The sequence below is a fragment of the Pseudoxanthomonas dokdonensis genome, assembly GCF_001431405.1.
Taxonomy (GTDB): domain Bacteria; phylum Pseudomonadota; class Gammaproteobacteria; order Xanthomonadales; family Xanthomonadaceae; genus Pseudoxanthomonas_A; species Pseudoxanthomonas_A dokdonensis.
This window is the reverse complement of the sequence record NZ_LDJL01000001.1, coordinates 230,687-325,708: the sequence shown is the minus strand read 5'-3', so window position 1 is coordinate 325,708 and position 95,022 is coordinate 230,687. Positions and strand designations below refer to the sequence as shown.

The 95,022-nt window shown below is 63.2% G+C and carries 77 protein-coding genes and 2 pseudogenes (1 of these 79 running past the window's edge); 36 read left to right on the top strand and 43 right to left on the bottom strand.

All coding sequences use genetic code 11. The annotated features are described in order from the left end of the window. Positions 1–308: 308 nt before the first annotated feature. Positions 309–1,517 (bottom strand): class I SAM-dependent rRNA methyltransferase, encoded by a 1,209-nt coding sequence (locus tag ABB29_RS01285; protein WP_425414707.1) that lies wholly within the window; start codon positions 1,515–1,517, stop codon positions 309–311. Positions 1,518–1,775: 258 nt separating this feature from the next. Here ABB29_RS01285 and ABB29_RS01280 point away from each other — a divergent pair, with 258 nt between their 5' ends. The 6 genes from ABB29_RS01280 to ABB29_RS01255 all read left to right on the top strand — a co-directional run bounded on the left by ABB29_RS01280 (position 1,776) and on the right by ABB29_RS01255 (position 7,479). Further along, on the top strand, positions 1,776–2,735 hold the full coding sequence (locus ABB29_RS01280; RefSeq protein WP_057656783.1) for a TerC family protein: 960 nt from the start codon (positions 1,776–1,778) through the stop codon (positions 2,733–2,735). Positions 2,736–2,886: 151 nt separating this feature from the next. Next, entirely contained in the window at positions 2,887–3,693 is an 807-nt protein-coding gene (locus ABB29_RS01275; protein WP_057656782.1) for a rhomboid family intramembrane serine protease, read from the top strand. Between the two features lie 107 nt (positions 3,694–3,800). Beyond that, positions 3,801–4,973: a glycoside hydrolase family 18 protein gene (locus ABB29_RS01270; RefSeq protein WP_057656781.1), complete on the top strand. Its 1,173-nt coding sequence runs from the start codon at positions 3,801–3,803 to the stop codon at positions 4,971–4,973. After that, positions 4,970–5,824, top strand: coding sequence for an acid phosphatase (locus ABB29_RS01265; protein ID WP_245622507.1), 855 nt, complete (start codon positions 4,970–4,972; stop codon positions 5,822–5,824). The genes ABB29_RS01270 and ABB29_RS01265 overlap by 4 nt, the downstream gene beginning before the upstream one ends. 310 nt (positions 5,825–6,134) lie before the next feature. Beyond that, on the top strand, positions 6,135–6,947 hold the full coding sequence (locus tag ABB29_RS01260) for an SDR family NAD(P)-dependent oxidoreductase (RefSeq protein WP_083487326.1): 813 nt from the start codon (positions 6,135–6,137) through the stop codon (positions 6,945–6,947). A 64-nt stretch (positions 6,948–7,011) separates the two neighbouring features. Beyond that, positions 7,012–7,479, top strand: coding sequence for a DUF417 family protein (locus ABB29_RS01255; protein WP_057656778.1), 468 nt, complete (start codon positions 7,012–7,014; stop codon positions 7,477–7,479). A gap of 168 nt (positions 7,480–7,647) precedes the next feature. Here the strand turns inward: ABB29_RS01255 and phaZ7 are convergent, their stop codons facing one another. Further along, positions 7,648–8,802 (bottom strand): extracellular native short-chain-length polyhydroxyalkanoate depolymerase PhaZ7, encoded by a 1,155-nt coding sequence (gene phaZ7 / locus ABB29_RS01250; protein ID WP_057656777.1) that lies wholly within the window; start codon positions 8,800–8,802, stop codon positions 7,648–7,650. Positions 8,803–9,038: 236 nt separating this feature from the next. Further along, entirely contained in the window at positions 9,039–11,357 is a 2,319-nt protein-coding gene (locus ABB29_RS01245; protein WP_057656776.1) for a TonB-dependent receptor, read from the bottom strand. Positions 11,358–11,632: 275 nt separating this feature from the next. Between ABB29_RS01245 and ABB29_RS01240 the strand changes: the two genes are divergently transcribed. After that, positions 11,633–12,655 carry a TIGR00266 family protein gene (locus tag ABB29_RS01240; protein ID WP_057656775.1) on the top strand — a complete coding sequence of 341 codons (1,023 nt, stop codon included), beginning with the start codon at positions 11,633–11,635 and terminating at the stop codon, positions 12,653–12,655. Between the two features lie 89 nt (positions 12,656–12,744). Next, complete coding sequence (locus tag ABB29_RS01235; RefSeq protein WP_057656774.1) at positions 12,745–13,785, top strand: patatin-like phospholipase family protein; 1,041 nt, start codon at positions 12,745–12,747, stop codon at positions 13,783–13,785. 32 nt (positions 13,786–13,817) lie between these two features. On the opposite strand, the gene ABB29_RS01230 is transcribed toward ABB29_RS01235, so the two are convergent. Then, complete coding sequence (locus ABB29_RS01230) at positions 13,818–17,513, bottom strand: indolepyruvate ferredoxin oxidoreductase family protein (protein WP_057656773.1); 3,696 nt, start codon at positions 17,511–17,513, stop codon at positions 13,818–13,820. A 192-nt stretch (positions 17,514–17,705) separates the two neighbouring features. On the opposite strand from ABB29_RS01230, the gene ABB29_RS01225 reads away from it, so the two are divergent. Together ABB29_RS01225 and ggt are read left to right on the top strand one after the other, a co-directional pair. After that, positions 17,706–18,320, top strand: coding sequence for a tetratricopeptide repeat protein (locus ABB29_RS01225; protein ID WP_245622506.1), 615 nt, complete (start codon positions 17,706–17,708; stop codon positions 18,318–18,320). 51 nt (positions 18,321–18,371) lie between these two features. Continuing rightward, positions 18,372–20,108, top strand: a complete 1,737-nt coding sequence (ggt, locus tag ABB29_RS01220; RefSeq protein WP_057656811.1) for a gamma-glutamyltransferase — start codon at positions 18,372–18,374, stop codon at positions 20,106–20,108. A 97-nt stretch (positions 20,109–20,205) separates the two neighbouring features. On the opposite strand, the gene ABB29_RS01215 is transcribed toward ggt, so the two are convergent. From ABB29_RS01215 to zwf, 4 genes are all read right to left on the bottom strand, one after another. Beyond that, positions 20,206–21,960: an ExeM/NucH family extracellular endonuclease gene (locus ABB29_RS01215; protein ID WP_057656810.1), complete on the bottom strand. Its 1,755-nt coding sequence runs from the start codon at positions 21,958–21,960 to the stop codon at positions 20,206–20,208. Positions 21,961–22,096: 136 nt separating this feature from the next. After that, a complete protein-coding gene (locus ABB29_RS01210) occupies positions 22,097–22,609 on the bottom strand; it encodes a c-type cytochrome (RefSeq protein ID WP_057656771.1) in 513 nt (170 codons plus the stop codon). 162 nt (positions 22,610–22,771) lie between these two features. After that, the gene (gene pgl, locus ABB29_RS01205) at positions 22,772–23,491 is read right to left on the bottom strand and encodes a 6-phosphogluconolactonase (protein WP_245622505.1); all 720 of its coding nucleotides are present in this window, start codon (positions 23,489–23,491) and stop codon (positions 22,772–22,774) included. Positions 23,492–23,496: 5 nt separating this feature from the next. Then, positions 23,497–24,975: a glucose-6-phosphate dehydrogenase gene (zwf, locus tag ABB29_RS01200; protein WP_057656770.1), complete on the bottom strand. Its 1,479-nt coding sequence runs from the start codon at positions 24,973–24,975 to the stop codon at positions 23,497–23,499. A gap of 142 nt (positions 24,976–25,117) precedes the next feature. On the opposite strand from zwf, the gene ABB29_RS01195 reads away from it, so the two are divergent. Next, positions 25,118–25,867 (top strand): GntR family transcriptional regulator, encoded by a 750-nt coding sequence (locus tag ABB29_RS01195; RefSeq protein ID WP_057656769.1) that lies wholly within the window; start codon positions 25,118–25,120, stop codon positions 25,865–25,867. A gap of 89 nt (positions 25,868–25,956) precedes the next feature. Beyond that, a complete protein-coding gene (gene purU, locus ABB29_RS01190; protein ID WP_057656768.1) occupies positions 25,957–26,808 on the top strand; it encodes a formyltetrahydrofolate deformylase in 852 nt (283 codons plus the stop codon). 59 nt (positions 26,809–26,867) lie between these two features. Here purU and ABB29_RS01185 read toward each other — a convergent pair whose 3' ends face one another. Continuing rightward, positions 26,868–27,653: a TSUP family transporter gene (locus ABB29_RS01185; RefSeq protein ID WP_057656767.1), complete on the bottom strand. Its 786-nt coding sequence runs from the start codon at positions 27,651–27,653 to the stop codon at positions 26,868–26,870. A 34-nt stretch (positions 27,654–27,687) separates the two neighbouring features. Continuing rightward, on the bottom strand, positions 27,688–27,831 hold the full coding sequence (locus tag ABB29_RS16235) for a hypothetical protein (protein ID WP_157062434.1): 144 nt from the start codon (positions 27,829–27,831) through the stop codon (positions 27,688–27,690). Here ABB29_RS16235 and ABB29_RS01180 point away from each other — a divergent pair. The 6 genes from ABB29_RS01180 (at position 27,830) to aceK (ending at position 34,490) form a co-directional block, all read left to right on the top strand. Beyond that, positions 27,830–29,167 (top strand): M20 family metallopeptidase, encoded by a 1,338-nt coding sequence (locus ABB29_RS01180; RefSeq protein ID WP_057656766.1) that lies wholly within the window; start codon positions 27,830–27,832, stop codon positions 29,165–29,167. The two genes, ABB29_RS16235 and ABB29_RS01180, sit on opposite strands and share 2 nt — an antisense overlap. An 81-nt stretch (positions 29,168–29,248) precedes the next feature. Beyond that, complete coding sequence (queF, locus tag ABB29_RS01175; protein ID WP_057656808.1) at positions 29,249–30,064, top strand: NADPH-dependent 7-cyano-7-deazaguanine reductase QueF; 816 nt, start codon at positions 29,249–29,251, stop codon at positions 30,062–30,064. 103 nt (positions 30,065–30,167) lie between these two features. Beyond that, a complete protein-coding gene (locus tag ABB29_RS01170; RefSeq protein ID WP_057656807.1) occupies positions 30,168–30,479 on the top strand; it encodes a LysM peptidoglycan-binding domain-containing protein in 312 nt (103 codons plus the stop codon). 58 nt (positions 30,480–30,537) lie between these two features. Continuing rightward, positions 30,538–31,032 carry a hypothetical protein gene (locus tag ABB29_RS01165; RefSeq protein ID WP_083487333.1) on the top strand — a complete coding sequence of 165 codons (495 nt, stop codon included), beginning with the start codon at positions 30,538–30,540 and terminating at the stop codon, positions 31,030–31,032. A 256-nt stretch (positions 31,033–31,288) separates the two neighbouring features. Further along, positions 31,289–32,617, top strand: coding sequence for an isocitrate dehydrogenase (NADP(+)) (icd, locus tag ABB29_RS01160; protein ID WP_057656764.1), 1,329 nt, complete (start codon positions 31,289–31,291; stop codon positions 32,615–32,617). 163 nt (positions 32,618–32,780) lie between these two features. Continuing rightward, positions 32,781–34,490 carry a bifunctional isocitrate dehydrogenase kinase/phosphatase gene (aceK, locus tag ABB29_RS01155; RefSeq protein ID WP_057656806.1) on the top strand — a complete coding sequence of 570 codons (1,710 nt, stop codon included), beginning with the start codon at positions 32,781–32,783 and terminating at the stop codon, positions 34,488–34,490. Here aceK and ABB29_RS01150 read toward each other — a convergent pair. Then, positions 34,463–35,179: a hypothetical protein gene (locus tag ABB29_RS01150; RefSeq protein WP_057656763.1), complete on the bottom strand. Its 717-nt coding sequence runs from the start codon at positions 35,177–35,179 to the stop codon at positions 34,463–34,465. The genes aceK and ABB29_RS01150 overlap by 28 nt on opposite strands. A gap of 109 nt (positions 35,180–35,288) precedes the next feature. Between ABB29_RS01150 and ABB29_RS01145 the strand changes: the two genes are divergently transcribed. Then, a complete protein-coding gene (locus ABB29_RS01145; protein WP_057656762.1) occupies positions 35,289–36,146 on the top strand; it encodes a class I SAM-dependent methyltransferase in 858 nt (285 codons plus the stop codon). Positions 36,147–36,268: 122 nt separating this feature from the next. Then, entirely contained in the window at positions 36,269–36,820 is a 552-nt protein-coding gene (locus tag ABB29_RS01140; RefSeq protein ID WP_057656761.1) for a pseudouridine synthase, read from the top strand. 83 nt (positions 36,821–36,903) lie between these two features. On the opposite strand, the gene ABB29_RS01135 is transcribed toward ABB29_RS01140, so the two are convergent. Further along, a complete protein-coding gene (locus ABB29_RS01135; protein WP_245622504.1) occupies positions 36,904–39,711 on the bottom strand; it encodes a TonB-dependent receptor in 2,808 nt (935 codons plus the stop codon). Between the two features lie 237 nt (positions 39,712–39,948). Between ABB29_RS01135 and ABB29_RS01130 the strand changes: the two genes are divergently transcribed. Further along, positions 39,949–40,728, top strand: a complete 780-nt coding sequence (locus tag ABB29_RS01130) for a DeoR/GlpR family DNA-binding transcription regulator (RefSeq protein WP_057656759.1) — start codon at positions 39,949–39,951, stop codon at positions 40,726–40,728. Between the two features lie 98 nt (positions 40,729–40,826). Here ABB29_RS01130 and ABB29_RS01125 read toward each other — a convergent pair whose 3' ends face one another. Next, the gene (locus ABB29_RS01125; protein ID WP_211260658.1) at positions 40,827–41,957 is read right to left on the bottom strand and encodes an amidohydrolase family protein; all 1,131 of its coding nucleotides are present in this window, start codon (positions 41,955–41,957) and stop codon (positions 40,827–40,829) included. Positions 41,958–42,114: 157 nt separating this feature from the next. Between ABB29_RS01125 and ABB29_RS01120 the strand changes: the two genes are divergently transcribed. Genes ABB29_RS01120 through ABB29_RS01095 form a run of 6 tightly spaced genes read left to right on the top strand, consistent with a single transcriptional unit; the run spans position 42,115 to position 50,448 of the window. Further along, a complete protein-coding gene (locus ABB29_RS01120) occupies positions 42,115–44,211 on the top strand; it encodes a glycoside hydrolase family 36 protein (RefSeq protein WP_057656757.1) in 2,097 nt (698 codons plus the stop codon). Next, entirely contained in the window at positions 44,208–45,131 is a 924-nt protein-coding gene (locus ABB29_RS01115; protein ID WP_057656756.1) for a DMT family transporter, read from the top strand. The genes ABB29_RS01120 and ABB29_RS01115 overlap by 4 nt, the downstream gene beginning before the upstream one ends. Positions 45,132–45,148: 17 nt before the next feature. Further along, the gene (locus tag ABB29_RS01110) at positions 45,149–46,438 is read left to right on the top strand and encodes a D-tagatose-bisphosphate aldolase, class II, non-catalytic subunit (protein ID WP_057656755.1); all 1,290 of its coding nucleotides are present in this window, start codon (positions 45,149–45,151) and stop codon (positions 46,436–46,438) included. Next, positions 46,419–47,600 carry an SIS domain-containing protein gene (locus ABB29_RS01105; RefSeq protein ID WP_245622503.1) on the top strand — a complete coding sequence of 394 codons (1,182 nt, stop codon included), beginning with the start codon at positions 46,419–46,421 and terminating at the stop codon, positions 47,598–47,600. The genes ABB29_RS01110 and ABB29_RS01105 overlap by 20 nt, the downstream gene beginning before the upstream one ends. Continuing rightward, positions 47,597–48,541, top strand: coding sequence for a BadF/BadG/BcrA/BcrD ATPase family protein (locus ABB29_RS01100; RefSeq protein ID WP_057656754.1), 945 nt, complete (start codon positions 47,597–47,599; stop codon positions 48,539–48,541). Before ABB29_RS01105 ends, ABB29_RS01100 begins: the two co-directional genes overlap by 4 nt. A gap of 59 nt (positions 48,542–48,600) precedes the next feature. After that, on the top strand, positions 48,601–50,448 hold the full coding sequence (locus ABB29_RS01095) for an NPCBM/NEW2 domain-containing protein (RefSeq protein WP_057656753.1): 1,848 nt from the start codon (positions 48,601–48,603) through the stop codon (positions 50,446–50,448). 144 nt (positions 50,449–50,592) lie between these two features. On the opposite strand, the gene ABB29_RS01090 is transcribed toward ABB29_RS01095, so the two are convergent. Then, entirely contained in the window at positions 50,593–50,958 is a 366-nt protein-coding gene (locus ABB29_RS01090; RefSeq protein ID WP_057656752.1) for a hypothetical protein, read from the bottom strand. Between the two features lie 147 nt (positions 50,959–51,105). Continuing rightward, positions 51,106–53,592, bottom strand: a complete 2,487-nt coding sequence (gene hrpB, locus ABB29_RS01085; protein ID WP_057656751.1) for an ATP-dependent helicase HrpB — start codon at positions 53,590–53,592, stop codon at positions 51,106–51,108. Positions 53,593–53,669: 77 nt separating this feature from the next. Between hrpB and ABB29_RS01080 the strand changes: the two genes are divergently transcribed. Next, a complete protein-coding gene (locus tag ABB29_RS01080; protein WP_057656750.1) occupies positions 53,670–54,461 on the top strand; it encodes a TatD family hydrolase in 792 nt (263 codons plus the stop codon). 168 nt (positions 54,462–54,629) lie between these two features. On the opposite strand, the gene ABB29_RS01075 is transcribed toward ABB29_RS01080, so the two are convergent. The 23 genes and pseudogenes from ABB29_RS01075 to ABB29_RS00970 all read right to left on the bottom strand — a co-directional run bounded on the left by ABB29_RS01075 (position 54,630) and on the right by ABB29_RS00970 (position 78,910). Further along, entirely contained in the window at positions 54,630–55,862 is a 1,233-nt protein-coding gene (locus ABB29_RS01075) for a bifunctional alpha/beta hydrolase/OsmC family protein (RefSeq protein ID WP_057656749.1), read from the bottom strand. 360 nt (positions 55,863–56,222) lie between these two features. After that, positions 56,223–56,678, bottom strand: coding sequence for a hypothetical protein (locus ABB29_RS01070; protein ID WP_157062433.1), 456 nt, complete (start codon positions 56,676–56,678; stop codon positions 56,223–56,225). A 29-nt stretch (positions 56,679–56,707) separates the two neighbouring features. Beyond that, a complete protein-coding gene (locus tag ABB29_RS01065) occupies positions 56,708–57,220 on the bottom strand; it encodes a hypothetical protein (RefSeq protein ID WP_057656747.1) in 513 nt (170 codons plus the stop codon). Positions 57,221–57,499: 279 nt separating this feature from the next. Beyond that, the gene (locus ABB29_RS01060) at positions 57,500–59,074 is read right to left on the bottom strand and encodes a peptidoglycan-binding protein (protein WP_157062432.1); all 1,575 of its coding nucleotides are present in this window, start codon (positions 59,072–59,074) and stop codon (positions 57,500–57,502) included. After that, positions 59,010–59,663, bottom strand: coding sequence for a hypothetical protein (locus tag ABB29_RS01055; RefSeq protein WP_157062431.1), 654 nt, complete (start codon positions 59,661–59,663; stop codon positions 59,010–59,012). The genes ABB29_RS01060 and ABB29_RS01055 overlap by 65 nt, the downstream gene beginning before the upstream one ends. Before the next feature lie 190 nt (positions 59,664–59,853). Further along, a complete protein-coding gene (locus ABB29_RS16230) occupies positions 59,854–60,255 on the bottom strand; it encodes a hypothetical protein (RefSeq protein ID WP_157062430.1) in 402 nt (133 codons plus the stop codon). Positions 60,256–60,283: 28 nt separating this feature from the next. Continuing rightward, the gene (locus ABB29_RS16785; protein WP_083487323.1) at positions 60,284–60,802 is read right to left on the bottom strand and encodes a DUF4189 domain-containing protein; all 519 of its coding nucleotides are present in this window, start codon (positions 60,800–60,802) and stop codon (positions 60,284–60,286) included. Positions 60,803–60,804: 2 nt separating this feature from the next. Then, positions 60,805–61,932 (bottom strand): TrbL/VirB6 family protein, encoded by a 1,128-nt coding sequence (locus ABB29_RS01050; protein WP_057656744.1) that lies wholly within the window; start codon positions 61,930–61,932, stop codon positions 60,805–60,807. 45 nt (positions 61,933–61,977) lie between these two features. Beyond that, a complete protein-coding gene (locus tag ABB29_RS01045; protein ID WP_245622502.1) occupies positions 61,978–62,721 on the bottom strand; it encodes a hypothetical protein in 744 nt (247 codons plus the stop codon). Beyond that, the gene (locus ABB29_RS01040; RefSeq protein ID WP_057656742.1) at positions 62,718–65,162 is read right to left on the bottom strand and encodes a VirB4 family type IV secretion/conjugal transfer ATPase; all 2,445 of its coding nucleotides are present in this window, start codon (positions 65,160–65,162) and stop codon (positions 62,718–62,720) included. The genes ABB29_RS01045 and ABB29_RS01040 overlap by 4 nt, the downstream gene beginning before the upstream one ends. Before the next feature lie 100 nt (positions 65,163–65,262). After that, complete coding sequence (locus ABB29_RS01035) at positions 65,263–65,571, bottom strand: VirB3 family type IV secretion system protein (protein ID WP_057656741.1); 309 nt, start codon at positions 65,569–65,571, stop codon at positions 65,263–65,265. Beyond that, entirely contained in the window at positions 65,564–65,863 is a 300-nt protein-coding gene (locus ABB29_RS01030; RefSeq protein ID WP_245622510.1) for a TrbC/VirB2 family protein, read from the bottom strand. The genes ABB29_RS01035 and ABB29_RS01030 overlap by 8 nt, the downstream gene beginning before the upstream one ends. A gap of 134 nt (positions 65,864–65,997) precedes the next feature. Then, on the bottom strand, positions 65,998–66,816 hold the full coding sequence (locus ABB29_RS16775; RefSeq protein ID WP_057656739.1) for a lytic transglycosylase domain-containing protein: 819 nt from the start codon (positions 66,814–66,816) through the stop codon (positions 65,998–66,000). A gap of 24 nt (positions 66,817–66,840) precedes the next feature. Continuing rightward, positions 66,841–67,878 (bottom strand): P-type DNA transfer ATPase VirB11, encoded by a 1,038-nt coding sequence (virB11, locus tag ABB29_RS01020; protein ID WP_057656804.1) that lies wholly within the window; start codon positions 67,876–67,878, stop codon positions 66,841–66,843. An 8-nt stretch (positions 67,879–67,886) separates the two neighbouring features. Continuing rightward, the gene (locus ABB29_RS01015) at positions 67,887–69,032 is read right to left on the bottom strand and encodes a TrbI/VirB10 family protein (protein WP_057656738.1); all 1,146 of its coding nucleotides are present in this window, start codon (positions 69,030–69,032) and stop codon (positions 67,887–67,889) included. Next, entirely contained in the window at positions 69,029–69,790 is a 762-nt protein-coding gene (locus ABB29_RS01010; protein ID WP_083487321.1) for a TrbG/VirB9 family P-type conjugative transfer protein, read from the bottom strand. Before ABB29_RS01010 ends, ABB29_RS01015 begins: the two co-directional genes overlap by 4 nt. Beyond that, entirely contained in the window at positions 69,787–70,659 is an 873-nt protein-coding gene (locus tag ABB29_RS01005; protein WP_057656737.1) for a VirB8 family type IV secretion system protein, read from the bottom strand. Before ABB29_RS01005 ends, ABB29_RS01010 begins: the two co-directional genes overlap by 4 nt. Positions 70,660–70,678: 19 nt before the next feature. Continuing rightward, positions 70,679–71,101: a TcpQ domain-containing protein gene (locus ABB29_RS01000; RefSeq protein ID WP_245622500.1), complete on the bottom strand. Its 423-nt coding sequence runs from the start codon at positions 71,099–71,101 to the stop codon at positions 70,679–70,681. 49 nt (positions 71,102–71,150) lie between these two features. Beyond that, positions 71,151–71,810: a hypothetical protein gene (locus ABB29_RS00995; protein WP_057656735.1), complete on the bottom strand. Its 660-nt coding sequence runs from the start codon at positions 71,808–71,810 to the stop codon at positions 71,151–71,153. After that, on the bottom strand, positions 71,807–73,402 hold the full coding sequence (locus ABB29_RS00990) for a Tle-like phospholipase domain-containing protein (RefSeq protein ID WP_157062429.1): 1,596 nt from the start codon (positions 73,400–73,402) through the stop codon (positions 71,807–71,809). Before ABB29_RS00990 ends, ABB29_RS00995 begins: the two co-directional genes overlap by 4 nt. A gap of 1,073 nt (positions 73,403–74,475) precedes the next feature. After that, positions 74,476–76,146, bottom strand: a pseudogene (locus tag ABB29_RS16620) (type IV secretory system conjugative DNA transfer family protein); the annotation flags it as partial. 1,010 nt (positions 76,147–77,156) lie between these two features. Further along, positions 77,157–77,927: an ABC transporter permease gene (locus tag ABB29_RS00975; protein ID WP_057656732.1), complete on the bottom strand. Its 771-nt coding sequence runs from the start codon at positions 77,925–77,927 to the stop codon at positions 77,157–77,159. After that, the gene (locus ABB29_RS00970; protein WP_057656731.1) at positions 77,924–78,910 is read right to left on the bottom strand and encodes an ABC transporter ATP-binding protein; all 987 of its coding nucleotides are present in this window, start codon (positions 78,908–78,910) and stop codon (positions 77,924–77,926) included. The genes ABB29_RS00975 and ABB29_RS00970 overlap by 4 nt, the downstream gene beginning before the upstream one ends. Positions 78,911–78,960: 50 nt before the next feature. On the opposite strand from ABB29_RS00970, the pseudogene ABB29_RS00965 reads away from it, so the two are divergent. The 4 genes and pseudogenes from ABB29_RS00965 to ABB29_RS00950 all read left to right on the top strand — a co-directional run bounded on the left by ABB29_RS00965 (position 78,961) and on the right by ABB29_RS00950 (position 83,357). Beyond that, positions 78,961–79,763: pseudogene (locus ABB29_RS00965) on the top strand (ferredoxin--NADP reductase). A gap of 99 nt (positions 79,764–79,862) precedes the next feature. Further along, positions 79,863–81,374: an alpha/beta hydrolase gene (locus tag ABB29_RS00960; RefSeq protein WP_057656730.1), complete on the top strand. Its 1,512-nt coding sequence runs from the start codon at positions 79,863–79,865 to the stop codon at positions 81,372–81,374. Between the two features lie 58 nt (positions 81,375–81,432). After that, positions 81,433–82,179 carry an ABC transporter ATP-binding protein gene (locus tag ABB29_RS00955; protein ID WP_057656729.1) on the top strand — a complete coding sequence of 249 codons (747 nt, stop codon included), beginning with the start codon at positions 81,433–81,435 and terminating at the stop codon, positions 82,177–82,179. Beyond that, entirely contained in the window at positions 82,176–83,357 is a 1,182-nt protein-coding gene (locus tag ABB29_RS00950; RefSeq protein ID WP_057656728.1) for an ABC transporter permease, read from the top strand. Before ABB29_RS00955 ends, ABB29_RS00950 begins: the two co-directional genes overlap by 4 nt. A gap of 99 nt (positions 83,358–83,456) precedes the next feature. Here the strand turns inward: ABB29_RS00950 and ABB29_RS00945 are convergent, their stop codons facing one another. The 5 genes from ABB29_RS00945 to rpmH all read right to left on the bottom strand — a co-directional run bounded on the left by ABB29_RS00945 (position 83,457) and on the right by rpmH (position 88,341). Continuing rightward, the gene (locus ABB29_RS00945) at positions 83,457–84,452 is read right to left on the bottom strand and encodes an energy transducer TonB (RefSeq protein WP_057656727.1); all 996 of its coding nucleotides are present in this window, start codon (positions 84,450–84,452) and stop codon (positions 83,457–83,459) included. Between the two features lie 91 nt (positions 84,453–84,543). Then, complete coding sequence (gene mnmE / locus ABB29_RS00940; RefSeq protein ID WP_057656726.1) at positions 84,544–85,908, bottom strand: tRNA uridine-5-carboxymethylaminomethyl(34) synthesis GTPase MnmE; 1,365 nt, start codon at positions 85,906–85,908, stop codon at positions 84,544–84,546. 76 nt (positions 85,909–85,984) lie between these two features. Next, positions 85,985–87,721, bottom strand: a complete 1,737-nt coding sequence (gene yidC, locus ABB29_RS00935) for a membrane protein insertase YidC (protein ID WP_057656725.1) — start codon at positions 87,719–87,721, stop codon at positions 85,985–85,987. Between the two features lie 13 nt (positions 87,722–87,734). Further along, positions 87,735–88,157: a ribonuclease P protein component gene (rnpA, locus tag ABB29_RS00930; RefSeq protein WP_057656724.1), complete on the bottom strand. Its 423-nt coding sequence runs from the start codon at positions 88,155–88,157 to the stop codon at positions 87,735–87,737. 43 nt (positions 88,158–88,200) lie between these two features. Further along, a complete protein-coding gene (rpmH, locus tag ABB29_RS00925; protein WP_031374044.1) occupies positions 88,201–88,341 on the bottom strand; it encodes a 50S ribosomal protein L34 in 141 nt (46 codons plus the stop codon). A 298-nt stretch (positions 88,342–88,639) separates the two neighbouring features. Between rpmH and dnaA the strand changes: the two genes are divergently transcribed. The 4 genes from dnaA to gyrB form a co-directional block, all read left to right on the top strand. Next, positions 88,640–89,965 (top strand): chromosomal replication initiator protein DnaA, encoded by a 1,326-nt coding sequence (gene dnaA, locus ABB29_RS00920; protein ID WP_057656723.1) that lies wholly within the window; start codon positions 88,640–88,642, stop codon positions 89,963–89,965. 229 nt (positions 89,966–90,194) lie between these two features. Beyond that, complete coding sequence (gene dnaN / locus ABB29_RS00915) at positions 90,195–91,295, top strand: DNA polymerase III subunit beta (RefSeq protein WP_057656722.1); 1,101 nt, start codon at positions 90,195–90,197, stop codon at positions 91,293–91,295. A 212-nt stretch (positions 91,296–91,507) separates the two neighbouring features. Then, positions 91,508–92,596: a DNA replication/repair protein RecF gene (recF, locus tag ABB29_RS00910; RefSeq protein ID WP_057656721.1), complete on the top strand. Its 1,089-nt coding sequence runs from the start codon at positions 91,508–91,510 to the stop codon at positions 92,594–92,596. A 239-nt stretch (positions 92,597–92,835) separates the two neighbouring features. Next, on the top strand, positions 92,836–95,022 hold the 5' portion of the coding sequence (gyrB, locus tag ABB29_RS00905; RefSeq protein WP_057656720.1) for a DNA topoisomerase (ATP-hydrolyzing) subunit B. Its footprint extends 252 nt past the window's final position; the window shows 2,187 of its 2,439 coding nt (coding positions 1–2,187); it begins with the start codon at positions 92,836–92,838; its stop codon lies beyond the right edge, outside the window.

Below are 95,022 nucleotides of genomic sequence, written 5' to 3'. Positions count from 1 at the left end.
CCCCGTAAACGGGGGAGGGGGTAGAACTTCGCATGCAAGAACCTCATGCGCTTGGGAATCTCTGAACAATGTCGTCATCCCGGCGAACGCCGGGATCCAGCACTGGCACTTTATTGATTGGCAAAGGCTGGATGATCCGACATGACCGGCCATTGAAAGCCGCCGATATGACGAGAAATACTGATTTGTCCAGAGCTTCCCTTGAGTAGTCCGTACTTCGATGCATGCCTGCAAGGTGAAACGGACGGAAACCCTCTGACTTGCTCCCTCCCCCGTTCAAGGGGGGAGATCCTGCCCCGTATCCCCAGTCAATCCAGTACGCGACAGAACACCGCCTTGAGATAGCGCGATTCCTGCACGTGGGCCATGAACGGGTGATCGGCACCGGCGCCGGCGACTTTCAGGATCTGGATGGTGCGGCCGGAAAAATAGGCGGCGCGGCGCAGCATGTCGAGGAATTGATCCTCGGCGACCAGGCCAGTGCATGAGAAGGTGGCGAACAGGCCGCCTGGCTTGACCACGCCCAGCGCCAGTTTGTTCATGTCCAGGTATTTCTTCAGTGCGCTGATCACCTGATCGCGATCACGGGTCATCTTCGCCGGGTCCAGGATCACCACGTCAAACTGTTCCCTGGCGTTGGCGGCATCGCGCAGCCACGGGAAGATGTCGGCCTGGACGAATTTCAATCGCACGTCATTGAGCTTGGCATTGCCCTTGGCGATGCTTATCACGTCCTCGTCGATGTCGACGCCGACCACTTCCTCGGCGCCGCGGACCTTGGCGTAGACGCCAAAGCCACCGGTGTTGCAGCACAGGTCCAGCACCCGCTTGCCGGCCACCTGGCGCGACAGCCATTCGCGGTTTTCGCGCTGGTCGGCGAAGAAACCAGTCTTGTGCGCGCCGGCCGGATCGGCGCGGAAGCGCACGCCGTATTCGCTGATGATGGCCGGTTCCGGCGTGTCGCTGCTGCCGCTGTAGACGGGCCGATAGTCGAAGCTCTCCTGCTTCTGCACATGCTCTTCGGCAAAGCTGTAGAAACGCGCACCGGGGAACTGTTCGCGCAGCGCGTCATAGATCCATTCGCGATGGCGGTACATGCCGGCGCTGAAGAACTCGACCACCAGCAGATCGTCGTACCGGTCGACCACCAGCCCGGACAGGCCATCGCCTTCGGCATGCACCACCCGCCAGGCATTGGACACCTGGTCCAGCTTGAGCACGTCGCGGCGCAGTTCGACCGCCTGCGCGATCTTGCGCGAGAACCAGCCGGCATCGACCGGCACCTCGGGATGGGTTTCCAGGATGCGTAGCGCAATCCGCGAATGGCCATTGTAGAAACCGCGCCCGATCCACTCGCCGTCGACGTTGACCACATCGACGATGCTGCCGGGCTTGGGCTTCTGCGCCGGCTTTTCGACCAGTTTCTGGAATATCCACGGATGGCTGGAACGCCAGGCGTTCTTGAGGCGGACGGTGGGGACGGCGGCGGGGGAAGTGGGCGTGTTCATGAACGCCATTCTACCGGTCCGCTTGACGTTGGCCCGCTGTAATGTGAACAATGCCGCCTCAGAAGGGGAGTAGCTCCCAGTGCTGTGGCCGTCATTACGAGTACCCGCGTCCGCGCGTCAGTCTCCGGTCCGGCAGCAGGCCCGCCGGGCCTGTGAGCAAGACCTTCGCCGCCCAGGCGAAAGGTCCGACCCCGATGCTGCCCACGCGCCATCCGGTTAAGCCTCGACCCCAGCGGTTCGGGGCTTTTTCATTTTTCGGGACGACACATGGAAACGATTGGCAATATCTGGCTGTGGGGCGGTTTTGCGGTGCTGGTGGTGGCCGCGTTGCTGGTGGATCTGGTGCTGATGCGCCACGGCGGCGCGCACCGGGTGACCTTCAAGGAGGCACTGCTGTGGAGCCTGGGCTGGGTGGCACTGGCGCTGGCCTTCAACGCCGGGCTGTGGTGGTACCTGCACGAGACCGCCGGGCCGGTGCTGGCCAACCGGGTCGGGCTGGAATTCCTGACCGGCTATCTGGTCGAGAAATCGCTCGCGGTCGACAACATCTTCGTGTTCCTGATGCTGTTCAGCTATTTCGCGGTGCCGGAAGTGCAGCGCCAGCGGGTGCTGGTGATCGGCGTGCTCGGCGCTATCGTGCTGCGCGCGATCATGATTTTCGCCGGCGCGGTGCTGCTGGCCAAGTTCCACTGGATTCTGTATGTATTTGGTGCGTTCCTGCTGCTGACCGGGATCAAGATGTGGATGTCCGCCGGCAAGGAGCCGGATCTGGAAGCCAATCCGGCGTTGAAGTGGATGCGCGGGCACCTGCCCTTGACTCCCGGCTACCACGGCGACCGCCTGACCGTGATCGAGCAGGGCAAGCGCTGGTACACGCCTTTGTTCGTGGTCATCGTGCTGATCGGGGTGACCGATCTGATTTTCGCGGTCGACAGCATCCCGGCGATTTTCGCGATCACCGCTGACCCGTTCATCGTGCTGACTTCCAATGTGTTCGCGGTGCTCGGCCTGCGGGCGATGTTCTTCCTGCTGGCCGGCATGGCCGACCGCTTCCACCTGTTACCGTACGGACTGGCGCTGGTGCTGGGCTTCATCGGCAGCAAGATGCTGCTGATCGACATCTTCAAGATTCCGGTGCTGGTATCGCTGGCAGCGGTGGTGCTGATCATTGGCGCCACGGTGGTGCTGAGCCTGCTGAAGCCGGCGCCGGCCAAGCCGGCGGAATGAGCCATGCGCCACGGACCCCGCCACGGCCGCCTGCAAGCGCTGCCGTGGCGACATCGGGTGGCCATTGGCGGGCAGGATTTGCGGTGCTGCGGGATGATGAATCCCGCCCGCCCACACTTGCAATCAGCACCAGCGCCGCCATTGCTTGAACATGAAACTGCCTGAACACCACACTTCGCTGGACCCGGAACGCCAGCGCCTGCTGGACCGCAGCCGCCTGCGCCGCGCACTGAACGTGAGCCTGGTATTCGTGCTGGTGCTGGTGCTGATGTTCTCGGCCCAGGCCAGTTTCGACTGGCGCGCGTTGACCATCACCCCGCAGGTACCGGAAGGACTGCTCGGTATCCTGACCGCGCCGCTGCTGCACGGCTCGCTGGAGCACATCACCGCCAACGCCGGGGCGCTGCTGATTCTTGGCACCCTCGCCGGCAGCGTGTATCCGCGCGCGACCCTGTTCGCGGTACCGCTGGTGTGGCTGGGCGCGGGTCTTGGACCGTGGCTGCTGGGTGATGCCGGATCGCACCACCTTGGCGCCAGTGGACTGACCCACGGCCTGATGTTCATGGTCTTCGCCCTCGGCCTGCTGCGTCGCGACCGGGCGGCGATTGCCGCCGGCATGATTGCGTTCCTGTTCTACGGCGGCATGGTGTTGAGCATCCTGCCGCGCGAGCCCGGGGTGTCGTGGCAGGCGCATATGGGCGGGGCCATCGGTGGACTGATCGCGGCCATCGCTTTCCGCAAGCTGGATCCGCAACTGCCACGCAAACGCTACAGCTGGGAAGACGAGGAAGAGCTGGACATGGTGCCGGCCAACGATGAGCTGGAGCCACCGGCGCCACACGATGTGCCGGTGTTGTGGCAGCGGCCAGCCGATGACACGCGGGCAGGTGGCGTGGTGCTGCGTTTTCCTGCACAACGCACCCGCGATGCACCTGGCGAGCAGGACCACGACCGCTAACGGTGCGTCTGCGTGCACCTTTGCCCACGGGTCAGGGCGCAAACGTGATTGAGCAGGCCTTATAGTGTGGCCCCGCACTTTGCGGGGCCGTGACCTTGTGGGGATGCATGCGAAATCCGTTTTCAATCGACCGGGGCCGTCTGCGCGGCGCGTGGCTGGCATGGTTGCTGATGCTGACGCCGCTGCTGGCCAGTGCCGATGACACGGCGGCGTCTGGCCGCTACCAAGTGATCGGTTATGTCGTCGATGATGCGCAGCTGCCGGACATCGATGCACGCAAGCTGGACGTCATCAATTTCGCCTTCGCCAAGGTCGATGCCGGTCATGCCGTGTTCCTGCCCGGCGATACCGCCAGCGCCTCGCTGGCCACGCTGGTGGCGCTGAAGCAGGCCAATCCGCAGCTGCGCATCGTGTTGTCGGTAGGCGGTTGGGGCGCGGGCAACTTCTCCGAGGCCGCCGCCACCGCCGAGGCCCGGCAACGCTTCGCCGACAGCGCCGCGGATCTGATTGCCGCGCATGCGCTTGACGGGTTGGACATCGACTGGGAATACCCGACCCTGCCCGGTCCAGGCATCAGCCACAGCCCTGCTGATCGCGACAATTTCAGCCGCCTGCTGCAGCAGATTCGCCAGCGACTGGATGCCCTGGGCCGGCAATACGGCCGCCATTATCTGCTGACCATCGCCGCCGCCGATGGCGAAGCCGCGCAAGGCCTGGACATCGCCACGATCACGCCGTTGCTGGACTGGATCAACCTGATGACCTACGACTTCTACGGCAGCCTGACCGCGACCACCGGCCATCATGCGTCGTTGTGGCCGTCGGCGACCGCGCCAGCCGATGGTCGTTCGACCGCCGCCGCAGTGGAGCAGTACCTGGCCGCCGGCGTACCACCGGACAAGCTCAACGTCGGCGCGGCGTTCTACGGTCGTCTGTTCACTGGCGTCAACGATGCCAACAACGGCCTCGATCAGCCTTACAGGACACATGCGGCGTTTGTTTCCTGGCGTGACATCCAGTCGCAGTATCTGGACAGGAATGGCTTCACCCGGCATTGGGATGCGCGCGCGCAGGCGGTCTATCTGTGGAATCCGCAGCAGCGCAGCTTCCTCACTTACGAAGACCCGGCGGCGCTGGCGGCCAAGACCAACTTCGTCAAGGCGCGTGGTTTGGGCGGGGTGATGTTCTGGCAGTACCAGCAGGATGACGGCGCTTTACTCGATGCACTGCGTGCGGCATTGTCCGACCCGTCCAGCCCACCGTCGCGAGGCCAGCCATGAAGCATTCGATATCCATGATCGCCAAGCACAGGGCATCGGCCGCCGCCGGTCTGCTGCTGGTTGCCCTGGCCGCGTGCACGACCACGCCCAGCGCAGGCGTGCAGGCGGTGCCGGAAATCCGGCCAGGCGTCCCCGCCGGCTATCTGCAAGCGGGCGAATTGCCTGACAGTCTGGCCCTGGTGCCGGTGGTGCCCGCCGGGGATTCAGCGGTCTATGCCAACGATGTCGCGGTCAGCCACGCGGCCCTGGCGCTGCGCGATACACCTCGCTGGCAGCAGGCGATCAGCGATGCCGACCTGAGCTTCCCGCATGCCGCCAGCAGCTTCAGTTGCGCGCTCGGGTTACCGGTCGACGAGGCACGCTCACCGGCACTGTATCGGCTGTTGCGGCGCAGCTTCATGGATGCGGCACTGTCCACCAACGCGGCCAAGAACAAGTACCAGCGGGTGCGTCCGTTCATGCGCAATGAGCAGCCGTTGTGCACGCCCGCCGACGAAACCGCGCTGCGTGGCAACGGCTCGTATCCTTCCGGCCACACCGCGATCGGTTGGATGTGGGGGCTGGTGCTGACCCAGGTGGATCCGCAGCACACCGATGCCTTGCTGGCGCGTGCGCGTGCGTTTGGTGAAAGCCGGCTGGTCTGCAACGTCCATTGGCAGAGCGATGTCTGGCAGGGTCGCAACATGGCGACCGCGACCTTCGCCCGCCTGCAGAGCAATCCGAGCTACCAGGCCGATGTGGCTGCGGCACGAATCGAAGTCAGCCGTCTGCATCAGCAGCACGCCGTTCCGGAGCACGACTGCGCCGCCGAAGCCAGCGCGCTGTCGATGGCGATTCAAGGCGTGCAGTAACCGTTGCTGCCGACAGATACCAAACCGGGTGGCAACCGCTCGGCAATGTCTGTGCGGTGATGGATGCTGCCGACTGCGCAGCGTTCACGGCACCATCCGGTCCTGCAATGTGAGACGGAGTAGGCCGCACATCCTGTGATTGAACCTTGCCTCACAAATATCCGCGACCAGCAAGCGCTGCGGACCCTCACTATGACGCGGTTTTTCCCCGTCATCGCGATCCCATGATGAAATTCGCCGCTGCACTGCTGGTTGATGGCCACGCGCATCACTAAGCTGGAAGCATCTCAAGCAAGCAAGGGAAGCATCCATGCCGGTGACAACATCTGGTGTTGAACGACCGTTGACTGATCTGTGCAGTCTCCGCGACCGCGTTGCCGTCGTCACCGGCGCAGCCAAAGGCATCGGCCTGGCCAGCGCCCGACGGCTGGCCGAGGCTGGAGCGGACGTGGCCCTGCTCGATATCGATCAGCAAACCTGCGAGCGGGAAGCCAGCCGGATCCAGGCTGACTTCGGCGTCAGGACCATCGGCATCGGTGTCGACAGTGCGGACGCCGACGCCGTCCGCGCGGCCATTGCACAGTGTGTCTCCCATTTCGGTGGATTGCACATCTGGGTCAACAACGCAGGTATTTTTCCCGAAATCCCGACCCTGGACATCACCGATGCCGAATACGACCGGTTGATGTCCTTGAACCAGCGCGGCATGTTCCTCGCCGCCCGCGACGCGGCCAAGGCGATGCTTGGCAATGCCAACGGCGGCGTCATCATCAACATGATTTCGGTATCGGGGCTGGTGGCCGCGACCAACTCGGCGCACTACGTCGCCGGCAAGCACGCGATTGCAGGTGCGACCAAGGCCTTCGCGCGGGATCTGGCGCCGCATGGCATCAGAGTGATGGCCATCGCACCGACCTTGATCAACACCCCGGGGGTGCAAGCCGGGCTCGCCGGCAGCGAAGAAAGCCGCGAGGCACTTGAGGCATTCATCGGACGCATTCCACTGGGCCGTGCCGGCGAAGCCGATGAAGTCGCCCGCACGGTGTTCTTCGCCGCCAGTGATCTTGCCGCTTTCATGACCGGCTCGGTACTGGTGGTCGATGGTGGCGAGTTGGTGCTGTAAGCGTAGCCAGCCGCGCGTGCTTGCAAGGCGTGCCTGGAAACCCCACTGACCAAAGGAGAGACTCATGCGCCGGATTGCTGCATTCCTTGCAACGCAAAAAGCCACCGATAATCTGGCCAGGCTGCTGTTTGCCGGTGTGTTCCTGTTGTTTGGCATCGGCAAGTTCCATGTCGACGACGCCCTGGAACTGGCCGGCGTGGTGGCTCCGCATCCGATGCTGAACATCGCCCTCGAAGCACTCGGCCCGGTCGGTTTCGCCAACAGCCTGGGGGTCGTGGAAATCATCATCGGCCTGTTGTTGCTGGCAGGCATCGGCTCGGCCAGGGCCGGCTTCATCGCCGCGTTGCTGGCAGCCGGCACCTTCGTGGTCACCTGCAGCCTGATCCTGTTCGTGGAGGTGTTTCGCGACAATGGCGGCTTTCCTTTCGGCAACTTCACTGGCCTGTTCCTGTTCAAGGATCTGGGCCTGCTTGCCTGCGCCCTGTTGCTGCTGCGCATCGATGCCCGGCGCCTGGTCGGCAATCACGGCTGAGCAACCAGCGTGTTGAGTAGGTGACTCAGCGCAGCCGCCATGGATGCGCTGAGCGCTGTCATCATCAATGGATAACGGAGACGACCGTCGGGCCTGCCGTCCGCAGCAGCCAGCGGTCGACGCGCCAGCTACCCACATCGCGACGTTATCGCCGCTGATGCCGGCAGATCAACGATTGATCGCTGGCCCGTTTACACCGATATAGCCATTGGCGCAGCCACTGCTGCAGGTCGTCGCCAGCATGTTGTAGATGATGCGCCCGGCGTTGCTCTTGGAGCGGAAATGGCCAACGCCGTTGCTGGTGTCGCCGCCACCGAGATTGTACGGGCTGCCATCGCGCCAATCCCAGTCATAGGCATAGGCGCTGCTGCCAGTGCCGATATCGACCTGTGCCTTGACGTTGCTGCGTGCGTTGAACAGGGCGCCGCTGCTGCATCCGCCCGAATAGCTGGTGGTGAAGCAGTGCACCTGATCGTGGGCGCCGGCAGTGATGGTGTAGTACTGGATGTCCGGGTACATCGCCGGCATCGCCCGCAAGCTGTCACTGCCGCTGCCGGTCCATCTGTTGTAACCGTAATAGGCAGCCCCGCTGCTCGGATAGAAGCCGAAGGTATAGGCGTTGTAAGGCCACACGTAAGCCTCGGCATTACAGGTGGGTGCGTATGCCGACTGATAGCCGGTGGCATGACAGGTATTGAGACCGCGCAGGCCACCGCCGATGTTGATGAAGCGCCGGACATTGGCCTGGTAGCCGTAGTAGCGCAGCATCGCCAGCGCCATCGACGAGCCCATCGAGTGCGCAACGATGTCGACACGCTGGCTGCCGGTATAGGCCTTCACCTTGTCGATGAAGGCCTTGATGATCGCGTACTTGGCCGGCTCGTGATAGTTGTACTGCGGCGTTGCCCGCTCATCGGCATCCAGATAGCTGATGCCGAAAAGCTCGCAGTCGTTGTAGCCACGTGCCTTCAATTCTTCATACACCGAGTTTGCCGGCGTCAGATACCCGGCCACACTCGCCGCAGGCACGTCGAAACTGATCGCACTGTCGCCGTTGCCATGGATGAACACCACCGGCGTGCGGCTGGCAGTACAGCTGCCGCCACCGAATCCACCACTACCGACCCCGGGATTGAAGCCACCTGCATACTGCGCTTCGACACCTGTGCAGGTATAGCCGTTGTCACTGCCACAATCGAGCGCATCGGCGCTGGCAGACGCCAGCAGTGAACACGTTGCCAGCAGCAACCAGGCCCAGCCTGGCAAAACGGTCCTGCGCGAACCGCGGCACAGCGAAAAGAAGCACAGCGTCGAACCAGCCATGGCCAATCTCCTGCGGTTGTTCGGTCAAATATTGACCAGCAGGTATCAGGCTGAGCCCATCCGCGGCACATCGCCATTGCACCAAAGGGCATGATGCAATGCGTCATTGTTGTCTGACCACGATCCCGTCGCGATCTTCAATCGGCCATCACCAATGACGTTGATTGCAGGGATGGGGTCGATGTCTGCGACCCCATATGCAATCACTCGGCATATTGAATGCCCAGCGTCCGGCTTCAGAAACGAGCGGTGAACTCGACGCCAACCGTGCGCGGCTCGTTGATGAAGCCGGTCAGGTTGTTGAAGTCGATGGCACCGACGATGCGGGTCTGGTCGGTGATGTTGCGACCGAACACGGCGACGTCGTAGTTGCCGTAGTCCCAGCCATAGCCGATGCGCAGGCCGCCTTCGAGCGAGGACTTGCCGGTGAATTCAACCGATTCGTAGAGGAAGAAATTGACTTCGCTGCGATAGGCCCAGTCGGTGTAGAAATACAGTTCCGAACCATCGCCCATCGGGATGCCGTAGCGGGCGGTCAGGTTATGTACCCATTCCGGCGCCTGTGGCAGGGAGTTGCCGTTGATGTAGTAGCGACCGGTCGCGGCACCGGTTACCGGATCCAGCAACGGCGGATCGGTGACGGTGCAGCCGCCGCCGCAGCCGGGCACGGTCAGGTTGCGGTCCTTGATCTCGGTGTCGTTGTAGCTGCTGCCCAGGGTCACCAGCAGGTTGTCGACGATATAGGCTTCCAGATCCAGTTCGAAACCCTGGCCGGTGGTCTTGTCGGCGTTGAGCAGGGTCGCGGTGTTGGAACCACCGCCGACGGCGATGATCTGCTGGCCGTCCACGTCATAACGGAACACGCTGAAACCCAGCCGCGCGCGCTTGTCCCACAGGTCGGCCTTGATTCCCATTTCGTAGGAGATCACGTCTTCCGAATCGGCGGTCGAGACGCCACCGTTGGGCGCATCGGCGGCGGCGAACAGCAGGCGGCCCTGCACCGAAGGCGCACGGAAACCATTGGCGACACGACCATAGACGTTGACGTCATCATTGATCGCGTACACCGCGCTGGCATCCCAGCTGACGTCATCGACATCGGTATTGACGGTGTACGGACCACCGACCGGCGCACCGAACGGTGCCGCTTCCAGGATGCTGGCGCTGAAGTCTTTTTCATCCTGGGTGTAGCGCACGCCACCGCGCAGCTTGAGCTTGTCGGTGGCCTGGTATTCGCCGCTAGCGAACACCGCCCAGGCGGTGTTTTCCTGTTGCTGGATGGCGTGCCCGGCCTGCGGGTTGCCGGCAGTCAACGAGTCGTAGTTGAAGCTGTCGATGGTGATGTCTTCGTTGAAGTAGAACAGCCCGGCCTGCCAGTTGAACGGGCCGCTGTAGTCGGACTCCAAGCGGAATTCCTGGGTAATCTGCCTGTGGTCCGGCAGGCCATCGGCCGACTCGGAGGCAAACGGGATCACGCCGGGGCCGGAGTCGGGCAGGAACACCGCGCCGTAGCCACCGTCGATATCGCCACGGTTGAGCGACTCGGCGGTTTCGTAGCCGGTGATCGAATACAGGTTGTAGTCGCCCAGGTCCCAACGCAGGCGCGCACTGCCGCCCCAGGTATCGAGGTCGGAGAAGTTGACACCGTCGGTGCTGACTTCGTCCTTGTCGAAGCCATCGACGAAGTCGTTGCTGCCGGGCTTGATGATATTGGCGCGGAACAGGCGCGCGGTGCCGTTGAGGTGGCGCTTGTGCAGGTTGAACAGCGCTTCCAGGGCGTCGCCTTCGTACAGGAACTGCACCCGCGCGGCGCTTTCGTCATAGCCTTCGACGCCACGGTCCGGGCCTGGCTCGTAGGTGTTGGTGACCCAGTCTTCCTTGCGCTGGTACAACGCCGCCACGCGCGCCGACCAGCGCTCGGTCAGCGGGCCGCCGACCGCGCCTTCGAAGTTCCACATATTGTCGGTGCCATACGACAGCTGCGCATAACCACCAAATTCCTGCGACGGCTTGGCCGATTCGAACTTGACCACGCCGGCCGGGGTATTGCGGCCGAACAGCGTGCCCTGCGGGCCGCGCAGTACTTCGATGCGTTCCAGGTCGAATACCGGGAAGCCTTTCAGCAGCGGGCTTTCCTGCACCACTTCGTCATAGATCAACGACACCGGCTGCGAGGCATTGAGATCGAAGTCGGTGTTGCCGAGACCGCGGATGTAGAAGCGCGGGAAGGCGCGGCCATACGAGGATTCGATATTCAGGCTGGGCACGCGACCAGACAGGAAGCGGACATCGTTGCCGCCGGAGCCGAGCACGTCGAGCTTCTCGCTGCTGACCGTGGAAATCGATACCGGCACGTCCTGCACGTTCTCGACTTTGCGCTGGGCGGTCACCTGCACGGTGTCCAGGGTCGATGCACTGGCCTGGGTCGTGGTGCTATCGGCAACAGCGGTTTCGGTGGGACTCTGCTGGGCCAGTACGCTGGCGGCCGGCAATAGCGCGGCAACGGCAATGGCAAGGCGATGCGGGCGCACGCGGGCGCGACGACTCTGGGACATGGGTGGGTTTCCGGAGATGGGCGGATTGGCGAAGGAGGGCCGATGGCCCTAGCACACGGATGTTGCAATACAGCAGGACGGGATTCAACGAATTTTTAGCATTCCCCGCCACCTGGTGCGGAAATCGGCCAGATTCCATACCCGCGGGACGCCTGCGGTATGTTTTTGCTGCTGAATCACGCCAACCAGGGCCGCCATCGGCCATGACTGGCGACAGGTGCGGGCGGTATCGCCGCCGCTATGCTGTTGCTTTCATCCCCTGCAAGGAACCCGCCGTGAGCCATTGGTATTTCCACAGTCCCGAGTCCCAGCAGCGCACCGGTCCGCTCGACGACGAGGCCGCATGCCGGCATGCACAGGCCAATCCTGCAGCGCTGGCCTGGCGCGAAGGCATGAGCGAATGGAAGCCCGCGCGCAGCCTGCCGGAGCTGGCCGGCAACAACGGTGCTCCACCGCATCTGCCACCCCTGCCGGGAAGCAGCGGCTCACGCCAGCGCGCCGACGATATCGACTTCCGCATCGTCGGCCACGACATGCAGTTCGTCGAAGTGGAGCTGGACCCGGGCGAAAGCGCGATTGCCGAAGCCGGTGCGTTGATGTTCAAGGATTCGGCGGTGCAGATGGACACCCTGTTCGGCGATGGTTCGCACAGCGGCCAGGGTGGCGGGCTGATGGACAAGCTGCTGTCGGCCGGCAAGCGCGTGGTCACCGGCGAAAGCCTGTTCACCACCGTCTACACCCATGGCGGCCAGGGCAAGGCCAAGGTTGCCTTTGCCGCGCCCTATCCAGGCACGGTGCTGGCGCTGAAGCTGGACGAGCACGGCGGTCGCCTGATCTGCCAGAAGGACAGCTTCCTGGCCGGCGCGCGCGGGGTGTCGATCGGCATCGCCTTCCAGCGCAAGATCCTGACCGGTCTGTTCGGCGGTGAGGGTTTCATCATGCAGAAGCTCGAAGGCGACGGCTGGGTGTTCGTACATGCTGGCGGCACCGTGGTCGAACGCGAGCTGGCCGCCGGCGAACGCATCGACGTCGATACCGGTTGCGTGGTCGCCTATCACGGCAGCGTCGACATGGACGTGCGCCGGGTCGCCGGCATCAAGAGCATGTTCTTCGGCGGCGAGGGCGTATTCCTGGCCACGCTGACCGGTCCGGGCAAGGTCTGGATCCAGTCGCTGCCGTTCTCGCGGATGGCCGGCCGCATGCTGCAGGCGGCGCCGCAGGCCGGCGGCCAGAATCGCGGCGAAGGCTCGGTGCTGGGCGGGCTGGGCCGGCTGCTGGATGGTGACAACAGCTTCTGAGCCACGGCGCCGACAGATTCGGTTGGGGCGGCGCTGTGTATGCTGCGCCGCAGTCTCCGTCTCCCTCCTGTCGCTCAAGCGAAACCGCCATGTATCCCCTGCTCCGCCAGCGCGCCACTGTCATTCGTCTGCTGCTGTTGTCCGCCGCGCTGGCGCTGACGGCATGCGGCGGCAACACCCGGCCGGCGCCGCCGCCGGCGCCGCTGGCCAAGCCGGCCACGCCGGTCGCCAAAATCCGGGTCGGCATCGCCCTCGGTGGTGGCGCGGCCAAGGGCTTTGCCCACATCGGCGTGATCAAGATGCTGGAAGCCAATGGCATCGAACCGGTGGTGGTATCCGGCACCAGCGCCGGCAGTGTGGTCGGCGCGTTGTACGCCAGCGGCATGGATGCGTTCGAGATGCAACAGAAGGCATTCGCGCTGGATGAAAGCAGCATCCGCGATGTGCGCCTGTTCTCCGGCGGGCTTGTGCAGGGCCAGAAACTGCAGGATTACGTCAATCAACTGGTGGGCGGACGCCCACTTCAGAAGTTGAAAAAGCCGCTGGCGGTGGTGGCGACCCAGCTGGAAACCGGTGAGCGCACGGTATTCGTGTACGGCAACACCGGCCAGGCAGTACGTGCGTCCAGCAGCATCCCCGGTATTTTTGAACCGGTGACGATTGGCAAGTACCACTATGTCGACGGCGGCATCGTCAGCCCGGTGCCGGTCGATGCGGCGCGCCAGCTCGGCGCCGATTTCGTCATCGCGGTGGACATTTCCAGCAAGGCCGATGGCAAGACCCCGGCCAGCATGCTCGGCGTGGTCAACCAATCGATCATGATCATGGGCCAGAAACTCGGCGCGCAGGAACTGGCGCGCGCCGATATCGTGATCAGGCCACAGGTCAACGACATCGGCCCGGCCGATTTCGAACAACGCAACAACGCCATTCTGCAGGGCGAAAAAGCGGCGATGGCGATGATGCCGGGCATCCGCCAGAAAATAGCCGCGCTGCAGAAGCAGCGTGCGGCCGCGCAGATGGCCAAACAGGCACCGGCGACGACGCCGGTCAGCGACTGCGAGGACTCTTCATTGCGACTCAGTCGCCTGTGGGGCGGCAAAAGCAAGTGCGAGCCGACCACGCACTGATCCGCGTGGTGGCTCGCTGGGCAAGTCCGCGATCAGGCCGCCTGCACGATCCGTAGCGGATTGTCCCACTGCTTGAGCAGTTCGGCCTCACGCGCCTTGGCCTGGTGCAGATGCGCTTCCTTGACGTGGCCATAGCCGCGGATGTGTTCGGGAATGCTAGCGATTTCCACCGCCAGCCCCAGCTTGTCGGCATCCAGTGACGATAGCAGCCGCTCCAACGTGGCCACATAATCTTCGATCAGCTGGCGTTCCTGGCGACGCTCCTCGGTATAGCCAAATAGATCCAGGCGACCGCCACGCAGGAATTTCAATTTCGCCAGCCACTTGAATGCGGTGAACATCCACGGGCCGTATTCCTGCTTGATCAAACGGCCGTTGCCGTCCTTCTTGGCCAGCAGCGGCGGTGCCAGATGGAAGCGGACCTGGTAGTCGCCGTCAAACTGCTGCTGCAGGCGCCGCTGGAAGTCGCCGCTGGTGTACAGCCGCGCCACTTCGTATTCGTCCTTGTAGGCCATCAACTTGAACAGATAACGGGCGACCGCTTCGGTCAGCGCGGTCGAACCTGCGGCCACCGCGTGTTCGGCCTTGCGCACGCGCTCGACCAGCGTGGTGTAACGCCTGGCATAGGCGGCGTCCTGGTAATCGGTGAGGAACTGCTGGCGACGCTGGATCAGTTCATCCAGTGAACGCGACAAGCGCTGATCATCCAGCGGCAGGAAGCTGACCTCGCCGCCTGCACTACTGGCGTGTTGCTGCAGGCCACGCAGTTCGGGTTCGCTGCGCAGCGCGCGCGGTGCGGCGTTGGCGCCCCATTCGCTGCTTTCCCACTCGCCCGGCGGCAATGGCTGCAGCTGCTGCGGGGTGCGCTCGGCTTCGGTCTGGGTGTTGTGGATGAGTCCGGCCGCTTCCGATACTGCCTGCGGATTGACCACCGCCAGCCGGCCCCAGGCAAATGCCTTCTGGTTCATTTCAATCGCCGCGCCGTTCAACTCGACCGCACGCATGATCGCCTCGAACGACAGCGGCACCAGCCCCTGTTGCCAGGCGTAGCCGAGGATGAACAGATTGCTGGCGATGGCATCGCCGAGCAGTGCAGTGGCCAGCTGGGTCGCATCGACCAGCAGCGGATCGCGCCCGCCCAGCGCGACCTTGACCCCGGCAACGATGTCGGTGGCCGGGAACTGCATGTCGGGATGGGTGGTGAAGGTACCCGGCATTGCCTCGTAGGTGTTCAACACCACCTGCGAGCGTTCGCCGCGGACTTTCGACAGCACCCAGTAATCGTTGACCACGACCATGTCGCAGCCCAGTACAAGGTCGGCTTCGCCCGCGGCGATGCGTACGGCGTGGATATCTTCGGGAGTGCCGGCGATGCGGATATGGGTGGTGACCGCGCCGCCCTTCTGCGCCAGCCCGGTTTGATCCAGCACGCTGGCGCCCTTGCCTTCCAAGTGCCCGGCCATGCCCAGCAGCGCACCGATGGTGACCACGCCGGTACCACCGACACCGGTGATGAGGATGTTCCACGGCCGCTTGAAGTCGGCCTTGAATACCGGCGCCGGCAGGTTGTCCAGCAGCGATGCCGCGTCGATGCGCTTGCCCTTGCGCACGCTGCCGCCGTGCACGGTGACGAAACTGGGGCAGAAGCCGCTGACGCAGGAATAATCCTTGTTGCAGTTCGACTGGTCGATGCTGCGCTTGCGGCCGAATTCGGTTTCCTTTGGCAGCACCGACACGCAGAAGCTCTTGACCCCGCAATCGCCGCAACCTTCGCAGACCAGCGAGTTGACCATCACCCGCTTCTGCGGATCGACCATCTTGCCGCGCTTGCGGCGACGGCGTTTTTCGGTGGCGCAGGTCTGGTCGTAGATCAGGATGCTGGTGCCCTTGACTTGGCGCAGCTGCTGCTGGACCTCGTCGAGCTGTTTGCGATCGAAGAACTCGACCCCTTCCGGGAACAGTTCGCGCTTGGACCATTTGCCGATGTCGTCGCTGACCACCACGATTGTCTGCACGCCCTCGGCGCGCATCTGCTGCGCGATCTGCGGCACGCTGATGGTGCCGTCGACCGGCTGGCCGCCAGTCATCGCCACCGCGTCGTTGTAGAGAATCTTGTAGGTGATGTTGACCTTGGCCGCAATCGACTGCCGTATCGCCAGCGAACCGCTGTGGAAGTAGGTGCCGTCGCCAAGGTTCTGGAACACATGCGGGGTATCGGTGAACGCCGCCTGCCCGGCCCAGGTCACGCCTTCGCCGCCCATGTGGGTGAAGGTGTCGGTGCTGCGGTCCATCCAGGTCACCATGTAATGGCAACCGATACCGCCGAGCGCGCGCGATCCTTCCGGCACCACCGTCGAGGTGTTGTGCGGACAACCGCTGCAGTAATGCGGCACACGCGGGAAATTGGCCCGCGGCAACGACATCTCCGCTTCCTTTTCCTCCATCCAGCGCAGTCGCTGTTCAATCGACTCGTTGCTGTAGAAGCGCTGGATGCGGCGGGCGATCACGCCGGCAATCGTGGCCGGGGTCAGCTCGCCGGTGCTGGGCAGGATCCAGTCGCCGGCCTCGTCGTACTTGCCGACGATCGACGGCCGCGCCCCGTGCTGCCAGTTGTACATGTACTCCTTCATCTGGCGCTCGATGAAGGCCCGCTTCTCCTCCACCACCACGATGTCTTCCAGGCCCTTGGCGAAGTTGGCGATGCCGACCGGTTCCAGCGGCCAGGTCATGCCGACCTTGTACACGCGGATGCCGATGTCGGCGCAGGCGGCTTCGTCCAGGCCCAGGTATTCCAGCGCCTGCAGCACGTCCAGGTAGCTCTTGCCGGTGGTGACGATGCCGAGCCGGGCGCGTGGCGAATCCAGCACGATGCGATCCAGGCCATTGGCCCGCGCGAATGCCTGCGCCGCCCGCACCGCGTAACGATGCAGGCGCATTTCCTGATCCATCGGCGGGTCAGGCCAGCGGATGCTGAGGCCAGCGGCCGGCATCTCGAAATCCTCCGGCAGCAGGATCTGGCGGGCGAATGGATCCACCTGCACCGAGGCCGATGACTCGACGGTCTCGGCGATGGTCTTGAAGCCGACCCAGCGGCCGGTGTAGCGGCTCATCGCCCAGCCGACCAGGCCCATGTCGAGGATGTCCTGGACCCCGGCCGGATTCAGCACCGGCATCATCGCGCTGACGAATTCGTCTTCCGAGCCGTGCGGCAAAGTCGAGCTGCGGCAGGCATGGTCATCCGCGGCCAGCGCCAGCACGCCGCCGTGGCGCGAGGTGCCGGCGGCGTTGCCATGCTTGAACACGTCACCGCAGCGGTCCACGCCCGGCCCCTTGCCGTACCACATCGCGTAGACGCCATCGACCTTGGCGCCGGGGAACAGATTGGTCTGCTGGGTCCCCCAGACCATGGTCGCGCCCAGATCCTCGTTCAAGCCCGGCACGAACTTCACCGCCGCCGCATCCAGGTGTTTGCGTGCGCGCCACAGTTCCAGGTCGAAGCCGCCCAGCGGGCTGCCGCGATAGCCGCTGATGAAGCCGGCGGTATTCAATCCCTGGGCCTGATCCCGCAGCCGCTGCATCAACGGCAACCGCACCAGCGCCTGCACCCCACTCAGGTAGATGCGGCCATCGCGGCGGGTGTATTTATGGTCGAGGGTGTAATCGGTATCAAGAGCGCCTCCCAAGGCCGTGGCGGACGCGGGAGAGGTGAGTTCAGCAGTACTGGTCATGGCTTGCCTTGCGAGCGGCTGGCGAAATCCGGAGGTCCGGACGCGATGGCGTGAATTGTAGCAGCGGCCAGTTTTGAGACTTGGGTCTCTCCCAATCCGTGCGCCAGTGCGGTTAGGATGGGGTCGGGAGGACGTTGTTGTTGGGGGGAACACATGTCGTTACTGAAAGTTTTCGGGCCTCCGGCCCTGTTGTTGCTTGTCTTGTCTCAGGTCAGCTTCGCCGTCTCTGCCGAACCGCTGCAGACACCCAAAGAGTTCTATTTCGACGAAGACACCGATACCGCGCGGCCGGTGGTGGTGGTCGCCGACCTGCAGGGCGAAGCGCTGGCGCAGGCACTGGTCCGCGAACGTGAGCGCGGCCGCGGTCGCAAGGCGGTCGAAGCCAGCGGCCAACTGGCCCATCTGGCCATGCAGGAAGGCCGCAACGAACTGGGCCAGCAGTTGTACGAGCAGGCTATTGCCAGTACCGAAGACAGTGGCCCGCTGGCGCGCTCGCTGCGCTGGAACTATGGCTGGGATCTGTATCGCAGCGGCCAGCTGGAACCGGCGCTGGCGCAGTGGAGCAACCTGACCAACCGCTTCGGCGATCCGGCCTGGGCGCCACCGACGCTGGCGCTGGTGCTGTGGCAGCTGGATCGCAAGCCGGAAGCATTGCAGTGGTATGCCGCCGCGGTGCGCACCGAACCGCTCAAGTGGAACAGCGCGGCCAATTATCCGGCGCTGCTGCCGGGCTGGAGCGAAAAGGACCGCGATGTCCTTGCTCAGGTCCTGGCGGCCTGGCAGGCCGATCCGCCGGCTTGGCCATGAGGTGCCGCGCAACTGGGGCATGATGGGCACCCGCCGATCTGGAAACCGATGATGTTCAATTCTGCTGCCGGCCTGTGTGCACTGGGCTTGTCGTCGCTGTTGCTGCTGGCCGTGCCAGTGGCGGCAGCGGATCGGATTACCGGTGAAACCTTCGCCACCCGTTCGGAGGTGATTGCGCCGCATGCAATGGCGGCGACATCGCACCCGCTGGCCACCCAGATCGCGCTGGACGTGATGAAGCAGGGCGGCAGCGCGGTCGATGCGGCGATTGCCGCCAACGCCGCGCTCGGCCTGATGGAACCGACCGGCAACGGCATGGGCGGGGATCTGTTTGCGATCGTCTGGGATCCGAAAACCGACAAGCTCTACGGCTACAACGGCTCCGGCCGTTCGCCGAAGTCGCTGACGCTGGATTATTTCCGCCAGCATGGGATCAGCGACATTCCGCCGACCGGGCCGTTGCCAGTCAGCGTGCCGGGCGCGGTCGATGGCTGGTTCGCGCTGCATGATCGCTTTGGCCGGCTGCCGATGACTGCCGTGTTGGCACCGGCCATCGGCTATGCCCGCGACGGGCATCCGGTGGCCGAGACGATTGCCTACTACTGGGATCGTTCGGTGCCGCGTCTGTCGAAGTATCCGGGTTTCAGCGAGCAGTTCACCATCGACGGCCGTGCGCCCCGCACCGGCGAGCTGTGGAAGAACCCGAACCTGGCCAATACCCTGCAGAAGATCGCCGACGGTGGTCGCGACGCGTTCTACAAGGGCGACATCGCCCGCCGCATCGATGCTTACTTCAAGGCCAACGGTGGCTTCCTGAGTTATGAGGATCTGGCCAGCCACCACGGCGAATGGGTCGAACCGGTCAGCAGCAATTATCGTGGCTACGACGTCTGGGAGTTGCCACCCAATGGCCAGGGCATCGCCGCGCTGCAGATCCTCAACCTGCTGGAAGGCTACGATTTTTCCCGGATCAGGTTTGGCAGCGCCGAGCATGTGCACCTGTTCGTCGAAGCCAAGAAGCTGGCATTTGCTGATCGCGCGCGCTGGTACGCCGATCCCGCCTTCCAGCCGGCACCGGTGGCCAGGCTGGTGTCGAAGTCTTACGCCGATCAACGGCGCAAGCTGATCTCGGCCGACAAGGTCTTGCGCGAAGCCCAGCCCGGCACCCCGGCGGAGCTGGAACAGGGCGACACCATCTACCTGACCACCGCCGATGCCGACGGCATGATGGTGTCATTGATCCAGTCCAACTACCGGGGCATGGGCAGCGGCATGGCGCCGCCAGGCCTGGGTTTCATATTGCAGGACCGCGGCGAGATGTTCGTGCTGAAGGACTGCGACAAGACGCCCGCACATCCAAACTGCTACGCACCCGGCAAGCGTCCGTTCCAGACCATCATCCCGGCCTTCATCACCAAGGATGGCAAACCGTACGTCAGCTTCGGTGTGATGGGCGGGGCGATGCAGCCACAAGGGCATGCGCAGATCGTGATGAATCTGATCGATTTCGGCATGAACCTGCAGGAAGCCGGCGACGCGCCGCGTATCCAGCACGACGGCTCGACCGAGCCAACCGGCCAGGCCACGGCCATGAGCGATGGCGGCGTGGTCCAGCTGGAAGACGGATTTCCCTATGCCACCATCCGCGAACTGATGAACAAGGGTCATCACGTGGAATGGGCGCTGGGACCATATGGTGGTTACCAGGCGATCCGTCGCGATCCGGATAGCGGTGTCTATTACGGCGCCAGCGAAAGCCGCAAGGACGGCCAGGCCGCCGGTTACTGAGCAACACCCCACCCGTAGAGCGGAGCTTGCTCCGCTGATCGACCGAGTCCAGGATTCCGCCAGCGGCGGACATAAAAGCAGCGCAGCAAGCTGCGCTCTACAGATCAAATCCCAGCAGCAGCGGATCATGATCCGAACTGCGGATCGGTGACGTTGGATCGCCGCCATGGGCGTAGCCGGCGCTGTCCGGTGCATCGGCGTTGATGTGCCATTCGGCGGCGCCGCGCAGCTGCCCGGCCAGTGCCGGGCTGAGCAGGGCATGGTCGAGGCGACCGCTCATGCCGGCGTAGATGAAACTGTAGGGGTGCTCGATGCCGGCCTCGGCAATGGCATCGCGCCAGCCCTGCGCGCGCAGCCAGCGCAGCGGATCTTCCATCGCGTAGGCGTTGAAATCACCGACCAGCACGGTGCGCTCGCCGTGGCCGGTGGGGTCGGTCTTCAACCACGCATCCAGTTGCTGTGCGGAACGCAGACGCAAGGCGTTCCAGCAGCCCTGGCCATCACCTTGATCGGCATCGGCGCCCTCGGCTTCGGAACAGCCCTTGGACTTGAAATGATTGGCCACCACCACGAACGACGGACCGTCGCCGCGACGGAAGGCCTGCGCCAGCGGCACCCGGCTGCGCTGGCCGAACGGCTCGACCTCCAGCACCGCTGGCGGGCCCAGTGGCTGCACCCGTGAGGCGCGGTAGATCAGACCGACCCGGATGGTGTCGATGCCGGGGCCGTGGCCGGCATCGACGAACCGCCAGTCGCTACCATCGGCATTCAACGCATCGACAAACTGGGCCAGGCTGGATTCGGGGCCATAGCCGTCGTTCTCCAGCTCCATCAGCGCTGCGATGTCGGCGTCCAGCGCGCGCAGGGTGGCGACCAGCTTGCTGGTCTGCACCTGCAACTGCTGCAGGCTGCGGGCACCGCGTACGGTCGGGAAACCGCCGCCGCGGCCATCGCCATTGAACATGTTTTCGAGGTTGAACGAGGCAATCCGCAGGCTGCCGGCCACCGCCGGCGGTATCAATGCGGTCGACGCCGGCGGGGTCCACTGCAATGGCGTGGTCAGCTGCAGCCGATAGCCCTTGTGGCGCTGGTCAACGATGCCTTCCAACGCCTGCAGGGTAGCGCCGCTGGCCGGGGCCATGCGGTTGCCGAGGTAAGCGATGATGGCCGGATCACGCTGATCGCTGCCGTCATCCACCACCAGCGCGCGACGGCGATTGTCGTCCAGCACCTGCTGGTACTGCGCACTGCCAGGCTGTGCCACTTCGGTTGCCTGCCACAGGCGGTCACCGAACCGCACCGCCAGTTCACCGTATTTGTCCAGTTGATCGGTGCTGGTTACGGTCAGCGCGGCGTTGATCCGCACCCGCATGTTCTCCAGTGCTTCCCATGCCGGCGGTGGCGCGGTCAGCTCGGTCAATGGCAGGCTGTCCACGCCCTCGCCTCGCCTGACCAGCTGCAGGTGCGCCGGCTCCAGTGCGGTGACGCTGCTGCCGCCGACCTGGCGTTCGATGACACGGCCCTGCACCTGGTAGCGGTCGCCGACCCGTGGCGATTCGCCGTCATCGGCGTCCGGATGGAAGCCCAGCAGCACGAACAAGGCATCGGAAGTCCGCGCATCGTCATCGCCGATGTCCTGCAGCACGAAACCGCCCAGCCCCTGGCGGAAGTCGGCGGTGACGATGCCTTCGACCCGCACCTCCTGGCCGAGCAATGGGCTACGCTCGCCAGTGCCCTGGACCTGGCCGATGCGCAGCAGCGATGGTTCGCTGGCAGTCGAGGCCACCGCGGGCAGCAGCGGCGCGGTCATGCCGGCAACAGCCAGCAGGCGGGCGGCGAAATACAGGCGCATGGAAGAGTCCTGGAACGTGGCGGGGGCCGCCGCTGCGGCGGCGTGCATGGCGGTGGGCAACGGCCGCAGCATGCAAAACGCCGCCCGGAGGCGGCGTTGGCAGGATGCGTCATCGGCATGCGGCGATGGTGCAGCTTTACTGCGCCAGCATCCAGTCGATGGTGGCGTGGATCTGTTCTTCGGTCAGCGCCGGGTTGCCGCCCTTGGGCGGCATGATGCCGCCATCCGGACCGGTGAAACCTTCGATGGCGTGCTTGTACAGGGTCTCCTTGCCCTTGGACAGGCGCGCCGCGAACTGGCCGCCGGCCAGGGTCGGGGCTTTGCCGACGCCGTTGGTATGGCAGGCACCACACAGGCTTTCGTAAATCACCTTGCCGTCGGTGGTGCCACCGTAGGCAACCTGCGAGGCGGCGGCGGCCAGCGCCGCTTCCTGCGCGGCGGCCTGGGCGGCGGCACCGGTGGCGCCGGCATAGACCGCGCCACTGGGGGCGATGCGGGCTTCGGTGCGCTTGACCGCGGCCGGGTCGACTTCCTGTGGCAGCACGCCGTGCAGGTAATGGGCACCGATGATCAGACCCAGGGTGACCAGGGCCAGAAAGCCGATCACCATCGAGAAATGCTTCAGAAATTCGAGGTCGTAGTTACGCACTTTCCACCTTTGGCAGCACGACCCGTGGCCGCGCATGGCTACAAAACAGGGGCCGTGCGTGCCCTTTGCGGGGGCGTTGCACGACGGCGGCCGGGCACGCAGGCCGCGGACAAGGCCACCATTATAAGCAGGGCGACGCCTGTTGCCTCAAGACTTTGCCGCTCAGGCACACCAGAACGTGGCCAGCGGCGCCGGCAGACAAGCCAAGACCTGGCGGATGGGATAGTCGGCACCGGCACCTTCGCCAGTGGCCGCGGCGGCCAGCACCGCCTGCTTCTGCGCGCCTTCTATATGCAGGTACAGATGACCGGCCGTCAGCAATACCGGCAAGGTCAGGGTGATGCGTGGCTCACCGGCGCCTTCGGCACGCATCGGCAGCAAGGTCGCCGTGCTGGCCGGGTCCAGCGCCTCGGCCAGATGATCGCCGCCCGGGAAGAACGAGGCGGTATGTCCGTCGGTACCCATGCCCAGCACTGCCACGTCCAATCGTGGCGGCAGGCTGGCGGCGACGGCGGTGAGCGCGTCCTCCGGTTGCCCGACCGGCCGGTACAGCGGCAGCAGGGTGGCCGCCGCCGCCGGCCCCTGCAGCAGGTGCTGGCGGATCAGTCCGGCATTGGAGCGTGGATGCTCAGCCGGAACCCAGCGCTCATCGACCAGGGTCACCTGCAGCCGCGACCAGTCCAGTGGCTGTTGCGACAACGCCTGCAGGAAGCGCAGCGGGGTCGTGCCGCCGGACAACGCCACGCAGGCCTGGCCGCGCGCGTCCAGCGCGGCACGCAGATCCGCGGCCACCTGCCGCGCCAACGCCTGCGCCAGCTGGTCGGCATTTTCGAAATCGTGCCGTTGCAGGCGCGGGCGGTAATCGGGGGCGGGGGAATTCACCAGCGTCACACCGTGTCTTCATGCCAGGTGCGGCCGTCGCGCTCGACCAGCGCCACCGCCGCGCTCGGACCCCAGGAACCGGCGGTGTAGGTCTTGGGCATCTCGCGCAGCTTTTCCCAGGCGTTGAGGATCGGGTCGATCCATTTCCATGCCGCCTCGACTTCATCGCGGCGCATGAACAGGGTCGGGTTGCCGCGCACCACGTCCATCAGCAGGCGTTCGTAGGCTTCCGGCTGGTGCACGCCGAAGGCTTCGGCAAAACTCATGTCCAGCGGCACGTGCTGCAGGCGCAGGCCGCCCGGGCCCGGTTCCTTGATCATGATCCACAGCTTGACGCCCTCGTCCGGCTGCAAGCGCAGTACCAGCTTGTTGCCCATCACCGGGCCGGCGTCGTGCTCGAAGATCGAGTGCGGAATCTGGCGGAAGGCGATGACGATCTCCGAGACCCGCTCGGGCAGGCGCTTGCCGGTTCGCAGGTAGAACGGCACCCCGGCCCAGCGCCAGTTGTCGACTTCGGCCTTCAGCGCGACAAAGGTCTCGGTGCGCGAATCGTTGCGGCCCAGCTCGTCCAGATAACCAGGCACGGCATTGCCGCTGCTGGCGCCGGCGCGGTACTGGCCACGCACGGTCAGTTGCGACACTTCGTCCTCGGTGATCGGCCGCAGCGAGCGCAGCACTTTCAGCTTTTCATCGCGCACCGCATCGGCCTGCAGCGCCGCCGGCGGCTCCATCGCCACCATGCACAGCAGCTGCAACAGATGGTTCTGGACCATGTCGCGCAGCGCGCCGGAGGTGTCGTAATAGGCCGCGCGCTTTTCCAGGCCAACGGTCTCGGCGACGGTGATCTGCACATGATCGATATGGTCGGAGTTCCACAGCGGCTCGAACAGGATGTTGCCGAAGCGCAGCGCCAGCAGGTTCTGTACGGTTTCCTTGCCCAGGTAATGGTCGATGCGGAAGGTCTGGCTTTCGGCGAACGCGCTGCCGACCGCGTCGTTGATCACCGCGGCACTGGCCGAGTCGTGGCCGATCGGTTTTTCGATCACCACCCGCGACTTGCCGCCATTGAGGTCGTGCGCCTTCAGCCGGCTGCACAGGTTGACGAACAGGCTCGGACTGGTCGAAAGGTAGAACACCCGGATGCGGTCGCCGTGGGATTTGATCTCCTCGGCAAAGGCTTCCCAGCCATCGTCCTTGTTGGCATCCAGCGCGTGGTAGCCCAGCCGTTGCAGGAACGCCGGCAGCTTGTCCTTCAGTTCGTGGTTGTCGCCAATCGCGCGCAGCAGGGCTTCGCCGACCTTTTCCCGATAGGCCTCGCTGGATTGCTGTTCGCGGGCAACGCCGATGATCCGGCTGTCGTCGCCGAACTGGCCCATCGCATAGCGGCGCAACAGGCCGGGCAGCAGCTTGCGCAGCGCCAGATCGCCGGTGCCGCCAAAAATAACCAGATCAAAGGGGTCGACAGGCAAAGTCTGTGCAGTCACGTCGGTTCTCGCTAGCGTGGAAGTGAGTCGTGGGGCGCCGCAACGATACCACCTCCGTACCATGATCCGCCAATTTTCCAGTCCACTTGCGGTAGCATTTCCCAATATTGCGTTATTGGTACGGCACTGGTATTTTCAACTCATGCAAAAAGCCCTCTTCGACGAATACCAACGCCTGCAGACCGGTGAGTCCACTCGCGCCGTTGCCTATCTGCGCCTGCGCCGCGCGCTGCAGAACCTGATGGATGCCGGCATTCTAAAACCGGGCCAGGCGCTGCCGAGCGAACGCGATCTGGCCAGTCTGCTTTCGTTGTCGCGGGTCACCATCCGCAAGGCGCTGGCCGGGCTGATCGAAAGCGATCTGCTGGTCCAGCGGCAAGGCGCCGGCACCTTCGTCGCCGAACGCATTCTGCGCCAGTTCTCGCGCCTGACCAGCTTTACCGATGACCTGCGCGAGCGCGGCCTCAATCCGCAGGTGCGCTTTCTCGAGCGCAGCATCGGCGAAGTGACCCCGGAAGAGTCGATGGCACTCAACCTGTCGCCCGGTAGCGGCGTGGTCCGCATGTACCGGCTGCGCCACGTCGACGGTTCGCCGATTGCGATCGAGCGCACGCTGGTGCCGCACGCACTGCTGCCCAATCCGGAGAGCGTCACCACCTCGCTGTACGAGGCGCTGGAAGCGCACGGCAACCGGCCCAAGCGTGCCTTGCAGCGGCTGCGCGCGGTGGCCCTGGACGAGGAAGCCGCCCGCCATCTGCAGCTGGCGGTGGGCGCGCCTGGCCTGCTGGTCGAGCGACGTGCGTTTCTGGAAGATGGACGGGTGGTCGAATCGACCCGCTCCTACTATCGCGGCGACGCCTACGATTTTGTCGCCGAATTGAAAAGCGACTGAGCACGTACGTGCGCGCCAGGACAGCCGGCCGGCATCCCCGCATACACGTCGCGCGCTGACGTCAGCGCCTTGCCACTGCAGGTCCACGGATGCGCCAGCAATACATACTCACCCTCTCCTGCCCAGATCGCACCGGCATCGTCTACCGCGTCACCGGGCTGCTGTACGAGGCCGGCTGCAACATCATCGACGCGCAGCAGTTCGGTGACGAGGAATCCGGTCGCTTCTTCCTGCGCGTGCATTTCGATGTGCCGGGGCAGGCCGAAGTCGAGACGCTGGAAGAAGGTTTCGCCTCGCTGGCCGATGTCTATGCAATGGACTGGCAGATGCACGATGCCCGGCGCCGTGCACGGCTGCTGGTGCTGGTCAGCAAGCAGGGCCACTGCCTCAACGACCTGTTGTTCCGCGCCCACAGCGGCCAGCTGCCGGTAGATATCGCCGCGGTGGCGTCCAATCACGAGGACTTCCGGCCGCTGGCCGCGTCCTACGGCATTGCCTTCCACCATCTGCCGGTAAACCAGGGCAACCGCGCCGAACAGGAATCGCAGCTGCTGCAGCTGATCGATCTCGAGCGCATCGACCTGACCGTGCTGGCGCGTTACATGCAGATCCTGTCACCGCGCTTGTGCGATGCGCTGGCCGGCCGCGCGATCAACATCCACCACAGCTTCCTGCCCAGCTTCAAGGGCGCGCGGCCATATCACCAGGCACACCAGCGCGGGGTCAAGATCATCGGCGCGACCGCCCACTACGTGACCGGCGACCTGGACGAAGGCCCGATCATCGAGCAGGACATCGCCCGCGTCGACCATGCCATGACGCCACGCGATCTGGTCCGGCTGGGCAGCGATACCGAATCGCTGGTGCTGGCGCGCGCGGTCCGCCGCCATGTCGAGCACCGGATCCTGTTGAATGGGCACCGCACGGTGGTGTTCCGCTGACGGGCCACGCCGGGTGTGGCGATTGATGGCAGCCGGCGATCCGGCGGATCAGGCTGGATCTACAGTCCCAGCCACACGCGTAGCGGCTGCTGCGGATCGGCCAGCAACCGGATCGCCAGCGCAATCGACACCGTCACCAGCAACGGCTTGATGACTTTGGCGCCCTGCTTCATCGCAAACCGCGAACCGAGCTGGGCGCCGATGAACTGGCCCGCGCCCATCGCCAGGCCGACCTTCCAGATCACCGCGCCGACGCCGACGAACACCACGAAGGCACCGACGTTGGAGCCGAAATTGAGGAACTTGGTGTGCGCGGTGGCCTTGAGGATGCCGTAACCGGCCAGCGCCACGAAACCGAGCATCAGGAACGAACCGGTACCCGGCCCGAACACGCCATCGTAGAAGCCCAGCGCCGGCACGAAGGTCATCGCGAACGTACGCTCACTGATCACCCGGTGCTGATCGACATCACCGATGTTGGGCTTGAAGCCGAAGTACAGCGCAATGGCCAGCAACAGCAGCGGCAGGAAAGCCTTCAGCACATCGCCGGGGATGACCGTGGCCAGCGCCGCGCCCAGACCTGCACCGAGGGCCGCGGTCAGCACCATCGGCAGCTGGCCGCGCAGATCTACGTGGCCGTGGCGGGCATAGGTCCAACTGGCCGCACCGGAACCGAACAGCGACTGCAGCTTGTTGGTCCCCAGCGCCTGCAAGGGCGGGATTCCGGCCAGCAACATCGCCGGGATGGTGATCATGCCGCCACCGCCGGCGATGGCATCGATGAAACCGGCGATCAGGCCGGCCAGGAACAACAGCAACAGGATCTGCAACGCAAGATCGGGCATGGACGGGCGCCGGCGAGGAAGGGGGCGCGGCATTCTAGGCCACTGCAATCAGTTCGTCCTGCGGCCGCATCACCGCTGCCCAGCTCGAGCCGCCCGCGCCGGCTTGCACCAACGGCCGCAACCGGTACAGTCGTCGCTGCGGTTGCCAGACCGCTTCTTCTTCCATCGGGGTTTTCATGCATATCCATCATCGACCATTGGCCGCCGCCGTCCTGTTGTTGCTTGCCAGCGGCAGTGCGCTCGCCCAGACCGCCGCCAGCGAGCGCCCGGCGGTCAGCCAGGCAGCGCAGCAGCTGGACGCCCGGATCGTCGACTGGCGCCGTGATCTGCATGCCCATCCGGAGCTGTCCAACCGCGAACAGCGGACCGCGGCCAAGGTCGCCGAGCATCTGCGCACGCTGGGCCTGCGACCGCGGACCGACATCGCCCACCATGGCGTGGTCGCGATCATCAAGGGCGGCAAACCGGGGCCGCGCATCGCCCTGCGCGCGGACATGGACGCGCTGCCGGTCACCGAGGCCACCGGCCTGGCTTTCGCCTCACGGGTCACCACCGACTACAACGGCAGGCAGGTCGGAGTGATGCATGCCTGCGGTCATGACGCCCACACCAGCATCCTGATGGGGGTGGCTGAAGCGCTGGTCGGCATGCGCGAACAACTGCCGGGTGAAGTGATGCTGATTTTCCAGCCCGCCGAGGAGGGCGCACCGGCCGGCGAGGAAGGTGGCGCATCACTGATGCTGGCCGAGGGCCTGTTCAAGGACTTCAAGCCGGAGGCCGTGTTCGGCCTGCATGTGTTCTCGTCGATTCCGGTCGGCCAGATCGGCGTTCGCCAGGGACCGCTGATGGCAGCGTCGGACAAGTTCAACATCAAGGTCATCGGTCGCCAGACCCATGGCTCAAGGCCGTGGGGCGGCATCGACCCGATTGTCGCCGCCGCGGATCTGGTCGGCAGCGCGCAGACCATCGTCTCGCGCCGCAGTGACCTGGCCAAACAGCCGGCGGTGCTGACCTTCGGCATGTTCAATGGTGGCGTGCGCTACAACATCATTCCCGACGATGTCGAACTGGAAGGCACCATCCGCACCTTCGATGCCGACATGCGCAAGAAGATCTTCGCCGATCTGGAAAACGTCTCCGAGCACATCGCCGCTGCCCACGGCGCCAGGGTCGAGACCCATATCCCTTCCACCGACGGCAACCCGGCCACCATCAACGACCCGGCGCTGACCGCGCGCATGCTGCCCAGCCTGCAGGCAGTGGTCGGTGCTGACAACGTGATCGAGCCACCGCTGCAGATGGGCGCGGAAGACTTTTCACTGTACGCGCAGCAGGTGCCGGGGATGTTCTTCTTCGTCGGCGCGACCTCGGCCGGCATTGATCCGGCGACCGCCCCCAGCAACCATTCACCGCAATTCCTGCTCGACGAACAGGCGCTGGACGTCGGTTTCCGCGCCCTGCTGCAGGTGGCACTGGATTATCTGGACCAGCCCTCCGCTGATCGGGCCTCATAACCGCGACCGACGCTGAATCAATCCGCCGCCGCGGACACTGGTCAAGTCGCGGCGACAGCTGGCGGCCGTAAAATGGCCGCCATGAATACCCCCGAAGACTCCTCGCTGGGCCGCGAAGTCGCCTATCCCGACCGCTACGATCCCGGCCTGCTGTTCCCGATCCCGCGCGCCGGCGCCCGCGCCGCGATGGGCATTGACGACAATGCCCTGCCCTTCATCGGCCATGATCGCTGGCATGCCTATGAACTGAGCTGGCTGGATGCCGGTGGCAAGCCCTGCGTCGGCACCGCCACCCTGTACGTGCCATTCGACTCGCCGGCATTGATCGAGTCCAAGTCACTCAAGCTGTACCTCAACTCGCTCAACGGCGTGCGTTTCAACAGTCCGGCGGCGGTATGCGAGCGGATCGGCAACGATCTGTCGGCACGCGCCGGCGCCGTGGTCCGGGTCAGCCTGGGGCTGCCGGACATGCAGCAGCACCGCAAGGGCGAGTCGCTGGATGGGCTGTCGCTGGAAATCAACGACTACGGTCCGCCCAATGCGGATTATCTGGGCACGCTTGCCGGTGGCCCGGTCACCGAAATCCTGTTCTCGGATCTGTTGAAGTCCAATTGCCCGGTCACCGGGCAACCGGACTGGGCGACGCTGGAGATCCGCTATCACGGCGCGCCCATCAATCGCGAAGGACTGCTGCGTTACCTGGTCAGCTTCCGCGACCATGCCGGCTTCCACGAGCAGTGCGTCGAGCGCATCTTCCATGACCTGATTAACCATTGCCAGCCGCAGCAACTGTCGGTCGAGGCGCGCTATACCCGCCGCGGTGGACTGGACATAAACCCCTGGCGGGCCACGCCGGGGTTCCTGCCACCGGTGCCGGTCCGCGACCTGCGCCAATAGCGCGCATTAACGGTGGCGCCTGGTTTTCACACTGGTCACATGCTTTCTTAACAGAGCGCGTGCAAGTCTTGTGTCGGTTCCAGCATCCAAAGGGATGACCGATATGAGCAATGACAAGAAAGCGGATTTCTCCGGCGTGACCGCCAAGGTCGACTCCACCGAGAACATCAAGGAAAAGGCCGATTTTTCCGGCGTGACGGCACGCGTGGACAGCACCGAGGACATCGTCGGCGTAGGCGGCCCGCAGGCCGCTTCCTACACCATCGCCAAGGGCGACACCTTGTCCAGCATTGCCCAGAAGCACTACGGCAAGGCTGGCGCATGGAAGATGATTTTCGAAGCCAACCGGGATGTCATCGACGATCCGGACCGTATTTTCCCGGGCCAGACAATCAAGCTGCCCCCGACCGAATAATCCGGCGACGACATCCGTGCCGCCTCTTTTTCAAATCCAGAGGAATGATTCCATGAACATGAAACTCAACCGTACTTCCTATGCATTGCTGATCGCCCTGGCCGGCACCGTCGCATTCGCCGGCTGCAAGAAGGAAAACCATGACGACATGGCGACCCCGCCGGCAGCGTCCGAGCCGATGACCGAACCGACCCCGGCGCCTGCACCGATGGAACCGGCCGCCCCGGTGGCGGCGACCTCGGTCACCGTCGGCAACACCGCCGCGGCTGACAAGAGCGTTACCGGCATCAGCACCTTCGCGCCCAGCGACAAGATCATCGTCTCGGTCAACACCCAGGCCGCCGATGCCGCCAACGCCACCATCGACGCCAAGCTGACTTACCAGGATGGCCAGGTGGCCGGTCAGAAATCCGCTACCGGCACCGCTGACGGCATGGGCACCACCAACATTGAATTCAGCAACGACAAGCCGTGGCCGGCTGGCACCTACAAGGTCGACGTGATGGTCAATGGCCAGCCCGCCGGCATGACCCAGCAAATCGAAGTGAAGTAACCGCAGCAGCTCCTCCTCTCTCTCCCACCCCGGTGGGGCAAGTTTGGGCGTGGTCACCACCACGCCCATTTTTTTGGTACCGGCAACGCCATCACGCGGCTTGTCCCGGCGACATCGGCTGGCTTTGCCCTTGACCTTGTAAACCGCGACAATGGGGGTCCTGCTGCGCCGGGCACCAGCGTGCGGAGCAGCCCTGTTGCGTTCACCCCACCCGATTGCCGTTGCCGGCGATCGCTTTCAATACCGGGAGTTTTCCATGGCAGAACCAGTCCTCACCCCGCCAGCTGGCGGTGAGAAGATCACCATCGCGGGCGGCAAGCTCACTGTCCCCAACAATCCGATCATCCCCTTCATCGAAGGCGACGGCACCGGCCCGGACATCTGGCGCGCCAGCGTGCGGGTGCTGGATGCGGCGGTGGCCAAGGCCTACGGCGGCCAGCGCAGGATCCACTGGCTGGAAGTGTTTGCCGGCGAAAAATCCAACAACCAGTTCGGCACCTGGCTGCCGGACGCCACCGTGCAGGCCTGCCGCGACTATCTGGTCAGCATCAAGGGCCCGTTGACCACCCCGGTTGGCGGCGGCATCCGCTCGCTGAACGTGGCGCTGCGGCAGATGCTGGACCTGTACGTGTGCCTGCGCCCGGTGCGCTGGTTCGAAGGCGTGCCGTCGCCGGTCAAGAAGCCCGGTGACGTCGACATGGTGATCTTCCGCGAGAACACCGAGGACATCTACGCCGGCATCGAATGGGCCGGTGGCAGCGACGACGCGCGCAAGGTGCTGGATTTCCTGGCCGCGGAATTCCCGCAGGCGGCCAACAAGATCCGTTTCGGCAACCAGGAAAAGGTCGACCAGTGGCAGCAGGCGCTGGAAAGCGTCGGCGGTGCCAAGCGCGAGCTCGGCGTCGAAGTCGGCCTTGGCATCAAGCCGGTCAGCCGCCTGGGCACCGAGCGCCTGGTCCACAGCGCCATCGCCTATGCGATCGAGCACAAGCGCAAGTCGGTGACCCTGGTCCACAAGGGCAACATCATGAAGTTCACCGAAGGTGGCTTCCGTGACTGGGGCTACCAGGTCGCGCGTGACTTCTTCGGCGCGGTCGAGCTGGACGGCGGTCCGTGGCATGTCATCCCCGAGGGCAAGCCCGGTGCCGGCCTGATCATCAAGGACGCGATTGCCGATGCCTTCCTGCAGCAGATCCTGCTGCGGCCGAAGGAATATGACGTCTCGGCCACGCTCAACCTCAACGGCGACTACCTGTCCGACGCATTGGCCGCGCAGGTTGGCGGCATCGGCATCGCGCCGGGTGCCAACATCAACTACGTCACCGGCCATGCAGTGTTTGAAGCCACCCACGGCACCGCGCCGAAGTACGCCGATCTGGACAAGGTCAACCCGGGCTCGGTGATTCTGTCCGGCGAGATGATGCTGCGCTACATGGGCTGGACCGAAGCGGCCGACGCCATCATCGAAGGCGTCAACAAGGCGATTGCCAGCAAGCGCGTCACCTACGACTTCGCCCGCCTGATGGATGGTGCCACTGAAGTGAAGTGCAGCGAGTTTGCCGACGAGATCATCAAGCATCTCTGAAACAGCCCCTGCTGATGTACCCGCGAACGCCCGGTTTTGGCCGGGCGTTCTGCTTTTCAGCCGATCACCGCGCCGGGTCACATTGAACCTCGGTCGCCTGGCGCCTGCCGGCGTTACCTTGCTGACCGCACCCGCCGCCGCGGATCGCGGCTACCATGCGGGCATGTCTGATCCCCATATGCTGGCCCGGCTCATCCATGACGCGTTCGCGGATTACCACGCGCGCTTCTCGGAGATCTCGGCCCGCGCCAAGCGCCGCTTCGAACAGATGGACTGGGCCGCTGCCCGCAGCGACGCGGTCGAGCGCATCGAGTTGTACGACCAGTGCATCGCCGAATGCGCGTTGCGCCTGCAGGCGGCGTTGCTGGACCACGCGCATGATCGCGAGCTGTGGACGGCGGTGCGCGATGACTACGCCAGCCAGATCGCGCCGCTGATCGATCGCGAGTTGTACAAGACCTTCTTCAATACCCTGACCCGGCGCTTCTTCAGGACCCGCGGGGTCGACCCCGATATCGAGTTCGTGGCCTGGGACATCGAACCGACCGATGCCATCACCCATCCGGTCGCCCGGCACAGCTATGCGGTGTCCGAACTGCGACCGGTCGATACCTTCATGCGGGTGTTGCAGGACTATCCGTTCGCGATCCCGTTCGCCCACCAGGCCCGCTGTGCGGCGGCGGTCGCGGTGCGTCTGCAGGATGACCTGGCCCACTGGGGCGAGAATCCGGTCCGCTCGATTGAGCTGCTGGACACGGTGTTCTATCGCGAACGCCGTGCCTATCTGGTCGGGCGCGTGCTGGGCGAGCATCGCTTCTCGCCATGCATCATCGCGCTGGTCAACCAGGACGGACGCATCCGGGTCGAGGCGGTGCTGACCAGTCGCGCCGACGTCACCCATCTGTTCAGCTACTCACGCAGCTATTTCCATGCCGACCTGCCCACGGTCGGCGATGCGGTGGTGTTCCTGCGCTCGCTGATGCCGAACAAACCGATTGACGAGATCTACACCGTGCTCGGTCGCGCCAAGCAGGGAAAGACCGAACGCTTCCGCACCTTCTCGCGCCATTTCGTCAGCCACGCCAGCGAGCAGCTGGTGCATGCCGAAGGTACCCCCGGCATGGTCATGGCGGTGTTCACCCTGCCCAGCTATCCGCTGGTGTTCAAGGTCATCCGCGACCGCTTCGCCTATCCCAAGCAGATGAGCCAGCAGGACGTGCAGGACAAGTACGCGCTGGTCTTCCATCTGGACCGCGTCGGCCGGCTGCTGGATGCGCAACCGTACCGGTTCCTGCGTTTTCCGAAGTCGCGCTTTTCGCCGGCCTTGCTGCAGGAATTGACCAGCGGCTGCGCCAGCAGCGTCAGCGAAGATGGCGATTACCTGGTCATCCACCTGTGTTACGTGCAACGCCGGCTGCGGCCGCTGAATCTGTACCTGCGCGAACAGACCCCGCAGGCGACCCGCCAGGCGGCGCTGGACTATGGCCAGGCGATCAAGGACATGGCACGCAACAACATCTTCCCCGGCGACATGCTGCTGAAGAACTTCGGCATGACCCGGCACGGCCGCGCGGTGTTCTATGACTATGACGAACTCTGCCTGGTCACCGAATGCGATTTCCGCGACTACCCGGTGCCCCGCAACTACGAAGAAGAAATGTCCGACGGCCCGTGGTTCTACGTCGGCCCGCGGGATGTCTTCCCGGAACGGTTTCCACAGTTCCTCGGCCTGCCCGCGCCCTTGGCCAAGGCCTTGAAGGCGGTCCATGGCGAGTTGTTCCAGCCGCAGTGGTGGCGCGATCTGCAGGCGCGGCTGGCCGCCGGCGACTACCCGGACACGCCGCCTTATCCGGACTCGCTCAAGCTGGCCTGAGCGTGATGATTGCCGGCATGCCGGGTCGGCAGCAATGAGCCGAAGAACAGGTTGATTGCCAGGCCGACGGCGATCACCAGCAACGCGGAGAACACGGCGTCGGCAAGGCCGCGCTGCAGGCGTACCCGCATCCACCAGATCTGCACGCCCAGGTACCAGCCACTGGCCAGCACGATCAGGCCGATGGCGACCAGCTGCAGGCGGGCCTCGAACATCAGCAGCAACGACACCCCCAGCGACAGCGCCACCGCGAACGGCGCGACAAGATAGCACTGCTCGGAAAACGGTGCGCGCAGATTGTCTGGCTGCACCTGTTTGTGCTGCCGCAGCAGCAGATAGACCGTCGCCGCCAGCGGCCATATCGCGAATGCAGCCGAGCGATAGGCCAGCACCGCTTTCTGGTTGCTGAAGACATAGCCGGTCACCGGCATCGCCACTTTCGGCAGCGCGACCTGCAGCAGGATTTCCAGGAAATGCGCCAGCAGTACCGAAAGCATCAGGAACAATGCCGGGCTTATCGAGTCGGTATAGCGCTGCTCGAGCGGCTTGGCGACTTCATCGCGCACCTGCGCGGCCACCCGTCGTGGCTGGCGGATGATCTTCCACAACTGGCGTGGATAGATCACCAGCCAGGTCAGTACTTCAAACAGTATCTCTTCCAGAGAACGCAGAACCTTGACGAAGTCCATGGGCAGGCAATCCAGGTTGGCCTGGGGCGATGATACCGCCTTGCAACAAGGCCGGTGTGGGGCTGCATGCTACCCTCGGCATCTCTATCCGAACCGGGATCACCTCGCCATGAACAGCCTATTTTCCGCTCGTCTGTTGCCGGCCTGTCTGTTGCTGGCGCTGGCCGCGCCGTTGACCGCCGGTGCCGAACAGACCGCCGCACCCATCCAGCAGGCAAGTGAGGATGCCGCCCTGGCAGCCGTCATCAAGGGTGACTGGCGCAGCGCCGACAACGTCGCCCGTGACAGCTATCGGCATCCGGCGCAGACACTCGCTTTCTTCGGCCTCAAGCCGGACCAGACCGTGGTCGAAATCACCCCCGGCGGCGGCTGGTATGCCGAAATCCTGGCGCCCTACCTGCGCGACAGTGGCCAGTACGTGGCTGCCGTGGTTGATCCCACCACCCTGCCCGCCGGTGGCGGTCGTGACTACCAGCAGCGTTCGCGCGACAAGCTCGATGCGATGTTCGCCGCCGGTGCGGCGCAGTACGACAAAGCCAGGGTAGTTGCCTACGATCCGGCCAAGCCGGTGTTCGGTGCACCGGACTCGGCCGATCTGGTGCTGACCTTCCGCAACGTCCACAACTGGATGGGCGCGGGCCAGGCCGAGGACATGTTCAAGGGCTTCTTCGAAGTGCTCAAGTCCGGCGGCACCCTGGGCGTGGTCGAGCATCGCGCCAATGCGGCGGTCGGCAAGGACGACAAGAGCGGCTACGTCGGCCAGGATCAGGTGATTGCCATGGCGACGGCGGCCGGCTTCAAACTGCAGGAAAGCAGCGAAATCAACGCCAACCCGCGTGACAGCAAGGATCACCCCAACGGCGTGTGGACGCTGCCGCCATCCAATCGCCACGACGAGGCCGACAACGCCAAGTACCAGACCATCGGCGAGAGCGACCGGATGACCCTGCGCTTCGTCAAACCCTGATCCGATTGCCGCGGCGCTGCGCGCTCCACCGATACCGGCCATATGCCGGGCGCCCATCGGTGGTGGCGCTTGCCGGTCGCGGCCGGCGGACTGTTCCTGCAACCATCGACGCGTGACCGACGATGCTGGTGCTGTTCAACAAACCCTACGGGGTAGTGTCGCAATTCACCTCCGATGGCTCCAACACGCATCGGACCCTGGCCGGGTTCGGGTTGCCTGCCGGGGTGTATGCCGCCGGGCGCCTGGACCATGACAGCGAAGGTCTGTTGCTGCTGACCGACGATGGCCGCCTGGCCGCGCGCATCACCCAGCCGGCCAGCGGCCATTGGAAGACTTATCTGGCGCAGGTAGAGGGCACCCCCGCCGAAGAACAACTGCAGGCATTGCGGGCCGGGGTGCGGCTCAAGGATGGAATGACGCGACCGGCACGCGCCACGCTGGCCGAGCCGCAACCGGACTTCTGGCCACGCAACCCGCCGATACGGGTGCGCAAGTCGGTACCGGATTGCTGGATTTCGCTGCAGATTGCCGAAGGCCGCAATCGCCAGGTCCGGCGCATGACCGCGGCGGTCGGTCTGCCGACTCTGCGACTGGTCCGCACCCAGGTATGGAAGTGGCAGCTGGGCGATCTGGCACCCGGCCAGTGGCGGCTGGTCGACGCTGCTCGAACATAGCGCGCTGGCTTGCGCTGGCCGCGGATGGATCAAGGGCTCCGTCGCGGAGCCCTTGATGATCGACGTTTGTTGCTTGAGGCGGCTCAGAAACGCCAGGTCACCCCAAGGGTGAAATTGCGGCCGTAGCGGTAGTAGCCTTGCGACAGCAGCGGATTGCCGTTGATGCTGTAGGTCTGCGCGTCGTCAAGCAGGTTCTGCCCTTCCAGGCTCAGGCTCAAGGCGTCGTTGACGTTGTAGGCGATGTGCGCGGTCAGCCAGGTAATCGCGTCAGCCTGCTCGTTGTAGCCGGCACCCAGCACGTTGGTGGCAGTGACGAAGCCATCGGTGTGGTCCGCGGTCGCGCCTAGGTCCCACTTGCCCTTCTCGTACATCAGGCTCAACGAATACACCGACGGTGCGATGCCTTCCAGCGGCCGTTTTTCCCCATCGACCCAGCTCTCGGACCAGTTGCGGGTGTACTGCGCACGGAAGCCGAAACCGCTGTCCCAGAAATGCTGCAGGCCGGCTTCGATGCCGTGGACCTTGGCATAGTCGCCGTTGATCGGCCGCATGATGTTGAACAGTGTCGGTCCATCGCTGATCGGATTGCCGTCACCGTCGACAATCGGGCCGACGCCGATGTCCTGGCCGGTTTCCCAACTGGTGGTGATCTGGTTCTCGATGCGCTTGTAGAACACCGCGATGTTGGCGATCGACTGTTCGGTGAAGTACCACTCCAGCGAGGCGTCGGCCTGCTTGGCGGTATACGGTTTGAGGTTGACGTTGCCGCTGTAGATCTGGGTGAACTCGCCCCAGGACACGCTTTCGGTGGTGTTGGTCGGTGCCAGCTGCTCCACCGACGGCCGCGCCATGGTCTTGGCCGCGCCAAGGCGCAGTTGCAGGTCGTCATTGAAGTGCCAGATGAAGTTGGCCGAGGGCAGCCAGTAGCTGTAGTCGCTGCTTTCGGTGATGGCGGTGGGATCGGCGTAGGTGGTGGTGTAGTTGAACGCGCCGTTCTCGGTGATGCTGGTGATCTTCGCGTCCCATGCTTCGGCGGTGGTGCGGGTCTTGACCAGGCGGACACCGACGTTGCCGTCCCAGCGCTCGCCGGACATGTCGGCCTGCACGTAGAAGGCCGAGGTCTTCTCGGAAACGCGATAGCTCTGCAACGGATTCCATTCCGGCGCGGCCATGCTGTAGTCATAGACGCCGCCGTCTGGCCGCGGATGGCCGTCGTACGCTTCCAGTGCGGCCAGGTAGGCGGGCACATCGAAGGCCAGGAAACTGCGCGGGAAGCTGGAATTGACCCCGTGCATGAAGTTCGGCAGCGAATAGGTCGAGATGAAGTCCGTGCCCAGATCAGCAGTGTTGATGGCGTTGTCGACCGAGTAGTAGTCGGCACCGCCGGTCAAGGTGTTGGTGACCAGGTCCCGCGACTTGCGGCGATCGGTCAGGTTGACGCCGAACTTCAGGTGGTCGATGAAGAACTTGCCGACGAACAGATCACCCGCCAGGGTGCCGCCATTGATCCGGTCTTCGATGTTGTCGCCGGCCAATTCCATGTAATGGGTGTTGAAGTCACTCGGACCAAACTCGCCCGCGGCCAGTCCGCTGTTCCAGTCACGACCATCGTCCAGGGTGGTGATCACGCTGGGTACGGCAGAACCGTTGAGCTCGATGCGACTGGTGTTGGGCTGGTTCATGCGCAGGACCACATAGCTGTCCTGGCCACCGGAATGACGCTTGGAAGTGGAACGGTAGATGTCGCCGGTCAGGGTCAGGTCGGGGCTCACCGTCCACTGCGCGTTGGCGCCATACAACGCGGTATCGACGACCCGGTATTCGGTCTGGTTGAGCAGTTCCGGATTCAGGCGCTGCTCGGGATCGGGATTGTCCAGGGTCAGGCCGGTGACGATGCCGTTCTGCACGGTCACGTCCGACCAGCGGCCCGGCGCGAACAACGGGTAATACGATTGCTGGTAGCCGACCTGGGGCGAATCCAGGCGGGTCTTCAGGCCATCGACGACCAGTTTGAAGTCATCGTTGGGCCGCCATTCGAATTTGGCCGAGTAAGCAGTGCGTTTTTTCTCTTCGAGAATCGAGCCCACCCGGAACTGGCCCGGGGCAATCAGTCCGTACTCGTCGGGGTCGAGCTCGTTGTTGCCGTTGAGATCGATGTTGCCGCCCCACGCATTGCCGTACCAGGTGGGATCGTTGGGATCCGGGTTGCGGGTCCAGCCACCATCGTTGCCGGCAATGTCGGTACGGTCCTTGCGCCGCGCCGACACCACGCCCACCATCAGGCCGAAGGTGTCGTCGGCGAAGGTGTTGCTGTAGACGCCGGAAAACTTGTGGCCGTCGAGTTCGGAGGTCTGGTTGCGGTCACCTTCCGCGCGCAGCACGCCATGCTGCCCGGTCTGGTCGAACGGGCTGGCCGAGCGCAGGTTGACCAGGCCGCCGATACCGCCTTCGGTGTTGGCCGCTTCGGCACCCTTGATCACGTCAGCGCCGCTGATGACGTCGGCCGGCAACACGTCATAGGCAAAATCGCGGCCGGCCCCGTCAGTCGCCAGGATGCGACCATTGAAGGTGGTCAAGGTGTATTCCGGACCCAGTCCGCGGACACTGACCTTCTGGCCCTCGCCACCGGCGGTGCGGCTGATCGACACACCGGTGATATGGCTGAGCGAATCGGCGACGTTGTCGTCGGGGAACTTGCCCAGCTCCAGCGCGGTGATCGAATCCTGCACCGTGGCCGCTTCGCGCTTGAGATCATTCGAGCGCGCCAGACTCGCGCGCACGCCCATGACCTGAACGGTCTCCAGCTCGACTGCCTGGTCAGCCGTGGTGCTCTGCCCGGACGCGCTGGCCGAGACCGGCGCGTCGGCGCTCGTTGCGGTGTTTTCGGCCACGGACTGGGACCAGGCCGTGGCCGGCATCATCAAGGCAAGGGCAATTCCATGGCACAAACTACGGCGATGCAGACGGACGGCGTTCACGGGCGGTCTCCTGGAGCATTGAAGGAAGGCATGTGGGGGCCTGAGCATGAAACAACGAAACCGAGCCTAACCTAGGTTTCGTTTTGTATCAATAGCGAAATTTAACGAAATGACCGTATACTTTTGACCGTTTGTCCAGGAAGGAATCCCATGACTGCCACACGCGATACCAGCCAACGCCGCCTGCAGATCAGTGAACTCGTCCGCCAGCACGGCAGCGTGCAGGTGACCGCGCTCGCGCGGCAATTCGGGGTGAGCATGCAGACCGTGCGCAAGGACCTGCGCTACCTGGTCGAACGCGGCGTGCTGGCACGCGCCTACGGTGGCGCCATCGACAGCAACGTCGTCGGCAGCGGCCAGGCCGAACCCCATTACGAAGCCAAGCGCACCTCGCACCTGGACGAAAAACGCCGCATCGGCGCCTGCGCGGCAAAGCTGATCAACGCCGGCGACACCATCGCCATCGATTCGGGCACCACTGCCATCCAGCTGGCCGAAGCGGTGCCGGACATCGAGTTGACCGTGGTCACCAATGACTTTGGCGTGCTGACCGCGCTGGCGCCCAAGGAACACATCCATATCGTCATGCTCGGTGGCGAGCTGCGGCGCAAGAACATGGCGTTCTATGGCGGGCTGACGGTCGAGGCGCTGGACGATCTGCACGTGGATCTGCTGTTCCTGGGGGTGGACGGGTTCGACCTGGAACGCGGCATCAGTACCCACTACGAACCCGAGGCCATGCTCAACCGCAAGATGGTCGAGGCCGCGCGCAAGGTGGTGGCGATCACCGACAGCTCCAAGTTCGGCAAGGTCTGCCTGCACCGCATCATCCCGATCTCCGGACTCGATGCGTTGATCACCGACACCGGCGCGCCCGACGACGTGGTCCAGGCCTGCCAGGCACTGGGCGTGGATCTGCAGCGGGCCTAGTGGCGCTGGATGGGTGCCATCCAGCGCCCGCTGCAACAGGACTCGCTTGCCTGCTTCACGTGCTACTCAACGAGCGCGCTACTCAACAAACGTGTTACTCAACGAGGCGGCGCGCCTGCCGCGCCCGCCGTACTGGCGGTGCCGAATTCACGCACCGCGTTGCGGTAGTAAATCTTGTCGATGACCTCGCGCGGCAGCGCCAAACCGGGCGCATCCGCTTCCAGCACGTCGATGTGCTGGGTCTCGCCGGTGGCCAGATAGCGCCAATCCGACAGCCAGGCGGTATGCGCCTCGCGCTTGAATTCGGCCGGGTCGGCGTCCTCGGCCTGGGTCAGGTCGGTGCCGTACAGCAGCCGGTCCTGATAGTGGATGAAGAAGTCACGGACCTTTTCGCGATCCCGGTTTGACTGGTACTGCACCTGGCTCATGCGCGCGGCCAGATCCACCGTGGCGTTGGGAAAGCGATCCAGGAACCTGCCCAGGCGATCGACGTCGTATTCCAGGCTGGCCATGTGCGCGCCGACGAAGCGCAGCTTTGGATGGGCGGCGACAAAGCGGTCGCGCGCGCCCATCAGATCCTCGTATGAGGGCTGCTCCGGATGCAGGTACATATGGTATTGCGGATGCTTGGCGAAATACTCGCGGTCATTGTTGGTGGTCATCTCATTCAGTGGCAGCCAGCAGTTGTAAGGCTCGCCCTGGTGTGCGATCAACGGAACGCCCAGCGCGCGCACGTGCTCGGCCACCGGCGCCAGTCCAGGATCGTCGATCATGATCAGGCGGCCCTGCGCATCTTTTTCGACCATGCCGATGTTCTTCCACACCTTGACCGCGCGCGCGCCTTCGGCAACGGCCTTGTCCAGGCCCGCCTCGGTCCGTTGCCGCCAGCCGGGCTGGCCAAAGCCTTTCATCGAAAACGTGGTCGCCCAGTGGAAGTACTGCGGATCCTGGCTGGCGAAACGCAGCGCGATGTCGTGCTGGCGTTCGATGCTGGGGAAGTCGGGATAGTCGACGTTGATCGACAACAGCTCGAAGTTGTCTTCGTGCGCCTGTTGCAGGAACGCGGGGTCGACGCTGTTGGCATGCACGTGCGCGTCGAACTTGCGGACCTTGGCGAAGTCCTCGGTCGAGTAGCTGGCCTGCGGATTGGACGCTTGTTCGCCGCTGTCCGGCACCGTTGCGGCGCCACTGTTGGAAGCGCCGGGCGAACAGCCGGCCAGAGTGAGCATGGCAACTGCCATGCAGGTCGTCAGTAGTCGCGCTGTCACAAATTCCCTCGCCTTTGGCAATAAACCGAAACTTATCGACACCATATCGCAACAAAACGCTTGCATCAATGGAGCAGGGTCACGCAGAATGCCAGTCAATTCGACCGGACTATTGCTTATGCCCCCGATTGGACGCCGTGACGCATTGAAGTTCTTTGCCGCCAGTGTGGCTGGAGGCATGGCCTGGAGCGCCGCGCCATGGGTACGCGCCGCCACGGCGCCGCGCCAGGGCGACAGCAAGGCCGGCGACGCCATGCTGGGTATCGAGCTGGACCAGCGCATGCACAGCCGGTTGTCGGTGCAGGGCAAGCTGCTGACCGGTTGGCAGGCGAGCGAGACCTTGCTGGTCGACAGCGGCGAACTGAGTGATTTCAACCTCAGCGGGCAGCAGGTGCACGATCTGCAGGACCCGCGCCATGGCCGCGGTCGCCAGTGGCTGTTCCGCGGCCGGGCCGCTGCTGCCGAGGTCGAGAAAGAGCTGGCGCTGAGCAGTTTCGATGCCCTGCCGGGCCTGCTGCTGGTGCAGGTCCGCTACCGCAACCTGGGCAAACGTCCGCTGGCGGTGACAGGCTGGCGCAGCAGTGCGCATGAACTGGATCATGCCGCCGGTGGCTTCTGGAGCTTCTCCGGCGCCACCCATACCGACCGCCGCGATTGGGCACAGCCGGTGGGCGATGATTTCGATCAGCGCAATACCCTGGCGATGGATTCGTCCGACTACGGCGGCGGCACCCCGGTCGCCAATCTGTGGCGTCGTGACATCGGTCTGGCGGTCGGTCATGTCGAACCGGTGCCGCGACCACTGGACATGCCAGTCAGGCGCACCGCTAAGGGCGCCAGCATCGCAATCGAGTCGCCGGCAGCGCTGACCCTGGCGCCCGGCGCCGAGCTGGTCACCGAACGCACCTTCCTGGCCGCCCATCACGGTGACTTCTATGCACCGCTGGAGCAGTACCGGCTGTTCATGCAGGCCGAGGGCATCGAAGGCCCGCGGCCGCCGGAATCGGCATTCGCGCCGATCTGGTGTGCGTGGGGCTACGAGCGCAACTTCAATGTCGAGCAGATCCTCGGCACCCTGCCCAAGGCCAGCGAACTGGGATTCGAATGGGCGGTGCTGGACGATGGCTGGCAGACCAACGAGGGCGACTGGCAGATCGATCGCAAAAAGTTTCCGCGTGGTAACCAGGACATGCGTGCATTCGTGGCCCGGGTCCGCGAGCAGGGCATGCGCCCGCGCTTGTGGCTGGCGCCGCTGGCCGCCGACCCCGGCAGCGACGTGCTGCATGACCATACCGACATGCTGCTGCTGGACAAGGATGGCGCGTTCCAGACCGTGACCTGGTGGAATGCACTGACCCAGTGCCCGGCGTATCAGCCAACCATCGATTTCTATGTGTCACTGGTCAGGAAAATCATCGGCGACTGGGGCTTCGAGGGCATCAAGCTCGATGGCCAGCATCTCAACGCGGTGGCGCCCTGCTACAACCCCGCGCACAACCATGCCAGTCCGCAGGATTCAGTCGAGGGCCTGGCCAAGTTCTGGCAGGCCATCTACGACACCGCGCATGCCATCAATCCGGATGCGGTGATCGAACTGTGTCCGTGCGGCACCGCGTTCGCTTTCCACAATCTGCCGGCGACCGATCAGTACCCGTCCTCGGACCCGTTGTCGTCGTGGCAGGTCCGCAGCAAGGGCAAATCGGTCAAGGCGCTGATGGGTGCTCGCAGCAGCTATGCCGGTGATCACGTGGAACTGTCGGACAACCGCGACGACTTCGCCTCCAGCGTCGGTATCGGCGCGGTGATCTCGACCAAGTTCACCTGGCCCAGGGACATCGACAACCCGATGGAGCCATTGCCGCCGGGTGGCTTCGTGCTGACCCCTGAACGCGAGGTGCTGTGGCGCAAGTGGGTGGATCTTTACAAGACGCACATGCTGCCCAAGGGCGAGTACCTGGGTACGCTTTACGATATCGGCTTCGACAAGCCGGAGGCGCATGTCATCCGCAAGGATGGCGCCCAGTACTACACGTTCTACGCACCCGAATGGGACGGCAGGATCGAGCTGCGCGGACTGGCTGCCGGACGCTGGAAGGTGCGCGATCTGTTCAACGACGTCGACCTTGGCATTGTCGATGCCGCCTCGCCGCTGCTGTCGGCACGGTTCCAGCGTTTCCTGTTTGTGCAGGCCAGTCCGGTCGGAGGCCAGGCATGAGTGCCACCCCGGCGACCGCAACCTCGGCGCGGCGACGCCCTTGGCTGATCTTCGCGCTGACCACGGTGCTGCTGTGGGGGGTATGGGGTGCGCTGTCACCGCTTTCAGCGGCGCGCGGGTTTCCCGACACCCTGGTGTACTGCGTGTGGGCACTGACGATGGTGCCGCCGGCGCTTTACATCCTCTGGCGCAGCGGTTGGCAGCTGGAGCGCTCGCCGCGCGCGATCATTTACGGCCTGACCATCGGCCTGCTCGGCGCCGGCGGCCAGATGCTGCTGTTCCATACGCTGACGATTGGCCCCGCTTACTTCGTGTTCCCGATTATTTCGCTGTCACCGGTGGTAACCATCGCCGCCTCGTTCGTGTTGTTGCGCGAGCGCACCGGCTGGCAAGGCACGCTGGGCATCGTGCTGGCGCTGGTCGCGCTGCCGATGCTGGACCTGTCATTCGGCCGTGGTGCCGGTGACGGTCTGGGCTGGTTCCTGCAGTCGCTGCTGATCATGCTGGCCTGGGGCGTGCAGGCGTTCTTCATGAAACTGGCCAACAACAGCGTGCGCGCCGAAAGCATCTTCGCCTACATGACTATCGGCGCGTTGCTGCTGGTGCCGGTCGCACTGGCGATGACCGACTGGAGCCAACCGATCAACACCGGCCTGGACGGGCCATGGCTGGCAGCCGCCATCCAGCTGCTCAACGCGGTCGGTGCACTGACGCTGGTGTACGCGTTCCGCTATGGCAAGGCGATGGTGGTGGCGCCGTTGAGCAATGCCGGCGCGCCACTGGTCACCGCCGGCCTGGCCCTGCTGTTTGCCGGGGTCATGCCCGGACCGCTGAAGGCCGTCGGCCTGGTGCTGGCCCTGGTCGCATCGCTGCTGCTGGTGCTGGAACCGGAACGCGACCCACAGACTCCCCTCCCCTGATAGGACATACAGCCCCCATGCATGCCCTGCTCGACCTCATCGCGCGACACAAACAAGGCCACGCCACCGGCGTGACCTCGGTTTGCTCGGCGCATCCCATCGTCATCGAAGCGACGCTGCGCCATGCCCAGCGCCACGACCAGGATCTGGTGCTGTTCGAAGCCACCTGCAACCAGGTCAATCAGGATGGCGGGTATACCGGCATGCGTCCTGCCGACTTCGTCGCCTTCGTGCACGCCATTGCCGACCAGGTGGGCTTTGATCGCTCGCGCATCGCTCTCGGCGGCGATCATCTGGGCCCGAATCCGTGGACGGCGCTGCAGGCCGATGCCGCGATGGACAAGGCCGAGGCGATGATGGCGGCCTACGTGGCAGCCGGCTTCCGCAAGATTCATCTCGACTGTTCCATGGCCTGCAGCGGCGATCCATCACCATTGCCGGAAGCCGAGATCGTGCGCCGTGCCGTGCGTCTGGCGCGCGCGGCCGAAGCGGCCTGGACAGAGGCTGGCGGCGAAGCGCCGGTCTATGTGATCGGCACCGAAGTGCCGGTGCCCGGTGGTGCCACCGAAGATCTCGAAGGACTGGCGGTGACCACCCCGCAAGCCGCGCTGGCGACCATCGAAGCGCATCGCGTCGCCTTTCTCGAGGCCGGCCTGGAGCCGGCCTGGCAACGCGTGCTGGCCTCGGTGGTGCAGCCCGGCGTCGAATTCGACCACCATGCGGTGATCGACTACGACCCGGCCAAGGCGGCGGCTTTGAGCCAAGCCATCGCAGCCACGCCGCGGATGGTCTTCGAGGCCCATTCCACTGACTACCAGACCGCTGGCGCGCTGGCCGCGCTGGTCCGTGATCACTTTGCCATCCTCAAGGTCGGGCCGGGCCTGACCTTCGCCCTGCGCGAGGCGCTCTGGGGCCTGGACGCGATCGAGCGCGAATGGATTGACCCGCACCAGCAGGCACGCCTGCGCGATGTCGCAATACGACGCATGCATGAGCAACCGGTGCATTGGCGCCGCTACTACCATGGCAACGGTCACGCGCTGGACATCGATCTGCAGTACAGCCTCAGCGATCGCATCCGCTACTACTGGCCGGATGCCAGCATCGAGCTGGCGCGCAGGCAACTGTTCGACAACCTGCGCGACAACCCGCCACCGATCTCGCTGGTCAGCCAGTTCCTCCCCCATGCATTGCACGCGCTGCGCAACGGGACCGCGACGCTCGATCCGCAGTCCCTGGCGATGGCTCACGTCAGTGCCGTTCTCGATGACTACCACCATGCCTGCCATGACCATGACCGCTCCTGACCTGCTCGGCATTGCCGAGAAAGAACTGCTGGCCACTGGCGCGATCTGGACCGCGCGCGAGATCACCCAGCAACCCGCCATGCTCGAACGCACCCAGGCACTGGTTGCGCAACTGCATCCACAACTTGAAGCCTTCGCCGGCGCTATCACCGGCAATCCCGCGGCGCGGGTGATCCTGACCGGTGCCGGTACCTCGGCCTACATCGGCCAGTGCCTGGCACCGTTGCTGGACCGCCGTCTGGCGGCGCGGGTCGATGCGGTACCGACCACTGATCTGGTCTGCGCGCCGCGGTTGTATCTTGATCCCGCGCAACCGTTGCTGCTGGTTTCGTTCGGTCGCTCCGGCAACAGCCCGGAAAGCCTGGCGGCGGTGGAACTGGCCGAATCACTGGTCGACGAGGTACGTCACCTGGTGGTGACCTGCAATCCCGATGGCGCACTGTCACGGGTGCCGGTGGCGCATTCAATGACCCTGCAGCTGCCGGAGGAAACCCACGACACCAGCTTCGCGATGACCTCCAGCTTCAGCTGCATGATGCTGGCCACCGTCGCCGCACTGCTGCCAGCTGGCGAACTGGCCTCCCGGATCGCCCCGATTGCCCATGCGACCCAGGCGGTCATCGAACAATCGTTGACGTTGCTGCAGTCGCTGGCGAACGCGCGCCACGACCGCGTGGTGTATCTCGGCAGCGGACTGCTGCAAGGTCTGGCGCGCGAGGCCACGCTCAAGCTCGGCGAACTGACCAACGGTGCGGTAGCCACCTGCTACGACTCGCCGCTGGGCTTCCGCCATGGTCCCAAGACATTCATCGATGCCAACACGCTGGTGCTGGTCTTCGTCTCCAATGATCCCTATACCCGTCGCTACGATCACGACCTGATTGACGAATTGCGGCGTGACGGTCGTGCCGCGCGGGTGATCGAAATCAGCGCCAGGCCGCGTACCGCTGTCAGCGCCGACACACTACTGGTACCCGGTCTGGCGGATGCGCAGGATCTGGATCTGCTGTGGCCTTATGTCGCCGCCGCGCAGATCTACGCGTTCCTGCATTCGCGCGCGCGCGGGGTGACGCCGGACAATCCCAATCCTTCCGGCCTGGTCAATCGGGTGGTCCAGGGCGTGCAGTTGTATCCGTTCGGGAACGACGGGTCCGCGACATGACCGGCGCGTTGTACCTGGGCGTGGATGGCGGCGGCACCAAGACCCGCTTTGCCGTGATCGACGAGGCCGGCACGCTGCTGGCCGAGGCCCAGCGCGGGACCACCTATCATCCGCAGATTGGACTGGAAGGCGTCAACACGGTCCTGGCCGAAGGCACTGCCGAGGTCCTCGCGCAAATGCGGCGGACACCGGCGGACATCACCCACGCCTTCTTCGGTCTGCCCGCCTATGGCGAAGACAGCCGCGCCACCCGCGCACTGCAGGCGATTCCGGCGCGGGTGCTGGGGCATGCGCGCTACGCCTGCGACAACGACATGGTCTGTGGCTGGGCCGGCTCACTTGCCTGTGCCGATGGCATCAACATCATCGCCGGCACCGGCTCGATGGGCTATGGCCGGCGCGGCACCAGAGCAGCGCGCGCGGGCGGCTGGGGTGAGGCATTTTCCGATGAGGGTTCGGCCTACTGGATCGCCATCCAGGGTCTCAACGCGTTCTCGCGAATGAGCGATGGCCGGCTGCCGCGCGGCCCTCTGCACGCCATCCTGCGCGAACATTTCCAGCTCGGTGACGACGACCTCGACATCTGTGCCCATGTCTATGGCGAAGACGTTGGCAGCCGCGGCGAACTGGCCAGGCTTTCCCCCTGCGTGTCGCGCGCGGCACAGGCTGGTGACGCGGTGGCCGCGGCTATTTTCGAACAGGCCGGCCGCGAGCTGGCGGCGATTGCCGATGCCTTGCGCGTGGCGCTGGGTTTCGCGCCCGGTGAGCGCGTGCCGTTGTCCTGGTCCGGCGGTGCGTTCAGTGCCGGTGAGTTGCTGATGCGTCCATTCCAGGCCGCATTGCAAGCCGCCAGTCCAGCGTTCGAGTTGCACACGCCGCTGCATCCACCGCATTACGGAGCCGCGCTTTACGCCCGGATGCTGGCCGCCACCGCGGCCTGATGAACCCCCTACAGATGCCCTGACCTGCCGCTTCCGTTCACCCGGCCAAGGACACACCGATGAAGCCGCTGCTGCTTGCCGCCCTGCTGGCCATTCCCGCCCTCAACGCCAATGCCGGTGATTATCCGCAAGCACTGCAGCCCAGCGGTCGCTTCAGTGTCTACGGCCACGGTGCGGCGGCGACGCCGCCAATGGGCTGGAATCCCTGGAACGCGTTCCGCACCGAAGTCAGTCAGGCACGGATGCTGGAGGTGGTCGATGTCATCCAGCGCAGTGGCCTGCAACAGGCCGGCTATCGCTACATCAACATCGATGATGGCTGGTGGTTGAAGCGCGCAGCAAGCGGAGACATCGAGATTCGTACTTCGATGTTCCCGATTGCCGGCCGTGCAGACGGCAGCACCAGCTTTCGCGCATGGACCGATCAACTGCATGCACGCGGTTTCAAGGCCGGCTTGTACACCGAAGCGGGTCGCAATGCCTGCTCGCAGGCGTTTGATCGGCACAGTCCCAATCTGCCGATTGGCAGGGTGGCCGAACGCGAGATCGGCCTGCAGGGTTTCGAGGCATCGGATCTGAAGATCATGTTCCAGGATTGGGGCTTCGATTACCTCAAGGTGGATGCCTGCGGCCTGGCCGATTTTGGCGAAGGCAGCGAGCCGGTCCTGGAGAGCGGCCATCGCGCCCTGCGTCCGCTGATCGTGCGCGACGATGCCCAGCGCACGGATCGCGATGCCGTGGAAACGCGCTATGCCCGCATCGGCCGCCTGCTGGCCGATCTCAATCCCGACAATGATTACGTCCTGTCGATCTGTCCCTGGGGCCAGGCGGGGGTGCGCGACTGGGGTGGCCAGTATGGGCATACCTGGCGCACCAGTCCGGATATCGAACCGAGCTGGGAAAGCATGCTGCACAACTTCGATTCGGCATCACAGCGTGAACTGTATGCCGGACCTGGACGCTGGAATGATCCCGACATGCTGGCCATCGGCCTGGGTGACTTCGACGCCGATCATCTGGTCGAGGCGCGCAGCCATTTTTCCCTGTGGGCGATGCTGTCGGCACCGCTGCTGATGGGATTCGACCTGACCCAGGCACCGGATGCCCTGCTCGAGCTGCTGCGCAATCCGGAGGTCATCGCCATCGACCAGGACGCCGCCGGCAACCAGGCCACGCTGGTGATCGACCAGCCGCCGTTGCAGGTGCTGGTCAAACCGCTGTCCGTACCCGGCGAACGCGCGGTGCTGCTGTTCAACCGCGGCGATGCGACGCTGCAGGCACAGGTCAATGCCACCCAGATGAAGCTGGCCGCGGGGCAGCCTTTCAGCACCCGCGATCTATGGCAGCAACGGGATTTCGGTTCCGGCCCCGGACCGCTGGATTTCACCCTCGGACCGCATCAGACGATCATGCTGAAAGTAAGCGGCACCCCGGTGGCCGGGCGCGGGCGGCTATTGAGCGAAATGACCGGCCGCATCCACGTCGCCGCAGACGGCCTGCGCAGCTACAGCACCAACCTGGCCGCCGCCGCCGGCACCCCGCGTGCGGATGTCACCCCGTATGGAGAACCTTTGCGGATCGCCGGAACCGACTACCACTACGGCATCGGTGCCCACGCCGATTCACGGTTGGAGGTCCGGACCGATGGCGAGTTTTCACGCTTCAGCAGCGACATCGGCCTGCAGGATGGGCCAATGGATCAGCACGATCAGGCGATCTTCCGCATCTACGGCGATCAACGGCTGCTGTTCGAGAGCCCGCCGATGACTGTTGGCCAGCACGCGGTTTCCGTCGACCTCGACATCAGTGGCGTGCAGGTACTGGAACTGGTAGCGGCCGATGCCACTGCCCGCAAAGAAGCGCTGAAAACGCCGCTGGTGACTTGGGCTGATCCGCGGCTGCAGTAGTTTCTGGTCGACGTCGCTGTTGCCGCCGTGATGGCTGCCGAGTGCGCGGAGGCCGCTCGCGTCGTCCTGCCACGGCTTCCAAGCCCCGCGCACTCGCTTCTGTTCAGCCGGCCAGCGATCATCTAAGCAATCGCTGGGCAACGCTTACTCTTCGCTGACGGCTTCGCGGGCGGCGCGACGGCGGCTGGCAGCGGTGGCGCGGGTCGGGCCACGGACGCGGCGCGCCTCGACCCGGCGCGAGCTGCCTTCCAGCGGCGCATTGGCCTGGTCGCGCTTGCGCTTGCGGTAGGCAGCGAAAGCCAGCAGGCCGAGGCCGGCGGCGGCGGCCACCATCACCGCCGGGTTGCGGCGGACGAAGGTGGTCGCGACCTTGCCACCGGTACGCACGGCGCCGATGGCCGCGCCGGTCTGCAGCAGCTTGCTGGTGTCGGGAACCGCATGGCGGATGCTGGTGCCGGCCTGCGAAGCCAGCTCCAGCGCACGGTCGGTGATGTCGGTGAATCTGCTCATGGTTCGTCCTTGCGATGGGAGATGAGCCTCAGTGTCCCTTGACCGGCGTTTACGAGGCGTTAGTGTCGGCCAGCAGCAGGGCGATGGATTTAGCTCGTTTTCAGCCACGCCGGCCTGCACCCCGACACCAGCTCAGGCCAGCGCGCTTCAAGTCCCTCTGGGCTTGGCGCGATGGGTCGCGGTTGCGCTCCAGGGGTCATCCGGCCACGGATGCTTGGGATAGCGTCCCTTCATTTCCTTCTTCACGTCCGGATAGGTCCGGTCCCAGAAACCACGCAGGTCCTGGGTGATCTGCAGCGGCTTGCCGCCCGGTGACAGCAGATGCAGGGTCAGCGCCACGCGGCCGTCGGCCACGCGCGGAGTATCGGCCAGGCCAAACAACTCCTGCAGCTTGACCGCCAGCACCGGCGCCTGCCCGTGTCGGTATTCGATGCGTCGTTCCATCCCGGAAGGAACGCTGATGCGGGTCGGCGCAAGCGAGTCGATCTGCTGGCGCTGTGACCAATCGAGCACTGACTTGAGTGCGTTCGACAGTTCCTCGCCCTGCAGTGCATCCAGACGCGTCTTGCCCTGCAATGCCGGCATCAACCAGTGATCCAGCGTCGCCAGCAACGCCTCGTCGGACAGGTCCGGCAACGCCAGCTCCGGCATCCATTCGCGCAGGCAACGGACCCGTTCGCACCACTGCTGCAGCGACTCGCTCCACGGCAACGAGGCCAGCCCGAGATCAGCCACGGCGGCGACCAGAGCGCTCGCTGCCTGGGCCGGATCGACACGGCCGGCGGGGCGCGATTCCAGCACGATCTGCGCGAAGCGCGTTTCCCGTTGAGCGCTCAAGGCAAGCCGGGCTGGATCCCAGCGCACCACGTCCTCGGTAACGAAGCTGTCGGCGAACTCGCTGCGCAGGAAACGCTCATCCACCGGTGCGGCACGTTGCACGCCAGCATCCTTGGCTTCGTAGCGCAGTTCGCTGATGGCAATCCACGGCTCGCCGATCAGGGCGCTGTCGGCAAACAGCCTGGCCATGCGTCCGTTGGCCAGCTGATAGCGCAGTGGATCGGCTGGATGGCGGAAGCCGATGCGGTCCGGGAAGCCATGGCTCAACAAGTCGCCCAGGCGATGCGCTTCGACCTGCGCCGGCGCTGGCGCATCCAGCCGCAGGCGCCGCCGCCATTGCCGCGCCGACGTGTCAATGGCGGCCAGGCCGGAGCGGTTGGCATCAGCTGGCGCCCGTCCCTCGCGCAGCGCAGCCAATGCCCGCCAGCGCGCGGCCAGTGCATCGCCGGCGCCGCGCAACGGGTCACGTGCCTCGATCAACGCAGCCAGGTCGCAGGCCAGTGCACGGTCCTCGTCACCTCCGGCGCGCAACAGCATCGCGGCCAGACGCGGATGGGTACCCAGGGCCAGCATGCGCTTGCCCAGCGTGGTGATGCTGTTGCCGGTATCGAGTGCGCCCAGCCGGCGCAGCAGGTCCCGCGCCGAGGACAGGGCGCCGGCGGGCGGTGTATCGACGAAGCGCAGATCATCACTGCCCCATGCCGCCAGTTCCAGCGCCAGCGAAGCCAGTTCGACCTGGGTGATTTCCGCACGTCGCTGCGGTTCCAGTCGTTGCGACTGTGGCCACAGCCGATAGGCCCAGCCTTCGGCGACACGGCCGGCGCGGCCGGCGCGCTGATCCGCCGACGACGGCGAAATCGCCACCACTTCCAGCCGCGAGAATCCGCTATTGGGGTCCAGCCGCGGCTCGCGCGCCAGGCCCGAGTCGATGACCACGCGTACCCCGGGCAAGGTCACCGATGATTCGGCCACGTTGGTCGCCAGCACGATCCGCCGCCGCCCCTGCGGGTCCTCTTGCAGCGCGGCCGACTGTTGTTCCACTGGCAGCTCGCCATGCAATGGCAGCACGATGCCATCGCACCCGGGCAACGTCGCCAGCAGCGATTGCATGCGCTGGATTTCGCGTTGGCCGGGCAGGAATACCAGCAGGTCGCCGGCGTGTTGCTGCAGCGCATGCTCGATCGCGCGACGGGTCTGCACCTCCAGTGATTCATCGCGCCGGGCCGGGAAATGGCTGATCTGCACCGGATGGCTGCGGCCTTCGCTGCTCAAGCGCGGTGCCTGCAGCCAGCGCGCCAGTGGATCGCCTTCCAGGGTCGCCGACATCACCACGATGCGCAGGTCTTCGCGCAGCTGCGCCTGCACGTCCAGCGCCAACGCCAGCCCCAGATCCGCCGACAGGTGGCGTTCGTGGAATTCGTCAAAGACGATGGCTGCCACGCCCTCCAGCATCGGGTCGTCCTGGATCATCCGGTTGAGGATGCCCTCGGTCACCACTTCAATACGGGTGCGCGCCGACACCCGGCTCTCGAAACGGATCCGGTAGCCGACGGTGTCGCCCGGCGCTTCGCCGAGTTGCGCGGCCATGAATCCGGCCGCGGCACGGGCCGCGACCCGCCTTGGCTCGAGCACGATGATGCGACCGTCACCGCGCCACGGCTGCGCCAGCAATGCCAGCGGCACCTGGGTGGTCTTGCCGGCGCCCGGCGGCGCCTCCAGCACCAGTCGCGGGTGCGTCTGCAGGCTCTGCGCAATCGCCGGCAACAGCTCTTCAATGGGGAAGCGGGTTCTGGTCACCCGCCAATTCTAGTGGCTGTCGTCCGTCCGGACAGCGCGGCTTAGCCAAGGGACGTGGCACGCTCTAGAATGCGCGGATGCAATTGATCGATATCGGCGCCAACCTTACCCACGACTCCTTCGACCATGACCGCGACGCGGTGCTGGCGCGCGCGCGCGAGGCCGGTGTGACGCAACTGGTGGTCACCGGCGCCAGCCGTGAGCATTCACCGAAGGCATTGCAGCTGGCGCAGGCGCATCCCGGCCAGTTGTTCGCCACTGCGGGGGTACATCCCCACCATGCCAGCGAATACACCGCCGAGTGCGATGCGGAAATGCGGGCCCTGCTCGGTCATGCCGAGGTGGTCGCGGTCGGCGAATGTGGACTGGACTACTTCCGCGATTTCTCGCCGCGTCCGGCACAACGGCGCGCGTTCGAGATGCAGTTGCAGACCGCCGCCGACATCGGCAAGCCGCTGTTCCTGCACCAGCGCGATGCGCACGAGGACTTCATCGCCATGATGAAGAACTTCGATGGCAAGCTGGGGCCAGCGGTGGTGCACTGCTTTACCGGCAGCCGCGAGGAACTGTTCGCCTACCTGGATCAGGATTGGCATATCGGCATCACCGGCTGGCTCTGCGATGAGCGTCGCGGGCTGCATCTGCGCGAGCTGGTCAGGCACATCCCGGCCAACCGGCTGATGATTGAAACCGATGCGCCGTACCTGTTGCCGCGCACGGTCAAGCCGCAACCCTCGCATCGCCGCAACGAACCGATGTACCTGGCCCACATTGTCGAGGAACTGGCCCGCGACCGCGCTCAGGACGTGGCCGACGTTGCCGCCCAGACCACTACCACCGCACGCGCGTTCTTCCGCCTGCCGGAATGACCTGCCACGGAGCTGGATCTGCTACCACGCGCCGCGCGCCGTCGCGCACGGCGGACGCCGATGCAACCTGACCGGTCGTGCCGTGCAGGCGTTGCTTCTGCTCTTGCCCCCACAGCGTCTGAAAGAACCGCGGCCTGAAAGGCAGGCAAGCGCGACTTCGCACTACGGCTAAGGGTTTTCCTGCTGCTGATCAGATGCCAGGCTGGTCCGGATCTTGATCTCGTTCTCCAGCGTGCGATGGACCGGGCAGCGGTCGGCAATACGCAATAGATCGGCGTGTTGCGCTTCACTGAGGTCACCAGTCAGCTCCAGCGTGCGGGTGATCTGGTCGATCTGGCCGCTGCTGGTTTCGCAATCGGCGCAATCCTCGGCGTGCACGCGTCCGTGCTGCAGTCTCACACTGACACCCTGCAACGGTATCTGCTTGCGTTCGGCATACAGGCGCAACGTCATCGAGGTGCATGCGCCGAGTCCAGCCAGAAGATAGTCGTACGGGCCCGGTCCTGCATCATCGCCACCGACATCGGCGGGTTCATCCGCGGCCAGCACATGCCGCCCGCTACGCACGACCTGGGTGAATTTGCCAGTCCCCGATTCGCTGACTTCGACGATCCCGGCCGGCAACGGCGTCGCATCCGCCATCGGCAGATAGTGGCTGGCCCAGGCCGCCAGCACCGTGGCGGCGTACTCGGCATCCTCGCGCCGGGTCAGTAGATGGTTGGCCTTGTCCAGCGACACAAAACTCTTGGGGTGCTTGGCACGCAGGAAGATCCGGCTGGCGCTGTCCACCCCGACCTGGGTATCAAGCGGCGAATGCATCACCAGCAGCGCCTTGCCCAGATGGGCGATGCAGTCGTCGATGCGACTGCTTTGCAGATCCTGCAGGAACTGGCGCTTGATATTGAACGGCCGGCCAGCCAGCGACACGGTCGCTTCGCCGGATCGGCTGATCTCGTCGCGCGAAGGTTCGCCAAACTGTTGCAGCACGTGGTCCGGCTCCGCCGGCGCGGCCAATGTGGCCACCGCGACGGATTCCGGGATTTCGTGCGCCGCCGCCAGTACCGCTGCTCCGCCCAGGCTATGGCCGACCAGCAACGCCGGGGCCTGGTGATGCTCGCGCAGATAGGCCGCGGCGGCCACCAGGTCCTCGACATTGGAGCTGAAATTGGTATTGGCGAAGTCACCTTCACTGTTGCCCAGGCCGGTGAAGTCGAAGCGCATGACCGCGATGCCGTGATCGGTCAGTGCACGGCTGATGCGTGCCGCCGCCACACTGTCCTTGCCACAGGTAAAGCAGTGCGCGAACAACGCAAACGCCTGCGGCCTGCGGGCCGGCAGCTCGAGGCTGGCGGACAGCTGGCTGCCATCATGACCGGTAAAAGTGACTTTCTTCGATGCCATCAAGGTACTCCTTCTGACAAGCGTGGCCAGGGAATCGCGCACGCCTTGGTTATTCACCCAAGCCTACGCAAGATCTTCCGCCACCGGTACCCTCGTGTCCGGATTCCACTTCCGGTCACGCCGTGTGTGCGTGGTGTTGTCCGGGCAGTGGTGAGCTGGGATCAACGGCTTGCTACTGATGCGTATAGCTGCGCTATGCGACCTTTTCCGCCTCGCTTCCCAGTGGCGGATCTTGCAGCTCCAGGCGTCCACCTACTCCGGGCTGTTTGCATACGGAGGATGCCGGGCGTGCTGCCCGGTCCGTGCCAACTGCCTTTGCCAACAGCCTGCGCGCTATTGCTCAGACCTCAGGCCTTGTAGTCACTCCGCACTTATCCGTGCATCGTCTCCCCGTCCCTCCACCTTGACTCGACTGCCTGCCTTGATATCACCCAATGTTTCCCCAAGCTGGGTGATGGCAAGTATTTTTCCGCTGTCCAGGCGGATCTTCACCATGTATCGTGTGGTCGGACCGCGGTCACTTACTTTTGCAGCGACGGCTTCGCCGACGGCCCCACCAGAATTGCTTTGCACCGCTGCATCGACCGCATCGTTCTTGCCGAGAAGACGTGGGCCAACCCAGACCTGCGCTAACTGGCCGATATTCCGTCCAAAGGACTTCTTTTTCTTGTAGGACTGGGTTTCATCGGTTCCGCGATTTTCTATCGGCTTTCTGTCGACCACAACTCCGTGGCGGACATCAGCAGCCGATGCCGGCGCGGCAACAGCCGGCCCCAGCGCCATCATCAACAGAACCACAAGATTGATTGCTTTCACGGAAATTCTCCATTTGTAGGTTGTCACAGCTATTCCTTCGGCTTTTCGACATCTCGGCTGCAAGTGTCTCCCTCGTAGTCCCAACGTCTGACGATGCCTTCTTTGTCGGCGTGGAAAGTAACAATGCATCTGACTGTTGCAGGGTGATAGACATCCTGTGTGTAGGTGGTATGGAATATGCCGCCGGGTCCTGGGGCTATCTCGGACCCGACCACCCTGTTTTCCACCCAGTCGGGATTCCAGGTCTCCCAGGTGTATGACGTCTCGCCTGTCTCATCATTCTCATCAATCTGGACGCGACCGCCATCGACCCGCAACTGTGTAAGAAGGTCGGCGGCGTCGCGTCCTATCCATGCGTCAGCTTTGGCAGTGGCACGCTTGCTCTCCTTCGCCTGCGCCACCAACACATACGAAGACAGCGATAAGAGACATAGCATCAAGACGAAATCACGAAAGCGGATATGGCCTGCAGGTGGACCGTGGTTATAGTCAGCGTTTGCGGCTCTGTTCAATGGCATAGGCTCGATCTCCTTGGTGGTCACCTACATGTTGTTCATCTACACAGGCAATCAGATACCTTTCGTACTGGCAGGGAACCTGGGTTGGTACTGGATTGCCAGCTTCAGAAGTTCCGCTATTGCCTTCTTGTCCAAAGTCGCGGATAGAGGTGTGCTTTTGGCGACACACCGTAAAGTACGAGTTGTCTCCCATCCCGCGCGTTGCGGATTCATGCCCCGGATCGGATGCGCTGGTAGCAAGCCGGGCACCCACGGCATTTACGTTTGTTGGACTCATTCTGCAGCTCTGTTCTCTTCGCTTGCCTAGCGCAGGACTTGCGCTGCCCCCGGCTGCTCACGTAACGGCTCAGGTGCTGGGTTGATCACCACCTGGCCTTCTTTCGGCTTCAGCAGTCGGCTGCTGTCAGCCAGGGTCTGGTTGAGCGCTTGTGTCGTGTCCACTGAGGCGTAGCGGTCACGGATACCGGCTTGTCCGTACTGGATGGCACTGGCCACAGCGCCATTCCTGTACAGCAATACCTCGTCAATGCGATCCAGCCCATCTGACCTGGCAGCGACCGTCAATGCCGCCGCCAGACAGTCGCTGTTGTGGTCGGACACGCGTCCTTGCTGGTTGTCCATGCGCTGCACGGCATTGCGCGCCTGCTTGAACAGTGAATGGTCGGGGTGGTCCGGGTGATTCAGCAGCGGCGCGGTTGCGGCCGTCCGCAGCGCGGCTGTGGTGTCCGGACCGACAATGCCGTCGACACTCAGGCCATGATCGCGCTGGAACTCGCGGACCGCTGCCGAAGTCGACGCATTGAACAGGCCATGGGTCGCCAGCGGCTGACTGCGCGCGTCTGAATAGCCGAGCTGGTTCAGTGCTTCCTGCAGGCTGCGGGTTGCGCTGCCATGCGTGCCCTGCTTCAACATCGACTGCTCGCTAAACTCGCTAACGGGTTGCTGCTGCAACTGTTCCGTCCGGGTCAGCGCACTGCGTACCCTGGGGCCCGCAACGCCATCCTCTCGCAGGCCATAGTCGCGCTGGAAGCTGAGCAACGCTTCGGCGGTTCGTTGACCAAAGCGACCATCTTCCTGCAATGCCAGTCCCCGGTCATCATTGAAGCCGAGCGCATTCAAGCGCTCCTGCAGCTGCCGTACCTGCGGGCCGGACATGCCCGCGACCAGCAGCGTCGGGGCATCCTCGCGCGGCGACGACGATTGCCCGCCAGGCGTGGGATGCGGCTGTCCGACGTTGTCGATCCGCTCCGCTGGCACGCCAAGGCGTCGGCGCACGAATGCCTCGTAATCCGCGAGGTACGGCATGACTTTGGTTCGCGAGAGCGACAAACCGCCAGATTCGTCGTTCGGGCCGTCATGATGGTATTTGTAGATGTATTCTTCGCCCTGCCCACGTGCCCGGGCCAGACGCTGGTTGTCCTGGAAATGGGCGACCAATGCTCTTGCCTGCAACGCCACAGCGGTTCGGTTGCTGTCATTCAGGCCGTATGCGGCACCGGTCTTGTTGATGAATTGTCCGATGCCATGCGCCGAGGTGGTACCGGCGGCGGCGTCAGGATTGAATCCGGATTCGGCTCTGGCGATCGCCAGCACGTGCGCTGTCTGCCTGGCGTTCAAACCAGCGTCGCGCGAGGTGTCGACCAGCAGGTCGATGACCCGCGACTGCACTTCCGGACTCGCGTCTCCCCAGATCGTGGAGTTGCCGGCCAGCCGGCCCGGCGTGCGGTCTATCGGGTCCCGATAGTGGCTGTAAGGTGCGATCTGGTCTTGCCGATAGGGATTGCCCCGCGCCTGCACCATGTCCTGGTAAATCTCATCCCCTGGCATCCCTGCTCTCCTTTTCGCACACTGGCTCGCCAGCTGCGTCCATGCGTACATCGCAAGCTAGGAACTCTATCTCCGGTTGCGACAAACCCAGCTGCTTGTGCTTTGCTTCAAACTCTTGATTGTTCGGATACTGCTTGTCATCACCTGGCAGCGAAGCATCCTGCAGTATCGCCGGCTGGCTGTGGGTCAGCTGCCTGCCGTCCTGGTCATACAGATAGTTCCACTCACAGAACTGGCAACCAAAAGGCAACTCACCGTACTGCACCACGAAGTATGACGAACCATCTTTTGCGGTCGCACAGCCCAAACCGACCGCCGTGTACTTGCTCATCTCAGCCGGATTATCCAGGTAACTTACCTTTGTGTCCGCGGTCTTCAGCGAAATTCTGGTCGCGCGACAGTCCAGCTTCAATGCATCTTCGCCTGCATGCGGGCAGTGAAGCTCAAGCTCCGCGTTGCCGCAGACCTTACTCATTACTACCGGGTCATCGTGTCCGGCACCACCGGCGGTTATCGCACGCTTTTCCGTCTGGACGGGATGTTGCGTGCTTGCAACTCCACCCACGCTCGCGTGCGGCGCGGAACCTGGCGAACAGCTGGCAAGCACAGTGACCAGCATTGCGATAAGAGATCGTTTCATGGGTGACATCTTCCATGCTGAAAAAAGGTGTTTTTGGCAGTCAGCTCGTCCCGGCTCTTCCAAAGATGCTTGTGTCTATCCGATCCTGATTCCAGCGATGTGTCTTCAAGGGTAAGTGGCTGTCGATAGACAGTTGCCAGTCGTCAAGCACTCAACGAAAACTCCACACTACTGGATGACCGCGCGATGATCACTCGGGAAGCGGTGAAGCAGGCTCGTCGTTCTCCTGGGCCAGAGATGGAGTATCGCTGCCTTCCGCCTGACCAGCTGCACCCGCTGCGCCACCAGCCATCATCCCCTCCATGCTGCTGGACGAGGATGACACTGATCCTGTTCCGCTCTGGAAAGCATGCGGGCAGACCCTTGCATACGTCGTCGACGAAACCGGGTTGTAGCAATACTGATTGGTGACGGTAAACGTTCCCAGCGCAGGACTTAGCGGAATCCAGCAGTCCTGGGGCACGCCTATCGTGCAGAACAGGAACACATTGTTGTTGTAGTAAGGGATCGGTTCGTAAAAACCCTCCGCATGTGCTGCGCCGGCACCAACCGTCAGCAGCAATGCCAGGCCAGCCAGTATTCCCTTTTTCATTGTCGACTCCGTGACTTCAATTGATTATCTAGCGGGACAGAACGGGCTTGCTACATGCAAGAGCTACTATCTTGCAATCAGTCGTGTCGCTTTCGCACGCTTCCATGGACGACGCCTTTGCTTCCTCATACGTGCTCTTGACGTGCGGGGATCGTATGCCGGTAGCGCCTTCTGCCATGGCCATGCAGCCATTGGAGTACTCAATCACCAATTTGCAGGTTTTCTTGTCACCGCCGGTATTGACGCAATCCTTCAAAGCGGCTTTTCTGGCTTTCCTGGCGCTGGTGAACTGCTCGGCTATGCCGATACCCCCATGTCCCGGAACCTCAGGATCCCAAGCGACTGCGCCGTACCGGTCATCCCAGTACGCAGGGCGTTCCGACGGTGCTGCAGGCTGCTGGTTGTAGCCTGGAATTGGTCCACAACTCAGTGGTCCCGCGGGTGGCTGTACTGCAGGAAAGTACCCCGGAGGACACGGACCTTCCGCGTGGGCGTCAATGGCCAACCAGCCAAGAGAGAATAGAAGCACCAGGATATATCTCTTCATGACTAGTTCTCCCGCTGGTTTGTTGATTGTTTTATTTCATCCAGTGCTTTACCACTCGACGGCGAAGCTACTCGATGGCTGGAAATGGAAGGGCTGGGTGTCGTCGTTCCCGAGTTGTTGTAAGCGTTGTTGTGTTGTCTTGCGTACGCGCCGGGTGGCTGACCTTGGGGGCCTGGCTGGCCCGCAGGACCCAAGGTTGGATAGGGCGAGAAACTGCTGGCCAAACCACCAAAGAATGCCGCCACCGCGGAGGGCACGGTGATCAAAGCCGCAGTCAGTAACAGTCCAATTCCTCCCTGCTGCATTGCCTGGGACGAAAGACCCTCTGGACTGAGTCCGGGAATCAGGTTGATCATTCTTGCTCCCCAGAACGCGGCCGCTACCCGTGTCGATAGGCCAAGTACGATGCTGGTAACAGCATTCAGCGCAGCCATCGCAAACAGCGTGGCGATGCCGTATTGCAGCCATCGCTGGAACAGGGATTTGGTCGAGTTGAACATCAACATCAGGATGAAAATCGGCCCTAACCCAATGAAGAATCCGATGATGAATTTGAAGAAGATCAGCATCGCACCCGCCGTCAACGCGGGCCCGGAGGTGCCAAATCCAGCAAATAGCAACGCCCGCGCTTTTTCTTCGCGCACTTCCGGATTTCCATCGACCACGGCCACTGCATCTATTGCGGACAACGCCACCTGCATGTATGCGAGATTCTCATCAATGGCATCAGACGTTGTCCTCTCTTCCCCAGTAATCAGGTAGTTAACCGAGCGATCCAGATCATGAGTGAAGAACACATTAAGGTTGTTCCCAAATAGGACCATGGAGGTGGCCGCCGATACAATGACGACCTTCTTCCCCATGTCGGTAATCAGGGATGACATCGACCCACGATAACTTCCGGTCATGATCTGATAGCCCACTATCATGATCCAGATGGTTAGCAGAGCCAGTGCCACACCACCCGCCCATAGCATGGCACGCCCCATGATGCCGTCGGACATCAGCAGAATCTGCTTATCCAGATAATCTGAGATCAGCTTGAAGAAGACTAAACTGCCGATATCCGCAGCCTGAGCTTGTAGATAGTGCAGCGGCCCGCCCAGTAGCTTATCGATGTAAACACTCATTGAATTATTCCTTGCTGTTCCGGCTTTTCTCCGGGAGCATTGCGATCAATCGACCGATAGTGCTGCTTTCAGCGTCGCGGCCTGTACAACATTGCCAATCAGGTTCTGAAGACCATCCGGACAGCCGCGCATGGCGCACTTGGCCAAACGGTCGGAGTCCTCCTGCAATGCGGCGATGTAACCATCGTATGCCGAACTGCGGGATTGCCAGAAATTCAAGTCCATGGTGGTACGCGTCAGAAGACGCTGCGTTTCATTGTCGTTGGCGGCCAGGGCACCCTGATTCGTGCCCACGGCAGCCCTTTGTCCTTCGATCGCCTGCAGCTCACGCTGCCGTTGTATCAGCGTTCTCATCATGGTTATCGTGTCGTTGTATTTATTGTTCTTGGCTAACACGATACGTTGGCAGATCTTGCGTTGCTCTTCGACGATTTCGCCCCGGAGATTTGGCCTTACTGTTCTTATCAGCTCTTCAATATCGATTGGAAATTTGTCACTTCCCGGACATTCGTCCATACCATAGGTCGCGTCCCGCAACGAGAAGTCATCGGCAAACTGCGACGCGACGAAGGTCAGCTTCTTGAACTTGATCAGCTGTTGTTGATAGTGGTCAGCAGTCTGCTTCCAGCGCTGTGCGGTTTCTATGTATTCCTGGACCATCTTGGAGATCGCAGCTGGATCTTCGACTATCCATTGCGCTGAGCTGTTGCCGCTGAACGCGAGTACGCCTACCAGCACACACATCATTTGCCTGGATATTCTTTTACTCCAGCTATTAGTCTGTTTCATCGTGTCACCTGTTCCGTTCCGTTGGATTTGCCGCTGCCCTTGCGCTGTTGATAGAACTGCTCCAGCCACTGCTCCGGCTGCAATTGTTCGATATCGATTTCCTGCTGTCGCGCCGCCTTGTCCAGGACTTCGTGGAGGATCGCGATGTTGTCGGTTGAGGCGGACACCACGGCCAGCGCATCATCCAGGCCGCGCAGATTGAGTTGGCATACGCTGGATGCGTGGCCCTGCTTGACCATGAAGCAGCGTGACCGCTCGTCAAGGTTCTTGACCACGTTGTACTCGGCTTCGGTCAGCTTGAGCCCGTTCATGTAGTCGTCGCGGCTGGCGCTGGGATTGGGCAGCAGGATCATGGTCGCGGTCTGCTCCACCAGCGCGGCGGCGATGTCGCTCTGCAATGCATCTTCCGGACTCTGGGTAGCGAAGATCCCGAGTCCGTTCTGTTTGCGGATGGTCTTCTGTTTGTTCTTGGCGAACTCTTTCAGGCCACCCTCGCCATCCAGAATCTTCCAGAATTCGTCCATGACGTAGATCAGCCGACGGCCGTCTATCAGTTCCTCCAGACGATGCAGGAGGTAATGGATGACTGGCACCCGGACCTCGGGGTTGTCGATGATCTCGGTGTAGTCAAAGCCGATGATGTTGGCCTGGCTGAGGTCGATCAGGTCCTTGGGATTGTCGAAGACCCAGCCCAGTGAGTTGCCGGATGTCCACTTTCGCAGGCGTGCGTACAGGCCGTCGTCGCCCATATTGGGCAGGCTTTTCTGCAGATTGGTCATGCTGCGCAGGTGCGGCGGCGTGTCCAGCATGCCCTCCACGGCGACGAAGATCTGCTCGTCCTCGCGTGCCGTATAACTGCTCTTGCCGGCCAGAATCTTGACCAGATCCGCCAGGAACTGGACGTTGGATTCGTTGTTTTCGCATTGGAACGGGTTGAAGCCTGTTGGCTCGCCATTCTCCAGCGACAGATAGTGGCCGCCGCAGGCGCGTACGAATATCTCGGCGCCACGGTCCTTGTCGAAGAAGAAGATGGTCGGTTCCGGTTGCAGCTTCTGCGCCTGGCTCAACAGGAAGTTGATCAGCGCGGTCTTGCCGGTGCCGGACTTGCCGATGACCAGGGTGTTGCCGATGGCTTTCTCGCCCAACGAATCCTGGCCGGGATCGGAGACGTGGAAGTTGAAGTAGTAAGGCTGGCCATTGGTCGTCTGCAATGTAGTGATGCAATCGCCCCATGGATTGTTCTGTCGCTTGCCGGTAGCGAAGTTGTGCAGCGGCGACAGACCCAGAAAGTTCAGCGAGCTGACGTTGGCCAGGCGGGTGCGGTGACGCCAGTTGCCAGGCAACTGCGCGTAGAAAGCCGATACCACGGCCAGATCCTCCTTGGCCGAGACGAAGCCTGCATTGGAAAGCTCGGCACGGGCGGTCGCCAGGTTGTGAGCCAGTTGCGCCTGCGAGTCCGCATAGACTGCAAGATTGAAATGGTATTCGCCGAGGACGAAATTACCCGACGCCAAGTCGTCCATCGCCTGGTCGAGCTCGATGATCTGGCTGACCGCCTTGTCGCCGGATGAAATCATCATGCCGCGGGTACGGTCCAGTACTTTCAATGCGTCCTGGCGGCCGACCGGGCTGAATGAGTGGGTCAGGACGTAGTCAAAATCCAGGTACTTCAAGCCATTGAGGATTCCGGGGTAGGTGCTGTCCGGATATTCCTTGATGTTCAACATCGCGCCGTACTGGCTGGGCCCCGTCGGCGGGTTGATGGCGAAGTCGCCAGTCTTGGTCGAGAACAGGTGCTTGCTGACCGGCAGATAGGACGGAAGTGGTGCTGCAAGCACTGGTACCGGCTCGTCGACCCGATTGAGGATGTAGCCGTACAACTCCAGCGCCTCCGAGAAGACGATGCCGTTGTCGGCCTCGTACATGCCCAGCCGGTAGGGCGTGTACTCCTTGATCGATGCCTCGACATTGGTCGCCAGCTCCTGGATTTTCGCTACTGCCTCGTCCTGCTGCGCCTGCAGCACCGCGGTGTCGGCGGATTTCTCGGCAAAGCGCTTGCCGCTGACCCTGGGTCGATACAGCATCGTCAGGTATAGCTGGTTGCCCATCAGCCGTTGCGACGACAACAGCTCATGGTACTGGTCGGACAGTTGCTGGTTGAAGCGGTGCCGGAACGCAGCACCACCGTTCAATCGGCGCTTGCGGCGGATGTCATGCACCCAGAATGCAACATTGACGTAGTCCGGTGCACGCAATGTCTGCAGCAGCCGGTTGAAGGTGTTGTGCCGATGCTCCAGATCCCACTCCTCGCGGCCGACGAAGGGCAAGCCTTCCAATCGCCATACCATCAGGTAATCGCCGCCCGTGGTCTTGATGACCGTCGGCGATACATGGGTGGACAGCGGTATGAAGTCAGTCTGTGGCGCGTCTGGGTTGAACATGGAAACGTCGTGCTCTGGAAAAGGATTGAAGGGTCAGCCGGTGTACGACCGGCTGGCCCTCTTGCATGCATTGGCGTGCATGCGTCCGTCTCGACATGGATTAATCATGTCGAGACGGCTTGTTGCGATAGATGTTCTGGCTGAAAACCCACATACCGCCGTTGTCGCGGATGTTGCGAGTGCGCAGACGCGTCTGCAGATGCAGACCAAGCATCCGGAATATCATCTCGTCGCGACGCGCCATCTGACGCATCACGAAAATCACCACCGGCAGCAGGAACAGGAAGAACATGTTGGTGTACATCGCCAACAGCAGCACCGAGCCCGCCGCGATGAAGAACGGGATATAGGGAACCCCGAGGAACATCGGTGGGCGGGTGCAGCCGCGGAAGAGCGCGTTCTTATGCATAGGGCAGCAGATGCATGTTCATCAGCAGCGCCGTGCACTTATCAGCACCATCGCTATCGATCACCATGTTGGCAATCTGGCCTGCAGCGCCAATCAGCAGTCCGCCAATCAGAATCGGAGCAACGTCACCGATACGCTTGTGGGCAAAAGCAATCTGGTAGCCGGCGAAGATGACCGCGATGGTGACTACTGCAATCGAACCCATGTTCAGCAAGCCGGTAATGTTGTCGAGAAATCCGCACACCTTCTTGTCTGTATCACCGTAGGCGGCCCAAGCCATCATGGGAGACATGGCAAGCGTAGCTACCAAAAGCTGGAAACGGGTGCGCAGGGAAATGGTGGTCTTTTTCATGATTGCTCCTTTGTTGCGTGGTCTAGTGAAATGGAACGGCTGAACGGTTTTTCTTGCTGAAGTGAAGCGCAGAGTCAGAAGACGAAGGCACTGTCGCCAGGGGACCTCTGTACCTGGCTGGTGGCGGTCGTTGGAGTAGCTCCTTGCATTGCCGCGGTAGGCTGCAGACGGACGGGCCCGGCCGGGTCTGCCGGACCGACCGGCATCACTGGTGGCTGCCGGCTGCTGATGCCAGCGGACGGTGTGCCGGCCACCGGTGAGGTGATGCCTGCGGACGGCGACGCCGCAAGTGACCCGGCAAACGCGGGGTCAGCTGCCACAGCTGGCTGCTCCGGCACGGCGACGTCAGTCGAAATACGGCTGATACCAGCAACGGACCGGGATGGCGCCGACTGTGCCGGAAAATGGCTGACGTCCTGCGGCTTCCGGTTCGCGCTGCCGGTGACCGGGATGGCGCCGACTGTGCCTTCGCCGGTTTTGGCCATCGAGGCGAATATTTTCTGCACATAGCCGTGGCGAAAGCCGGTGACCGCGTTGCCCGAGTAGTAGCAGCTGAAGGATTTGCCCCAGTCCTGGTGCCGCTGGTAGCACTCGGCGAGAATGCGCGCGCCGGCCTGGAGATTGGGGCAGACCTGGAATGCTTTGGTGTACGAGTCCAGACCGTACTTTTCCAGGTTGTAGCGATTGACCTGGGCAATGCCGACCGAGAAGTTATAGCCCTTGCTCTCCAGCATCCGTACCGTTGCCAGCGCTTCCTGCAGGTTTTTGGGCTGGCGTTTCAGGTGACCGCCGACCACCCCGATCGCATAGGGATTGCGCGATGATTCCACCTGTACCACATGGCGCATCACCTCCTTGGACACCGCCAACTCCGGGCACGCCATCAATTCCATTCCTGGCAACATGATCTGGGCCTCCTAGTCGTCGTAACGACGTCGTGGATCGAAGTCGATCCCGGTGATATAGCGCTGACCTGCGTGGGCCTTGATGTGGACCACGATGTCGATGGTCATCCTCAGCAACCGCTTGATGGTCTCGAACTCCAGTCCAGCCCCTTCGTTCGAGGCCTTGACCATCAATGCCAGCTGGTCCCAGGTCTGCACGGTACTGCCGGCATGGCAGCTGGTGATTGAACCCGGATGGCCAGAGGCGCAGTTGCGGATGAAATAGAACGCCTCGTCACCACGCAGCTCGGCCAGGATGATGCGGTCGGGTTTCATCCGCAGGCATGCTTCCATGCAGCTCTTGGCACTGACCTGAGCGGCACTCTGGCCACCTTTGGAGTACAGCAGGTGCACCACATTGGGTTGTGGAATGAACAGCTCGCGTGCGTCTTCGATGGTCACCAGGCGTTCGTCGGCCGGAATGTGGTCGACCAGTGACTTCATGAAAGTGGTCTTGCCGCTGCCGGTGGCGCCGGACACCACGATGTTCTTCTTGTAGTGCACGGCTTTGCGGAAGAAGTCGCCGTAGCGGCGTTGTTCCTTAAGCTCCAGCAACTCGCGATCATGCTCGCTGAGCACATCGGTCTGCTCGATGATCTGGTCGAAGAAGCCGTCCTGCTCGTACTGTTCCAGAGTGCGGCTGTGCTTTGCAGGCAGGCGAATGGTGATCGAGATGTTGCCGGCATCGCAGGCCGGTGGAATCACGAACTGGGCGCGCTGGCCGGTCGGAAAGGTCAGCGACACCATCGGGTCGACATCGGTGATGCGCTGGCCGGTGTTGCTTTCGTTGACCACGGCGGTACAGAACTGACGGGCACGTTCGAAGGTCAGCGTCGGCACGCCTGCCCGCTCCCAGCCACCACGGGTTTCGCGGTAGAGCTCGCCGGGGCGATTGATGCAGATTTCGGTGACCTCGTTGCTGGCCAGATGCTCGGCGATGCCGAGGATCTGGTACTGGTAGTCGAGGAAGTCACTGGATACCGTTGCCAGCGGTCCGTCATCGATGGTCATGTCCATGCTCAATTCCTCAGCACGCCCGAGAAGTCGACATCCTTGGAAACGTAGATGTTGAGAATGCTGCCCTGGTTGATGGTGATCGTCGGCTCGCGATTGGCGCTGCGCTGGACGGCCTGATTGGCCAGATCCTGCAGCGTCTGCGCAGTGTTGCTTTCAAATGGGTCCTGGACCACCGCGCCGGCGCCTGGATAGGCGGTGGTGGTGGTAGGTCCATTTTCCTCGCCGTAGTATTTGAACGCGTCACTCAACAGGCTGATGAACAACGCAGAGCCAATCCGCTCACCCCAGTGGGCGCTGTAGTCGCCCGGATGTCCGGCGCTGCCAAGCTGATCGATGCCCGGGCTGGACATGGTGACGTCGATGCCGGTCGGGGTGACAATGCGATCCCACACCACCGCCGCGCGTTTGCCACGTATCGCATTGGATGCGTACTGACCGAAGACCTTGGAGCCCTTTGGCAGCAGCAGCCGGCTTCCATTCACCGAGTACACCGGCTCGGTCACCACGCAGGAGGTAAATCCGTTGACGTCGGTAATGATGCGGGTTTCCAGCGCACAACGAATATAGGTGCCGCGCAGCAGCAACGCATCGGGCTGGTTGAGGAATGTCGCGCTGCTGGCCTGGGTCGGCTGCAACAGGCCGTCCTGGGGATTCTGCGGACCCGGCTGGCCAAACCCGGCGGGCGCTGGCGCGGATGCGGCGTCACTCATGGTTCGACGCTCGGCCAGTGTCGGCCCACGCGGTACCGGCTGGCTCGCCTCCGCGAACATGTCGTCCTGTGGTGGCTCGGGCATCGGCGGCAGTGACGGTGCCGCGGCATCAGCCAGCGGAATCGGAGCGCTCGCAGGCACGGGCGGCACCTCGGGCGCGGCCGGCACCTCGACCTGTTCGTTGCGCACTGCCGGCGCGGCTTCCTTTTCACCGGAGGCACTGCGCAGCAGCAGCCAGCCGGCGGCCAGCAGCAACAGCACCAGTGCGGCCAGGAACAACAGGGCTTTGCGATTCAGACGCTGGTTGTCGGCCGTTTGCAGGACCGGCGCGCTGGCATCGAGTCCTGCCTGTGAAGGCATTTCCTGTGGCGACTGCGCCATGTAGGGATTGCCGTCGGCGCCGGCATGTCCATCTTGGGGGGGAGTATGGGTATTCATTGCGGTTGGCTCCTGCGCAGGCCGATCACGTCGGAACCATGTCGGACCACCAGATACGGATAGACGCCGTGGACAACAATGGTGTTGTCCTTGACCGTGCTGTTGACCACGAAGTCGTCGCCGCGCTCGCGCTCGCGTCCGAACACCACCGGGAAGTTACCGGTCGGGATGTTGGTCAGGTTGCTCAGCTTGATGTAGGTGAAACGGCCGTCGTCGTAAGTACTGACCGGTATCAACCACGTATGCTTGGTACGCGTCTTGTACGCGTAGTCAAAGTTGTAGGCGCGATCCTTCTCCAGGTCGACGCTGAGTTGTGTTTGCGGGACGCTCGGCTCCGCGGTGGCCGGCTCGGTACCGCCCGGATAGCGGAAAGTAATCTTGTACTGGGCGCCTGCGTTCTTGGCCTGCTCCAGCGCAGTCCAGTCGGTGGCGACTACCTTCAGCTCGAAGATATAGGAATGGCGTTCGGTGCGGACCAGGAAGTTGGTGTCGACATCGACGTTCTTCGGCTTCAGGTAGAAGACGTTCTCGCGCCGACTCAGCTCCCAGCCATTGCTGAAGCCGGTGCTGTAGTCGAGGATTTTCTCGGTCGGGCTCAACTCGATCTGAGTGGTGATGCCCAGCGCGGTGCGCACCTGGTAGATCTTGTCAGGCGCATATTCGTACTCCGAGATGACCTGGGCCTTGAGCGGAAATACCAGGCACGAAAGAACCGCGAACAGGGCCGACCCGGCACGGAAAGCGTTGCTGATGCTCATGGAACGGGTACCCCATTGGTTGGCGCGGGCGCGCTGGAAGCTGGACTTTCTATCGGGTCCACACCCGGCAGCTGCGCTGCCGGCACTCCGTCCGCTGACTGGCTGGCTGCCGGGCTGGCCGGTGTTGCAGTCGGGTCCGGCACCACTGCGGGCGTTGACGAATAGTCGCTGTCGACGCGGTAACCGCTGACACGAAAGCCCAACGGGTTGAGCAGGCGGTCTTCCTCGCTCATCTCCAGGTTGGCTTTGTAGCTGTACTCCACCGTCGCAATCTTGTTGTCCATGAAACGGCTGGTGCCGCTGGCCTTGTCGAACATATTGCGTTGGAAGCGGACGGTGGCGCCGGATGGACCCTTGGCCGGGTCACCACCGAACAGTTGCAGGCTGAGGATCTTGATCCGTATCGAGCGACCTTTGCCATAGACCTGCAGCGGACCATTCGGGTTGCGTGATGAATACAGGGCCCGGTAACTCGCCGACACCTGTGGCTCGGCCATGGTGAACACGGTGTTCCAGTCGCGCGTACCGATGAGTGTCCAGTCATAGGACTCACGGGCGCGGATGAACGTCGCCACGTTGGCACGGTTGATGGCTTCGCTGGCCGACACCGTGTTCTCGCGCAGACGCGCAATCGTCGCGGTGCCGGTGTAGGCATCAGCCAGGACCAGGAACGGGACCTTTTCCTTCAGTGGCATGACCACGATGTAACCCGCCGCCAGCAACAGCGTGGTGACCAGTGCGGCAGCTGCCACCCGCCATGCCAGGCGTTCGCTGCGACGCGCCTGGCTTGCCAGGCTGGTTTCATAATCGACGGCCTTGCCGACGGCGCTTCTCACCGCGGTGGTATCGTCTTTTTTTCCGAACTTCATGACTGCCTTGTTCCCTGTCTTAAGGCGATGAGGAGGTGGCGGCCGCGTTGGCGGACGCAGCCTGTCGCACCACGATGCTGTTGTTCTCGACGCTGATCGCCAGGCCCTGCGACGCATAGATGTCGTTCACCTGCGCCAACGCGGCGGCCAGGTCGGCGCTGTGCACCTGGGCAACCGCCCCGTACAAGGTGTAGTCCATCGACGACTGGTACGACAGCGACATGCCGGTGTCACCCGCCCAACGCTCCAGCATCGACTTGAGAGTTCCATCCAGCGGCGCTGCGTAATACGCGTAGGCCGGCTGCAAGGCGATGGCCTGCGGCGCTTCATCAAAACGGTTGACCGGCTTCCAGCGGCCACGGAATTCCGCAGCGGGGGTGGAGGCGCAACTGCTTAGCAACATCAGCAGCGCCGACAGCAGGATAAGGAAGACTGATTTCACTGTTTTATCTCACAAAAGAACGAGTCAGGACGAGCTGGCATAGATGGCTTCACTGTTGTTCCGGGTCACTTGTGGAAGGGCAGTGCAGATAGGATTCGAGCGTCTTGTCCCAAGCGACGGTCTTGTCGAAGGAAGGGTCCAGTTCGTCGCCTCCTTTTGACGTGAATGCACTCATCCCGTGCTGGATCATGTAACGGGGCACATAAGAAGGCGCACCAATCTGTCTAATCTGCTGACACAACACCTGCATCCGGGCACTGTCTTCTGAGATCGATGTCATGGCTGCCTGGAAGCTTTCAATCTCTTCCTTTGGCAAACTTCCGAGGTTCTCCAGCTTCAGAACTGTCACTGCCTGATGGGCAGTCCTGTCGGTGACCCTGAGCGTATCGAAGATCCCATAGGCTCCCGCAATCGAAAACAGACCGGCAGCCTTATCCATGTCGCCGTTGTTTACGCAGGCGGCTACTCCTTTGTAGAGGTCTGCAGGTGTGTAGTCATTCTTTACTTCGCCCAGACCAATACACCCCAGCGGATGCTTTGATTCGAGATTGCCATTCGCCTGATGATTGACGACGCTCGGCGTCGATGTTTCCGACGCATGTCCAGAGATGGAACAAGCGCAGGCGAGGGCCAGCATTGCCGCCTTGAGGCTAATAGTCCTTACGGGAGCGACGGAAAGCCCGTTCTGCGTGCCGATGTCTATTGTCATGACAAGCCTCGCGCCTGATGATTCTGCTCTTGAATGGTTGCCAACTGCGCTAGTTGTTGCTGTTCGAATGTTCCCGCCTGGCGCATCGTCTCGGCCATCGGTGGTGCTGTCGAGTTGAGATCGCCGAATGCGACTTCCCAGCGATAAGCACCATTTACAACGACCTTTCCCTCATTCATCTCAACCGATGTGATTCGTTCCGGTTCAAAGATGCGTGCGCGTCGGCATGCCAGCGTCAGTTCCGCAGCCTTGTCGTCGCTGACAATGGCAGGAAGACGTTGGCGTAGATGCTGGAACATGGCGTGATCTGGATGTTCTCCGTCACGGTAGTCAGGCGTCTTGCTTTGGCCGCGAAGCTGCGGTGATTCATTCCGGTCAGGCAGCTGTTGATTGCGCTCGAACGCATCGTCCATTCGGTCACCAACAAAGTCACCGATCCGCTCAATCGCATTTTTGCCATGGTCCAGGCCTGCTTTTATGCCGTCGCCAGCATGTCTGATGCCGTTCATCAGTACGTTGCCCACTTGACGGTAGGCCTCAGCCTGCTGGTCGGCCCGATCAATTTCGCGCTGCCCTATGGCTGTCAGGCCATCCTTGAGCGCGTCGCCGACGTGGCCGCTAACGTGCCGTACACCGCGCACCAGATACTCATTCGCCTGGGCCTGCTCCCGGGCCTGCTCGGCCCGTTGCTGCGCGGCGAAAACTATGGCATCGCCAATGCCGGTGGCGGCGGAACGAGCCACCTCGATGTCATGACGATAGTTATCGATCATGGGCGAATACTGCGCTGCCAGAACCTGTGCCTGCGGATCTTCCAGCACCGACTTGTCAGGTTTGCCATCACCATCCCTGCGGGTGAAGTAGTGCATGCTGTGCGAGCCAATGCCACTAGCCGCCGCTGATAGCACGTCTTCATTCCACCAGCGCGATTCGTTGGTGTAGGCGCCATTCTTGATGTTCTCGATCTCTTTCTCTGTTGCGTACACCTTGACCTGACCAAAATGCGGGCTGGCGGCACTGACCACATCGCTGGCCATCACATGATTGATGACGGTATGGCCACCTTCGGGAACATCGTAGCCAAGGCTGGCGACACCATAGCTGTTGAATGTCTCGCCACGCAGACCGAATTTGTGGGCTGTTATCTGGGTCAGTGCACCGCCGAGCGAATGGCCAGTGACGGTTACTTCGGGGATTGGTTCACCTTCTTTCCCAAGGTCCTTTGCGATCTGAAGCGCCTGCTCGGTCAACTGTATTGCATCATCCAACTGCGGATTTACCCGCCCGAACACCATCGCAGCATCGGTGGCTATATCCAAGGTTCCGGGGTTATTCCACATGCTGGCATCGACCAACATCTTGTCACCCTCGGTACCCCGGTGAGCGACGACAATCTCGCCTGTATCCTGGCGCTTATAGATTGTCCCCTGATATCCGCTGGCTTCATTGCTGCTGTGGACAAGAGGCAGATAGCTTACGCCGTCAATTTTGACTGAAACGAAATGAACTTTCCCATCAGCATCTTTCTTGGTCTCGGGTGCCTTATAGCTTAAGTCCGAAAGTTCGGCGTAGTGCTGGCTTGGGATAGTCACGGTGACACCTTTTCAACGGCGACCGTTATGGTGAAGAGATCAGCATCCGTGATGCTCGGGCCGAACTGGGATCGGTCACGACCGTAGATTGGATAAACCACGTCATTCTTTGGGTATCTAATCCTGTTGTAGAACTTCGTTACGCTTTCCCCACCCAGAAGCTGCTCCCTGTCAACGTCTAAAGAGAATGACGTGTCATCCGGACTCTGGGTGGCACTGAAGGAAGCGATCGCGCTATGCAGAATCCACGTGCACATCCCAAACCCGTAGTCCTTGTCGGCCATTTCATCCGCATAGAAGTAGCCTTTCCACTCATTATCAGAAGTTTTCTTAAGGTCTATGCCTTTGGAGTCATATGGGCTACTGAAGATGCCGTTGAACTTGTCGACGACATAGCGACAATCAGGAGCGCTGTATCCGGCACTACCACCCACTGATTCAAACGGTCCTGGTGCGTTCTCCACCGTGATCGTCACTTCATACTTTTCAGTCGGATTCGGATTATGCAGATAGGCGTCCGGCTTGCGCGGCGATGAATCGCACCCCAGTAGGGACGCTGCCATCAACGCAGTCGCGGCAGTCTGTTTGATATTCATGTGTTCCTGCCCTTCGGGATGATCACGCTCTTCGACTGCGACGGAAACGCTCGCTTGTGGTCGCCGCATATGCGGTGCCGGCTGCTTGACTACGATTGGCAACTCTCCAGTCAGCGGGCCCAATGCCTGGCGTGTGCGCTGGTTGGTCAGCGTAACCATCCGCTGCAGATTGAGGTCCTGCAGGCGGTCCGGCTCGGCTGGTCGTCCTACCGTGGTCAACAAGCTTTCGGGACTCGACGGACGTGGATTGAGCACGCTGTCGGCTTGCATATCCATTGCAAACGGCACTTTGCTGCTGCTGTTGGGGCGGCTGGTGATTGCGGGTGCCGGGGCCGGCGCTGCGGGCGCCGCGGGCGCCGCTTTCGCCAGCGCTACCGCGGCAGGCTCCGCGGGCCTGGACAGAGGCGTTGGCGGCAGATCCGGCGCAGTGAACTGCTGTTGCTGTAGCGGAGCGCTGTGCGTGGGCTCCGTCCGCCCGAGCTGCAGGGTCGCTACCTGGGGTTTGTCCAGGCGCATCCGTGATTTGAAGGTGCGGTCCTTGTAATAGCGGATCTTGCGGCATTTGATCGGATGGGCGCTGCCTTCTACCAGTACGATCTGCTGCTCCGGACTCATGGCCTTGAGCTCCTGTGGCAACATCAGCGGCCGCCGCTCTTCCAGCTCGGTATAGGAGTTGCCGCCCTGGCCGCGACTGCGCTGGCGTCGACGCACGGTAGTGTCGCCGAGCATCTTCGAGTACTCCTCGGCATCACGCTGTTCCCTGGGCGTATAGATGATCTGGCAAGCCAGATTGGTGACCATGCCACGTGCAGCATCGGCGCCGTACACCGACTCGAGCTGCGACAGCGACTGGATCACGCAGGCAATGCGCACGTTGTAGCCGGCCAGCCAGCCGACCGCATTGACGATGACGTTGACTTTGCCGAGTGCGGTGAATTCATCGAGCAGGAACAGGCATTGGTGCTTGAGCGTGGGATCCTGTTCCGGCAGCACCGCGCCGTTGGCCTTGATCGCCTGCTCGAAGAACAGATTCAGCAGCCCGCTGGCTTCGCTGAGCTTGCTGGGTGCGATGCCGACATAAATGGTGATTACCTGGCGGCGAAGATCATCCAGACTGAAATCATTGCTGGAGGTGGCCGCGTCGACAATCGGATTGGCCAGGATCAGCAGGGGCGCCTGGGTCATGGCGATGACCGAAGTGAAGGTCTCTTCGGCCAGCCCCACTACATTGCCCAAACCCATGCGGGTGTTTGGCTGCACGAATGGTAGAGCCATCAGCGATTGCAGCGACTCTTTCAGGTTGCCGTCACCACCGGACAGCAGTCGATAGATATCGCCGAGTGTCGGATGTGGGTACTTGCTGTCGTTCTGTATGCGTTGTGCGTGTTCGTCGAATAGCTGGCTGGCCACGGCGACGAAAGTCGAACGTGCCATATTGGTCCAGAACGGGTCCTGTCCCTGCGCTTCCTTGTACAGGGTGTCGGCGATGGATTGCAGATCCGAGGTGCGATGATTCAGGTCGGTGCGGACATAGGAAAGCGGATTCCACGCATGCGTGCGCAGGTCATCGGCGAACGGATTGAACAGGAATACCGGGCCCAGTTGGCTGCGCCAGCCGGCGGTGACATCAAATGCTTCCTGCTTGATGTCCAGAACCACCACTGAACCGCGGAAGTTGAGCAGATTCGGCATGACGAAGCCGACGCCCTTGCCCGAGCGGGTGGGTGCGGCAAGCAACGCATGGCGGGTGCCGGGCAGGCGCAGCAGACGGCCACCGGATTTGCCGATGATGATGCCGGTCGGGCCATCCTTGAGCAGTCCCTCGCGGCGCAGGTCGGCACCGTTGGCGAAGCGCGCTTCGCCATGCAATGAATGCTTCTTCGATTTCAGCAGCGGATACAGCGATACCAGCCACAGCAACAGCGGCAGGCCAAAGCCAATCGCGCCGGCCAGTTTGATCTTCCCCGCAAACGGCATGACGTCGGGCAGACCGATGGCCTGGACGTACTGCGGATACAGCGTCAGCGTCAGCGGTGCCTGCATGCCGAGCAGCTGCAGCGTGATCCAGCCGGCCAGATACACACCGCCCACCAGCGCCAGCAGCAGGGCGAAAACGGCAACGCCACCGGCAACACCACGGGAGCTCATCGGTGCACCCGAAAGCCTGGTATCGGCGGGTGCCGTGCGGACATCCTGCCGCTGGTATTCGAATCCCTGCTCACCTGCAACTCCCAACAACCTTCATGCGCAAGATTCACTTGCGTCCCTGTCAATCGCGCTTATCTGCACACGCTGTCTGCAGAACCGAATCTGGGCTGGTTACCGCCTCCTGTGCTGCATGGTGGCGGCTTCAATGCTGCAGACTCGTTATCGCGTCCCCTTCGAACATGCATGGCATTGCATTTCGAAATGCAGGTCTTTCCTCGACCCGCCGGCAGACCTTAGCACGCAAAAACGCGAATTTCATCGCAAAAATATTAACTTTTGCAGTGACTGCCATCTATAAAACGAGTTGCAATGTTGAATGTGATTTTATGGTCGCGCTTGCTTCGCGCCGTACTGGATGTATCGCGGTCGGTATCTGGTTTTCAATAGGAGCGCGGCGCGGACACAGCATCGATGGATTGAAATGGCCCAGATTTGTTCGGCTGCGGTCAACGTTTGAGAACAATCTCACGTACTGACATCAGCGATGAACATGTGTGACATGGGTTGCCGCGCGGCAGCGGGCACCGTGCATGCGCTCAGGTGTGCGCAAGCAGGCATCCGGTGCTGACAGGGAGGAAATCGATGAGCGTCAACGGCGTGAGCGTTTCCGCTGACTGCAGGACCCGTGGGAGATCGCATCCCTGCTTGAGGTGAACGATGCGTGCATCGGCACACGCGACGTCGGTGGATCCGCCCGCGCGTTGCCGCTGGCATCGGCCAGTGGGTGTTTCACAACAGCACTGTCCATGCCGGCGTCAGGCCGGGTGCTGGCCGGTCAACCCACGATGCGCTGCGACCTGCAGGCTGAGCGCACCGGAAAAGAGCGGCTCCCGGGCACACGATGGATCGTTGGGCTAGCAGGCCACCCCGTTCACTGCGCTTGGCGCGGCATGCAGGGCCTTTGCTCAGCGCGCGGCGCGTGCGAACCAATCCGGCGCGCAGCATCGGCGTCAGCTGCGCAGACCGACGCCGCGCTTCAACAGCCACAGCCCGAGGATGGACAGGCCGACCACGAACGCAATCATCAGCGTGTAGGCGACCCCCAGCGGGACGTCGGTGGTGCCCAGCAATCCGTAGCGGAACGCGTTGACCATGTAGAAGATCGGGTTGGCATGGGTCAGCGCTTCGGCCCAGGGCGGCAGCAGCTTGACCGAGTAGAACACGCCGCCGAGATAGGTCAGCGGGGTCAGGATGAAGGTCGGGACGATGGCGATATCGTCGAACTTCTTGGCGTAGGCGGCGTTGACGAAGCCGGCCAGCGAGAAAATCGTCGCTCCCAGCAGCACCGTGCTGATGGTTACCAGCGGATGCGGGATGCGCACCTTGGTAAAGAACATCGCGATGATCAGGACGATCACGCCGACCAGCAGACCGCGCAGGACCGCACCGAGCACGTAACCGAGCAGGATGACCCAGTTGGGCATCGGGCTGACCAGCAGTTCCTCGACATGGCGGCCGAACTTGGCGCCGAAGAAGCTCGACGAGATATTGCCGTAACTGTTCTGGATGATGCTCATCATCACCAGTCCGGGCACGATGAACTCCATGTAGCTGAAACCGCCCATGTCACCGACCCGCGAGCCAATCAGGCCACCGAAGATCAGGAAGTACAGGGTCATGGTAATCGCCGGCGGCACCAGCGTCTGCGCCCAGATGCGCAGGATGCGCATGACTTCGCGGCGGACAATCGTGCCCAGTGCAATCAGGTTGGGCGAGCTCATGCGGCGGTCTCCGGGGTGGTGTCAACGGCAGTGGCCTGGGCGCCATCACCGGTCATGCGGACAAACAACTCCTCCAGTCGGTTGCTCTTGGTCCGCATCGAGCGGACCCGGATGCCGGCTTCGTTGAGCCTGGCGAATACGCTGTTGAGATCCATTGCCCGTGGCATGTCCAGGTCCAGCGTATGGCTGTCCGCCGCCACCAGGCGGGTGCCTTCGATGACCGGCAATTGCGCCGGCAGCTCACCATCGATGTCGAACAGGAAGCCTTCAACGTCGAGCTTGGCCAGCAGGGTACGCATAGGCCCCTGTTCGACAATCCGGCCCTTGTCGATGATGGCCAGGTTGCGGCACAGGTTTTCCGCTTCTTCCAGGTAATGCGTGGTCAGGATGATGGTGGTGCCGGCGGCATTGATTTCCTTCAGCGTCTTCCACATGCCGCGACGGATTTCGATGTCGACGCCGGCGGTGGGCTCATCCAGGATCAGCAGGCGCGGACGGGTCATCATGGCGCGGGCAATCATCAACCGGCGCTTCATGCCGCCGGACAGCGTGCGGCTCATCATCTGCGCCTTGTCCCACAGCTGGGCGCGCTTGAGTTCTTCTTCGGCACGCTGCACTGCCTCGCGGCGCGGGATACCGTAGAAGCCGGCGTAGTTGACCAGGATATCGAAGGGCTTTTCGAAGAAGTTGAAGTTGATTTCCTGTGGCACCAGGCCCAGCAGGCGCATGGCGCTGTCACGGTCGCGGGACAGGTTGACGCCGAAAACTTCCACTTCGCCGGCGGTCTTGTTGACCAGCGAGCTGACGATGCCGATCAGGGTGGATTTGCCGGCCCCGTTGGGTCCGAGCAGGGCGAAGAAGTCGCCGGGGTCGACCTGCAGTGAAATGCCCTTGAGCGCCTGCACGCCGGTGTCGTACTGCTTGCGCAGCTCGGTGATGGCCAGCGCCGGCACGCCGGCCGCGCCTGCTTTCTGCGGTTCCATGGGAGGGTCCTCGGCGCGGTGGGGCGCCTGATCAGGTGCAAACCTTTATTATAAGCGTCCCGCCGGACCACGCCCGGCATCACTGTGTTCCAGAGACGCCTTGGCCATCGTTCACTTCCCGCTGAAGCTCGTCGACCGCCGCATGCTGGCTCCAGCCGTCGGTCACTATGTGTTCGTCCGCAACGACGGCCAGCCGCTGGATTTCATCCCCGGCCAGTTCATCCAGGTCCATTTCAATTACGCCGATGGCACCGCGACCAAGCGCAGCTACTCGCTGGCGACCATCCACGATCACACCCTGGGGCCAGGGGAAGCCGTCGAGATTGCGGTCAGCTTCGTCCCCGGCGGTGCCGCCACCGCCCTGTTCGAAGGGCTCGACGCCGGCGGCCAGATTGATGCCAGCGGGCCTTACGGGCGTTTCTGCCTGATGCCCGGCGATCAAAACCAGCGTTACCTGCTGATCGGCACCGGCACCGGCATCACCCCTTACCGGGCGATGCTGCCGCAACTGGCGCAGCTGATGTCCGAACGCGGTATTGAAGTGGTACTGCTGTTCGGTGCACGCACACCGGAAGAGCTGTTGTATGGCGACGACTTCCGCGCCTTTGCCGATGCCCATCCGCGGTTCCGGTTCGTGCCGTGTTTTTCCCGCGAGTTGCCCGACAACCCGCATGCCGACGTGCGCCACGGCTACGTGCAGCAGCATCTGGCCGAGTTCGCACCCGATGCCGGCACAGATATCGCCTATCTGTGCGGCAATCCGAACATGGTCGACGCCTGTTTCGACGCCCTCAAGCAGGCCGGGCTGGCGGTGCCGCAGATTCGCCGCGAGAAGTACGTCAGCAGCAAGTAACCGGCCAGCCAGCCGGCGCCGGTCTTCCCCACTTTGGTCACATCCCACGCCTGCCCACGTCATGGCATGCTGAGAGGTCAAACAAAAGGAAGACTGCCCATGCGCAAGATGTGTGTCCTGCTGATGGCCGCGGCCTGGTTGGCCGGTTGCAGCGAGCCCAGTGCCCCGTCGCCAGACGCCAGCCAGGCTAGCGGCCTGCGGACGTATGGCGATATCGCGTTCCAGCCATGCACGCTGGCCAATGGCTTTTCCACCGCCACGGTGGAGGCCCAATGCGCCAAACTTGAAGTCGCCGAAAATCCCGATGCCCCGCAGGGCCGCAAGATAGCGCTCAACATCGCCTGGCTGCCAGCGACCGAAGAGGGTGCGGCCGCCGATGATCCGGTGTTCTTCCTGGCAGGCGGCCCGGGCCAGGCCGCGGTGCAGGTGTGGCCGCAGATTGACGCGGCATTTGCCGAGGTCCGCAAGAACCGCCACATCATCCTGGTCGATCAGCGCGGCACCGGCGAATCCAATCCGCTGGCCTGTCGCGACAGTGAGGGCGAAAACGCGTTCTCCGACGACCAGGACACCAGCACCGATGCCGCGATCGCGTTCGCCCGCCAATGCGCGGCTGATCTCGACGCCGACCCGCGCTTCTATACCACTACCGACGCGGTCCGCGACCTCGACAGCGTGCGCAGGGCGCTGGGCGTGGCCCGGATCAATCTGGTCGGCGGCTCCTACGGCACGCGCGTCGCCCAGCAGTATGCGATGCACTACCCGCAGCAGACCCGCAGCATCGTCATCGACGGTGTCGTGCCCAACACCCTGGTGCTGGGCAGTGAACACTCGCGCAATCTGGATCAATCGCTGCTGCTGCAGTTCGAGAAATGCCAGCAGTTGCCGGCCTGCAAGCGCGTGTTCGGCAGCGATCTGCGCGAACAGCTACGTGGGCTGATGAGCCGGCTGGCGGCGAACCCGGTTACCACCACGTATCGAGACCCCTTCAATGGACAGCAGAAGCAGGGCCAGGTCAGCGCCGGCAGCGTGGCGCTGCTGACCCGGATGTTTGCCTACGTGCCGCAGGCGGCGGCGCTGTTGCCGTTGGTGTTGAACGAAGCCGACCGCGGCCATTACGGTCCGCTGATGTCGCTGGCCACGCTGGTCGACGGGCAGATGAGTGACCAGTTCATGCATGGCATGCAGTTGTCGGTGATCTGCGCCGAAGACGGCGACCGGCTGCCGACCGACAATCCCGCCGACGCCGACACCGTACTTGGCAACGAAATGAACCGTTACCTGAAAGCCCAGTGCTCGGTGTGGCCGACAGGCAAGCGACCAGCCGATTTCAACAAGCCGTTGGCCACCGACGTGCCGGCGCTGTTGTTGTCGGGTGAATTCGATCCGGTGACCCCGCCCCGTTACGGCGACGAGGTGGTGAAACAACTGCCCAACGGTCGCCACCTGGTGCTCAAGGGGCAAGGCCATGGTTCTTTCGCGGTCGGTTGCGTGCCCAAGCTGCTCGGCCAGTTCATCGAAAACACCGACGCCAAGGCGCTGGACGCCTCCTGCCTGGAGGCACTGGGTTACGTGCCGCCGTTCACCAGCTTCAACGGGTGGGAACCATGATGCCCGTGTTACGGAAACGTCACGCCATCCCATCCACGATGCAGCAGGGAGCAAGCGCATGATCATCGCGCAGGATTTGCACAAGACATTCAAGACCAAGACCGGGCTGGTGAAGGCGGTCGATGGGGTCAGCTTCGAGGCCCGCGACGGTGAGATCACCGGCTTGCTGGGCCCCAACGGCGCCGGCAAGACCACCACCATGCGCATGCTGTACACCTTGATGTCGCCCGACAGCGGCAGCATCCAGGTCGATGGCATGGATACCAGCAGTGATGCCATCGGCGTGCGCCGCGCACTGGGCGTGTTGCCGGACGCGCGCGGCGTCTACAAGCGGCTGACCGCACGCGAGAACATTGCCTACTTCGGTGAACTGCACGGTCTGTCCAGGGCCCAGATCGCGCAGCGGACCCAGGTGCTGTCGCAGGCGCTGGACATGGCCGACATCCTGGATCGGCAGAGCGAAGGCTTCAGCCAGGGCCAGCGGACCAAGACCGCGATTGCGCGCGCCCTGGTCCACGATCCGCGCAACGTCATCCTCGACGAACCAACCAATGGCCTGGACGTAATGACCACGCGCGCCATGCGCGGCTTCCTGCGCCAGCTACGCAGCGAAGGCCGCTGCGTGATCTTCTCCAGCCACATCATGCAGGAGGTCGCTGCGCTGTGTGATCGCATCGTGGTGATTGCCAAGGGCCAGGTGGTTGCCGCGGGGACCGCCGAAGAGCTGCGCCAGCAGGCCGGCGATGACAATCTGGAAGAGGCCTTCGTCAAAATCATCGGTTCCGAGGAGGGCCTGCACGCATGATCATGCTCAAGACCGTTTTGACTGTCATGCGCAAGGAACTGCGCGATCTGTCGCGCGACCGGCGGACCTTGTTCCTGGCTCTGTTCCTGGGGCCGTTGCTGTACCCGGCGTTGATGCTGGGGATGGGTTCGCTGGCGGAGAAGCGTGCCCGCACCCAGCTCGATACCGCGCTGGAAGTACCGGTACTGGGCGCGCAACATGCACCCAATCTGATGGCATTCCTGAAGACCCAGGCCATCGTGCCCAAGGACCCGCCCGCGGATCTGGATGCCGCCATCCGCAACCAGGATATCGACGTGGCCCTGCGCATCAGCGACAACTATGCACAGGACTGGCGCGAAGGCCGGCCGGCGCTGGTGGAAGTGATCATGGACAGCACCCGCAGTGATGCCGAGATTCCGGCCCGGCGCCTGACCGCGGCACTCAATGGCTACAGTCGCCAGGTCGGTGCATTGCGTCTGCTGGCACGCGGCATCGATCCGTCGGTTTCCATGCCGGTCAACGTTGGCAGCCAGGATCTGGCAACCCCGGAAGCCAAGCGCGGACGCCTGTTGTCGGTACTGCTGCCCTACCTGTTGATTCTTACCTCGTTCATCGGTGGCGCCTACCTGATCCTGGATGCCACCGCCGGCGAGCGCGAACGGCAATCGCTGGAGCCATTGCTGGCCACGCCGGCCCCGCGCAGCGCCGTGGTCAGCGGCAAGATCGCCGCCGCTTGCCTGATCGGGGCGATCTCGCTGCTGCTGACTTTGCTGGCGTTCAAGCTCAGCGCGCAGCTGTCGCCGGGCGTGGGCAGACAACTCAACGTGACCTTCATGGCGATGGTGCAGATGTTGTTCATCCTGCTGCCGATGTTGTTCATCGGTACCTCGCTGCTGACCTATCTGGCCGCATCGGCCAAGAGCATGAAGGAAGCGCAGAGCCACATCACCTGGTTGATGCTGTTGCCGATGATCCCAACCTTCGCCTTGATGGTGAATCCGATCAAGACCCAGCTGTGGCAATTCGCGGTGCCGTTCCTGGCGCAGAACCAGCTGCTGCTGAAGGTGATCCGGCACGAGCCGATCAGTGCGCAGATCTGGGGGGTGTATCTGCTGGCCGGTTTTGGCCTGGCGATCCTGCTGTGGTATGCGGCGGTGCGCCGCTATCACCAGGAACGATTGGCGATATCCGGTTGACCGGCAAGCCGGGAGCATGCGACCGGCACACAATCATCAGAAAAAAAAGGGGCGGAGATGATCCGCCCCTTCTTCATTGCCTCAGTGATCGGGCGCGACTTATTCGCCGGGATTGAAGCCGATGGTCCGGCGGGTAGTCACCGGCTCGCTGATCGGTTCGAACTTCCAGCGCTTGGTTGCATTCAAGGCTTCGCGATCGAACACGCGTGCCGGGTTGGAACGCACCACCCGTGCCGAGCTGACCGAACCATCGGTGGCCACGGTGAATTCCACCAGGACCTCGCCGCCGGTGCCGGCGCGCAGCGCCTCAGCCGGATAACGTGGTGCCGGCGCACTGACCACCCGCAATACCGGCGCGGCCGGAGCCGGCGGCGGCGCAGCCGGTTTGGCGGCGGCGGTCGCGGCTGGTTTCGGCGTTTCCGTCGCGGCCTGCTCGGCCGCCTGCTTGCGCGCGGCTTCGGCGCGGGCGGCTTCCTGCTGACGGGCGACCTCGGCGGCCGCGGCAGCTTCCTTCGCCTTCTGTTCTTCTGCCTGCTGGGCCAGGCGCTGCTGTTCGGCCAGGCGCTTGTCCTGCTCGGCCTTCTCTTCCTTGGCCACCGCACGTTGTGCAACCGCGGCCTGTGCGGCCTCTATGCTCTGCTTCAGTCGCGGCAGCGCCGGGGCATTGGGATCGGTCTTCTCGATGATCGCCGACAAGCGCTGTGCTTCCTCGAATTCTTCACGGCCAATGCTCTGCTCGGCGGCGATCAGCGTGTACGGCAGCAGATCGGTCAACGCGCTGTTGACGCCCGGGTCGTCAGGCTGCTTGTCGCGCAGCGCCAGGTAGTACTCCATGGCGTTGTCGCCGGCCGGCGCGTAGATGCGGTTTTCGCGCAGTGCGTTGGCCGCCGACTCGCGCAGCTGATCGGTGTTGAGTGCCTTGACCTGCGAGGACACGGCCTGCTCCGGTGCCACCGGCTTGGCGGCTGCCGGCGCGTTGGCCGCCGGGTTGCTGGCTTCGGGCTGGGCCGGATCCTTGGAACAGGCCGCGACGGCCAGGATCAGGACCAAGGGCGCAACAAGGCGCGATTTCTTATAAATCGTGGCTGACGACATGTTTTGGTTTCCCCCAAGAAACACAGATGGTTCAACAAATCCCAATGTGCGTAGCACGCGGGATCAAGCGCTATTTGTCAACTATGGCGCGTTATTTGCCGATGCAGAAGGTCGAGAAGATATGGCCCAGCATGTCGTCGGCGGAAATCTTTCCCCGGATTTCGCCCAACGCGTCGTGCGACAGCCGTAATTCTTCGGCGGCCAGCTCCAGTCTTTCGTGACCCAGTTCACCGTTTGCCATTTCAAGATGCCGGCCGGCACGCTGCAGGGCCTCGACGTGGCGCGCGCGCGCGGAGAACTCCCCTTCGGTGGCGTCGTGTTGTTGCCCGCTGGCCAGCTGCCGCAGGCGCTGGTGCAGTTGTTGCAGGCCTTGTCCGGTCACCGCCGACACCGGGACGGCGTCGGCGCCAGTTGCAGCGACCGCTGCAGGCAGCAGATCGGCCTTGTTGTGAATCCACAGGATCTGCGGCACTTGATCCAGTATGCCGGCGACCGCGGCGCGACCGGCATCGGGATCGCGCGCATCCAGCACCACCAGCGCCAGGTCCGCCCGCTGGACTTCCGCACGGGCACGGCGCATGCCTTCACGCTCGATCGCATCGCCCCCTTCCCGCAGTCCGGCGGTATCGACCAGGTGCAGTTCCAGTCCATCCAGGCGGATGGTTTCCAGCAGTATGTCGCGGGTGGTACCGGCGACATCGGTGACGATGGCGCGATCACTGCCGGCCAACGCATTGAGCAGAGAACTCTTGCCGGCATTGGGCGGACCGACAATCACCGCATGCACGCCGTCGCGCAGCTTGCGGCCACGTTCGGACTCGACGATCAGCTGCTGCAGCTCCTGCTCGACCTGCGCCAGCTGTCGACGCACGTGCTCACCGCCGAGCGTGTCGATGGGTTCGTCGGCGAAATCAATCGCCGCCTCGATGTGGATGCGCAGCGCCAGCAGGGTCTGGGCGATGGCCTCCACCCGTTGCGAGAACACCCCTTCCAGCGAGCGCCGCGCCGCGCGTGCGGCACGCACATCGGAGGCGGCAATCAGATCGGCGATGGCCTCGGCCTGGGCCAGATCCAGTTTGTCGTTGAGAAAGGCGCGCTCGCTGAATTCACCGGGGCGGGCATGCCTGGCACCCAGCGCGCAGGCGGCCGCGACCAACTGCTGCAGCACCACCGGGCTGCCGTGCGCCTGCAGTTCGACCACGTCTTCGCCGGTAAAACTGGCCGGTGCCGGAAACGCCAGCGCGATGCCATCGTCGATCACTTCGCCCAAGCTGTCGGCGAAGCGGGCGTACCGGGCAGTGCGGGCTGGCAAGGTAAGCCTGCAGATGGCATTGCCGATGGCCAGCGCCCGTGGGCCGGACAGACGCACGATGCCGACCCCGCCGGCGCCCGGCGCGCTGGCAATCGCGGCAATCGTGTCGTTGTTGGCGTCAGCGGCGGCGCTGGTTGTATTCATGACTGCGGAAGTCTTGCACATCGGGAAAAGAAAACCCGCCAGTACGGCGGGTTTTCCTGGATCCGGTCGCCCCCAATTACTTGCTGGTGACCACGTCCGGCTTGCCTTCGTGGCCGAAGCGGCGGGTCACCCACCACTGCTGCAACAGGCCCAGCGCACCATTGGTGACCCAGTACAGAACCAGACCGGACGGGAAGAAGGCCATCATCGCGCCAAACACCAGCGGCATGAACTGCATCATCTTCTGCTGCATCGGGTCCATGCCCTGGGCCGGGGTCAGCTTCTGCGTCGCCCACATCACCAGCATGTTGACCACCGGCAGGATGAAGTAAGGATCGCGGGCGGTCAGATCATGGATCCAGAACGCCCACGGCGCCTGACGCAGTTCCACCGATTCATTGAGTACCCAGTACAGCGAGAGGAAGATCGGCATCTGCACCAGAATCGGCAGGCAGCCGCCCATCGGGTTGATCTTCTCTTTCTTGTACAACTCCATCATCGCGGTCTGGAACTTCTGCCGGTCGTCGCCGTAGCGTTCCTTCAGCTGGGCGATGCGCGGCTGGAATTTGCGCATCTTGGCGAAGCTGCGGTACTGCGCCGCCGACAACGGATACAGCGCCAGCTTGACGATCACGACCAGGCCGACAATCGACCAGCCCCAGTTGCCAATGAAGGCATGCAGGTGGCTGAGGATCCAGAACAGGCCCTGGCCGATCAGCGCGAAGATCGAGAACTGGCTGTAATCGACCGCGCGATCCAGACCGGGGACTTTTTCCGCCTTGATCTTGTCGACCAGCTTCGGACCGACCCACAGCCGGGCGCTGGTGGTGGCCTGCTGGCCGGGTGCGACGTTGACGCCGGGGCCGACTTCGCGCACGACCGACAGATCGATGCCGTTGGCCGACTTGGTCTGGTCCAGCGACAGCGTGGTGGTATCGCTGGCCTGCGGAATCCAGGCGGTGAAGAAATGATGCTGCAACATCGCAATCCAGCCCTTGCTGGTCTGCTTGTTGACCTTGCCGTCTTCCAGGTAGTCCTCGTTGAACTTGCGGCGCTGGTAGTCGCCGTCATACCAGGTCGCGCCGGTGAAGCTGAAGGATTCCGGGTTGTGCATGCCCGATGCCTTCGGCGGCGGGTTGCGGATCAACTGGCGATAGACGTAGCCCTGCCACGGCTTGCTGCCTGCGTTGATAACCTGGTCCTGCACCTGCACCACGTAGTTGCCGCGGCTGAAGGTATAAGTGCGGCGGATGCTGACACCGTCCGGGCCGTTCCAGATGAAGGGCACGCTGACGCTGTCGGCGCCGTCGGCCAGTACCTGCGCGCCGGCCTGTTCGGGGACGAAGCCTGTTTCATGGTTGGGCGCGGCGGCGCCGGCCTGTCCGGGCAGCCAGCCACTTTGCGCGGCATACGGATGCTGGCCCTGGTTGAACAACCGCACCGGGGTGCTGGAACCCTTGGACTGCGGATACGCCAGCAGATCGGCCTGCAACACGCTGCCACCATCCAGCACCACTTTCAGGACGTCGGTGGTGACGCTGACGGTCTGTTTCGACGGGCTCGCAGTGGTTGCGCTCATCGCCGCGGGCGCGGTCGGCACCGCGCCGGCGTCGCTGCCGGGCAATGCCATGCCGCTGGCACTGGGCACGGTACCGCTGGTGGCATTGCCATTGGCGGCGCTGCCGATCTGTTCGGTGACCGCGGTGGTGGTGGCTGGCGCCGGCTTGGGCGCGTTGAACTTGCCCCACTCCATCCACAACAAGGTCGCCACCATCAGCCAGGCGAAGATCAGGAAAATACGGGTCTGGTTCATCAGGCAGCCAATCTCAACCGGTGGTCGAACCCGGTTTGCTCAAAGGGGAAGGAGGGATGCGGTCCGCCGGCATTGTGCCGTCCGCGGGCGTAACCGGCAACGCGCCGGCGCGCGCCAGCACCCGCAGGAAACACGAGCGCAGCTGCGCCGGCTCGGCGGCAGCGGCCGCACTGCGGGCGACCACGACGTAATCGCCGGCGGGCAGTCGGTGGCGGATTTGACGGAATTGTTCGCGCAGGCCGCGTTTGATGCGGTTGCGGACCACTGCGCGGGGACTGACCTTGCGGGAAACCGCCAGACCCAGTCGCGGCGGATGCGCGGCGGGCAGCCAGTGCAGGCTGATCAGCGGATCGGAGGTACGGCGTGCGCTTTCAAACACACACGCATATTCCGCGCGCGCACGAACCCGCGCGGTGCGCGGGAAAGTGGCTTTCATCGTAGTAGAACTTTCTCGGCCGCTGGCAGCAGCGGCGAAGGCATCAAGCGCAGAGGCGCTTGCGGCCCTTGGCGCGGCGGCGAGCCAGGATCTTGCGGCCGTCGGCCGTGGCCATGCGGGCACGGAAGCCGTGGTCGCGCTTGCGCTTCAGGTTGCTGGGTTGGTAAGTGCGCTTGGTGGCCATGGGGCCCCTCGGGTCAATCAGATGGAAAGAACCGGAAATTCTATAGGAACCACCAGCTTAGCGTCAACTCTGGCAGTGGAAGCTGATCCGGGTCCACCAGGTTGTCGACAGGCTGTTCAACGCTGCTATCCAGCCAGCGCAAGGGTTTGCGCTGTCCATCCACATCTTATGCACAGAAACAATTGGCGCAGGGCGATGGCGATGGTAGTCTGATCGACCGCTTGTTTTTGCCCCCGCGTCGCGTACTGCGCTGGTCGTGGCGGCCCTTTTGATCCCGAATTTCGAGTTGCTGCACACAATGGATGCCTGGCCCCGCTGTCTTGAACGCCTGGAAGCCGAATACCCGGCCGAGGATGTACACACCTGGTTGAAGCCGCTGCAGGCCGAACAGCGCAATGATGCCGTGGTGCTGTATGCACCCAATGCGTTCATTGTCGAGCAGGTCCGCGAGCGCTACCTGTCGCGCATCCGCGAACTGCTGGATTATTTCGTCGGTTCCAACGAGGTCTCGCTGGAAATCGGCTCGCGGGCGCGGCTGGTCGAACCCGTGCCGGCGGCGGCACCGCAACTGGGCACCTCGGCCACAGTCACCGAAGCCTATGCCGGCAACCTCGACAATCACTACACCTTCGACAACTTCGTTGAAGGCCGCAGCAACCAGCTCGGACGTGCCGCTGCCTGGCAGGCGGCGCAGAAGCCGGGCGATCGCGCCCACAATCCGTTGCTGCTGTATGGCGGCACCGGCCTGGGCAAGACCCACCTGATGTTCGCCGCCGGCAATGAGATGCGCCGGCAGAACCCGGCCGCGCGCGTGCTGTACCTGCGCAGCGAACAGTTCTTCAGCGCCATGACCAAGGCCCTGATCGAAAAATCGATGGATCAGTTCAAGCGCCGCTTCCAGCAGGTCGATGCGCTGCTGATCGATGACATCCAGTTTTTCGCCGGCAAGGACCGGACCCAGGAAGAGTTCTTCCACACCTTCAACGCGCTGTTCGACAGCCGCCAGCAGATCATCCTGACCTGCGATCGCTACCCGCGCGAGGTCGAAGGCCTGGAACCGCGGTTGAAGTCACGGTTGGCCTGGGGCCTGTCGGTCGCCATCGAGCCGCCGGATTTCGAGACCCGGGCCGCGATCGTGCTGGCCAAGGCCGCCGAACGCGGGACCCAGATTCCCGATGAAGTGGCGTTCCTGCTGGCCAAGAAGATGCGCAGCAACGTGCGCGACCTGGAAGGCGCACTCAACACCCTGGCCGCGCGCTCCAACTTCACCGGTCGGGCGATTACCACCGAATTCGCCCAGGAAACCCTGCGCGACCTGCTGCGCGCGCAACAGCAGGCGATCAGCATCCCGAATATCCAGAAGACGGTGGCCGATTACTACGGCCTGCAGATGAAGGACCTGCTGTCCAAGCGCCGTACCCGCTCGCTGGCGCGTCCGCGGCAGATGGCGATGGCGCTGGCCAAGGAATTGACCGAACACAGCCTGCCCGAGATTGGCGACGCGTTTGCCGGTCGCGATCACACCACCGTGCTGCATGCCTGCCGGCAGATCCGCACGTTGATGGAGACCGATGGCAAGTTGCGCGAGGATTGGGATAAGTTGATCCGTAAACTCAGTGAATAATCCCCCCTGGACCCTGTGGACAAGCTGTGGCCGGAAAAGCCGGCGATTTTTATCCACAGGTTCATGCCCCATCACGGGCTGGCTTGTCCCAAGGGCTGTAAGCACATAAACTTGTTGTAGTTCAAAGGGTTAAGTGCCTTTTCCACCGAAAAGCCGAAAACCATCACCACCAGCTTTAGATTTAATACATCTTCTTTTAAAAGCATTAGGCACAAGGGGCGACCATCCAATGCGTTTCAGCCTGCAGCGCGAAGCACTCCTCAAGCCGTTGGCCCAGGTGGTCAATGTGGTTGAACGTCGGCAGACCTTGCCGGTCCTGGCCAATTTCCTGGTCCAGGTCCAGAACGGGCAGCTGTCACTGACCGGTACCGACCTGGAAGTCGAAATGGTGGCCCGCTGTGCCGTCGACGATGCGCAGGACGGTGAAACCACGATTCCGGCGCGAAAGCTGTTCGATATTGTTCGCGCCCTGCCTGACGGCAGCAAAGTGACGGTCAGTCAGTCCGGTGACAAGGTCACCGTTCAGGCCGGCCGAAGCCGGTTTTCACTGGCCACCCTGCCCGCCAACGACTTTCCCTCCGTCGACGAAGTCGAGGCCACTGAACGCGTCAGCGTTTCCGAGGGCACGCTGAAAGAGCTGATTGAACGTACCGCGTTCGCGATGGCCCAGCAGGACGTGCGTTATTACCTCAACGGTTTGCTGCTGGATCTGGCCGACCGCACGCTGCGTTGCGTGGCCACCGATGGTCACCGTCTGGCGCTATGCGAGGCGGAACTGGATGAAGCCGCTTCGTCCAAGCGCCAGATCATCGTGCCGCGCAAGGGCGTGACCGAGTTGCAGCGCCTGCTGGAAGGCGGCGATCGGCCACTGGAACTGGAAATCGCCCGCAGCCACATCCGGGTCAAGCGCGACGACGTGACCTTTACCTCGAAGCTGATTGATGGACGTTTCCCTGATTACGCCGCGGTTATCCCGATTGGTGCCGACCGCGAGGTCAAGCTGGATCGTGAGGTACTGCGGGCCGCACTGCAGCGCGCCGCGATTCTGTCGAATGAGAAATACCGTGGTGTGCGCGTTGAAGTCTCGCCGGGGCAACTGAAGATCAGTGCCCACAACCCCGAGCAGGAAGAAGCACAGGAAGAAATCGAAGCCGAAACCCGGGTCGATGCGCTGGCTATTGGCTTCAACGTCAATTACCTGCTCGATGCGTTGGGTTCGTTGCGCGAGGATGAAATCATCATCCAGCTGCGCGATGCCAACTCTTCTGCACTGGTGCGCGAGGCCAGCAGCGAGAAGTCGCGTCACGTGGTGATGCCGCTGCGTCTGTAACGTTCGCTGTTCCACGTGGAACCAAGTTCAACGCCCGGCCCGCAAGCCGGGCGTTTTTTTGCTGATGGCCGCAGAATCGGCTCTTGTCTCCGGTTTCGGTCGAGCGCGGTTCGGGTGTCCGGGCCAACCGTCTAGAATGGCCGTCTCCTGATTGCTCGTGCCGTCGTGCCCTACTCTTCGTCCTCGCTGCCAGCCATGCCACCGGTACCGTCATGCGGGTAAGCCGACTGACGGCATCGAATTTCCGCTGTTTCAGCGGTTTTGACCTGGCGCCGGGCCCTGGCCTCAATTTTTTTGCCGGCGACAATGGCGCCGGCAAGACCAGCGTGCTGGAAGCCCTGCATCTGATGGCCTATGGGCGCAGCTTCCGCGGCCGGGTCCGCGACGGTCTGGTCAAAACCCATGCCGATGCGCTGGAAGTGTTCATTGAATGGCACGAGCTGACCGCCGAGCGCGTGCGCAAGGCCGGCATGCGGCACAGCGGAAGCGCGTGGAGCGGACGCCTGGACGGCCAGACCGTCAATCAGATGGGCGAACTGTGTGCCGCGCTGGCGGTAGTGACCTTCGAGCCGGGCAGCCATGCGTTGGTCAGCGGCAGCGGTGAACCACGGCGTCGCTATCTCGACTGGGGGCTGTTCCACGTGGAACCAGAGTTCTTTGCGCTCTGGCGTCGCTATAACCGGGCGTTGAAGCAACGCAACGCGCTGTTGAAGTCTGGCGCGGCTGGTCGCCAGTTGGAGGCCTGGGATCACGAGCTGGCGGAAGCCGGGGAACCACTGAGCCGGCATCGGCTGCACTATCTGGAAACCCTGCAGCAGCGCCTGGCTGAAGTCGCTGCCGATTTGGTACCGGGACTTGGCCCGGCCTCGCTGCACTACTCGCCCGGCTGGCGGCAGGCGGAAATGTCGTTGTCCGACGCACTGCTGCTAGCCCGCGACCGCGATCGTCAAGCAGGACACACCTCGGTTGGCCCGCATCGCGCCGATTGGCGGGTCGATTACGCCGCACGACCTGGACGCGAGGCGCTGTCACGCGGGCAGGCCAAACTGACCGCGCTGGTCTGCCTGTTGGCGCAAGCAGAGGATTACGCGGCACGCAAACGCGAGTGGCCCGTCATCGCCCTTGACGATCTGGCCTCCGAGCTCGATGCCCATCATCAGCGCCGGATATTGCAGCGCTTGGCGGGTAGCCAAGCGCAGATCTGGGTCACCGGCACCGATTTGCCACCGGTCCTGCGCGAAATCGGCTTTGAAACCGCCATGTTCCACGTGGAACAGGGGACGATAAGTCCGCTGGCTTGAGTTCAGTCAGGTTGGCGGCGATCCCGGGCCTGGAACCGGCGTTTGCGGCCAGCATCAACGTGAATCGCCCTCGGCCGTTTCCGGGCGTCGCCGCCGCTACCCTAGCCGCCAGTCTGGATCGGCCGTACAGCGCCTCTGAAGCCGTCGTCAAGGGTGGCAATGGTATACTCGGGGTTCCTTCCAGTAGATCCGGCATCGCGCCGCCGCGCCGATGCCGTCTATGCAGACGACAGAAGCGAATGACCGACGAAACGACGACCGCAACGCCCGGCAATACCTACGACTCCAGCAAGATCACCGTTCTGCGCGGCCTGGAAGCGGTCCGCAAGCGTCCCGGCATGTACATCGGTGACGTCCATGACGGTACCGGCCTGCACCACATGGTGTTCGAGGTCGTCGACAACTCCATCGACGAAGCACTGGCCGGCCATGCCGACAACATCGTGGTCACCATCCATGAGGACGGCTCGGTGTCGGTGTCCGACAACGGGCGCGGCATCCCGGTCGACACCCACAAGGAAGAAGGCGTTTCCGCTGCCGAAGTAATCCTGACCGTGCTGCATGCGGGCGGCAAGTTCGACGACAACAGCTACAAGGTATCCGGCGGCCTGCATGGCGTCGGCGTCTCGGTGGTCAACGCGCTGTCGGAAAAACTGTGGCTGGATATCTGGCGCGACGGCCATCATTACCAGCAGGAATACGCGCTGGGTGAGCCGCTGTACCCGCTCAAGCAGCTTGAGTCGTCAGACCGCCGCGGTACCCTGATGCGTTTCAAGCCGGCCGTGGAAATCTTCACCGACGTCGAATTCCACTACGACATTCTGGCCAAGCGGCTGCGTGAGCTGTCTTTCCTCAATTCCGGGGTCAAGATCACCCTGGTGGACGAACGTGGCGATGGTCGCCAGGACATATTCCAGTACGAAGGCGGTATCCGCAGTTTCGTCGAGCATCTGGCCCAGCTGAAAACGCCGCTGCACCCGAATGTAATCTCAGTTACCGGTGAGATGAATGGTATTACCGTCGACGTCGCCCTGCAGTGGACCGACGCTTACCAGGAAACCATGTTCTGCTTCACCAACAACATTCCGCAGAAGGATGGCGGTACCCATCTGATCGGTTTCCGCGCGGCGTTGACCCGCACGCTGACCAATTACATCGAACAGAACGGCATCGCCAAGCAGGCCAAGGTCAACCTGTCCGGCGACGACATGCGCGAAGGCATGATCGCGGTGTTGTCGGTCAAGGTGCCGGATCCGAGCTTTTCGTCGCAGACCAAGGAAAAACTGGTCAGTTCGGAAGTACGCCCGGTGGTGGAAAGCTCGTTCGGCGCGCGGCTGGAGGAATTCCTGCAGGAGAATCCGACCGAAGCCCGCGCCATCGCCGGCAAGATCGTCGATGCCGCACGCGCACGCGAGGCTGCGCGCAAGGCGCGTGATCTCACCCGCCGCAAGGGCGCGCTGGATATCGCCGGCCTGCCCGGCAAGCTCGCCGATTGCCAGGAAAAAGATCCAGCCCAATCCGAACTGTTCATCGTCGAGGGTGACTCGGCAGGTGGTTCGGCCAAACAGGGCCGCAACCGCAAGAACCAGGCGGTATTGCCGCTGCGTGGCAAGATCCTCAACGTCGAGCGCGCGCGCTTTGACCGCATGCTGGCCAGCGCCGAAGTCGGCACCCTGATCACCGCGCTTGGCACCGGCATCGGCAAGGACGAATACAACCCCGACAAGCTGCGCTACCACCGCATCATCATCATGACCGACGCCGACGTCGACGGCAGCCATATCCGTACGCTGTTGTTGACCTTCTTCTACCGGCAGATGCCGGAGCTGATCGAGCGCGGCTACATCTACATCGGCCTGCCACCGTTGTACAAGCTCAAGCAGGGCAAGCAGGAGCTGTACCTGAAGGATGATGCCGCGCTCAACGTCTACTTGGCCAATAGCGCGGTCGAAAACGCCTCGTTGATCCCGGCCGAAGGCGAGCCGCCGATCTCCGGCGAAGCGCTGGAAAAACTGCTGGTGCTGTTCGCCAATGCCAACGACAACATCGCCCGCAACGCGCATCGCTACGATCCGCTGGTACTGGAAGCGCTGATTGACTTCACCCCGATCAGCACCTTGCAGGACGCGGGCGTGGACACCGAGGCCGAGTTGCGCCGACTGGAAGCCCGGCTCAACCGCGGCGGTCTGGGAAGCGCGCGCTACAGCGTGCAGCTGCAACAGGCCAACGCCGAGCGCCAGGCTGCATTGCTTGTGACCCGCCGGCACATGGGCGAGGAAATGATCCAGGTGATTCCGCTGGCCGCGTCCGAAAGCGGCGAACTGCGCCCGTTGCGCGATGCCGCCGCGCAGCTGCATGACCTGATCCGCGAAGGCGCCCAGATCACCCGGGGCAACAAGACCCAGCCTATCGACAACTTCGCCCAG

What these genes read in the sequence shown, in the direction of transcription:
- ABB29_RS01285 (WP_425414707.1), bottom strand. Translation starts at nt 1,517, where the DNA reads ATGGCGTTCATGAACACGCCCACTTCCCCCGCCGCCGTCCCCACCGTC.
- ABB29_RS01280 (WP_057656783.1), top strand. Translation starts at nt 1,776, where the DNA reads ATGGAAACGATTGGCAATATCTGGCTGTGGGGCGGTTTTGCGGTGCTG.
- ABB29_RS01275 (WP_057656782.1), top strand. Translation starts at nt 2,887, where the DNA reads ATGAAACTGCCTGAACACCACACTTCGCTGGACCCGGAACGCCAGCGC.
- ABB29_RS01270 (WP_057656781.1), top strand. Translation starts at nt 3,801, where the DNA reads ATGCGAAATCCGTTTTCAATCGACCGGGGCCGTCTGCGCGGCGCGTGG.
- ABB29_RS01265 (WP_245622507.1), top strand. Translation starts at nt 4,970, where the DNA reads ATGAAGCATTCGATATCCATGATCGCCAAGCACAGGGCATCGGCCGCC.
- ABB29_RS01260 (WP_083487326.1), top strand. Translation starts at nt 6,135, where the DNA reads ATGCCGGTGACAACATCTGGTGTTGAACGACCGTTGACTGATCTGTGC.
- ABB29_RS01255 (WP_057656778.1), top strand. Translation starts at nt 7,012, where the DNA reads ATGCGCCGGATTGCTGCATTCCTTGCAACGCAAAAAGCCACCGATAAT.
- phaZ7 (WP_057656777.1), bottom strand. Translation starts at nt 8,802, where the DNA reads ATGGCTGGTTCGACGCTGTGCTTCTTTTCGCTGTGCCGCGGTTCGCGC.
- ABB29_RS01245 (WP_057656776.1), bottom strand. Translation starts at nt 11,357, where the DNA reads ATGTCCCAGAGTCGTCGCGCCCGCGTGCGCCCGCATCGCCTTGCCATT.
- ABB29_RS01235 (WP_057656774.1), top strand. Translation starts at nt 12,745, where the DNA reads ATGTATCCCCTGCTCCGCCAGCGCGCCACTGTCATTCGTCTGCTGCTG.
- ABB29_RS01230 (WP_057656773.1), bottom strand. Translation starts at nt 17,513, where the DNA reads ATGACCAGTACTGCTGAACTCACCTCTCCCGCGTCCGCCACGGCCTTG.
- ggt (WP_057656811.1), top strand. Translation starts at nt 18,372, where the DNA reads ATGTTCAATTCTGCTGCCGGCCTGTGTGCACTGGGCTTGTCGTCGCTG.
- ABB29_RS01215 (WP_057656810.1), bottom strand. Translation starts at nt 21,960, where the DNA reads ATGCGCCTGTATTTCGCCGCCCGCCTGCTGGCTGTTGCCGGCATGACC.
- ABB29_RS01195 (WP_057656769.1), top strand. Translation starts at nt 25,118, where the DNA reads ATGCAAAAAGCCCTCTTCGACGAATACCAACGCCTGCAGACCGGTGAG.
- purU (WP_057656768.1), top strand. Translation starts at nt 25,957, where the DNA reads ATGCGCCAGCAATACATACTCACCCTCTCCTGCCCAGATCGCACCGGC.
- ABB29_RS01185 (WP_057656767.1), bottom strand. Translation starts at nt 27,653, where the DNA reads ATGCCCGATCTTGCGTTGCAGATCCTGTTGCTGTTGTTCCTGGCCGGC.
- ABB29_RS01180 (WP_057656766.1), top strand. Translation starts at nt 27,830, where the DNA reads ATGCATATCCATCATCGACCATTGGCCGCCGCCGTCCTGTTGTTGCTT.
- ABB29_RS16235 (WP_157062434.1), bottom strand. Translation starts at nt 27,831, where the DNA reads ATGAAAACCCCGATGGAAGAAGAAGCGGTCTGGCAACCGCAGCGACGA.
- queF (WP_057656808.1), top strand. Translation starts at nt 29,249, where the DNA reads ATGAATACCCCCGAAGACTCCTCGCTGGGCCGCGAAGTCGCCTATCCC.
- ABB29_RS01170 (WP_057656807.1), top strand. Translation starts at nt 30,168, where the DNA reads ATGAGCAATGACAAGAAAGCGGATTTCTCCGGCGTGACCGCCAAGGTC.
- ABB29_RS01165 (WP_083487333.1), top strand. Translation starts at nt 30,538, where the DNA reads ATGAAACTCAACCGTACTTCCTATGCATTGCTGATCGCCCTGGCCGGC.
- icd (WP_057656764.1), top strand. Translation starts at nt 31,289, where the DNA reads ATGGCAGAACCAGTCCTCACCCCGCCAGCTGGCGGTGAGAAGATCACC.
- aceK (WP_057656806.1), top strand. Translation starts at nt 32,781, where the DNA reads ATGTCTGATCCCCATATGCTGGCCCGGCTCATCCATGACGCGTTCGCG.
- ABB29_RS01150 (WP_057656763.1), bottom strand. Translation starts at nt 35,179, where the DNA reads ATGGACTTCGTCAAGGTTCTGCGTTCTCTGGAAGAGATACTGTTTGAA.
- ABB29_RS01145 (WP_057656762.1), top strand. Translation starts at nt 35,289, where the DNA reads ATGAACAGCCTATTTTCCGCTCGTCTGTTGCCGGCCTGTCTGTTGCTG.
- ABB29_RS01140 (WP_057656761.1), top strand. Translation starts at nt 36,269, where the DNA reads ATGCTGGTGCTGTTCAACAAACCCTACGGGGTAGTGTCGCAATTCACC.
- ABB29_RS01130 (WP_057656759.1), top strand. Translation starts at nt 39,949, where the DNA reads ATGACTGCCACACGCGATACCAGCCAACGCCGCCTGCAGATCAGTGAA.
- ABB29_RS01125 (WP_211260658.1), bottom strand. Translation starts at nt 41,957, where the DNA reads ATGCTCACTCTGGCCGGCTGTTCGCCCGGCGCTTCCAACAGTGGCGCC.
- ABB29_RS01120 (WP_057656757.1), top strand. Translation starts at nt 42,115, where the DNA reads ATGCCCCCGATTGGACGCCGTGACGCATTGAAGTTCTTTGCCGCCAGT.
- ABB29_RS01115 (WP_057656756.1), top strand. Translation starts at nt 44,208, where the DNA reads ATGAGTGCCACCCCGGCGACCGCAACCTCGGCGCGGCGACGCCCTTGG.
- ABB29_RS01110 (WP_057656755.1), top strand. Translation starts at nt 45,149, where the DNA reads ATGCATGCCCTGCTCGACCTCATCGCGCGACACAAACAAGGCCACGCC.
- ABB29_RS01105 (WP_245622503.1), top strand. Translation starts at nt 46,419, where the DNA reads ATGACCATGACCGCTCCTGACCTGCTCGGCATTGCCGAGAAAGAACTG.
- ABB29_RS01100 (WP_057656754.1), top strand. Translation starts at nt 47,597, where the DNA reads ATGACCGGCGCGTTGTACCTGGGCGTGGATGGCGGCGGCACCAAGACC.
- ABB29_RS01095 (WP_057656753.1), top strand. Translation starts at nt 48,601, where the DNA reads ATGAAGCCGCTGCTGCTTGCCGCCCTGCTGGCCATTCCCGCCCTCAAC.
- ABB29_RS01090 (WP_057656752.1), bottom strand. Translation starts at nt 50,958, where the DNA reads ATGAGCAGATTCACCGACATCACCGACCGTGCGCTGGAGCTGGCTTCG.
- ABB29_RS01080 (WP_057656750.1), top strand. Translation starts at nt 53,670, where the DNA reads ATGCAATTGATCGATATCGGCGCCAACCTTACCCACGACTCCTTCGAC.
- ABB29_RS01075 (WP_057656749.1), bottom strand. Translation starts at nt 55,862, where the DNA reads ATGGCATCGAAGAAAGTCACTTTTACCGGTCATGATGGCAGCCAGCTG.
- ABB29_RS01060 (WP_157062432.1), bottom strand. Translation starts at nt 59,074, where the DNA reads ATGTACGCATGGACGCAGCTGGCGAGCCAGTGTGCGAAAAGGAGAGCA.
- ABB29_RS01055 (WP_157062431.1), bottom strand. Translation starts at nt 59,663, where the DNA reads ATGAAACGATCTCTTATCGCAATGCTGGTCACTGTGCTTGCCAGCTGT.
- ABB29_RS16230 (WP_157062430.1), bottom strand. Translation starts at nt 60,255, where the DNA reads ATGAAAAAGGGAATACTGGCTGGCCTGGCATTGCTGCTGACGGTTGGT.
- ABB29_RS16785 (WP_083487323.1), bottom strand. Translation starts at nt 60,802, where the DNA reads ATGAAGAGATATATCCTGGTGCTTCTATTCTCTCTTGGCTGGTTGGCC.
- ABB29_RS01050 (WP_057656744.1), bottom strand. Translation starts at nt 61,932, where the DNA reads ATGAGTGTTTACATCGATAAGCTACTGGGCGGGCCGCTGCACTATCTA.
- ABB29_RS01045 (WP_245622502.1), bottom strand. Translation starts at nt 62,721, where the DNA reads ATGAAACAGACTAATAGCTGGAGTAAAAGAATATCCAGGCAAATGATG.
- ABB29_RS01040 (WP_057656742.1), bottom strand. Translation starts at nt 65,162, where the DNA reads ATGTTCAACCCAGACGCGCCACAGACTGACTTCATACCGCTGTCCACC.
- ABB29_RS01035 (WP_057656741.1), bottom strand. Translation starts at nt 65,571, where the DNA reads ATGCATAAGAACGCGCTCTTCCGCGGCTGCACCCGCCCACCGATGTTC.
- ABB29_RS01030 (WP_245622510.1), bottom strand. Translation starts at nt 65,863, where the DNA reads ATGTCTCCCATGATGGCTTGGGCCGCCTACGGTGATACAGACAAGAAG.
- ABB29_RS16775 (WP_057656739.1), bottom strand. Translation starts at nt 66,816, where the DNA reads ATGGAATTGATGGCGTGCCCGGAGTTGGCGGTGTCCAAGGAGGTGATG.
- virB11 (WP_057656804.1), bottom strand. Translation starts at nt 67,878, where the DNA reads ATGACCATCGATGACGGACCGCTGGCAACGGTATCCAGTGACTTCCTC.
- ABB29_RS01015 (WP_057656738.1), bottom strand. Translation starts at nt 69,032, where the DNA reads ATGAATACCCATACTCCCCCCCAAGATGGACATGCCGGCGCCGACGGC.
- ABB29_RS01010 (WP_083487321.1), bottom strand. Translation starts at nt 69,790, where the DNA reads ATGAGCATCAGCAACGCTTTCCGTGCCGGGTCGGCCCTGTTCGCGGTT.
- ABB29_RS01005 (WP_057656737.1), bottom strand. Translation starts at nt 70,659, where the DNA reads ATGAAGTTCGGAAAAAAAGACGATACCACCGCGGTGAGAAGCGCCGTC.
- ABB29_RS00995 (WP_057656735.1), bottom strand. Translation starts at nt 71,810, where the DNA reads ATGACAATAGACATCGGCACGCAGAACGGGCTTTCCGTCGCTCCCGTA.
- ABB29_RS00975 (WP_057656732.1), bottom strand. Translation starts at nt 77,927, where the DNA reads ATGAGCTCGCCCAACCTGATTGCACTGGGCACGATTGTCCGCCGCGAA.
- ABB29_RS00970 (WP_057656731.1), bottom strand. Translation starts at nt 78,910, where the DNA reads ATGGAACCGCAGAAAGCAGGCGCGGCCGGCGTGCCGGCGCTGGCCATC.
- ABB29_RS00960 (WP_057656730.1), top strand. Translation starts at nt 79,863, where the DNA reads ATGCGCAAGATGTGTGTCCTGCTGATGGCCGCGGCCTGGTTGGCCGGT.
- ABB29_RS00955 (WP_057656729.1), top strand. Translation starts at nt 81,433, where the DNA reads ATGATCATCGCGCAGGATTTGCACAAGACATTCAAGACCAAGACCGGG.
- ABB29_RS00950 (WP_057656728.1), top strand. Translation starts at nt 82,176, where the DNA reads ATGATCATGCTCAAGACCGTTTTGACTGTCATGCGCAAGGAACTGCGC.
- ABB29_RS00945 (WP_057656727.1), bottom strand. Translation starts at nt 84,452, where the DNA reads ATGTCGTCAGCCACGATTTATAAGAAATCGCGCCTTGTTGCGCCCTTG.
- mnmE (WP_057656726.1), bottom strand. Translation starts at nt 85,908, where the DNA reads ATGAATACAACCAGCGCCGCCGCTGACGCCAACAACGACACGATTGCC.
- yidC (WP_057656725.1), bottom strand. Translation starts at nt 87,721, where the DNA reads ATGAACCAGACCCGTATTTTCCTGATCTTCGCCTGGCTGATGGTGGCG.
- rnpA (WP_057656724.1), bottom strand. Translation starts at nt 88,157, where the DNA reads ATGAAAGCCACTTTCCCGCGCACCGCGCGGGTTCGTGCGCGCGCGGAA.
- rpmH (WP_031374044.1), bottom strand. Translation starts at nt 88,341, where the DNA reads ATGGCCACCAAGCGCACTTACCAACCCAGCAACCTGAAGCGCAAGCGC.
- dnaA (WP_057656723.1), top strand. Translation starts at nt 88,640, where the DNA reads ATGGATGCCTGGCCCCGCTGTCTTGAACGCCTGGAAGCCGAATACCCG.
- dnaN (WP_057656722.1), top strand. Translation starts at nt 90,195, where the DNA reads ATGCGTTTCAGCCTGCAGCGCGAAGCACTCCTCAAGCCGTTGGCCCAG.
- recF (WP_057656721.1), top strand. Translation starts at nt 91,508, where the DNA reads ATGCGGGTAAGCCGACTGACGGCATCGAATTTCCGCTGTTTCAGCGGT.